This window comes from Thioclava sp. F36-7 (assembly GCF_002020075.1).
GTDB lineage: Bacteria > Pseudomonadota > Alphaproteobacteria > Rhodobacterales > Rhodobacteraceae > Thioclava > Thioclava sediminum.
This window is the reverse complement of record NZ_MPZR01000007.1, coordinates 221,671-309,651: the sequence shown is the minus strand read 5'-3', so window position 1 is coordinate 309,651 and position 87,981 is coordinate 221,671. Positions and strand designations below refer to the sequence as shown.

Sequence of the window (87,981 nt, the reverse complement as noted above, 5' to 3'; positions counted from 1 at the left end):
CGGGATGGAGCAGCCCGGTAGCTCGTCAGGCTCATAACCTGAAGGTCGTAGGTTCAAATCCTACTCCCGCAACCAAATCTTCTAAACCAGACCAAACGCTTAGCCTCGCTCCCCGCGAGGCTTTTTGCGTTGCGACAAACACCGTGGAAGCAACAGAGCGCGCCAATGAAAAAGGCGGCCATGGGGCCGCCCTTTCCGATATCCGCAAAGCTTCGGCTCGGTTCACGAGGCCAGAAGCGCTTTCAGCTTGTCGTCGATGAACTTGACGTCGTCGGGGTTGGTGCCGGGGCCGCCGGCGAAATGGCCCCAGATCGACGGCACCGGCACGAATTCGGCGTTGGGCATGTTGGCGACCTCGATCTCGCTGTCTTCGGGCGGGAAATAGAGGTCGGTCTGGCCGGGCATGACATAGGCTTTCGCCTTGATCGCGCCGAGTGCCGCTTTGAAGTCGCCGTTATACAGCTCGTTCGCGCTGATATCGCCATTCTGCCAGGTCCAGGCCATCGTCAGCAGGTTGTTGGCGTCTTTCGGCAGGAAGAACCCTTCCCAGAACCCGATCAGGAAATCCTCGAGCGAGGCGTAGCCGAGGGTCTTCAGGTCGAGCTCTTCTCGATAGAAGCTCTGTGAGAAGCCCCAGCCTGCGTAGACGCGGCCAACTGCGCGCAGGCCTTTTTCGGGCTTAGAGGTGTAGCGCCCGTTTTCCCACGCGGCGTCGGCCCGCAGTGCCGCCTTCACCCCTTCGAGGAAGACATAGTTGTGGCGCGAGCATTTCGCCGACCCGCAGAACGGGGCGATCAGATCCATCATCTCGGGATACATCGCCCCCCAATGGAAGGTCTGCAACGCGCCCATCGACCAGCCTGTCACCATGCGGATCTTCTCGATGCCGAACTTCTCGGTCACCAGGCGATGCTGCGCCTTGACGTTGTCATAGGCGGTCACGTTCGGGAAACGGTCTGCGTTATAGGGCTCCGGCGTGTTCGAAGGCGAGGTGGAGAGCCCGTTGCCGAACATGTTCGGGATGATGATGAAGTATTGCTCGGGGTCGAGCGCCATGCCGGGCCCGATCAGCCATTCGTTGTCGTAATGCTGCCCGGAATACCACGTCGGGTAGACGATCACGTTGTCCTTGGCCGCGTTCAGCTTGCCGAAGGTCTTGTAGGCGAGGCGGGCGTTGGGCACGGCAAGGCCGCATTGGAACTCGAAGGTGCCCAGCTCGAAGATTTCATAATCAAGGGTCATGGTTTTTCCTCATGTCAAAATGGAGCGACGCCCTGTCTCAGGCGACGCTCCGGAAGATCGTTACGGATCAGGCAGTCGCGGTTTTCCCGCTCAGCGTGGAGATCAGGTAGTAAGCGACGCCACCGACAAGTCCGGCCGAGATGGCGGTCGACAGATGGGGCAGATACCACTCCACGACGAAGGCCACCGCGGAGCCACAGGCCCAGGCGATGAACGCCGTGCCGCGCCAATCGCGGTCGATCTCGGAATTCTTCCGCACGAGGAACTGATCCACGAGGATGATCGCGCCGATCGGCGGCACGAGGATCCCCAGCAGCGACAGCCACTGGATGAAGAAGGCCCAGACATTGGTGGCCGCGATGACGATGCCGATGGCGCCGAGGATCACTGCGAAAAGACGCATGTGGCTGCGCAGGATGCGCGACCAGCCGGTGGCGGCGTTATAGAGGCAGTGGGCACAGACCGAGCCGAGGTTCACGTAGAGGAACAGGAAGGCGAGGACGCTCAGCCAGGTCATCTGCATGTTGTTCATGTAGCCGAACATGTTGTCGGTGCCGAAGGGGTTGGCATCCGGAACGGCCAGGGCTGCGGTCATGATGCCGCCGACCAGCATCGCGGCGAGGTTGGCGAAGGGGAAGGCGCTGAAGGTCGCGACCCAGGAGCTTTTCGTGTCCTTGGCCCAGCGGTTGAAGTCGGCGCTCACGGTGCCGGCGTCGATGAAGAGCGCGATGACCACGGTCAGGCCGACGCCCATCGACATCGTCGCGACGCCATTATTGCCCGGGTAGGACATGATCGCGTCCCAGCTGGTCGTCGAAGCCGCGTCGCCGACGACGAAGAGGCCCAGAATGACGAAGAGCGGTACCGAGATCATGCCGATCAGGTGCAGGCCTTTCACGCCGACGAAGGTGACGCCGATATAAAGCGCACCGGCGATGAGCGTCATGACGACGTAGTTCAGGTCATAGGTGGAGCTGACGAGCGCGCCGGTGATCCCGGTTTGCACCGCGTACCAGCCAAGTAGAAGCGTCGAGAGCAGGCCGGAGGCGAAGACATAGCCCTTGCGGCCGAAGACGATGCTGGCGAGCAGGGCGAAGTTCATTCCTTTCGTCGCGCCGAGCTGCCCGAGCAGACCGACATAGACCAGCATGATCAGGTTGCCGATGATCATCGCCGTCAGCGCGGAGCTGAATCCCATGCCGAGCACGAGGATCGAGCCGGTCATCGCGCCGGTGATGATCATCGGGAAACCCATCCAGACCATCGTGACGGAGAACATGCTCCGCCGGGCTTTTGCCGGAACCGGTTCATGTTCGTATTCACCGCCGAGCGCGTGATCGATCTCTTCTTCGATATGTTCGAGCGCCTCTGGCTCGAGATGCTTTTCCGTCGTGGTCATGATGTACCTCGTTGTTGGACTGTTTCTGATGTTCTTGTTTTTGCAGGCATGCGAAGGCCGGGCGCTTGCCGTGGGCAAACGCTGACGAAAGTCTCGCCGGGGTGGAGTGGATAAGGGGTCGATCAGTTCGGCAGCTTGATCCTGCCGTCGTTTGTGACCGGTTATACTGATCTCAGAGTTATTGGGCGCGTGCGCCGATCGGGTTAGGGCTCTGTGGTCTCTCCATTTGGGGCGACAAATCGCCGGGCCGTAAACGCAAAAGCCCCTCACGAATCCATTCACATGGTTCGTAAGGGGCTTTCATTGCCAGATGCGGCGCTCTTCGTTGAACGCTACGTCAACACGATGGCGTGATTCGTTTCAATATGCAAATGTTTTGATGTAACGATGTAAGGCGCTGAAAATAATGCCGAAAAATGAATGAATCATGAGTTCAGATGCGTTTTGCAATGCGTCGCGCTTGCCGCCACGTCAGTCATTTGCTATTCGATTCGGATGTGACCGTTCCCCCCGGACTCCGCATTCGCGGGAGTTCTCGTTGAAAGATATGGAACCGTATTAATGGCTTTTGACAACGAGCCGGTCGCAGTTGGCCTCCTTTTTTCCCAAACCGGTGTGACGTCGGTGATCGAGCGCACACAGCGTCAGGCTGCGCTGCTGGCGATCGAAGAAATCAACAATGCAGGCGGTATCGATGGTCGTGAACTTCTGATCGAAGACAGCGACCCGGCTTCCGATCCGTTGCGCTTCAAGAGCGAGGCGGAGCGCCTCATCGATGTCGGCGCAAAGACCATCTTCGGCTGCTACATGTCCTCCGCGCGCAAGGCCGTCTTGCCCGTGGTCGAGCAACGCCGCGCGCTGCTGTTCTACCCCACGCTTTACGAAGGGTTCGAGTTTTCGAGCAGCTGCGTCTATTCGGGCGCAGCCCCGAACCAGAACTCGCGCTGGTTGGCGGATTATCTCACGCAGACCTATGGCGACCGGTTTGTCTTCGTGGGGTCGAACTACGTTTTCCCCTATGAATCCAATCGGATCATGCGGGATCTGCTGATGCATCGCGGGGCGAAGGTCGTCGACGAAATCTACATCCCCCTGCGCCATAACGAGGAATATATCGAGCGGGCGATCTCGCGCATCAAGGCTGCGGGGCCTGCGGTCGTGTTCTCGACGGTCGTGGGTGAAGGATCGGTCCGCTTCTACCAGGCCTATGACCGCGCGGGCTTCGATCGCAGCAAACAGCCCATCGCAAGCCTGACCTCGGGCGAGCCCGAACTGCTCGCGGTCGGCAAGGATGCCTCGATCGGCAACGTGACGGCCGCGCCCTATTTCAGCGTGCTCGATACCGAGGCGAACCGTCGCTTCGTCACCGCTTATGCGCGCCGGTTCGGGCCGGATCAGCCGATTTCTGCGGGGACGGAAGCCGCCTATTTCCAAGTCTATCTCTTTGCGGAAGCCGTGCGCCGGTCCGGGGCGACCGATCGCGATAGCGTCTTGCGTACCTTGCCGAATTTCAGCTTCGAGGCACCCCAGGGCCCCGTGCAGGTCGAAGGCGATACCCATCACACGAGCCTCTGGCCCCGGGTTGCAGTCGTCGGCGAAAGCGGTGCTTTCGAGATCGTGCGCGAAGCGCAGGCGCCGGTGCGACCGGACCCTTATCTCGTTGAATATGATGAAGACTTGCAGATGACGTCTCCGCAATTCGGAGCCGGAGGGGGCGGAAGCTGATGCCCCGGCTGCGTCTCAAGGATTTGCGCGACCTCTCGGTCATCGTCGTCCACCCGCCGGACGCAGATGGCAAGGCGCTCATGGATCAGCTCAAACGCATCGGCTGCCGCGCGGAACTGATGTGGCCCCCCGCCAAGGCGCTGCCGAGCGGGACGGATGTCGTTTTCGCAGGCGTCTTCTTCGAGAGCCAGAGCGCCCTGAGCAGCATGCTGCGGAAGTCCGAGAAACCCGGTCCGACGGTGATCGGCATCGTGAATTACGAGAACCCGGCGATGATCGAACTGGTGCTCGACATCAACGCATTCGCGGTGATTTCGAAGCCGGTCCGGACCTTCGGCATGCTGACAAATCTTGTCGTCGCGCGCTCCAACTGGATGCAGGCGGCGGATTTCCACGACAAGATCGGCAAGCTCGAAAAGAAGATCTCCGGTCAGAAGAAAATCTCGAAGGCGAAGTCTATCCTCATGGAAATGCACAAGATTTCCGAGAGGGAAGCCTATGGCACCATTCGTGCGCAGGCGATGGGTAAGCGGATTTCCGTAGAGGAAATGGCGGTCGCGATCATCAACGCAAACGAATTGTTGTCATCAAGACCGGATGATGTATAGTCGAATCAGATCGATGGCCAATGATGTCCATCGGTTCGGCACAGAAAGCCCGCTGAAGACACTGTAGTGTCTTCGCGGGCTTTTTTGGTTTTCAGGATGGTGCAAAGGCCGCGCCATCGCTGCGGGCGTACCAGAGCGCACGCAACCCCGCCCTCGTGGCGGCGCTGAATGGCAACGATGCCAATCGCTCCGAATACCCGGAGCCCCCTTCGCCAACATGATCCGGACCCCCGCGGTCCGGTCACGGCACCTCACACAATCGGTCACATACCAAACGCTCGTGCACGGGAGTCCTCCCTGCGCATTTACGGCCTGAAAAATCAAAACAAACTTCAACACGGGAGACAGAAATGAAAACGAACCGGAGAAACTTCCTAAAACACACGACCGCTTTCGGCGCCGCAGCCGCCCTCGGCCCGTCGATGATCGCGAGCCCCGCGCGTGCCTCGGGTGAAATTGAAGTGGGCGTCCTGTTCTCGCTGACTGGCGGCCTTTCGATCATCGAGAAATCGCTCGCCGACGCCACGATGATGGCGATCGACGAGATCAACGCCGCAGGCGGCGTGAACGGGATGATGATCAAGCCGATCCTCGAAGACGGCGCATCCGACCCGAAGACCTACAACGAGAAGGCCTCGAAGCTGGTGATCCGCGATCGCCTGCAGACCGTGTTCGGCTCTTACACCTCGGCGAGCCGCAAGGCCGTTCTGCCGGTCTTCGAAAAGCGCAACAGCCTCTACTTCTACCCGACCTATTACGAAGGCTTCGAGTGCTCCAAGAACGTGGTCTACACGGGCGCGGTGCCGAACCAGCAGCTGTCGAACTTCATCCCGTGGATCACCAACACGCTCGGCAAGAAGAAGTTCTTCATCGTCGGCTCGAACTACATCTACCCGCGCGAGATGGCGAAAGTGTCGAAGATCCTCATCGAGCAGAATGGCGGCGAGTGGGTCGCGGACGAATATCTCGAGCTCGGCCATTCCGAATGGGGCGCGATGGTCTCCAAGATCAAGGAAAGCGGCTGCGACGTGGTTCTGTCGAATGTCGTGGGCGACTCGGTCGTGGCCTTCTACCGCGAGTTCAAGAACCAGGGCCTCACCCACGACAAACTGCCGATCTGCGCGACCGTCACCTCGGAAATCGAGATCGCCGCGATGGGTCCGGAATTCGCCGAAGGCAGCTACACCTCCTTCCCGTATTTCCAGGCCATCGACACCGATCGCAACCGCGATTTCATCGAGCGCTACCGCAAATATGTGAACGATCCCAAGGCTGTGACGCACCACGCGCTCGAGAGCAGCTACTTCCAGGTCTATCTTTGGAAGCAGGCGGTCGAGAAGGCTGGCGACATCTCGGCAGATGCGGTGCGCGAAGGCGTCAAGGGTCAGGTCTTCGAGGCCCCGAACGGCACCGTCACCGTCGATCCGGAAAACCTGCACACCTATCTCACGCCGCGCATCGCGCAGTGGGGCGCCGATGGTCAGGGCACGATCGTCAACGCCTATGACGCGCCGACCAAGCCATTGCCTTACGTCGCTTACGGCGAGACGGCAGAGAACCTGTTCTGCACCGGCGCCGGTCTCGACACCACCAAGCTGTGACGCAAACCGGGCACCGGGCTGATGTCCGGTGCCCATCCGAGCGAGGCGGAATTTTCTATGTCTGACATCATCTTCATCGGCCTGTCCCTGTCTTCGATCCTGTTGCTGATCGCCCTTGGCCTGTCGATCACCTACGGCGCGATGGGCGTCATCAACATGGCGCATGGCGAGCTTGTCATGATCGGGGCCTATACGGCGGTGCTCGCCGGGCTCCATCTCGGGCTCAACCTGTTCTTCGCGCTGCCTCTGGCCTTCGTGACCTCCGGGCTCGTGGGACTCGTGATCGAGCGATTGGTGATCCGAAGGCTCTACGGACGGATCATCGACACGCTGCTCGCGACTTGGGGCGTGGCAATCCTGCTGCAACAGTTGATCCGCCTCGAATTCGGCCTGAGCTTCTTCGGCATCCATATCGACGGGCTCGGCCCGGGGCTTCAGAACATGACGGTCCCGGCCTTCCTCACCCAGCCGATCGACGTGGCGGGTATGACGATCCAGCCCTATCGCACATTCATCATCGTCGTGACGCTGATGCTCGCGGGGCTGACCTGGTGGCTGATGTATCGGACGCCGATGGGCGTGCAGGTGCGCGCGATCATGCGCAATCCCCAGATCGCGGCCGCCTGCGGTATCGACGTGCGCCGCGTCTCGGCGCTGACCTTCGCCTATGGCTCGGGCCTCGCCGGGATCGCCGGTGTGCTGCTCGCGGGCTTCAAGACGGTCATGCCCGAGATGGGCGCATCCGTCGTGGTCGATGGCTTCCTCGTCGTCGTGGTCGGAGGGGTCGGCAGCCTTCTCGGAACGATCCTCGCCGCGGGCATTCTCGGACAGATCAACGGCATCGTCGCCTTGGCGTCCAACGACATCATCGCCCGCGCCGTCGTCTTCGCGGTGGTCATCGCCCTGATCCTGTGGCGCCCGCGCGGCCTGTTCTCCTTCAAGTCGAGGTAAGCGATGTCCAGCGAAACGTCCTCCACACTTCCCAGCTCCACGAGCCGTCTTCAGCGTCATGCCGACTGGGCCGTCTATGCCGTCTTCATCGTGATGGTTCTCGGCGCGCCCCTGGTGATCGACGATGTGTTCTGGCTCAACCGCATCGCCAAATATCTCGTCTTCGGCATGCTCGGCATCGCGATCGCGCTGTCCTGGGGCTATGCCGGGATCCTCAATCTGGGGCAGGGGCTCTTCTTCGGCCTCGGCGCCTATATGACGGCGATGTCGCTCAAGCTGATGAGCGCCACCAGCCTGCAGCAGGGCTCGGACAAACCGGTGCCGGACTTCATGCTCTGGAATGCAGAGCCCGGGGCCGTCACCGATCTGTGCTGCATCAACAAGGGCTCGTTCCTCTGGATCCCGTTCCAGTCGCAATGGTTCGGCATGGCGATGTCGATCGTGATCCCGCTGATCGTCGCCTTCGTGCTGTCCTCGTCGATCTTCCGGCTGCGCGTCTCGGGCGTCTATGTCGCGATCATCACGCTGGCGCTCGTGCTTCTGGTGCGGCTGCTGCTCATCGACGCGCAGCCGATCACCAACGGGTTCAACGGGCTGACCGATCTGGGCTGGCTGACCATCGGCGGGTTCGAATTCGACCCCTATATGGTCGAGACCTATTACGTCGTCGCCGTCTCGCTCACGGTCGTGCTTCTGCTGGGCCGCTGGCTGGTCTCGACACGGGCCGGGCTGATCCTGCAATCGACGCGCGATGATCCGACCCGGGCACGCTATCTCGGTTACGACGTCGCGGCCTATCAGATCTTCTTCTTCACGATCTCCGCCGGGATCGCGGGCTTCGCGGGGCTCCTCTATGTGGTCGCCGCCGAATTCGCCTCGCCGAGCTTCATGGATATCGGCTTCTCGATCTCGATGGTTGTCTGGGCCGCGGTCGGCGGGCGCAACTCGCTGCTGGGCGCCTGTATCGGGGCGATCCTGATCAACACGGTCGAGGCCACGGTCAGCGAGACCGAAATCTTCAAGGAAGCGTGGAAGCTGATCATCGGCGGGATCTTCGTCCTCGTCGTTCTCTACCTGCCGAACGGGCTTGCGGGCATCGCGCGCGATCTTCTGGGGCGGTTCGAACGCCGCCGGAAGGGCACGCCCGCAGAGACGGCCCCGAAAGCCGCGGAATAGGAGAGACGGACATGAATGAAGCACTCACGATCGACGGGCTGACAGTGGATTTCGGCGGGTTCAAGGCCGTGGACGGGTTCACCACCGTGGTTCAGAAAGGCGAGTTGCGGGTCATCCTCGGCCCCAACGGCGCCGGGAAGACCACGCTGATGGATCTCGTCAGCGGCAAGACCGCCTCCACCCAAGGCAGCGTCCATCTCTTTGGCGAGAACATCACCAACCGCCCCGAGCACATCATCGCGCGGCACGGGATCGGGCGGAAGTTCCAGATCCCGAGCGTCTTCCGCGATCTGACCGTTCGGCAGAACCTCGAAGTCGCGGCCTCGGGAGAGCCCGGCGTGTTCCGCAACCTTCGCCTGCACATGGTGGCGGAGGACCGGGCGCGGGTCGAGGACGTGATCGCGATGACGCGGCTAGAGCCGGTGCTCGATACGGTCGCGGGCGAGTTGTCCCACGGCCAGATGCAATGGCTGGAACTGGGGATGCTGATCACGCAGCAGGCGAAGGTCATCCTTCTCGATGAACCCACTGCGGGCATGACCCATGCGGAGACCTTCCGCACCGCCGAAATCATCAACGAAATGAAGGGCAGCCACACGATCCTCGTGGTCGAGCATGACATGGCGTTCGTGCGCAAGATCGCCGAGCGGATCACGGTCATGCACATGGGCAAGCTGCTCGCGGAGGGCCCGATGGAAAAGATCGAGACCGATCCAAAGGTGCGCGAAGCCTATCTCGGTTCGGGAGGGATTCACTGATGCTTTCTCTGAGCAACCTCGACAGTTTCTACGGCCGCAGCCAGGCGTTGCACGACGTCTCGATGAGCGCGCCGAGCGGTACGATCCTCGCCGTTCTGGGCCGCAATGGCGTGGGCAAGACCACGCTGCTGCGCTCCATTCTTGGGCTGACCGACCGCCAGAGCGGCGATGTCGTGCTCGACGGGCAGAACATCTCCGCCGACGCCACCTACCGGCGCGCGCGGGCCGGGATCGCCTATGTGCCGCAGGGCCGGATGATCATCCCCGATTTCACGATCCGCGAGAACATCCTGATGGGCGGCTTCGCGGCCCAGGGCCCGCGCGCCATTCCCGAAATCGTCCCGAAGATCTTCCCCTATCTGATGGAAAATCTCGACAGGCCCGGGGGCGTGCTCTCGGGCGGTCAGCAACAGCAGCTTGCCATCGCCCGCGCGCTCGCAAGCGGCCCCAAGGTCCTCCTGATGGACGAGCCGACCGAGGGCATCCAGCCCAATATCGTCGAGCAGATCGAGGACATCATCATCCGCCTCAATGCCGAACTCGGACTGACGATCCTCCTTGTCGAGCAGAACGTGAAATTTGCGCGCCGTGCCGCGCAGAACTTCACGATGCTCGAGAACGGTCGCGTCGTGGCCGATGGCGCGATCGCGGATCTCACCGAGGAAACGGTCACCAAACACATGGCGATCTGACCCCATAAACCCGCTTTTCCGGATCAACCGGAAAGGCATTCGACAACTCCACCAACAGCAGAGGTAACAACATGTATCATGGAGATATTTCGAGCAGCGCCGACACCGTGGGCGTCGCCGTCGTCAACTACAAGATGCCGCGTCTTCACACGAAGGCCGAGGTTCTCGAGAACTGCCACAAGATCGCCGACATGGTGAAAGGCATGAAGAAGGGCCTGCCGGGGATGGATCTGGTGATCTTCCCCGAATACTCGACCCACGGCATCATGTATGACGAGACCGAGATGTACGAGACCGCCTCGTCGGTGCCGGGTGAAGAGACCGAAATCTTCGCCGCCGCCTGCCGCGAAGCCAATGTCTGGGGCGTGTTCTCGCTGACCGGCGAGCGCCACGAAGAGCACCCGAAGAAAGCGCCCTACAACACGCTCATCTTGATGAACAACGAGGGCGAGATCGTCCAGAAATACCGCAAGATCATGCCCTGGGTTCCGATCGAGGGCTGGTATCCGGGCAACTGCACCTATGTCTCGGAAGGCCCGAAGGGCATGAAGATGAGCCTGATCATCTGTGATGACGGCAACTACCCCGAGATCTGGCGCGACTGCGCGATGAAGGGTGCCGAACTGATCATCCGCTGCCAGGGCTACATGTATCCGGCCAAGGACCAGCAGGTGATCATGGCCAAGGCGATGGCCTGGGCGAACAACTCCTATGTCGCCGTCGCCAATGCGGCAGGCTTCGACGGCGTCTATTCCTATTTCGGCCACTCGGCCATCGTCGGCTTCGACGGCCGCACGCTGGGCGAATGCGGCGAAGAGGAATACGGCATCCAATACGGCCAGCTCTCGGTCTCGGCGATCCGCGATGCGCGCAAGAACATGCAGAGCCAGAACCACCTCTTCAAGCTCGTGCACCGTGGCTATACCGGCATGATCAACTCGGGTGACGACACCAACGGTCTCGCCGAGTGCCCCTACGACTTCTACACCAAATGGGCGGAAGATCCGGAAGGCACGCGCGAGATGGTCGAGGCGATGACCCGCTCGACCGTCGGCACCGAGGAATGTCCGATCGACGGTATCCCCAACGAAAAGTCCGACCCCACTCACCGGTGAGGCAGGCGAGCAGGGCCGGCGGAGACATCCGCCGGCCAATCAAACGCGAGGATCTTCTATGACGATCGATCAGTACCGGCTTGACGAAGAGCCGACCTACCACCCGAGCGGCGACGAGGTGGCCTTCTACGAATCCGCCTATGCGGCGCGGTTGCCGGTGATGCTCAAGGGGCCGACCGGCTGCGGCAAGACCCGCTTTGTCGAGCATATGGCCTGGCGTCTGGGCAAGCCGCTCATCACGGTGTCTTGCCACGAGGACATGACCGCTTCGGATCTTGTCGGGCGCTTCCTGCTCGGCCCCGAGGGCACGCATTGGCAGGACGGGCCGCTCACGATGGCGGTGCGTCACGGGGCGATCTGCTATCTCGACGAGGTGGTCGAGGCGCGTCAGGACACGACGGTCGTAATCCATTCTCTGACCGATGATCGCCGGATTTTGCCGCTCGAGAAAAAGGGTGAACTGGTCCATGCGCATCCCGATTTCCAGCTCGTGATTTCCTACAATCCCGGCTACCAGAGCGTTCTCAAGGACCTCAAGGAATCCACGAAGCAACGCTTCAGCGCGGTCGATTTCACCTATCCGATGGCTTCGGTCGAGGCTTCCATAGTGGCGTCCGAGGCGGATGTCTCTGCCGACATCGCCGACAAGCTGGTGAAGATCGCCGAGAAGTCGCGGCATCTGCGCGGGCAGGGGCTCGAGGAAGGGGCGTCCACGCGGATGCTCATCCATGCCGGTCGCCTCATAAAGACGGGCATGACGCTGACCGACGCCTGCAAACATGCGATCATCGTTCCCATCACGGACGACCCGGATATGCGCGGCGCGCTCGATGCGGTCGTCGATGCCTGTGCCTGACAGCATGAATGTCGAAGCCACCCCTGACCTGCCGGGCGCGATCCGCAGCGCCTTCTCGGCGCCCGAGATAGCCGACTGGCTGCGGGCGCGCGAGCGGCTGCGGGGCGCGGGATACGGGCGGACGGTCCCCCGCGCCTATGAGCGTAGCTCTCTGGCTCTGGCGCCGAAACTCGGGGCGGGGCCGACGATCGCCTTGGCAAAGCTCGTGTCCCATGTCGCGATCCGGGTCTCGCCCCGCGCGGCGGAGCGCGTCTGCGCTGCGGCGGACACGGTCGCGCAGAGATACGAGCCGGAGGCGTTCACCGCGTGGGTCGCGCTGATGACGCGGATTACCACGCAAGCGCCGGAGTCCGTGTATCCCTTTCTCGACAACATGGAGCGGCTTGTCGGGCGGCTCACCGAACAGGCGCTCGAGGACTGGGTTGCGACCGGATTGCGTCTGGCGGGGCGCGATGCCGACAAGCGAAGCGCCTATTTCTCCTTGCAGACCGCCGAGGCGCAGCGCGCGCTTGAACACGAAAGCGGAGAGCAAAGCTTCTACGATCACGAGCGCCGGTTGCGGGCCTATCTCACGGCGATTTCCGGCGCGACCCCGCCGCTGCGCGTCGCGCCCACGGGCATGGGAGAGAAAGCCGCGCGGCGGGTGTCCTTCGCGGGCAATGTTATCCTCGTGCCGCCCAGCTTGCCCGGCTATCGCGGCGAGACGGAGCCCCTGTTTCGCGCCGCGCTCGCCCATATCGGGGCGCATATCAACTTCACCAAAACCCGTTTCGAAATCGGGCAGCTCAAGCCGCTGCAGATGGCGGTCGTGTCCTTGATCGAGGATGCGCGGGTCGAGGAACTGGCGGCGCAGGAGATGCCCGGGCTGCGCAGACTCTGGCAAGGGTTTCACGTCGCCCAACCCGGAGGGCTGCCGACCGCGCCCAGCCTGTTCGCGCGGCTGGCGCGGGCGCTGATCGATCCCGATTTCGACGATCCCGACGGATGGGTGCAAAAAGGCCGCCGGATGTTCATGGAGGCGCGCGAGCGCTGGGCCGATCCGGCGATCAGCCGCGAGATCGGCAACCTGCTGGGCAACGATCTCGGGCAGCTTCGCGTGCAGTTCAATGCGAAGGATTACGTGGTTCAGCCCGCCTATCGCGACGACAATCTCGGTCTGTGGGCCCTCGACGAACCGCCCCCGGAAGAGGCGCAGACCCTGGAGGTTCAGGTCGACACTGTGCAGCTTCGCCGCTCCGAGCCGACCCCGGGCGCGGGCAAGCAATCGCAACAGCAGGAGCAGACCGAAAGCGACAGGGTCGAGAAAGTCGCCCCCGTCACCGAGGCGGCCGAAGAGGGGCGGGCGGTCGCCTCCTATCCCGAATACGACTACGAGATCGGCCGGGAACGCGCCAACTGGACGGTGGTCAAGGAGTACCCCGCGACGCCGGGAAATCGCCGCTTCTGGCAGGAGTTGCAGGACGCGCAGGGGCCGCTTCTGTCGCGCATCACCGGTCTCGTGCGCTCGGCGCAAATCGGGCGCGCGCGCCGGGAGAAACGGCAGGCGGAGGGAGAAGTTCTCGATCTCGACGCCTGTATCGAGGCGGCGACGGCCTTGCGGGCAGGCGAGTTCCCCGATCATCGCCTCTACGAGCGGCAGGCCCCGCCGACGCGCGATCTCGCGGTCAGCCTGCTCCTTGATATCTCGCAATCGACGGCCGATCTCGTCCCCGGAACACAGCACCGCATTCTGGACATGGAGCGCGATGCGACGGCGGTTCTCGCCCATGCGATGAACGAAATCGGCGATCCTTTCGCGATCAACGCCTTCTGCTCGGCCGGGCGCGAAGACGTGCGCGTCGTTGCGGTGAAGCGGTTCTCCGATGCGTTGGATGAAGAGGCGGGTTCGGCGCTGTCGGGCCTGAAGCCGGGCTATTCGACGCGGCTCGGGGCCGCCCTGCGCCATGCCGGGAAGGACCTCGCGCAGGTGCCGCGGCATCGTCGCCTGCTGCTCTTGATCACCGACGGGGAGCCCTCGGATATCGACTCGCCCGATCCGGACTATCTTGTCCGCGACGCGCAGCGCGCCGTTCGCAGCCTGAGCGCGCTGGGGATCGATGTCTTCTGCGTCGGGCTCGGGCCGCGAAACAAGGAGCAGGAGGCCGCGATTTTCGGGCGCAACGGGTTCATCCAGATCGACGAGCTGAGCACGCTGCCGGACAAGCTTTTGTCGCTCTATCTCAGGCTGACCCGGTAACGGGGCGCTGACCCCGGCGCTTCTGAGAGCATATGAAAAAGGCCCGCGTCGCTGCGGGCCTTTTGCAAAATAATTCCATCACTTGCGCGGCTTCTTCGGGCCGCCGGGCTTGGGCTTTCCGCCTTTGCCCGGATGCGGCCCTTTGCCGGTACCTGCATATTTCGCGCGGGGCTTTTTGCCCTTCGGGGCGGCACCGCCTTCGGGCTTGGGCTTGCGCTTCTTCGGCGAGATTTCCGCGAGGGCTGCGAACACGGCCTCGTCGTCGGGGCTCCAACCGCTGGTCTTCGCGCTCTCCTCCGGGGCATCGTCGCGCGGCGCCTTGGGCGGGCCCTTGCGATGGGGCGCCTTGTTTGGGCGCTCGCCACGATCACCGCGATCCGGTTTGCCATGCGGCTTGTCTGCGCGGCGTTTTTTCGGCGGCGGACCAAAATCGGGTTCGCCGTTCAGGGCGCGGGCCTTGATCTCATCGGAGAGCTCGCCATCGGGACCAAGCGAGGCCGCGAATTTCGCGACGCTCTTCTCGGCGATCTCGACGAAGGTCTCGTCATCGCGCACGCGGATCGCACCGATCGAGGATTTGTCGAGATCGGCATGGCGGCGCAGCAAGGGCAGCAGCCAGCGCGGCTCGGCCCGGTCATTGCGCCCGACCGAGAGCGTGAACCAGCGGCTCGGACCGAATTCCTGACGCTCGGACTGGCCCTTGGTGTCGGGCGGCAGAAGGTCTTCGGGCGGGGCATTACGCGATTGCTGCAGCCGCAGGAAGGCGGCGGCGACAGCCTCGGCCCCGTGCCGGTCGAGCAGCTTGCGCGCAAACGCCGCCTGATCCTCGCTGACCGGCTCGCGCCAATCGGGATCGGTCAGCAGGCGCTCTTCATCGCGCGCGATGATCGACTCGGCCGAGGGCGGCACGGTCCATTCGGCGTTGATCTTCGCGAATTTCAGCAGACGTTCGGCGCGTTTGACCATGCGCGGCGGCACGATCAGCGCGGACATCCCCTTGCGCCCGGCGCGACCCGTCCGGCCCGAACGGTGCAGCAGGCTCTCGGTGTTCTGCGGCAGATCGGCATGGATCACGAGGCTCAGGTTCGGCAGGTCGATCCCGCGCGCGGCCACATCGGTCGCCACGCAAACCCGTGCCCGCCCGTCGCGCATCGCCTGCAGCGCGTGGCTGCGTTCGGCTTGGCTCAGTTCACCCGACAGCGTCACGACCGAGAGGCCGCGATTGCCGAGACGCGCGCTAAGATGATTCACCGCCGCGCGGGTGTTGGCGAAAACGATGGCGCTTTCGTCATGGTGGAAGCGCAGCAGGTTGAAGATCGCATGATCGCTATCCGAGGCCGCAACCTTCAGCGCCTTATATGCGATGTCGGAGTGCTGCTGCGCGGTGTTGATCGTCGATATGCGCTGCGCGTCGTTCTGGAACTGCTCGGCCAGCTTCGCGATCATCGGCGAGACGGTGGCCGAGAACAGCAGCGTGCGCCGCTCTTCCGTGGCGGAGCCGAGGATGAATTCGAGGTCTTCCCGGAAGCCCAGATCGAGCATCTCGTCGGCCTCGTCGAGCACGACGGCGCGGATGTCGCTCAGATCGAGCGCGCCGCGGCGGATATGGTCGCTCAGGCGACCGGGCGTGCCGACCACGATATGGGTGCCGCGTTCGAGGGCGCGGCGTTCCTGCCGCGGGTCCATGCCGCCGACGCAGGAGCTGACGATGGCGCCGGTCTTGCCGTAGAGCCAGCGCAATTCCTGCATGACCTGAAAGGCGAGTTCCCGCGTGGGGGCCACAACGAGTGCAAGCGGCGTGCCAGCCGGGCCGAAGCTTTCGGCCTCGCCCAGAAGGGTCGGCGCGATCGCGAGACCGAAGCCGACCGTTTTACCCGAGCCGGTCTGGGCCGAGACCAGCAGGTCCTTGCCCTCCAGCGCGGGATCGGTCACCGCGTCCTGCACGGGAGTGAGAGTGTCGTAGCCGCGCTCGGCGAGCGCTGCGGAAAGGGAGGGGATCATCGGAAAGTCGTCCAAGCAATGACGTAAGGGACGGGCCGCTCTGCTCTGGCAGCCCGTGCGGAAGGCGCCTGCATAACGGTCCCTGCGGCAAATGTATATTGCCTATTTGGGGAATCCGCCCGCTATGGGCAATAATTCTTGGTCAGGCGAGGACTTGCAGCACCACCGCCGAGGCGTAGATCGCGACCAGCAGGAGGCTCTCGATCCCGATCCGGGCCGGCCCGTCCTTCTGGCGCAGGATCAGCCCGCCGAGCAGCACGCCCGTCATCATCAGCCCCGTCGCCAGCCAGTAGAGGTCCGACATCGAGACCGCGTGATACAGCGAGCCGTCACGATAGGCCCCATCCGAGAAGACGAGGAACAGCGTGTCGAAGGTGTTGCCGCCGATGATCCCACCGATGGCCAGTTGCAACGCACCGCGACGGACAGCCGTCAGCGTCGTCACCAGTTCGGGCAGCGAGGTCACGATCGCTGTCAGCAGCGCGCCCACCAGCGAGGAGCTGAGACTGAAGCGGGTGACGAATTCCTGCCCGGCTTGCGAAATGACCCATCCGCTGAGGCCCATGATGACGACGAGGCCCACAAAGACGATGATCGGCCCGCGCGGCGAGCGGTTCGCTTCCTCCTCGTCTTCGGGTTCGTCATGGCGCGTCTCGCGAGTCTCGACCGGTTTCCACATCGGCGTTTCCGACACCTGGGTCGCGAGTTTCGTGCCGCCGAGATAGGCGAGGAACAGCACCACCGAGGCCGGGCTGATCCCCCAGATCGCGAAGTCGGGCGCGGCGGTCGCGGCGAGCGGGATCGACAGCAGCACGATCAGCATCACCGCCTGAAAGAGGTTGGCAGGCTCTGCCGCGGAATGTTCGAGATTGGCGCGCCTGTGCAGCATGTCGGCGAGCGCCAGAAAGAAGGTCTGCGCAGCGATTCCGCCCACGGCATTGGAAAAGGCGAAGCTCGCATCGCCCTGTGCGGCGACCGAGACCGAGACGACGATCCCCGACAGCGAGGTCGCGGCCCCCAGCACGATCCCGCCCGCCAGCGCTTCGCCCATCCGCGTGCGATCCGCGATCACATCGGCCAGCCCGGTCGCCTTGATGGAAGAGATGACGACGATCAGCCCGGCGAGGGTGAAGACGCCGAGCAGAAGCGGGGTCGAAAGTGAGGCGATCATGAAGGCTCCGGGGTCGCTGTTCGAAAGGCAACCGCGCTGCGCGCTCACGGTTCCGTTAAGGGCGCGATGGCCGAGCGCCTCTGCAGAGGGCTGGGGAGTCGACATGCCCAACAGAGACGTTAGTGTCGGCGCCAATCTGCGCGCGGGAGGACAAGCATGTTTATCGGATTGGATCTGGGCACATCGGGGCTGAAGGGGCTCTTGATCGACGAGGCGCAGCGCGTGGTTGCCGAGGCGACGCATCCGCTCACCGTGTCGCGCCCGCACGAGGGCTGGTCGGAACAGGACCCCGCCGAATGGATCGCGGCGATGGAGGCGGTGCTCGGCGCGCTCGCGCAGCACGATCTGTCGGCGGTGCGCGGGATCGGGCTTTCGGGTCATATGCATGGCGCGACGTTGCTGGACGCGCAGGACGAGGTGCTGCGGCCCTGCATCCTGTGGAACGACACCCGCGCCTATCGCGAGGCGGCGGCGCTCGATGCGGATCCGCAATTCCGAGAGATCAGCGGCAATATCGTCTTCCCCGGCTTCACCGCGCCGAAGCTCGTCTGGATCGCCAAGCACGAGCCGGAGCGTTTCGCGAAAGTGGCGAAGGTGCTGTTGCCGAAGGACTACCTGCGGCTCTGGCTGACTGGAGAGCATGCTTCGGAGATGTCCGACGCCGCCGGGACGAGCTGGCTCGATACCGGCGCGCGCGACTGGTCGGATGCACTTCTGGCGGCGACCGGGATGCGGCGCGAGCAGATGCCGCGCCTCGTCGAGGGCTCGGACGTCTCCGGCACGCTGCGCCCGCAGATCGCGGCGCGCTTCGGTCTGCCGGAAGGCGTCGTCGTCGCGGGCGGCGGGGGCGACAACGCGGCGTCGGGCGTGGGCGTGGGCGTCGTGGCGGCCGGACAGGCCTTCGTCTCGCTCGGCACCTCGGGGGTGCTGTTCGCCGCTGATGACGGCTATCGCCCCGATGCGGCGAGCGCGGTGCATAGCTTCTGTCACGCCCTGCCGCAGACATGGCACCAGATGGGCGTGGTTCTGGCGGCGACCGACGCGCTGAACTGGTATGCGCGGCTTCTGGAGAGCGACGCCAAGGAATTGACCGAAGGCCTCGGCCCGCTGCAGGCGCCGGGCAAGGCGCGGTTCCTGCCCTATCTCGGCGGCGAGCGTACGCCGCTCAACGATGCGGCGATCCGCGGCGCGTTCATCGGGCTTGAGCACGCGACCGATCGCGCCGCGACCACGCGGGCCGTGCTGGAAGGGGTGAGCTTCGCGCTACGCGACTGCCGCGATGCGCTGGCGGGCACCGGCACCCGGATCGAGACGCTGTTGGGCGTCGGCGGCGGTACGCGCTCGCGCTATTGGTGCGAGGCGATCGCGACCGCGCTCGACACGCCCGTCGCCCTGCCGGTGGCGGGCGATTATGGCGGCGCGTTCGGGGCGGCGAGGCTTGGGATGATGGCCGCGACCGGCGGTGGGCTGGATATCGCGAGCCCGCCCGAGATCGCCGCGACGATCGAGCCGGTCTCCGCGTTGCGCGAGGCGTTCGACGAAGGTTACGACCGCTACCGTCAAGCCGGTACTGCGCTGCGGGGTTTGACCTGACCGATCCCGCGCCGCGCGGTAGCGATCGGCGCGGAGATCAGCTCGAGAATTGCAGACGGATCCGGTTCACATATTCCACGCCCGGTCGCAGGATCGTCGAGGGGAACTCGGGGCGATTGGGCGCATCGGGCCAAGCTTGCGGCTCCAGGCAGATCGCGTTGAAGCTGTCGCCGGACGGCGCGGTGTAGACCTGCAATCCGGGCTGGTTGCTCAGCATGGTCATGCTGCGTCCGGAGGCCGGATCGCTCAACACCGCCACCTCGCGCATCCCGCCGGAGCCGGTGCAGAAATTGTGGTCGAAGCCCGCGCCATCGGGCCCCAGCGCCGGGGCCGGTTCGCGGAAATCGAAGCGCGTGCCAGCCACGTCGCGCGGCCCGCCTACGGGGAGTTTCTCGCCATCAACCTCGAGAACCTGTTTGGCATTGAGCTTCAGTCGGTGATCGGCGATCGAGCCGCCGCCCGCGAGATTGAAATACCCATGCGAGGTCAGAGACACCGGGCAAGCGCGATCACAGCACGCGCGGTAAGTGATGCTCAAAGTTTCTGGGTCCGATACCGCGAAGCTCACCTCCGCGACGAGATTTCCGGGGAAGCCCTGGTCGCCATCCGGGCTTTCGAGCCGCAGTGTCGCCGCGTTGATCCAATGCGCGACAACGGTCCAGTCGCATTGGTCGAACCCCTTGCCACCGCCGTGAAGGCAGTTCCCGCCTTCGTTCGCATCTAGCTGGAACTGCTCGCCATCGAGCGTGAATTGCGCTCCGGCGATGCGGTTGGCATAGCGCCCGATCGTCGCCCCGTGGAAATCGCGTGTCTTCTGTTTCGGGTCGGGGCCGATGAGAAGCTCGACCGGACCGTCGTCGCTGGGCAGTACAACGCTTGTCAGTCGCGCGCCCTTTGGATCGATGCGCACCAGCATCCCTGATGCAAGCCCGATCTCCAGTTCTGATTCGTGATCGAACATGCTGTGTCCTGTCCGTTTCTCGACGAGGCTAACCTAGCGTAACCCTCTCTTCACGTTATGACTTTAATCTCGATCAATACCTGAGGCGAGTTAGCTACATCGCCACTTTCAGCGCTTTGGGCGCGGGCCGCACATCCCGAGCCACATCATACTCAACGCAATTGTTCCTTAAAAGTTTCGTGATGAGCACGCGGAATCTTGTGTGCAGAGGTATTCATGCTCGATTTTGCGCGAAAATTCATTATATCTGGCAATAACGAAAGTTAACGCGCCTTTTGGTGCACAAGCGACAGGCGCTAGCGGGAGTACGCAAAATGCCACAAGCAGTAGATCTCTTCGTGATCGGCGGCGGGGTGAACGGCTGCGGGATCGCGCGCGACGCGGCCGGACGGGGCCTGCGGGTGCGTCTGGCCGAGATGGGCGATCTTGCGCAGGCGACCTCTTCGGCCTCGACCAAGCTGTTCCATGGCGGGCTGCGCTATCTCGAATATCTCGAGATCAAGCTGGTCCGCGAGGCGCTGTCCGAGCGCGAAGTGCTGATCCGCGCGATGCCGCATATCTCATGGCCGATGCGTTTCGTGCTGCCCTATAGCGCCGACATGCGTTTCGAGAGCGATACACCGGTCTCGAAAATGCTCTCTACCGTCATGCCGTGGATGAAGGGCAAGCGCCCGTCCTGGATGATCCGCTCGGGGCTGTTCCTCTATGACCATCTGGGCGGGCAGGGGCTGCTGCCGGGCACCAAGCGGCTCGACCTGCGCAACGCCCCGGAAGGCGCGCCGCTGAAGGACAGCTTCACCCATGCCTTTGAGTATTCCGATGGCTGGGTGCAGGATGCCCGGCTCGTCGTGCTCAATGCCCGCGACGCCGAGGCGCATGGCGCCGACATTCGCGTGCAGACTAAGGTAGTCGAGGCGCATCGCGACGGCGGCCATTGGGTGATCGTGACCGAAGGGCCGAACGGGCGCGAGGAACATATGGCCCGCGCCGTGGTCAATGCCGGTGGCCCGTGGGTCGAGCAGATCCTGAAAGGCACGATGGGCAGCGCCAGCCGCGAGCATATCCGCCTCGTGCGCGGCAGCCATATCGTGACGCGCAAGCTCTACGATCACGACAAATGCTACTTCTTCCAAGGCGCGGACGGGCGGATCATCTTCGCGATCCCCTATGAACAGGACTTCACTCTGATCGGCACGACCGAAGCCGCCCATGAGGACTCGCCGCTCGCCGCCGAATGCACCGAGGCTGAGCGCGATTACCTGTGCGATTTTGCGTCCGAATATTTCAAGGAAGAGGTCACGCCCGACGACGTGGTCTGGACCTATTCCGGGGTGCGCCCGCTCTACGAGGACGGCGCAAGCTCCGCCACGGCGGCGACGCGCGAATATGTGCTCTCGCTCGATGCACCCGCAGGCCAACCCGCGGCGCTGCACGTCTTTGGCGGGAAGATCACCACCTATCGTCGTTTGGCTGAGGATGCGCTCGCCAAGCTGCGCCCGCATCTGCCGGGCATGGGCGGTCAATGGACGAAAGGCGCGCGCCTTCCGGGCGGCGATTTCGCCCCCGAAGAGGTCGGCGCCAAAATTGCCAAGCTCTCGCAGGATTACCCCTTCGTGGATCGCAAATGGGCCGAGCGGATGATCCGCCACTACGGCACCGAGGCCTGGGACATCTTCGGCGATGCCAAGGCGCTGGGCGATCTGGGCCACGATTTCGGCAGTACGCTGACCGAGGCCGAACTGCGCTGGCTCGTCGATCGCGAATGGGCGCGCAAGGTCGAGGACGTGATCTGGCGGCGCACCAAGCTGGGCTTGCGGCTCGATGCCGATCAGGTCAACTCTGTCGCCGCGTGGCTGGAGGAGCACGCAGGCTGACGCGCGAAACGGGAGGACTTCATGACCTACATTCTGGCAATCGACCAAGGCACCACGTCGTCGCGCGCGATCGTCTTTGACGATGCGCTGCGCCCGGTGGCGAGCGCGCAGCAGGAATTCACGCAGCACTTCCCGCATTCCGGCTGGGTCGAGCATGATGCCGAGGAAATCTGGGACAGCGTGCTGGCGACCGTGCGCGGGGCCATCGAGAAAGCCGGGATCGAGGCCTCCGACATCTCCGGCATCGGCATCACCAATCAGCGCGAGACGACGCTGGTCTGGGACCGCGAGAGCGGAAAGCCAATCCACAACGCCATCGTCTGGCAGGACCGCCGCACCGCCGAATTTTGTCGCGCGCTGCGCGAGGACGGGTTCGAGGACACCGTGACCGCGCGCACCGGGCTGATCGTCGATCCGTATTTCTCGGCTACGAAACTGCGCTGGCTTCTGGAGAATGTCGACGGCGCGCGCGAGGCCGCCGAGGCGGGCAAGCTCGCCTTCGGGACCATCGACAGCTGGCTGATCTGGAAACTGACGGGTGGCAAATCACATGTCACCGATGCGACCAATGCCGCGCGCACGATGCTTTACGATATCGCCAAGGGCCGCTGGTCGACGACCATTGCCGCCAAGCTCGGCGTCCCGATGGAGATGCTGCCCGAGGTCAAGGATTGCGCGGCCGAGTTCGGCGTGACGCACCCCGATCTCTTCGGCGCGGAAATCCCGATCCTTGGTGTCGCGGGCGACCAGCAGGCGGCGACCGTGGGGCAGGCCTGCTTCAAGCCCGGTATGCTGAAATCGACCTACGGGACCGGCTGCTTTGCGCTGCTCAATACCGGCGATCAAATGGTGCGCTCGGAGAACCGCCTGCTGACGACCATCGCCTACCAGCTCGACGGCAAGGTCACCTACGCGCTCGAAGGCTCGATCTTCGTCGCGGGGGCGGTCGTGCAATGGCTGCGCGACGGGCTGAAGATCATCGAAGCCGCCGATCAAACCCAGGCGCTGGCCGAGCAGTCCGACCCCGAGCAGGACGTGATCATCGTGCCCGCCTTCACCGGCCTCGGCGCGCCCTACTGGAACCCCGACTGCCGTGGCGCGGTCTTCGGCCTGACCCGCAGCTCCGGCCCGGCCGAGTTCGCCCGCGCGGCGCTGGAGTCGGTGGGTTTCCAGACCCGCGACCTCTTGGAGGCAATGCAGGCCGACTGGTCCGACGATGCGCGCCCGACCCTGCGCGTCGACGGTGGCATGACGGCCTCGGATTGGGCGATGCAGTTCCTCTCCGACATCCTCGGGGCTCCGGTCGACCGGCCCGAAGTGCTGGAGACCACGGCGCTCGGCGCGGCTTGGCTCGCGGGCTACAAGGCGGGGATTTATCCCGAGCCGGAGGAGTTCGCGAAGGGCTGGGCGCTGGATCGCAACTTCGCGCCCGAGATGGACAAGGCCAAGCGCGAAGCGCGATATGCAGAGTGGAAAAAGGCGGTCGCCGCGGCGATCTCGATCACTCAGTAGCAGCCCGAGTGATCTTCGCCCCAGCCGGCGATATAGATCACAGACGGGGTGCGCCCGTAGCCGCAGACGAAGACGTAAACGCCGAAGGGCTGCCCCGCGCGGACCATTTGCGTGAAGCTGCCCCGCGTATCGCCGCCCGCCTCGACCATCGCGGGGATACGCGCCCGCGAGGCGCGATCCGCGAAGACCGGATCGGACTCGTCGCGCGCATCCCTTAGCCCGAAGCGATGAAAATTCGCCCGATCCTGCTGCAAGGCCGCACCGAGCGATCTCAGGGCCGCGCCCTTCGAATTCCGCATATCCTGCGGGCCGATGAAGGCAGAGTAGGCCGCAATCTGGGTCCAGTCCTGTGCGGCTGACAGGCCGGGATATCCAATAAGCGGCAGGGGGATGATGGCTATAAGACGAAGCAATTGGCGCATGGGAGGGCCTCCGGGCAGAGCGGAAAGGGCAGGGTACGCAATGTCTTGATGCCCGAAATCATGCCAAGGGCCCTCAAATCGCGCAACGATTCTGTGCCCCGCCTGCCAAGCCCTCTTCAACGCCGAGAGAGGCTTCAACGCCGAGAGAGGGCTTTCCCTTTCGCGCGTTTTGCTCTTTCTTGTCCCGATCCGACCCGATGACAGGAGCCACCTAATGACCCGCTACCCCCGCGACCTGCGCGGCTATGGCCGCACGACCCCCGATCCGCATTGGCCGGGCGAGGCGCGCGTGGCGATCTCGATGGTGCTCAATTTCGAAGAGGGCGGCGAGAACAACGTCCTGCATGGCGACGCGGCCTCCGAGGCGTTCCTGTCCGATATCGCGGGCGCCGCGCAATGGCCCGGCCAGCGACACTGGAACATGGAGTCGATCTACGAATACGGCGCGCGCGCAGGGTTCTGGCGGCTGCATCGGCTGTTCACCGGGCTGAACGTGCCGCTGACGATCTACGGCGTCGCGACTGCGCTGGCTCGCGCCCCCGAACAGGTCGCCGCGATGAAAGAGGCGGGCTGGGAAATCGCCTCGCACGGCCTCAAATGGGTCGAGCACAAGGACATGGCGGAAGACGAAGAGCGCCGCCAGATCGCCGAAGCCATCCGCCTGCACACGGAAGTCGTCGGAGAACGCCCGCGCGGCTGGTATACCGGGCGCTGCTCGGCCAACACGGTGCGGCTGACTGCCGAAGAGGGCGGCTTCGCCTGGATCTCCGACACCTATGACGATGACCTGCCCTATTGGCTCGAGGTCGGCACCCGGGACCAACTCGTGATCCCCTACACGTTGGAGGCCAACGATATGCGCTTCGCCACCGCGCCGGGCTATATCGAGGGCGAGCAGTTCTTCCAGTATCTCAAGGACAGCTTCGATATGCTTTATTCCGAAGGGCTGGACGGCGCGCCGAAGATGTTCTCGGTCGGCCTGCATAACCGCCTGATCGGACGGCCCGGCAAGGTGGCGGGGCTGAAGCGCTTCCTCGATTACGCGCTTTCGCATGAGGGCGTCTGGTTTGCGACCCGGGGAGAGATCGCCGCGCATTGGGCTGCGACCCACCCGCATACCCGCCGCGAGCGCCCAAGCCAGATGAGCCGGGAGCGCTTCGTCGAAGCCTTCGGCGGCATCTACGAACATTCGCCCTGGATCGCGCAGCGTGCCTTCGATCTGGAGCTCGGTCCGGCGCATGATTGCCTCGAGGGCGTGGCCTCGGCGCTGGCCCGCATCTTCCGCTCGGCCTCGGAGGCCGAACGCCTCGGCGTGCTGACCGCGCACCCCGATCTCGCGGGCAAACTCGCCCAGGCCAAGCGCCTCACCGCAGAAAGCACCTCCGAGCAGGCCAGCGCCGGGCTCGATGCGCTGACCGATGAAGAGCGCGCCACATTCGAGGGGCTCAACGCTGCCTATAGCGAAAAATTCGGTTTCCCCTTCATCATCGCCGTAAAAGACAATACCAAGGCGTCAATCCTCCACGCCTTCCGCCGCCGGCTTGACCAAGACCGCGAGACGGAATTCCGTGAGGCCTGCAAGCAGGTCGAGCGGATCGCGTGGCATCGCCTGAACGCCATGGACCTTTGATGGAATACACCTATTACGCCCCGACGGGCGGTTTGCCCGATCAGAACCAGCGCGCCCGCGAGCGCGCGCAATTCAACACTTCCTACGCGGTGATCCCGCGCGGGGTGCTGTCCGACATCACCATCTCGCTGCTGCCGGGCTGGGAAAACACTCGCGCCTGGGTGCTCGCCCGTCCGCTCTCCGGCTTTGCCGAGACCTTTGCCGAGCTGGTCGTCGAAGTCGCGCCGGGCGGCGGCTCGGACAATCCCGAACCCGACCCCGAGGGTCAAAGCGTGATCTTCGTGCTCGCCGGTCACATCCGCCTCGTGATCGAGGGCGTCGGCCATGAGCTGGACGCGGGCGGCTACGCCTATCTCGCGCCGGGCGCACAATGGTCGGTCGCCAACGATCAGGATACGCCCGGCACCTTCGTCTGGGTCCGCAAACGCTACGAGCGCGTGCCCGGCATCGACGCGCCGGAAAGCTTCGTCACCGCCGATCAGGACAAGCCGCCGCTCGAGATGCCCAACACCTCGGGCTACTGGTCGACCTCGCGCTTCGTCGATCCGAACGATCTGCGCCACGACATGCACGTCAATATCGTGACCTTCATGCCGGGCGGCACCATCCCTTTCGCGGAAACCCATGTCATGGAGCATGGCATCTTCGTGCTGCAGGGCCGGGGTGTCTACCTGCTCAATCAAGATTGGATCGAAGTGGAAGAGGGCGATTTCATGTGGCTGCGCGCCTTCTGCCCGCAAGCCTGCTACGCCGCGGGCCGCCGCCCGTTCCGCTACCTGCTCTACAAGGACGTGAACCGCCACCCGAAGCTCGGCTCGCCCATCTCGGGCTGATCCCCTTTCGGCTTGGTTGAAATATCCCGGGGGTGAGGGGGCAGCGCCCCCTCTCTTTCCCGCGCAACCGGAGGCCCGCGATGCAGATCAAAGCCGAACCGCTCACGCCCGAGGCCTTCGCGCCCTTCGGCGATGTGCTCGACGCCGCAGGCGACCCAGACAAGATCATCAATGCGGGGCTCTGCGGGCGCTATCACGACCGCGCGCAGCTCGATTTCGGGGCGGAGACGGGCGGTCGCGCCGGCATTTCGATCTTCAAGGCAGAGCCGCGCGCGCTGCCTTATCTCTGCGATCTGCTGGAGCGGCACCCCGAAGGCTCGCAGGCCTTCATTCCGATGAGCGCGGACCCGTTCCTCGTGATCGTCGCCCCCGATGCGGATGGTAAACCCGGCACGCCGCGCGCGTTTCTCACCAATGGTGCGCAGGGGATCAACCTCCATCGCGGCACCTGGCACGGGGTGCTCACGCCGCTCGCAGCGCCCGGTCTCTTCGCCGTAGTCGACCGGATCGGCGAGAGCGCGAACCTCGAAGAGCATCCTCTGGACACCCCCTTCACCGTCATCGCCTGACCCTTCGTCAAAGGGGCATGGACACTTCCGCGGAACTTTCCCAAGCTGCGCCAAATCGTTTTGGGGAGGAGCAAGAATGAAAACGCGGATCGCACTTCTGCGCGAAATGGGCAAAGCGCGCCCTTATTCCGACAGCAAGCCGCTGGAGATCGTCGAGGCCGAGCTGGACGATCCCGGCGCCGGCGAGCTGCTCATCAAGATGTCGGCTGCGGGCCTGTGCCACTCCGACCTGTCCGTCATCAACGGCGATCGCCCGCGCGACATGCCCGTGGCGCTCGGCCATGAGGCGGCTGGCGTGGTCGAGGCGGTCGGCCCGTATGTCACTCGCTTCGCGCCGGGCGACCACGTCGTGCTCGTCTTCGCGCCGTCCTGCGGCCATTGCGTGCCCTGCGCCGAGGGGCGGCCTGCGCTTTGCGAGCCTGCCGCCGTCGCTGCGGGCAAGGGCAGCCTGATCACCGGGTCGAAACGCATCTCGGTCGCAGGCGAGCATGTGAACCACCATATCGGCGTCTCGGCGTTTTCCGATTACGCAGTCGTCTCCGAGGCGTCCTGCGTGAAGATCGACAAATCGATCCCGCTCGACCAGGCGGCCCTTCTGGGCTGCGCGGTGCTGACCGGCGTCGGCGCGGTGCTGAATTCGGGCGGGCTGAAGACCGGGCAAAGCTGCGCGATCATCGGGCTTGGCGGCGTCGGCCTTGCGGGGCTTCTGGGCGCGGTTGCGGCGGGCGCGCGCACCGTGGTCGCCGTCGATCTCGCCGCGGATAAACGCGACCTCGCGCTGAAACTGGGTGCGACCCATGCGATCGACCCGACCGAAGAGGGCGCGGTGCAAAAGCTGCGCGACCTCACCGGCGGCGGCGTCGATCTCGCGGTCGAGCTGGCCGGCGCGGCCCCGGCGCTGCAATTCGCCTACTCCATCACCCGGCGCGGCGGCACCACCGTCACGGCGGGCCTGCCCAATCCGCAGGCGGAGTTCAAAATCCCCGCCGTGTCGCTGACCGCGAATGAGCACGCGCTGAAAGGCTCTTACATGGGCTCCTGCGTGCCGGTCCGCGACATTCCGCGCTTCGCTCAGATGATGGTGCAGGGGCAACTGCCGATCCCGGACCTGATGACCCATCGACTCAAGCTCGAAGAGATCAACGAAGGCTTCGAGCGGCTCGCGGCGGGCGAGGCGATCCGGCAGGTCATCGTCTTCGACTAAGCGCCGATCTCGGCCCGCAACCAATCGCGGAAGGCGCTGACATGCGGCGCCTCCCGCGCGCGCTCGGGCAGGATCAGCGCGTAATTCTCGCCCGTGGCAAACCGGCGCGGCGTCGCCTGGACCAGCCGCCCCGAGGCCAGCGCCCCTTCGGCGATGATCGCGGGCACCAGCCCCATCCCCATCCCCGCGCTCGCCGCATCGAGGATCATGTCGAAATGATCGAACCGCGCGCCGCGCAGGATGTGCCGCGCGTCGCGCCCGCTTTCGCGAAACCAGTCGAGCCAGAGCGTCGGGCGCGTCGATTGCTGCAACAACGGCAAGGCCAGTAGCGCGTCATCTTCCAGCGCCGCACGCCCCGCCATCAGGTTCGGCGCGGCCACGACGATCAACTCCTCCGCCACCAGATTTTCGACCTCCGCCCCTGCCGGTTCATGCCTTGAGCGCATGATCGCCAAATCGAAAGGCTCATGCTCGAACTCCACGGGCAAGAGCCGCGCGCTCAGATCGAGGCTCACCTCCGGCTGCGCGGCTTCGAAGCCCGCCAGCCGCGGGATCAACCACGAGCGCGCAAAGCTCGGCAATACCGCCATGCGCAGCACCGCCCGCGCACCTCCGAAAGCCATCGCCCCCATCGCGGCACGGTCGATCTGGCCCAGAATTTCTTCGGCTTGCGTCAGGAAAACCTGACCCGCCGGCGACAGAGACAGCCGCTTGCGCACCCGGTCGAACAGCGCCACGCCCAGCCGCTCTTCCAACGTCCCGAGCGAGCGCGACACCGCCGATTGCGTCAGGTTCAGCTCCGCCGCCGCCCGTGTCGTTGTGCCGAAGCGCGCGCAGGCGGCGAAGGCCTGCAGCTCGTTGATCGTCGGGGTATAGCTCTTGCGCATGGTCGCGAGGGTGCTCCACTGTGGTTCGCTGGATCATGCGCAAAACTCATCATCTTCGCAAATTTAATCGTTTGCGCCGCGCGCCCCGATCCCTAGAGTCCGACGCAACGAAAGACAGCCTCCGAGGACCCGCCATGACCGACCGCCCCACGCTCAAAGCCAAGGATGCCCCCGATCTGGGCAAGTTCACCTGGGACGACGCGCTGCGTCTCGAAACCCAGCTGAGCGAAGACGAACGGATGCTGCGCGATGCGGCCCGCGCCTATGCGCAGGACAAGCTGCAGCCGCGCGTGATCGAGGCCTTCGAGAGTGAGACCACCGACCCTTCGATCTTCCGCGAGATGGGCGAGATGGGTCTGCTTGGCGCCACGATCCCCGAGGAATATGGCGGGATCGGCGCTGGCTATGTGTCCTACGGCCTGATCGCGCGCGAGATAGAGCGGGTCGACAGCGGCTACCGCTCGATGATGTCGGTGCAATCCAGCCTCGTGATGTATCCGATCTACGCCTATGGCTCGGAGGAGCAGCGCCAGAAATACCTGCCGAAATTGGCCTCGGGCGAGTGGATCGGCTGTTTCGGGCTGACCGAACCTGATGCGGGCTCAGACCCGGCGGGCATGAAGACCCGCGCCGAGAAGACCGAAGGCGGCTACCGCCTCACCGGTTCGAAAATGTGGATCACCAACTCGCCGATCGCCAATGTCTTCGTCGTCTGGGCGAAGTCCGAAGCCCATGGCGGCAAGATCCGCGGCTTCGTGCTGGAGAAGGGCATGAAGGGACTGAGCGCGCCGAAGGTCGGGCAGAAGCTGTCGCTCCGCGCCTCGATCACCGGCGAGATCGTCATGGACGGTGTCGAGGTCGGCGAAGACGCGCTGCTGCCGAACGTCGAGGGGCTGAAAGGTCCGTTCGGCTGTCTCAACCGCGCACGCTACGGCATCGCCTGGGGCGTGATGGGGGCGGCCGAGTTCTGCTGGCACGCCGCGCGGCAATACGGGCTCGACCGCAAGCAGTTCAGTAAACCTCTGGCGCAGACGCAGCTCTTCCAGAAGAAGCTCGCCGATATGCAGACCGAGATCACACTGGGCCTGCAAGCCGCGCTGCAAGTCGGCCGTCTGATGGACGAGGCCGACGCCGCGCCCGAGATGATCTCGCTCATCAAGCGCAACAATTGCGGCAAGGCGCTGGATATCGCTCGGATGGCCCGCGACATGCATGGCGGCAACGGGATTTCGGGCGAGTTTCAGGTGATCCGCCACATGGTCAACCTCGAGACGGTGAACACCTACGAGGGCACCCATGACGTCCACGCGCTGATCCTGGGGCGTGCGCAGACGGGCCTGCAGGCCTTCTTCTGATGGCCCCGCTGGAAGGTGTGAAAGTCGTCGAGCTGGCACGCATTCTGGCCGGTCCCTGGGCCGGTCAGGTGCTGGCCGATCTCGGCGCCGAGGTGATCAAGGTCGAAGCGCCCGAAGGCGACGATACCCGCCGCTGGGGCCCGCCCTTCATCGCCCGCGAAGGCGACGGGCCGGAGGGGCGCTCTGCCGCCTATTTCCACGCGACCAATCGCGGGAAGATTTCGGTCGTGGCAGATTTTCGCACCGAGGAAGGGCAGAAGATCGTGCGCGATCTGGTGAAAGACGCCGATGTCGTGATCGAGAACTTCAAGCTCGGCGGCCTCAAGAAATACGGGCTCGATTACGAGAGCCTTTCGGCGATCAATCCGCGTCTCGTCTATTGCTCGATCACCGGCTTCGGGCAGGACGGGCCTTATGCCAGCCGCGCGGGCTATGACTTCCTGATCCAGGGCATGGCGGGCTGGATGGACCTGACCGGCGACCCGCAAGGCCAGCCGCAAAAGGTGGGCGTCGCCTTCGCCGACATCTTCACCGGGCTTTACGCGGTGATCGGCATTCAGGCGGCACTAGCCGCGCGGGCGCGCACCGGGCGCGGGCAGTTGGTCGACATGGCGCTTCTGGATTGCGCGGTGGGCGTGCTCGCCAATCAGGGGATGAACTTCCTCGCGACCGGCAACGCGCCGCAGCGTCTGGGCAATGCCCATCCCAACATCGCGCCCTACGAGGTCGTGAGTGCCAAGGATGGCGACCTGATCCTCGCGGTCGGCAATGACGGGCAGTTCCGGCGGCTTTGCGAGGTGCTGGACCTCGACCTCGCAGCCAACCCGGACTTCGCCACGAATGAGGCCCGCGTCGCCAATCGCGCTGCGATGCGTGAGACACTTCTGCCTACGCTCGCCCAATGGCCGCGCGCCGATCTGCTCGCCGCGCTCGAAAAAGCCACGGTCCCCGCGGGGCCGATCAACTCCGTCGATCAGGTCTTCGCCGACCCGCAGGTTGAGGCGCGCGGTATGCGGGTCGAGGCCGAGGGCATCCCCGGCATCCGCACGCCGATCCGCTTCTCGGACACGCCGCTTGCCGATCCGAAACCTGCCCCGAAGCTAAAGGCCGACTAGCCTCTTCCTCTTGGTGGAAATATCCCGGGGGGCGCGTCAGCGCGGGGGCAGCGCCCCCTCCCGACTTCAGTTTTGCACGCGAGCGCGTGCGGGCGTCACCCCTTACAAGCCAGCGTCAGCGCGATCGGGATATTGTCCGGCCCGCCATGCACATCCGGTTGATTGACCGACACGTTCGGCACGCAGGTCGCGCCGTCGGCCAAGCCCCGGATCACCACCGGGTTGGATTTCACCGGCACCAGACCGGTCAGGTTCTCCGGATCATACATCTCGATGCGCAGATCGTTCGGGTTCTCGGCTTGGGGCAGGGCGAGCGCGAAGGCCATCGTGACGGCCCCATCCTTCACCGTCGCCTGAAAACCGTAGATCTGCGGGTCGGGCAGTTGCTCGGCCCCTTTCCAGAAGCGGGTGTAGAAGAACGAGCCTTCCGAATTCTGTTTCGCCGCGTCTTGCAGCGGGGCAAGCTCGTCTCCGGTGAAAGCCCCGTCGCCATTCTTGTCGAAGGTCTGGATCAGCCAGTCGGAAACGGTCGGATCGAAGGTCCAGCTTTCGCCGATATGGGTGACTTTGCCGCTCTCCATGCCGACGAGAAGGCGGATCAGGACTTCGTCTTCCGGGTGCGCTGCGGCCAATCCCGGCGCGAGTCCGATCAGGGCGGCGAGGGCGAAAGCGGCAGGACGGATCATGGCTGGAAATCCGGCTTCTTGCTGCCGGGCGGGGCGGCGGGCGGTGGCGCGCCAAAGCTCGGGAAAGCATCGGCCTCGGGCACGGCGGCATCTGCGGCGGGCGCGTTCTCGGAGGCCGCGGTCGAGGGATCGGCATTCTTCGGCTTCAGCTTGCCGCCCATCAGCGCGACCCCGCCATAAAGGAGCCCGATCGCGACCAGCCAGCTGCCGACGATCCGGCCCGCGATCTCGAACCAGCGCGCCTGCCAGCTGCGCAGCACCAGATAGACCGCACCGATCAGCCAGACGCCCAGCCCAACCCCAGCCAGGAAGACCCACGGTTTGCCGCCATAGCTCGGATCGGACAGCTTCACCGAGAGCGCATACATCACCCCCAGAACAGAGCCCGCAGGCACGATCAGCGCGGGCCGCGACCACCGCCCCAGCGCGAGCGTCGCGCCAATGGCGATTGCCGAGATCGGCATGGTCAGGAAGTGATGTGTGATCGCGCCGGGGAGTTGTTGCAAGGCGGCCATCAGCTCGATGCGGAAGGTGAAGCCGAGCGCGATCCCGACCGCCCAAAGGAGCGCCGCGATTAGTGCCGCGCGCCGCCCGACCAAGGCCAGCGCGATCCCGAAGCCAAACAGCGGGAACAGCCGCTCGAGCGCGACCGCATCGCGGATCAGCCAAGCCCCGGTCTCGCCGCGGTCCGCAGGCGGGATGACCGCCAGCACGATCAGGGCGGTCAGCCCGGCCAGCACCCAGAGGTGACGCAGCCAGCCGAGGCCGGAACGGTTATGCGATACGTCAATGGCCAAAGAGGCTTAGCCCACCTTGCAGGAACCCAAGCTGAGATTGCAGGTAACCCAGCGCCAGCGCAAGGAAGCCGAGCCCCACCACCGCGATGATCGCGCCCAGCCCGCGCGAAAGCTGGCCGCCCCGGATCGGCTCGAGGATGAGGCCGACGCCGACGCCGATCACGTGGATCATCCCGGTCGCCAACACGAAGCCGATCGCAAAATCGGCCGGGTCGGCGGCCAGCGGCAGTTCCGCCCCATGCGCATAGCCGTGATAGAGCGCGAAGACCGAGATGATCGCCAGCGCGACCCATTCGTAGGGTTTCCACCCGGCGGCGATGGCGAGGCCCAGCACCACGATCGACAGCGCGATCCCGATCTCGATCCCCGGCAGCGGAAGGCCGAGAATACCGATCACGCCGCCCACGACCATGATCAGCGGGAAAGTCACCGGCAATTGCCAAACCTGCCGCCCGCCCATCTGCGCGCCCCAAAGACCCACGGCGAACATCGCGAGGAAATGGTCATATCCCGAGAGCGGATGCTCGAACCCCGCGGTAAACCCGCCCGAGCCAGTCGCGGTGATATGGGCGGCGGCCACCTGCGGCAGTATCAGGGCGACGAGGCCCGCGAGGGCGGCAAAGCGGCGATAGATCATGCGATGGTTCTCTGTCCCGTGATTGTTGGGCGGCATCTTCCGGATCGGGACGCGAAACTCAAGGCGGCAAATGGCTCACCGCGCCTCACCATCGATTGAAGGGGCCGGGTGCGCGCGCTCAGCCCGCGCCGAGCAGGGCGGAGATCTGATAGGTCGCGAAGGCCGCGAGATAGGCCAGCGCGAACATGTAGACCACGGCGACCCACATCCATTTCGCCGAGCCTGCCTCGCGCCGGATCACCGCCAGCGTGGAGATGCATTGCGGCGCGAAGATATACCAGGCCAGCAGCGCCAGCGCGGTGCCGAGGCTCCACTGATCCGAAAGCGTGTGGATCAGCCCGTTCTCGCCGCCTACCGCATAGACCGTCGCAAGCCCGGCCACGGCGACCTCGCGCGCGGCCATACCTGGCACCAGCGCCACCGCGATATGCCAGTCGAAGCCCAGCGGATGCAGGATCGGGGCGACGAAATGGCCGATAATCGCGGCGAAGGAGTAGTTGATCGCGGGCTCCGTCGCGCCTTCTGGGGCCATCGGGAAGGTCGACAGGAACCAGATCACGACCATCGCCCAGAAGATCACCGTGCCCGCGCGGCGCAGGAAGACCCGCGCACGCTGGTAAAGCCCTAGCGCGATATTGCGCAGGATCGGCGTTTTGTAGTCGGGCAGGTCGAGCATCAGCGGTGCCGACCGCTCTTCGCGGGCAAAGAGATAGCGCGCTACGAAAGCCACCGCGAGGACCGAGAAGACGCCCGCCGCATAGAGGCCGAACATCACCAGCCCCTGCAGGCTCAGCCCGCCGAGGACTTTCGTGTTCGGGATGAAGGCCGCGATGATCAGCGTATAGACGGGAATGCGCGCCGAGCAGGTCATCAGCGGTGCCACGAGGATTGTCGTCAGCCGGTCGCGTTTATTGTCGATCACCCGCGCCGCCATGATGCCGGGGATCGCGCAGGCGAAGCTAGATAGAAGCGGGATGAAGGCGCGCCCGTTCAGCCCCGCGCGGCCCATGATCCGGTCCATCAGGAAGGCGGCTCGCGCCATGTAGCCGAAATCTTCCAGAAGCAGGATGAAAAGGAAGGTGAACAGGATCTGCGGCAGGAAGATGATGACCGAGCCGATGCCCGCGATCAGCCCGTCCGCGATGAAGCTCTGGATCAGCCCGTCCGGCAGCAGCTGCGTCACCGCCGCGCCAACGGAGGTAAACGCCCAGTCGATCGCATCCATGAACGGCGCGGCCCAGGAGAAGACTGCCTGAAACATCACGAAGAGGATCGCGAGCAGGATGATCGGCCCGGCGATCGGGTGCAGCACGACGCGGTCGATTTTGGCAGAGACCGTGTCCGGCTCTGGCGGCTGGATCACATGGGTCTTCACCAGCCGTTCCGCCTCGCGCATCGAGACCCGCATGTCATGGGTGCTGGGCACGGCCCAGCTTGAGGGCTGCGGGTCGTCGAGGCCGGCTTCCAGCATCGGGTCCACTGCGGACCACAGCTCGTCCAGCCCGCCACGGCGAACGGCAGTGGCCGGGATCACCGGGATGCCCAGCTCTTCGCTCAGCGCGACATGGTCGATCTGCAAGCCGCGATGGCGCGCGATATCGATCATGTTGAGGATCATCACGATCGGCAGGCCGATCTTCTTCAGTTCCGAGACCAGACGCAGCGCGCCGCGTAGGTTGGTCGCATCGCCTACCGCGAGGATCATGTCGGGGACACGCTCGCCCGGGCGCTGGCCCAGCAGCACGTCGCGGGTGACTTCCTCATCGGGGGAGCGGGCGCGCAGGCTGTGCGTGCCCGGCAGGTCGATCAGTGCGAACTTGCGCCCCGCAGGCGTGGTGGCCACGCCGACTTTGCGCTCCACGGTCACGCCGGAATAATTGCCGACCTTCTGCGTCGCGCCGGTCATCGCGTTGAACAGCGCCGTCTTGCCGCAATTGGGCGCACCGACAAGCGCCGCCTCGATCGGCTGGGCGTCGGGGTCGGTCTGGGCTGCTTTGGGCTGGTTTATGGCAGGTGCCGACGTCATTCCGCGAGGATGGCGATCGCCTCGGCACGCCGCAGAGCGACGGTGGTGTCGTTCACGCGCACCGCAATCGGATCGCGCCCGAACGGACCTTCGTGAAGGATGTGGACCGAAGCGCCCTCGATGAAGCCAAGCTCCAGCAGGCGCAGTTCCAACTCGTCCGCGTCATAGCCGTCTTTCCCGGCAAGCGGGCAGACGGAAACCAGAGTGCCCCGGAACCCACGACGGCACTGGCCAAGCGGCAGCGCGCATTTGCAGGTTTCGTTCTCGATAGGGCTGGCCTTCATGAGGGCACCTCCGTGATGGGTCGCGAGTTGGTCTTCGCTTCCTACAGATTGGAGATAGTCTGGAAATTGATCTCTGACAAATGAAGTCTGGTATTTTCCCGCCTTCGTGATCGATTATTTTAGTCAGGAATTTAGAAGGACTCTAAATTGTAGGATAAGTGACTGAAAAGATTGTTTTCACATGGAAAGGCGTCGCCCCCTCCGGGGCGACGCCTTCAGGCCGGTTTTCCGCCGGATCGACCCCTCAATGCTCGCGGAAAGCGCGGTTCATCGAATCCACCACCGGTTTCGCGATGTATTGGGCGAAGGTCCGCGACGCGGTCTGGATCATCACTTCGACCGGCATCCCGGGCATCGGCGCGAAGCCCGGCACCCGGCGCAACTCCGAGGCGGGCAGGCGGATGCGCGCGATATAGACCTCGCGCGGATGCTCTCCCGAGCGCTCCACGATCGCGTCGGCGGAGATGTAATAGACCTCCCCGATCAGGATCGGCGTCGTGCGCTGGTTGAGCGCCGAAAGCCGCACCGAGGCCTCCTGTCCGACCTTGATCGCGTCGATATCGGTGCGTGCGATCATCGTCTCGATGATCAGCGGCGCTTCCGAGGGCAGGATCTCGGCTATCACCTTGCCCGCCTCGATCACGCCGCCCGCGCCGGAATAGTTCAGACGCACCACGGTGCCGGAAACGGGGCTGTCGATCACGACGCGCTTCAGGATGGAGGTGGCCTTGCGTTCTTGTTCGCGCACGGAATCCAACTCCGCCTGCACGGTCTCCAGCTCGTCGAGCGCGGCCTGCTTGTGGGTTTCGATCGTCTGCGTGGTCTGCGCCTGATATTTCGCGCGCATCTCCTCGCTCTCGCCGATCTCCGCCTTGAGGCGTCCGATTTGCCCCTCCGCATCGGCCAGAGCGCGCAGCAGGGCGTTCAGTTCGGTCCGCCGGATCAGGCCGCTCTCGTAGAGTTTCGCCTTGCTCTCATGGTCCTGGGCCAGCAGGTCGCGCTGGGCCTCCGTGGCGGTCAACTGCGCGCGATAGCCTTCCGCGCGGCTTTCCATGGCGGCGATGTTGCGGGCTAGAAGGTCCAGCTCGCTCTGCACTTTCGCCCGTGTCACCTCGAAGGCGAGGCGCTGCGAGTCCATCATCGCGGCGATCTCCGCATCGCGCCGGGCCTCTTGAAGCCATTCCGGGAAGACCAATTCGCGCCAGCCGTCATATTCGGCCTGAATCCGGGCCTCCATCGATGTCAGTCGCGCACGACGCAGAAATAGCGCGCGTTCATTGGCCAGAGCCGAGGTCTCGTCGAGGCGCAGGAGCGGTTGTCCCGCCGTGACGAAATCGCCCTCGGAGACGTTGATCTCCTTGATGATCCCGCCTTCGAGGTGCTGGATCATCTTGTTGCGGCCCGTGGCCACGAACGAGCCCGGCGCCATCACGGCCGCCGCGAGCGGCGCACTGAAGGCCCAGACGCCGAAGCCCCCGAAGGCCATCGCGAAGATCGTAAGGCCGACGATGACGAGCGTCTTGATGTTGCGCGGGACCTCGGTCGACCAGTCGCGGGTTTCGGCAGATTGGATCGGGTTGGTCAGAAGGAGTGTCATGCCGGCGCTCCTTGCATGGGTGCGTTGGCGGCGGTGGTGGCGGGTTGGGCCGCTGCGCGCTGTTGCTGGACCTGTTGAGTCTTGGCCTGCTTGCGCCGCTCCAGTTCCGCCAGCATCTGATCGCGCCAGCCGAACATCGCTATATTGCCGTCATTGAGCAGCATGATCTTGTCGACCGCGCTGAGCAGCGAGGGTTTTTGCGTGACCACGACCACCGTGATCCCGTTCGCCTTCGCATGGCCGAGCGCGCGCACGAGAGCCGCATCGCCTTGGGTGTCGAGGTTCGAGTTCGGCTCGTCCAGCACCACGAATTTCGGATCGCCGAAGAAGGCACGCGCCAGACCGATCCGCTGTTTCTGTCCGCCCGAGAGCGGCGAGCCATCCGAGGCCACGACCGTCTCATAGCCCTGCGGCAGCGAGGCGATCATCTCATGCACATCGGCGAGCGCTGCGGCGCGGTGGATCGCGGCGTCGCTCGCATCCTCGCGCATCCGGGCGATGTTCTGCTTGATCGTGCCCGGGAAGAGCTGCACGTCCTGCGGCAGATAGCCGATGCATTCCCCGAATTGCCGCGGGTCCCAGTTGCGGATGTCCATCAGGTCCAGCCGCACAGCCCCCGAGGTCGGCAGAACCGATCCCACCAGCATCTTGCCGAGCGTCGTCTTGCCCGCGCCCGAATTGCCGATGATCGCCAGTTGATCGCCCGGCGCGAGCGAGAAGGTCAGCGCGTTCAGCACGACATGTTTGGTGCCCTGCGGAACATAGAGGAGACGCTCGATATCGAGCCGCCCCTCGACCTTGGGCAGGCGCAGCTTGTCGTTACGGGTCTTGGCCGAGGCCAGAAGCTGGCCGACCCGGTCATAGGCGCCGCGTGCCAGCAGGAACGAGTTCCAGCCCTCGATCGCACCCTCGATCGGCGCGAGCGCGCGGCCCGCCACGATCGAGGCGGCGATCACCATGCCACCGGTGATCTGCCCGTCGAGCGCGAGATAGGCACCCCAGCCGAGCATCCCGATCTGGGTGAACAGGCGGAACATCCGCGAGGCGGAGGCGGTGAAGACGTTGCGGTCCTGCGCCTCGGTCTGTGCGCGCAGCGAAGCGGCGGTATCGCGGCCCCAGATCGACACGGCCTCGGGGATCATCGCCATCGCGTTGATGATCTGGCTGTTGCGCGACATCGACTCGAGGTGAAGGTTCGCCTTGGTCTGCGCGATATTGGCGCGGCGGAAGCCCTCCGAGGTGATCTTCTGGTTGATCCAGGCGAAGACCATCAGGATCAGCGCGGTGATGACCACGATCGTGCCGAGATGCGGGTGGATCAGGAAGACCGCGAGCACGAAAATCGGTGTGAAGGGCACGTCAAGAAAGGACAGCAGCGTGCCAGATACGAGGAAGCTCCGCAGCGCGTTGAGATCGCCCAGAACCTGATATTCGCGCCCGTTGGAATGCAGCGAGGCTTGCGCCGCCGCCGATAGAACCGGCGCGCCCAGACGGGCAGCCACATCCACCGCCGAGCGCATCAGCACCAGCCGTCGCACTGCGTCGAGCAGCGTCTGCACCACGATCGCCCCGACGATCACGATGGTCAGCATCACGAGCGTATCGGTCGAGCGCGAGGTGAAGACCCGGTCGGAAATCTGGAACAGGTAGATCGGCACCGCGAGGATAAGGATGTTCGTGGCGCAGGTCATCAGAGCGACGAAGGCAATGTTCGCGCGCAGGCGCTTCTTCATGTCATGCAGCGTGCGGGTGAAATCCACCGGACCGAGGCGCTTGTGAAAGGTTGGAGTGGAGGGTGGCGCCGGTGGGGAGCCGGAGGCATTTTGCGCGGGGACACGACCCGCCTCCTTTTGGGTGTCAGCACCACCCTCCGTCCGGGCGGCGACTGTTTCGACAGTCCCCTCCGCGCCGGTCTCTTCGGCTTGCGTCTCCGCCTCGGGACCGTCTCCCGTGGTGGCTTCCGCCTGCCGTTTGTCTGTCGGATCGACCTCTGGCCGGTCCTCGTTCTGAGCCATCGCGTCATGACCATCTTGGCGGTGCGCCTGCCCCCCGGCGGCGTCGTCAGTCCTGTCTTTCATCGAAGTTCCCCTAGTATGTGTAGTTCCGCGCCCCCGTCAGGCCAGAACCGTGTGCAATGCATCGAGCGACCCGCTTCCCCCGTGGGAGCCCGGATGCACCTGGAATTCCTCATCGTCGTAATTCGGCGTGTTCTCGATCATCCCGTCCGCGAGGAAGGCGACCGCCTCCGAGGCGAGCGCCCCTTCGCTGGAACTCGTCGGACCCAGAGGATCACCGCTGCCGTCATCCATCATGCCCGCCTGCCAGATCACCGCGTCGGAATAGACGCCATCGGCGGCCATGATCGTGCTGTCGACACCCGCGACGGTCAGCGACGCGACATTGCCAAGCGTGTTGCCGCCAGCCTCGACGCCGAACTCGCCCGGCCCGTCGATCGAAATCAGGTCGGCGTCATCGAGAATGTTGATCTGGGTGAAGTTGTCCCGGATGATGAGGTCGCCCTCGATATAGAGCACCCGCAGCGCCATCTGGCCGCCGAGAAGCTCATCGCCCAGAAGCCCTTCGACCGCGTCGAAGGCCGCGCCCGGAGGCATCGAATGGTCTTCGCCCGCGTTCGGACCGAGGCCGCCGTAAATCTTGGCAAGCTGATCGAGGACGCTCTGATATTGCGCGTCCATCTCCATGTACTGGTCGATGCCCACCTTGGTCAGATGCGCCTCGTTCCACAGCAGGTTATCCTCGCTCGACACATGGCCCGCGCCGCCATGCCCGACGCCGCCAGATCCGCTCATCACCAGATCGTCGTCGAGCAGCACGTTGATCTGCTCGAGCTGCGCGATCTCGTACATGTTGCCGCCGATCATGATCAGATCGAACTGCGAACCGATTTCCAGCAACAGCTGCAAATTGACGGTCGAGTTGTCGCCCATCACGATCTCGGCGGCATAGGAGCCGAATTCGAAGCTCACCAGATCCCCGTCGGAGACCGCGTTCACCTGCGTCGTATGGTTATCGATGATCAGGTCGCCGCGAATTGCCGTCATCGCGATCAGGCTGCTGCCAGCCGGCATGACGAGATTGAGGAAGTTCGCGGGATTGGCCTCTTGGGTGTAGACCGCGACGTTGTGAGCCTGCGAGGCGAGCGGATCATAGCCCTCCGCGTTCCCGAGGCCGTTCCCGCCAGCGCTGTTCCCGGTGCCGTGATGGCCCAGTCCGAGCTTCATATCCACGTCGCGCAGCACGTTGACCTGCGAGATCACCGAGAGCGAGGTCATCGACCCGCCCACTGCGATGACCGGCGCATCGAGCCAGTCATGCACCGCCTGCGACTGGTTCAGCAGAAGGTTGTTGCCGGTGCTCAGGCTCTGCACGATTTCCAGCGCCAAGCCAGCCGGATCAACGGGCATGTCGGGGCTTTGGACCAGCCCGGCGGCCCCGTCCTCGCTGCCGATCCCGTCGATCTCGACCTCGACCACACCTTCGCCAAACGGTGCGTCCTCGTCCTCAGACGGATCGCGCGCTTCCAGCCGCAGCGTCAGCGTCTCGGGCATCTCGTCCATGAGCTGTCCGTCGAACACCACTTGGCCGGAGAAGGCGGGCGGAAGGGGGGAGGAGGCTTCCGCTTCACCGCCTTCGAGGCTTTCGTTTTCCAGCTCGGTCATCGTGTCAGGATCGGAAGCGCCCGCTCCTGCTTCGTCTTCGACATCGGTGTCGGTGGGCGCGGCGAAGATCGTCTCGCTGCGGAACATCGCAGCCGTTGCGCCGCCGGGCACGGCCTCGGGATCGAGCGCGTCGATCTGGGCCATCAGCGTCTCTGTCTGCGCTTCGATGGTCGTGCCCACAGGCGCGGTGCTCACCGTCAGCGCATCGGCATAATCGGCCAGCGCCATCAGCTTCGATGCGGAGGCCTCCGGGCCATATTCGTCCATCAGCTCCGCCGGCATCATGAAGGGCTTGTCGTAGAGCACGTCATGATCGTTCAGCGTGTTGATCTGCGAGGTGATGTGGAGCACCGAGGAGGGCGGGGCCATTCCGAGAAACACCTGAAACGGCACCGGAACTGGCGGAAAATCATAGGGCGGGATCGCGAACTGGCCGGGCGGCAAGCCGGGCGGTGCGATGTCGCGCAACTGGTAATCGTCGACGAAGGGCAGCCAGGGCGCGCCGGGCGGCGGCGCCAGTGGCAGTCTCAGCTGCAGCGACGGATCGAAATCTCCGAGCAGGTAATTCGAGTCGACGTTGACAGTGACGGAGAGCAGAACCCCCGGTGCAGGCGTGGAGGCCTGCAGCGCGCGGAAAGCGTCGTATTCCTGTCGGGCGACATAGGTCTCGGTCGTCTGATTGAAGGCACCGATGAAATGGGCGATGATTTCGGTCTGCCGGTCAAGCATCTTACTTCCCCCCTTCATGACGCTGGAGACCCGCGCTTGGATGCGGGTCGTCAGACTGTCGGTTCATCGCATCGGGCGGGCGAATGCCGCCGAGGTCAGGTCCGGGCGTGATGCGATGTGAAACGCCGGGAACGAGATGCGGCGCGCCTCCAGGGAGGCGCGCCGCGCAGGAGCTTATGCCCCGGTGGTGTCGTCGTCGCCGATATAGGTCGAGGACAGCGAGCCACCGACCACGGTGGTATCCACGGCGTTGCCGAGGATGTTGGCACCCATCACGATCGACTGGTTGAACGCGGTGGTGTCGATGGCCGCGCTCGCATCGGCGTAGGACTGGCCGGTGACGATACCATCATCGCCATTGCCCGAACCCCAGTTGCCGAGGCTGCCGCCATTGCCGCCGCCGCCTGCGGTGACGTCGCCACCGCCGTTACCACCGCCAGCATAGCCGCCCGTCGCCCAGGAACCGCCGCCCGAGGCTTGCGAACCGGTCGAGGACCAGCCGTAGCCGTCGCCGCCAGCACCGCCGTTGCCGCCTTCACCGGCGCCGAGGCCCATACCATGGCCGACGCCCATCGAGCCTGCGGTCGCGCCGCCGAACTCCATCGCACCGGCATCGCCGCCCGTCGCCAGTTCCGGCGAAACGATCGGAAGGATGTCCAGGCTTCCCGTGTCGCCGCCGCCAGCGATCGCACCGGCGCCGCCGTCTTGCGCTGCGGCACCCGAGGCGCCCACACCCAGCCCGACGCCGAGACCGAGGCCTGCGCCGCCGTCACCGCCGTCATCGCCTTCACCCTCGGTGTCCGAGGCCGCGATCGACACGCCGCCGCCCGACAGGGCGATACCGCCACCGGCAAGTGCAGCGCCACCGGTCGAGCCGACATCTTCGGCACCGTTGCCGCCTTCGGAGGCCGCGTCGATCCCGTCATCCGCCTCTGCCGAATTGTCCTTGATCGTAGCGTCGACCGCGAAACTCGAGTGGTTGGAAACGCTCGGATTGCTCAGCGTGTCGTTGTCGTTCAGGCTGTTCGACTGCGCGTTGATGAGCATGTTGTCGTTACCAGCGCCGTTGAGCACGTCGGTAAAGTTCATGTCATCGCCGGGATCATAGGCGTAGTTCATGTTGCCATCGGCCATCAGAACATCGCCGATCTTCGACGAGCCGCTCAGATCGAAATCGGCAAAGTCGTCATCAGACGGCTCATAGCCGTCGAGGTTCAGACCGACTTGAACATCGACAGCGGTCAGGTTCGCATTGAGGTTCGCATTGGCGTTGAGGTTGCCGTTGCCGTTCATGTTCGTGTTGTCGCTGGAGCTATGAGCGCCAGCCCCTGCATGCGAACCGCTATGCGAGCCGGAATCGCTGTTCGAGCCGGAGCCCGCAAGCGCACCGGCACCGGCACCCGACATAGCGCCCGAACCCGCAAGGCTGCCAGCGCCCGAACCCGACATCGAGCCGGAGTCGCTGCTGTTCTCGGTGGTCGAGTGCTGATACTGGCCCTGGCCCTGACCCTGCATTTCAGCCTGCGCCTGGCCCTGGCCCTGCGCTTCGAACTGACCCTGCCCCTGCACCTGCATGGACGGATCGGCGTGGTGATTTTTCTTTCCAGACATTGATATTCACTCCCAGTTGATCGGTCCGGGATCCGTCACTCTGTCTAAAACGGATATGGTCGGACCTTCGTGATTAAGGGCTTTCGCCCCGGTGAATGTCCGCTTCCCCAACCGCTCGGCACCCCGATCCCGATCCCCGAATCGAGCGATTCGCAGGTGGGTCACCCTTTCCGGGCGGAGTGTGGAAACAGACGAGTCACAGCCCCCAGCTGCGACACCAACATCCTGCGCCCCGTGATCCTGAGGACCTAGCTAGCAAATGGGTCTAGCCGGTCGGGTCATCTCGCTAACCGACTGAAACGCATCCATTTTCTAAAATTCCGCGCGCAGAGGGCTGCGGAATCCCGGAGGGTCGCGGGAATTTTTACACAGCCGTTGCAAACGCAGAAACCAGAACAAAGTCTAGTGGCGAATCTGTTGAAGCCTACTACTGGCACGCGCCAACAAGTGCCGCAGCGCAGAAATCCCACCACTCGCCCGCCGATTCGAGTAAGATTACGCTACGTAAGAGAATCCTTACCATCGGGTAAACACTTCGGGTAACGCTGAACTCACTGGTCCGTGATATGGTTGATGCGGGCGGTATGACGTGGGGTTAACCGTCCGCATATTGAGTTCAGGGTAGGAGGAGGGGGCCGCCATGAATGCGTTGTATAAGAGTGAACCCGCGGGGAAACGTGTAATGCCGTCTTGCCGCAAACAGGATGCTGCGATCTGTTTTCTGGGCGCGTCGCAGATTTTTTCCGATACCGTATTGAGAACCGTCGATGCCGAGGTGGCACCGGCGACTTGTCTGCGTCTGGATGATTTCGAAACGTTGCTCGAGGCGTTGCGGTCCGACGGTTGGATCGAGGATCACGGTGCGCTGTGTTCCCTTATCGTCGATGAGGACCACGCTGATGGTCTCGTCGCGCTGGCCGAACGACGTGAGCCGCTTCTGTCGCGCGTGAAGCTGATCGTCGCGATCGAAGACGAGGCTTATGCGCAAGATCTGATGACGCGCCATAGCGCTGCCATTCTGTCTCATCACATCAGTCTGCTGCCGATGAACGTCAATCTGACGACGTGGCTCTTGATCCTGCGGATGATCGTCTCGGGGGGGCACTATATCCCGCCCGCGCTTCTGCGCTGCCGTCCGGCAGATCCACCGATCTCGGCGCTGAACGGATCGGCTGCAGCCAACGCGTCGCATGCGATCGACGTATCGGGGCTGACGCCGCGCGAAACCGAGGTGCTCGAGATGCTCGCCTCGGGGCAGCCGAACAAGATCATCGCGGGGCAGCTCAACCTGTCCGAGCATACGGTGAAGCTGCATATCCACCGCATCATCGGGAAGCTCGGCGTCACCAATCGCACCGAGGCGGCGATCTGGTATCACCGAAACCGAAGTGCCTAAGGACCCGCCCACGCCGACGGAGATGCGCCCGCCGGATTTCGATCAGTTCCTGATGCAGATCGGGCGTATCAACTACGCGTGGACCAATACGGAGAGCCTTCTGATCCATCTGATCGCGGGGCTCGCCGGGACCGACAAGGGCGTCGCGACGATCATCCATTTGACGCTGAACACGACGCGGGCGCGGCTCGATCTGGTGGATCGGTTGGCCAAGCGTGACGACTGCCCCTGTGCGCCGAAGGCCTGCGAACGGGTGCTGGCGGTGTCCGCGCGGATGAAGAAGGTCTCGGGGCTGCGTAATCACTTCAACCATTGCCTCTACGCCTTCGACGAGGGCGGCGGGCCGGTGCGCGCAATCCAGATGCGGATCGCGGATCGCAAGACCAGTCTGAGGATTGGAGAAGAAAGCGTTCTGGACAGCGCGACGCTTGCCGATCTGGAAGCCGCGCTTGCCGAAATGCAGGCGATCAATGCGGAGATCTGGGCGATCGCCAAGGACTATGGAATGCCGCTGTAAAGCGGGCAGGGTGGCGGCAGAAGATACGCCACGCCGAAGCTCAGTTGCGCATCTGGCGTCCCAGCGCTTCGGCCAGTTCCCACGGGTTCGTCGGCTTCGAGAAGACGGGAATTTCCGGCATGATCGACTGGAAGGCGAGCGGCAGCGGCTCGGCCGTGTTCACCACCAAGGGCACTTCGCGTTTCCACAGCTCAACGATCAGGGCTTCCGCCGATCCGTCGAGCAGGTTCATGTCGAGGATCGCGCCATCGACGTTCATCGAGCCGTCGGACAACGCGGCACGCGCGCGTGCCAAGGTCGCGAAGGGCCCGGCAACCTGACCGCCCGCCTCCTCGACCGAGAAGGCGATGTCGTAGGCAATGAATAATTCGTCTTCGACCACGAGGACATTGCTGCCCTCGAGGCAAGTCATACTGCTCTGTAACATGGGCTACACTACCCTTTTATCAGGTCCATTGGCACGGTCATGCGAGCTTGGAACCCGTCGGGAACCCATTCGGTTCCATAGGTTCCCCGCAATTGGCCCTGAATGGTCAGGTCGATAAGCTTGGATCCGAAGCCGCTGTTGCTCGGCGGCACCAGTTCTTCGGGATAGCCGCTTTCTCGCCAGTCGAGTTCGAGCTGCCCGGACGTGTTGCGCCAGGTCAGTTCCAGAAGCCCCGCATCATGCGAAAGCGCCCCGTATTTCACAGCGTTAGTCGCAAGTTCGTGGATCACCAGCGCGAGGTTCGTCGACCCCGCATGGTTCAGCGCGATATCGGGACCGTCGAGGATCAGGCGCGGATCGTCGAGATTGGTGTAGGGCGAAAGAACGCCGAGCAACAATTCGCGCAGTTCGACCATGCCGCGGAAATCGCGCTCGGGCGTGGCGGTCGGATTGATCAGCTCATGGGCGCGGGCAAGCGCGCCGATCCGCTCGCGCAGGCCCCGCGCCATTTCCTCCGGCGTCTTCGCATGGCGCGCGGTCATACCGACCAGCCCCGACATCATCGCGAAGGCGTTCTTGACCCGGTGGTTGAGCTCTCGCGTCAGCGTGTCGCGCGCTTTCGCGATCTGCCGCTCCTCGGTCACGTCGCGGAGATAGGCGATGATCGCGCCATGCTCGGGGTAAAGGCGTGCCTCCAGAATGCGGCCGTCTCGCCCGTCCTGATCGGTGACCGTCGGGACACCTGTGCGGCGGGCCTCTTCCAGAGCTTTTTCGAAATTGCTTCCGATCAGATGGGGCGCGGTCTCCCAAAGCGACCGCCCGACCGCCTGTGCTTCCGCCTCGGCTCCGACCGCGTCGCGGATGCGGGCGCGCATGACCGAATTGGCGAATCGGATTTTGTCTTCGCTATCGAGTTCGACAATCGCGTCGAAGGTGATCTCGTGAAAATGCGCGAGCCGCCGGTCGACTTCGGCCGCATGTTCGCGCGCCGCGTTCAGATCGGAAATGTCGAGCGCGGTCGCCACGGCCACGGGCGGTTCGCTTTCGACCCGCTGCGCCGAGACCAGCAGATTGCGTTCCGGCCCGTCGTGGCGCACGCAGCGCAATTCCATATGGCTGATCGTCTCTTCGTTGCGCGCCGCGCGCACGATCGGAAACTCGCTCAGGCTGAGCTTGCGCCCTTCTGGTGTGTAAGCGTCGAAGGCGAGCTGCTTGGTCACGTCGCCGTCCTGCATGCCGAACATCTCGATCGCGGTGGCATTCAGATCGAGAAGCCGACCGGTGCCCAGCTCGGCCACACCGACGCCGATCGGCATCTGGTCGAGAACGGCGCGGAACCGGTTTTCCTCACGATGGGCGACGTTGATCTGGCGCCGAAGACGGATTTCCGCCTCGACCCCGGCGGCGATGTCGGACAGCGCCTCGTATTCTTCCTCGGTCCACTGTCTTGCCTCGCGGTCGATCAGGCAGAACGCACCCAGCGGCTGCCCGTCGATCGTGCGCAACGGCACCCCGAGATAGGCGGTCACGCCCACATCGCGCACCGCACCATTGTCGCGCAGCACCGTGTCCTCGCGCGCATCGGGCACGTTCAGCGGCGCATCGGATTCGACGACATAGCGGCAGAAGGAATGGCTGAGCGGCGTCTCCGAGGGGGCAGGGGCGTCCAGCCCGGTTTGCGCCACGAATACCTGTCGGTTCTCATCGACCATGGAAACCAACGAGACAGGCACTCCGGTCACACGGGTGGCGAGCCGTGTCGCGCGCTCGAAGATTTCCGCAGGCGCACTCTCCAAAAGGCCGGTTTCGCGCAACGCCCGAAGGCGCGCCGGATCGGCGAGTCTGGACCGTTCTTCACCGGTCAGCGGAGGGGGCATAGAGGTATTCATGCGCAGGCTCTCATAATTCCACCTATGCCCCGAAGAAACCCATTTCGCCCAGTGTCATATGACACGGTTGCGATCACGATTTCCGCCAAACACGATTTTCTTCTGCGTTTTTCGTGATGCGGTTGCGGTGTCGACGAATCGCAGAGCCAAGAGGTCGCGATCACCCGCATTCCGAAGGCGCCTTATGCTGAATTCGTAACGCTTTCTAATGGGTGACGTTAGGTAAGGATTCGCGCAGGTTTCAGCGAACCGGCAGGAACTGGCCTAGGCGCGCGACGAAGGCCCGTTCAGCAAGCGGTGGCGGGCGTCATCGTGCGTTGGTCGAGCAGGAAGTCGGTCACCATCGCGCCGATCCACATGCAGAACAGGGCCAGCCATGCGGTGCCTGCCAGAACGGAGGTGCCCGTCACGCCGTTGCCGATGGCGCAGCCGCCGGCCAGCATCGCGCCGAAGCCCATGAAGATCGCCCCGATCATCGAGCGCCGCATCACCGGCATCGAGTCGAAGCCCTGCCAGGCGAACTGGCGCGAGAAGAGCGAGCTCAGGAAAGCGCCCAGAACCACGCCCGGCACGAGGCCCACGTCGAATTCCAGCACCGAGTTGCGGTCGAGGAAGAACATCAGCGTATTGGCCGAAGGGCCCGAGAAGGTGACGGAGTTGACCGGCACCGGATCGAAAGCGACCTGGCTCAGCGTGAAGGTCAGCACCCAGCCCACCGCGACGGCGAAGCCGACACCGGAGGCGAAAATCCACGTCTTCACGCCGATCTCGTTGCGCTTGGCCAGATACATGCCCGCGATGGCGAAGACGATGCCGACGGCCAGTCCGGTCCAGTTGGGCAGGTGCAGCGCGTCGAGGATATTCACGTTCTGCGCGCCGGTGATCCAGAGGCTGGCGAGCCGGTCACGCAGCGGTGCGAGGATGCCCTTGAGGCTCATCGTGGCGGTCACCGCGAAGATCAGCCCCGAGACGACCGAGCGCAGGTTGCCCGTCGCTGCCAGCACGAGAAGCCGTCCCGAACAGCCGCGCGACAGCACCATACCGACCCCGAAGAGAAGCCCGCCGATGATCGCGCCCGACCACGAGCCCGGCACCGACATCATCCGGCTGTCGGCCTGCCGAAACAGGCCGAGCAGTTGCGCGCCCTGCACCCAGACGAGCGCGGTCGAGAAGGTCAGGAACCACACCGCGACCTTGCCGCCCAGCTTGCCGCGCGCGAATTCCACCGTGGCGGCCCGCAGGCAGAAGTTGGATTTCTGCGCGGCCACGCCGAAGATGAGCCCGGTGATCACCCCGAAAAGCGCCGCCGTGGGGCCTTCGCCGATCCGCTCGATGAGTGCGATGATGTCCATGATACGATCTCCCGTTCGCGCACGGGTTCTGCCAGAAACCGCAGAAACGCACATTGATCTGAGTCAGGTCGCACCTTTTGCAGGCTTGTCGCGGGGTGTGCGGTCGCGTCTAAGGAAGGCATGATGAAGTTCCGATCCGTCCCTCTCGACGAGGCCCACGAGCTGCCGCGCTGGCGCAGGCCCGAGGCGCTGCTTTACGTCATGGCAACCGCCATGCCGATCTCCTTCGCCACCTGGTCGGCGCTCCTGAATAACTTCGTCATCGACGTGGTGAATTTCGACGGCGTCGATATCGGCTGGCTGCAGAGCTTTCGCGAAGTGCCGGGATTCCTCGCGATCGGGGTAATCGTCGTGCTCTGGGTGATGCGCGAGCAGACGCTGGCCATCCTGTCGTTGCTGCTTCTGGGCGGGGCGACGGCAGTGACTGCGCTGTTTCCCAGCTTCGCCGGGCTGATCATCGTGACGCTCCTGTCCTCGATCGGGTTTCACTATTTCCAGACGGTGAACCAGTCGTTGCAATTGCAGTGGATCGACAAGGCCAAGGCGCCGCAGACCTTGGGCCGGATCGTGGCTATCGGCTCGGGGGCCTCGCTCGCGGCCTATGCGGTGCTGGTGCTGACCTGGAAGACGTTCAACCTCAGCTATGAATTCGTCTACGCCACCGCCGGGATCGCGACGATGGTGATGATGGCGGCCGCCGCGCTGATCTATCCGCAGTTCCACACCCGCGAGCCGCAATCGAAGAAGTTCGTGCTGCGTCGCCGCTACTGGCTCTATTACGCGATCACCTTCATGGCGGGCGCGCGGCGGCAGATTTTCGTGGTCTTCGCCGCCTTCATGATGGTCGAACGCTTCGGGCTGCGCGTGGATGAGATCACCGCGCTCTTCCTGATCAACTTCGCGGTCAACATGGCCGCCGCGCCTGCAATGGGCCGCTTCGTGCATCGCTTCGGTGAGCGCCGGGCGCTGATCTTCGAATATGTCGGGCTGACGCTGCTGTTTCTCGCCTATGGCGGCATCTACTGGTTCGGCTGGGGCATCTGGCTGGCCTGCGCGCTTTATGTGGTCGATCATCTGCTGTTTGCGCTGGCCTTCGCGCAGAAAACCTATTTCCAGAAAATCTGCGACCCCGAGGATATCGCGCCCACCGCCGCCGTCGCCTTCACGATCAACCATATCGCGGCTGTGTTCCTGCCGGTGACGCTGGGCTACCTCTGGATGGTCTCGCCCGGCGCAGTCTTCGGGCTTGCAGCCTCGATGGCGGTGATCTCGCTGGGGCTTGCGCTGCTGGTGCCGCGTCACCCCTCCAAAGGCTACGAGACGGTGCTGCAGGGTCTTGGCCCGGTGCCGGCGTGAACTGGAAATTCCGTCGCTCCGCGCCTATCTGAGAGGGGCGCGAAAGGGAGATTTACCATGCTGTTCGGAAAACCCGCCACAATTCCCACCAAGGCCGAAGCCCTGCCGGGCCGCGCCGAAGCGATGCCTCTGGCAGAGCCGCATTTCCTCTGGGGCCGTGACCTGCGCTCGCCCGTGCCCGAGGGCATGGAAGAGGCGATGTTCGGCATGGGCTGCTTCTGGGGCGTCGAGCGCATGTTCTGGAACACCGACGGCGTCTGGCTGACCATGGTCGGCTATGCGGGCGGCCCCACGCCCAACCCGACCTATCGCGAAGTCTGCACCGGCATGACCGGCCATAACGAGGTCGTCCGCGTCATCTACGACCCCGCCAAGGTCAGCTACGAAGACCTGCTGCGCGTCTTCTGGGAGGGCCACGACCCGACCCAAGGGATGCGTCAGGGCAATGACCGCGGCACGCAGTATCGTTCGGGCATCTACACCTACACGGATGCGCAGAAAGAGGCCGCCGAAGCCTCGCGCGACGCCTATGCCGAGCGCCTGCAGGCGGCGGGCTATGGCACGATCACCACCGAGATCATCGGCGCGCCGCCCTTCTACTATGCCGAGGATTATCACCAGCAATATCTGGAGAAGAACCCCGGCGGCTATTGCGGCATCGGCGGCACCGGTGTGACCTGCCCGATCGGGCTGAACGCGTGATCTGATGCGTGTGCGGGCCGCTTGACGGCTCGCGCCCGCGGCCCTAAGCCCGGGCGCAACCATCCCGAGGAGCGCGCCCATGACCACCTTCACCGCCTTTACCACGCTGGCCGATCGCGAGGCCGCCGAGGCGCTGTCCGAACGTCTCGAAGAGCTCGATCCCGGCCCCTATGGCACCGGCGTGTTCGAGATCGAGGACGGGTCGGGCCGCTACGAGGTTTCGGGCTATTTCCTCGAGGCCCCCGACGATGTGGCGCTGGACCTGCTGGCGATCTCGCACGGGGCGCAGCCCTTCGTTGTCTCGGAAATCCCGGAAACCGATTGGGTCGCCCATGTGCGGCGCGAGCTGGCCCCGGTGCGCGCGGGCCGCTTCTTCCTCTATGGCAGCCATGACGAGGACAAAATTCCCGCCGATACGATCGCCCTGCGGATCGATGCGGCGATGGCCTTCGGGACGGGCCACCACGGGACCACCTCGGGCTGCCTGACCGCGCTCGACGATCTGGCGAAGGAGGGTCACACCTTCCACAACGTCGCCGATATCGGCTGCGGCACCGCCGTTCTGGCGATGGCGGCGGCGAAGCTCTGGCCCGAGCCGGTGCTGGCCTCCGATATCGATCCGGTCGCGGTGGAGACGGCGGCGGCGAATGTCGCGGTGAACGATCTTGAGGGCCGCGTGATCTGCATCGAGGCGGCAGGCTTCGGCGATCCGCGCCTGAAAGAGGCCGCCCCCTTCGATCTGATCTTCGCCAATATCCTCAAAGGCCCGCTCGTCGCGCTCGCCCCCGAAATGGGCCGCAACTGCGCCGAATCGGGCTTCGTGATCCTCAGCGGGATCCTCAACGAACAGGCCGATGAAGTCGTCGCCGCCTATCAGGCGCAGGGCTTTGTTTCCCATTCGCGTAAGGAATTCGGCGAATGGACGACATTGGCCATGCAGCGCGCTTAATCCGCCACAAATCCGCTCCGATTGCGGTAAGGATTGCTTTACCCTGACCTGAGAAATTGCCTTTGGGGCATCGCAGTTAACGGGGTTTGCCATGCGCGATCCACAAATAGAGTCTTTTGAAAAGCGCCTGCATCGGATCGACCAGATCCATCAAGCAGGCGGTGCATTCGAGGCGTCCGGTGCATTGGGGCGCAGCTATTTCGATTCCATGCGCCCGAAATCGCGCCGCAGTATTCCGCTGCGCGGGGTGGCGCTGATCTTTGCCGGTATTCTGCTGGTGAAGGGCGCGATGCTCGCGCAGGTGGGCCAGGAGAGCTACGAGGCGCGCGTCGCAAGCCTCGCCAGCGGCTCGCAATTCGAACGGGTGGGGGCCTGGATCATGCATGCCGACCCGATCACCCGTAAGATCGCCGGGCTGCTCGCGCCGTATATCGGCTGAGCACCGAAGCCATTACGCCATAAAGAAAGGGCTGCGCCGTTGCCGGGGCAGCCCTTTTCGCATGACCTGTCGGTCGCGTTAGCGCAGGCGCGCCACGTCGAGCCGGGTCAGGCCGATATCGTCCAGCGCGCGGTCGCTGAGCTTCATCAGAGCCTTGCGGGTGACGCGTGCGTCGTTCCAGTCGTGCAGGGCTGCGATCAGCGAGGTAAAGACGCTCGGTCGGGCGCTGCGGCTCATGCGGGTGTTGATATCCATCGAAGCCATGGGGAGGATCCTTCGTTCACAAACTGCTCAAGTTTCGGGCATTACATCTTCTGAAGCGCAGATAAGACTGGCAGGGTGCGAAAACAATCTCAGTTTTGGCAGCCCCGCCATGCAGGAATCGCATGTGATATGAAGCCGGTTTTTGTATCCGCTCTGGTCGATGTTCCCTTTTCGTGCTAGTTCTTGCGAAACAACACGAGAACGAGGCAGGGCAAATGCGGGTGATCGGGATCGATCCGGGGTTACGCAATCTCGGATGGGGCGTGATCGAGATGGACGGATCGCGACTCAGACACGTCGCGAACGGGATTCTCCACTCCGAAGGTAAGGATTTGGCAAAGCGCCTGCTGGTGCTGCACGAAGGGCTGAGCGCGGTCATCGCGACCCACGCCCCCGAAGCGGCCGCGGTAGAGCAGACCTTCGTCAACAAGGACGCGGTGGCGACGCTGAAACTGGGGCAGGCGCGCGGCATTGCGCTTCTGGCGCCTGCGCAGGCCGGGCTCGAGGTCGGCGAATACGCCCCCAACGCGATCAAGAAAACCGTCGTCGGCGTCGGCCATGCCGACAAGACGCAGGTGCAGCATATGGTGCGCCATCAACTGCCCGGCGTGCAGTTCGAAGGGGCCGATGCGGCCGATGCGCTCGCCATTGCGATCTGCCACGCTTTCCATCTGCAATCGGCGGCTCGGATGAACGCGGCGCAGCTTTCCCGTGATGCCTTGGGCACGACGCAACGGAGGCGCGCATGATCGGTCGCATCGCAGGCGTCATCATTCACCGCGCGCTCGACCATGTCATGATCGACGTGCGCGGCGTGGGCTATGTCGTCCATGTCAGCCAGCGCACCGCGCAATCGCTGCCGCCCGTGGGCGAGGCCTGCGCGCTCTATACCGATCTGTTGGTGCGCGAGGATCTGCTGCAGCTTTTCGGCTTCCCGACGCTGTTGGAGAAGGAATGGCACCGGCTGCTGACCTCGGTGCAGGGGATCGGCGCGAAAGCCTCGCTCGCGATCCTCGGCACGCTCGGCGCGGACGGTCTGGGCCGCGCGATCGCGCTGGGCGACTGGTCGGCGGTGAAATCCGCCCCCGGCGTCGGCCCGAAACTTGCGCAGCGCGTGGTGCTGGAGCTGAAGGAGAAAGCGCCGACCGTCATGGCGATGGGGGCGGAGTTCACCGTTGATGCCACCCCCGAGGTGATCGAGGACGCGCCCGCCAAGAAGCCGGCAAAGAAATCCGCCCCGGCCGCCACGCCCAAGGTGAACTTCACGGCCGAGGCGATCTCCGCGCTCACAAATCTCGGTTATGCGCCGTCCGACGCGGCCGGTGCCGTCGCGCAGGCCAATGACGACCCGGAGGTCACCGACACGGCGAAGCTGATCCGCGCGGCGCTAAGGCTCCTGGCCCCAAAGGATTGACCTTTTCCTCTTGGTGAAAATATCCCGGGGTGCGGGGCAGAGCCCCGCTTGCTCCCCTCCGCCAAAGGCGCGACAGTAAATGACGATGAGCGAACCCGATCCCACCCTGCGGCCCGACCGCCTGCCCGAAGACGCCGACCGCGCCCTGCGCCCGCAGGCGCTGGAGGAATTCACCGGTCAGGCCGAAGCCCGCGCCAATCTGCGCGTCTTCATCGAAAGCGCCAAGATGCGCAGCCAGGCGATGGATCACACGCTGTTCCACGGCCCGCCCGGTCTGGGCAAGACGACGCTCGCGCAGATCATGGCGCGCGAGCTCGGTGTGAATTTCAAGATGACCTCGGGGCCGGTTCTGGCCAAGGCGGGCGACCTCGCCGCGATCCTGACCAATCTCGAAGCGCGCGACGTGCTCTTCATCGACGAAATCCACCGGATGAACCCGGCGGTGGAGGAAGTGCTCTACCCCGCGATGGAAGATTTCGAGCTCGATCTGGTGATCGGCGAGGGCCCTGCCGCGCGCACTGTGCGGATCGAGTTGCAGCCCTTCACGCTGGTCGGCGCCACGACGCGGCTCGGACTGCTGACGACGCCGCTGCGCGACCGCTTCGGCATCCCGACGCGGCTGCAGTTCTACACCGAGGACGAGCTGGACCTGATCGTGACGCGCGGGTCGCGGCTTCTGGGTATCCCGTCCGACCCCGCGGGCACCCGCGAGATCGCCAAGCGCGCCCGGGGCACCCCGCGCATCGCAGGTCGCCTGCTGCGCCGGGTCATCGATTTCGCGCTGGTCGAAGGCGACGGGCGGCTGACCCGCGAGATCGCGGACCGCGCGTTGACGCGGCTCGGTGTCGACAATCTCGGGCTCGACGGTGCGGACCGGCGCTACATGATGCTGATGGCCGATCATTACGGCGGTGGCCCGGTGGGGGTGGAGACGCTCTCGGCCGCGCTCTCGGAAAGCCGCGACGCGATCGAGGAAGTCATCGAACCCTACCTGCTGCAACAGGGCCTGATCAGCCGCACCCCGCGCGGGCGGATGCTGGGCGCGCGGGCGTGGCGGCATCTGGGGCTCGAGGCACCGAAACCCGCCACCCCGCAGACGGACCTCTTTGGCGATGGCTGACCCCTTGGCACGTTTCGAGATCACCGAGGCGGAGATCGACCGCGTCGTGGCGCGCTTCTACGAGCGCGTGCGCAGCCACGCGATGCTCGGTCCGGTCTTTGCGGTGCATGTCACCGACTGGCCCACCCATGAGGACAAGGTCGCGCGGTTCTGGAAGAACGCGATCCTGCGCAAACCGGGCTATGATGGCTCGCCCATGCAGGTCCACCGCGCGGCAGGCAATGTGCGCCCGGGAATGTTTTCAACCTGGCTCGCGGAATTCGACAAGGTGCTGATCGAGGAACTGTCGCCCGAACAGGCGGCGGGTTGGTCGGCGCTCGCCCATCGCATCGGCATGAGCCTGCGGCAGGGCGTGGTCGAACGCGAGACCTTTGCGGGCGGTATTCCGAAGCTGAAATGACCCGCGCGCGTAGGCGCGCAAAACTAGAGGTGGAGGGGGCGCTGCCCCCGCTCTGACGGCCCTTCGCTTGCGCTTCGGGCGTTCGGCGGGGCGTCCTTCCACTGGAAGGCCGCTAGCTCCGCCTCACCCCCCGGGATACTTCTGCCAAGAGGAAGAGGCTCAGTCCTCTTTCTTCCCGAACACGCCGGTCAGCGACCGTCCGATCAGGTTCGTCACGCGGGGCTTTTGCAACTTGCGGAAGGGCATCGGACGGCAGACCTCCAGCGCGGCGATGCCGACGCGGGCGGTCAGTGCTCCGTTGATGACACCTTCGCCGAAGCGGCGCGAGAGTTTCGACACCAGATGGCCGCCGGTGACGGTCTCGATTAGATCGTCGCCCGCCGCCACCGCGCCGGTCGCGACGAGATGGGTCATCACCGTCCGCGCCAGCCGGATCGAGCCGAGCGTGCCGGAGCGCCCCCCATAGATTTCTGCGATGCGCCGGATCATTCGCAGGTTCGCGGTCAGCGCGGTGAAGACGTCTGCGAGTGCCAGCGGTACGACGGCGGTCACCGTGGCGACGGTGCGCGCGGCGGCCTCGATCTCCAGCCGCGCGGCCGCGTCGAGCGGTCCCATCAGCTCGGCTTCGGCCAGCCCCATCAGCGTGCCGGTGTCGAGTACCTCGCCCGTTTGCTCGGCCAGCCGCTTGCGCGCCCAGTCCATCTCGGGCCGCGCGGCATAGAGGCCCGAGACATGCGCCGTGACCTTCCGCGCGCGGCTCAGATCATCTTCGCTCAGCGCTTCCGAGACTTCCTTATGGACCTTGTCGAGCCGCGCCAGCCGCGAGAAGGCCGCGATCTCGCGCCCGGTGATCAGCAGCGCGCCAAGCGCGAAGGCCGCGACCAGCGCGGTGCCGATCCAGCCGAGGATCGGATGGGTGGCGAACAGCCCGTCGATGAAGCGCCAGAGCGCGACAGAGATCAGGAAGCCCACCAGCGCCACGCTCGCGCGCCAGAAGAAGCGCACGATGGGCGAGGTGCGCCGTGCCCCCAGCCGGGTCGCGATCTGCATGGCGCGGCCCTCCAGCCGTTCCTCGGTCGCGCTCGGCATATCCTCGATCGGCGCGGCCTCGGCGGGCGAGGGCGCGTCCTCGATCTCGATCATCACCGGTTTTTTCATAGCTTGTCCCCGATCAGGAAATCGGCCGCGCGGTCGAGCCGGATATGCGGCGGGCCTTCGCCAGGACGCAAGATCACCGGGGCCGGGGCGAAGTTCATGATCGAATAATCCTCGTCGAGCCACGCGGACGCCCCTTGCGCCGCGGGCGAGAGAAGCTGCGCCGGGTCGGCGGGCAATTCGCCGGGATAGAGCGCGACCGACTTGCCGTTCTCCAGCCGCCCGCGCACGGCCTGCAATTCCGCCCCGTCATGCGAGAGGGTTTCTTCCGTGGTGCTGCGCAGCGCCGCGATCGACAGCGCGAGAGTCTTCGCGCCCGCGAAATCGGCACGGTCCTTGGCCTCGCGCAGCAGTGCGCCGGTGATCGCGGTCAGGCGGGCGTGTTGCGTATGGTGCAGGTGATCCGCCTTGGTCGCGGCGAAGAGGATTTTCTCGACCCGCTTGCCGCCGATCAGCGAGGTCAGCCAGCTTGCGCGGCCCGGACGGAAGGCCGCCAGAATATCGGCCATCGCCTGACGCAGATCGTCGAGCGCGGCGGGCCCCGAATGGATCGCGCCCAATACGTCGACCAGCACCACCTGTCGGTCGATCTTGGCGAAATGATCGCGGAAGAAGGGGCGCACGACCTCGCGTTTGTAGGCGTCGTAGCGGCGCTCCATCTCGCGCCGAAGCGAGCCGCGCGGGGCGTCGCCCGCGGGCAGCGGCGCGAAGGTCAGGGCGGGCGATCCGGCCATCTCGCCGGGCAGCAGGAAGCGCCCCGGCGTGCAGTCAGAGAACCCCGCATCGCGCGCCTCGGTGAGGTATCGGGTGAAGCCCGCCGCCAGCGCCTTGGCTTGCGGCTCGGTGAATTCCGCGGTGCCGTCCGCCGCCTCGGATTGCGTCAGATATTCCGCGCCTTGCGGACGGTTCGGCAGACGCGCCAGCGCCTCTGCCGACCACTCGGCATAGCTTTTGTCCATAAGCCCGAGGTCGAGCAGCCACTCGCCGGGGTAATCCACGATATCGAGATGCACGACGCGCGGACCCCGCACCGCGCCCAGCATCCCGCGCGGCTGGATGCGGAAGGACAGCCGCAGCTCCGAGACGGCGCGCGTGCCCTCGGGCCAATGCGGCGAAGGGCCGGTCAGCGCGGCAAGGTGGCTCTCAAAGTCGAAGCGCGGCACGGTGTCGTCGGGCTGCGGCTGCAGATAGGCGGCGGTGATATCCGACGCCGATCCCAGCGCAGGCATCCGCCCGCGATCCAGCAGGTTCGCGACTAGCGAGGTGATGAACACGGTCTTGCCCGCGCGCGACAGACCCGTCACGCCGAGCCGGATCACCGGTTCGAACAGCGCCTCCGAGACCGAATGGCCCATGCCCTCGATCCCGCGCGTGATCCCGTCCGCAATGTCGGAAATGCCCAAAGCCCGGCCCCTCATTCTCATTCACGGACAAGATAAGCAGCGGTGAGTATTAATGAAAGAGAGGGCGGACACGCGGCCCGCCCTCTGAACTGTCCTTTCGCCTCGGCTCGGTCTCAGACCGCGAGACAGATATATTTCATCTCGAGATAATCCTCGACGCCGTGATGCGACCCTTCGCGGCCCAGACCCGATTGCTTTACGCCGCCGAAGGGCGCGACCTCGGTTGAGATCAGGCCGGTGTTCACGCCGACGATCCCGTATTCCAGACCTTCCTGAACGCGGGTGATGCGGCCCACGTCGCGGGCGTAGAAATAGCTCGCAAGGCCGAAGATTGTGTCATTGGCCTTGGCGATCGCCTCCTGCTCGGTCTCGAACTTGAAGAGCGGGGCGACGGGGCCGAAGGTCTCCTCATGCGAGACCTTGGCCTCCTGCGTGACCCCGGTCAGCACGGTCGGCTGGAAGAAGGTGCCGCCCATCTCGTGCCGCTCGCCTCCGGTGACGATCGAGCCGCCATGATCGAGCACGTCCTGAATATGCTCCTGCACCTTCTTGACCGCGTCCTCGTTGATCAGCGGGCCAGCCTCGACGCCTTCCTTGAGGCCGTCGCCCACCTTGAGGGCGTTGACGGCCTTGGCCAGCTTCTCGGCAAAGGCGTGATAGACCCCGGACTGGACGTAGATGCGGTTGGCGCAGACGCAGGTCTGACCGTTATTGCGGAATTTCGACGCCATCGCGCCTTCGACCGCGGCGTCGAGATCGGCGTCGTCGAACACGATGAAGGGCGCGTTGCCGCCCAGTTCCATCGAGCATTTCATCACCTGATCCGCCGCCTGACGCAGCAGGATACGGCCCACCTCGGTCGAGCCGGTGAAGGTCAGCTTGCGCACGGTGTGGTTCTCGCAGAACTCCTTGCCGATATCGGAGGCTTTCGCGGAGGTGATGACCGAGAGGATGCCTTTGGGCAGGCCCGCGCGTTCGCCCAGCACCGCCATCGCCAGCGCCGAGAGGGGCGTCTCGGAGGCCGGGCGGCAGACGAAACCGCAGCCCACCGCGAGCGCCGGGCCCGCCTTGCGCGCGATCATCGCGTTGGGGAAGTTCCACGGCGTGATCGAGGCTGCGACCCCGATCGGCTGCTTGATTACTGTGATCCGCTTGTCGCGCTGATGGCCCGGGATCGTCTCGCCATAGACCCGCTTGGCCTCTTCGCCGAACCACTCGATGAAGCCTGCGCCATAGGCGATCTCGCCCTTCGCCTCGGCCAGCGGCTTGCCCATCTCGGCGGTCAGGATCGCGCCGAGATCGTCCTGGTTCTCCATCATCAGGTCGTACCATTTGCGCATGATCTGCGCGCGTTCCTTGCCGGTGCGCGCGGCCCAGTCCTTCATCGCCTCGTCAGCGGCAGCGATGGCGCGGGCGGTCTCGGCGCGGCCCAGATCGGGTACGGTGCAGATCACGTCGCCCCGCGCGGGGTTGGTCACGTCAAAGGTGGTGCCGTCATCGGCGTCGACCCATTCGCCCGCGACGAAGGCCTTGGTCGCCAGAAGCGAGGGATCCTTGAGGATGGATTTGAGGTCGGTCTTGTCGTCGAGCATGATGTCCTCCGAAGGGCTGGATGGGTCGTCCGGTCAATGCGCCGGGCTTTTTGATGTTCCGTAACGGCTGCGCCAGCAGGGCTGCAGATCGCCGGGGTGTTCTTTGGCTTCATAGATGGCGCGGGCGATGGCGCGGGCAAGCACGCAAGACGCCGCATGGCCAAGCTGAAACGGGTCGCGGACCGGATCGTGCAACGGCTTCTCGCCGGTCGCGGCGGCGAAGATCAAATCGCCGTCCATCGGTGTATGGGAGGGCAAGATGGCCCGCGCCATGCCGTCATGGGCGGCCGTGGCCATGCGCTGCGCCTGCGCTTGGGTGAGCGCGGCATCGGTCGCGACGATGGCGATGGTCGTGGCCTCGCCCTGGCGTTTCATCGGTTCGGGCTCGGCGCTGGGATCATGGTTTGGCGCGGGACCCAGCCCGCCGAACTCGCCGTCGATCTCCCACGGTGCGGCCGAGAAATGCGGGCCCTCGCCGACGGTCACCGAGCCAAGCGCGTTCACCGCCACCAGCGCGCCGACCGTGAAGCCGCTCTCTAATACAGCCGAAGCCGAGCCAAGCCCGCCTTTGAAAGTCCCGGTCATCGCCCCGAAGCCCGCCCCGGCGCTGCCGATCTCGAAACGCTCCGTGGCCGCCTCGAGCGCCGCGCGCCCAAGCCCGGGATAGGGCGTCTCGGTCCAACTCTTGTCGCCGCCATTGAGCAGATCGAACAGGATCGCGCCGGGCACGATTGGCACGCGCTGATCGCCCACCGCGAAACCGCGCCCTTGCGCGCGCAGCCCCGCCATCACGCCGTCGCAGGCGCCAAGCCCGAAGGCCGAGCCGCCCGAGAGCACCAGCGCATCGACCTCCTGCACCAGCTTATCGGGCGCCAGAAGATCGGTCTCCCGCGTGCCGGGCGCGCCGCCCATCACCTGCACCGCCGCCGTGAAGGGGCGTTCGCCGACCAGAACGCTCACGCCCGAGCGCAGGCCCGCATCTTCGGTATTGCCCACGCGCAGCCCGGCGATATCGGTGATCAGATTGTTCGGCCCTGCCTTCATCTTCCTCTTGGTCCAAATATCCTGGGGGTGTGGGGGCAACGCCCCCAACTCAATGCTCTGCGCTCAGATACAGCGCCCGCCATCGACCTCCATCGCGACGCCGGTGATCATGCTCGCCTCGTCGGAGCACAGAAACAGCGCCGCGTTCGCCATGTCCTCGGGCGTCGAGAACCGCCCCAGCGGGATGGTCGAGAGAAACTTCGCGCGGATCTCCGGCGTGTCCTCGCCCATGAAGCTTTTCAGAAGCGGGGTCTCTCCGGCGACCGGGTTGATCGCGTTGACGCGGACCCCGGAGGGCGCAAGCTCCACCGCCATCGCGCGGGTCGCGGTGATCATCCAGCCCTTCGAGGCATTGTACCAGCTCAGGTTCGGCCGCGGGCTGACGCCTGCGGTCGAGGCTACGTTCAGGATCGCGCCCGCGCCGCGCGCTTTCATCCCCGGCACGATGTGGCGTGCAGTCAGGTAGACCGATTTCGCATTCACGGTGAGGACGCGGTCGAACTCCTCCTCGGTCACCTCCTCCATCGGCTTCGGCAGATGGGTGGTCCCTGCGTTGTTCACCAGAATGTCGATCTGCCCGAACGCCTCGCGCGCCGCCTGCGCCAGTGCGGCGACATCCGCATCGCGGCTGACATCCACGGTGCAGGCCACGCCGCCGATCTCGTCGGCGATGGCCTGCGCGGCCTCGGCGTTGAGATCCGCGACCAGAACCCGCGCACCCTCGGCGGCGAAGCGGCGCGCGATCCCCGCGCCGAAGCCCGAGCCCGCGCCGGTGACGATCGCGCTTTTGCCTTCCAGTCTCATCGGTGCTCCTCCTCGGGGCCTACTGTTGTCGCAGGACACATCGGGTGCAAGGGGGCTCTGCCCCCCGGTCTCCGACCGTCCCCCGGGATGTTTTAGCAAGCCCGAGATCAGCCATGCCAGGCGGCGACGGTTTTCAGGGTGGAGAAGCCGTAGAGCGCCTCGAACCCTTTCTCGCGCCCGTGCCCGGATTTGCCGATGCCGCCGAAGGGAAGCTCCACGCCTCCGCCTGCGCCGTAATTGTTCAGGAAGACCTGTCCCGCACGGAGCCTCCGTGCGAGCCGCATCGTCCGCCCGCCATTCTCCGACCAGACCGAGGCGACGAGCCCGTATTCCGTGCCGTTCGCGATGGCGACGGCCTCTTCCTCGTCCTCGAAGGGAATGACGATCTGCGCCGGGCCGAAGATTTCCTCCTGCGCGAGCCGATGCGCGCTATGACCACCGCCGATCAGGGTCGGCGCGACGTAATGACCGCCTGCGGGGACGTTCTCTGCGATCCGCCCTTGGGCTGCGATAGTGAGGTCGGAGGCAAGCGCCAGATAGCCCTCGACGATCCCTTTCTGCCGCCCCGAGATCAGCGGGCCGAGGTCGTGATCGCCAAGCGCGGGCCCCGCCGTCAGGCCACGATAGCGCGCGGCCATTTTCTCCAGCACCTCGTCATAGCGCGAGCGCTGCACGAGGATGCGCGAGGAGGCCGAGCAGGTCTGCCCGGCGTTCTGGATGCCTGCGTTCACGAGGAAGGGCAGCGCACGGTCGAGATCGGCATCGGCGAAGACCAGCTGCGGGGATTTGCCGCCAAGCTCCAGCGTGACCGGCACGGCATTCGCTGCGGCGGCTGCCTGAATGCGTTGGCCAACCGCGACCGATCCGGTGAAGGAGATATGCTGGATGCCGAGATGGGCCGAGAGCGCGGCCCCGGCTTCCTCTCCCAGACCCGGAACGATATTGAGCGCCCCGGCTGGCATCCCCGCTTCTTGCGCGATCCGCCCGAAGGCCAGCGCGGTGAGCGAGGCTTCCTCGGCAGGTTTCACGACCGCCGCATTGCCCATCGCCAAGGCGGCTGCGACCGAGCGCCCTATGATCTGCATCGGGTAGTTCCACGGCACGATATGCGCGGTCACGCCATGCGGCTCGCGCAGCGTGTAGGCGGTGTAGCCGTTGAGATAGGGGATCGTCTCGCCCATCACCTTGTCGGCGGCCCCGCCATAGTATTCCAGATAACGCGCCAGTGCCGCCACATCGGCGCGTGCCTGCGTCAACGGTTTGCCGACATCGAGCGCCTCGATCACGGCCAGATCCTCGGCATGGGCCAGCACGAGCCCGGACATCTTCAGCAGGAGCCGCCCGCGCTCTGCCGCGCTTAGCTTTCCCCATTCGCCTGCAAGCGCCGCCTGTGCGGCCTCGACCGCTGCGTCGATCTCCGGCTTGCCGCCCCGGGCGATCTGCGCCATCTCGCGCCCATCCGAGGGGCATTCCACGGAAAGGCGCGCATCGGGCTTGCGCCAGACGCCTCCGATCAACATCTCCTCGGGATCGAACCAAAGCGGCAAACTCATGCGCGGCACCTCCTTTTGTCACGCGATTTCGCAGCACGCTCGGCGCGCGCGCGCGGAAAATCAAGAGGGCAGGAATCTGCCGGACGCGACCAGATCACATTCATGTGAGTGTGAGTGGAGGGAACTTTCCCCTATCTAGCCCCTTGAATGACGGAACCGGGCCGAAGGCCCACCGGAAAAAGAGACAGGAAAATTGCAAGTGACCGCGAGTTATTCGACGCTCAAACGCGCAATCCGCCCGGCCATGCTCTTCGGGCTGGCTGGCATCTTGGCTGCCTGCGCGAGTGCGCCGGAACAGCGCTATGCGCAACCGACCCAGTCGACGAAGGCCGTGCCCGCCGAATATCAGGCGCGCGAAGATGACGGGAAAACCATCCCGGCGATCAGTCCGAAATATCTGGTGGAGCGCAACCGCCGCCAGGTCGTGCCCTATCACGGGCCCGAGGCTGTCGGGACGATCGTCGTCGATCCCTATGCGCGCTTCCTCTACTACATCACCGCGCCGGGCAAGGCAGAGCGCTACGGCGTCGCAGTCGGTCGCGATGGCAAGACCTTCTCGGGGGATGCCACGATCAAGCGCAAGCAGGAATATCCGAGCTGGACGCCGACGCAGAACATGATCCAGGAAGATCCCGACCTCTACGGGCCGCTGAAAGACGGTCTGCCGGGTGGTCTGGACAATCCGCTGGGCGCGCGTGCGCTCTATCTCTACCAGGGTAACCGGGATACCTATTACCGCATCCACGGCACGATGGATCCGTCCTCGATCGGGCGTGCGACCTCGGCTGGCTGTATCCGTCTGTTCAATCAGGACATCATCGACCTGTTCTCGAAAGTGCCGAAGGGCACGCCGGTGAAGGTGCGCAGCCGCGCCGAAAGCCTCGAGATGGAAGGTCCGGTCGTGCAGCTGCATTCGGGCTATGTGGTTTCCGCCTATAATCAGGTGGCGATCAACGAGGACGAGGCCGCGTGGAAAGCCGGCCAGATCCCCGATCAGCAGAAGGTCGAAGAAGAGCAGCATCAGGCTTCGGTCGCGATGGCCCAGGAAGTCGGCGGCTCGGGCGAGAATGCCGGCTCCACTGTCGATTGTGGCTATTCCGGGACCGGGACCTGCGTCGATACGACCAACTGATCGAGCCGATCTTTTCGGAAAAAATATTTACGGCGCGGGGGGCAACCTCGCGCCGTTTTTCTTGGGCCGCGACGCCTCCAGAACCGCGCCAAATGACGCGATACGCGCCCCGATGCCGCAGCGTTTGCGCGTTCACGTCTTTCCTTGCGGGCCGGGTGACGCTAGGACTCGCGCGCAAGCAGATCAGGAGGATGCCATGAGCGTCACCGGAACCACGCGGCAGAAAATGCCCGCAGATATTCTCGCGATGAAGGGCGGCGCGCCGATCGTTTGCCTGACCGCCTATACTACGCCGATTGCGAAACTGGTCGACAGCCATTGCGATCTCGTGCTGGTCGGCGACTCGGTGGGCATGGTGCTCCACGGGCTGCCCTCGACGCTGGGCGTGACGATGGAGATGATGATCCTCCACGGCCAAGCGGTCGCACGCGGCCTCTCGAATGCGCTGATGGTGATCGACATGCCGTTCGGGTCCTATGAGGAAAGCCCGGCGCAGGCGTTCCGCAATGCCTCGCGCTTGATGGCCGAGACCGGCGCGGGGGCGGTGAAGCTCGAAGGTGGGGCGCATATGGCCGAGACCATCGCGTTTCTGACCGCGCGCGGTATCCCGGTGCAGGCCCATATCGGGCTGACCCCGCAATCGGTGAACACGCTGGGCGGCTACAAGGTGCAGGGCCGCGGCGACAGCCGGGCGCGTCTGGTCAAGGATGCGAAAGCGGTGGCCGAGGCGGGTGCGTTCTCGGTGGTGCTGGAGAAAGTGCCGCAGGGGCTGGCCGACGAGATCACAGCGATGGTCGCTATCCCCACCGTCGGCATCGGCGCGGGCGCGGGCTGCGACGGGCAGGTGCTGGTGGTCGACGACATGCTGGGCCTCTTCACCGATTTCAAACCGAAATTCGTCAAGCGCTTCGGCCAGCTCGGTCAGGAAGCCGAAGCCGCCGTCGCCGATTACGCAGCCGAGGTGCGCGACCGCAGCTTCCCGGCAGCCGAGCACAGCTTCGCCGATGAGGTGAAGAAATGACGCAGGTGATCCGCAAGGCCGCTGAACTGCGCGACAAGGTGTCGGCGTGGAAACGCTCGGGGATGCTGGTCGGCGTGGTGCCGACGATGGGCGCGCTGCATGACGGCCACCTCAGCCTCGCCCGCGCCGCGCGCAAGCAATCGGACCGCGTGATCGTGACGGTCTTCGTGAACCCGATGCAGTTCAACAACGCCTCGGACCTCGACAAATACCCGCGCGACGAGGCGCAGGATCTGGCGCTTCTGGAAGCCGAAGGGGTCGACGTGCTCTTCGCGCCGGGCGTGGACGAGGTCTATCCCGACGGGTTCGCCACCACCGTGTCCGTCGCGGGCATCACCGAGCCGCTGGAGGGCGCGTTCCGGCCCGGCCATTTCGATGGCGTGGCGACGGTCTGCTCGAAGCTCTTCGGCATGACGCAGGCGGGGCGCGCGTTCTTCGGCGAGAAGGACTGGCAGCAATTGCAGGTGGTCCAGCAGCTCACCCGCGATCTCAACATGCCGATCCGCATCATCGGCTGCCCGACCATCCGCGAGGAGGACGGGCTCGCGATGTCCTCGCGCAATGTGCGGCTGACGGCTGAGGAGCGCGAATTGGCGCCGCGCCTGCATACGGTGATGCAGGAAGCGGCCGCGAAGATCCGCGACGGCGTGCCGGTCGAGGGCGCGCTCAACGATGCGAAAGCCGAGCTGAAAGACGCGGGCTTCGGGGCGCTCGATTATCTCGAACTGCGCACGGTCGACGGGCTGAAACCTGCGACGGATCTGTCGCAACCGGCGCGGATGCTGGCTGCGATCTGGCTGGGCGATGTGCGCCTGATCGACAATATCGCCGTCTGATCTCTCGAGGGGGCGCTGCCCCCGCGACTGCGTCGCCCCCCGGGATACTAGGGCAAGCCCGAAGACGGAAATGATCCTGCTTCGCCTTGGTTGAAATATCCCGGGGTGAGGCGCGGCACGCGTCGAGGGGCAGCGCCCCTAGGGACCCAGCAGTTCTGCCAGAACCAGCGCCATGACCTTCGCGCTGTCGGCCATATCCTCGATGCCGACCCATTCGTCGGGCTGATGGGCGAGCTCCAGAAGGCCCGGCCCGTAGGCGATGCAGTTCTGCAGCCGCCCGATCCGGTCGATATGCTTCTGATCATAGGTGCCGGGAGAGACGACGTAAGCAGCCTCGCGGCCCAGCACCGCCTCGATCGCCGCGGCGGTGGAACGCACGATCGGCGCGCCCTTGTCGGTCATCGTGGGCTGTACCTCGAACAGGTCGCGGATTTCATAGCGGAAGCTCGGACGCTGGGCTTTCACGCGCTCCATCAGGTCGGTGATTTCGGCCTTCACCTCGGCGAGGTCTTCCTCGATCAGAAAGCGGCGGTCGATCACGATGCGGCAGCGATCGGCGACGCAGGGCGTGGGCAGGCCGGTGTAATCGGCCCCCTCTTCCGGCGCGCCGCCATGGATCGAGTTGACGTTCAGCGTCGAGGCCCGCGCGCCTTCCGGGATCACGGGCATCTCGGTCTGCTTGCCCAGAAGGAGCGGGTAGAGCGTTTCCTCCATTTCGCTCAGAACGGCACTCATATGGCGGATCGCGCTGTCGCCGAGGAAAGGCATCGAGCCATGCGCGATCCTGCCATGGGTCTCTACCTCGGCCCACCAGACGCCGCGATGACCGAGGCAGATCTGGTCCTTGTGCAGCGGCTCGGGGATGATGACATGCTGCACGCGGGCGGGATCGAAGCGGCCCTGCTCGGCCAGATAGGCCACACCGCCATAGCCGCCCGATTCCTCGTCGGCAGTGGCGGAAATCTCGATACTGCCCGCGAAATCGGGGCAGGTGTCGAGGAAGGCTTCGGCCGCGATGAGGGAGGCCGCGAGCCCGCCTTTCATATCGCAGGCGCCGCGCCCGTAGATGCGGTCTCCGTCGATCTCGGCCCCGAACGGGTCGCGGGTCCAGCCATGGCCGATCTCGACCACGTCGTGATGCGAGTTGAAATGCACGCAGTCGCCGGGGCGCGTGCCCTCGATGCGGGCGACGAGGTTCCAGCGCGGATAGGTCTCGCTGTCGCCGGGCGCGCCGTGGGCGCGGATCAGTTCGGTCGTGAAGCCGCGTTCGGAGAGATAGGCGGCGAGAAAATCGCAGATTTCGCGGTAATTGCGCCCCGGCGGGTTCAGCGTCGGAATGCGTATCAGTGCCTGCGTCAGCGCGATCAGATCATCGCGGCGCGCGTCGATGGCGGATTTCAGGCGAGTGGCGAGGTCCATACCCAAGGCTAGCGCCGGGCGCTGCCGCCGGCCAAGCGAAAACGCAAGGTTTGAAAACACATGGCTTTTGGCGCCCCCGCGCGCTATTGCGGTGCAAATTCCTACGGAGGGACGGATGAACCTGTTCTTGGCCTTCGCGCTCGTGCTTTGCATTGCGGTCGGAGGGTGGCTGTCGAAATACGACTGGGCGAAGCTCTTGGCGCTGGTGCCCGTCGCGATGATCGTGCCCGCTTTCTACATGACCGGCACCGCCTGCGGTGCGGGCTTCGTGCTGCATTTCTTCTCCGACACGGCGAGCTGCTCGAACGGCTATGTGCCGCGCCAGATGTTCGCCGCGACCTATGTGCTCGCGCTGATTCCGGTCGCGGCTTCGGCCATCGTGATCAAGCTGATCCGGATCGGCATGGCGCGCCGGAAGGGCTGATCTGGTCAACCGTGCCGCCGCGGCCTAGGCTTGCGACAGCGAGGGGCAAGGAGGGCGCGCGATGCTGGCCTTCATTCGACTGGCGATCTTCGGGCTGATCGTGCTGACGGTCCTGTTCTGGCTGGTGCGTCTCTATGCCCGGTCGGTCCGGCGCGAGGCGCTGGAAGAGGATTGGAACGAGGCCGCCGCCGAGGGCCGTGCCGAGACCACGCGCGATACCTTCGTCGAGGCCGGGATGCGGGACTATGAGAAAAGCCTGCTGCGCAAGCTGATCTGGCTGGTCTATGTCCTGCCGATCGTCGTGGTGGGGCTCATTATCTATCTGATGAATTACAGGTGAGAATCCGATGCGTTACGTGAAATGGGGCTTCTGGCTGGTCGTGATCGGCTTCGTCGCGGTGTTCCTGCATTACAACCTGCCGCGCCATGACATCGTGCGGATCGTCGGCACAGAGGTGCGCCGCGTCGATTTCGGCGAGAACTCGATCTTCTGGGCCGCGCCTGACGTCGGCACCGCGAGTGCGACCAGCCGAGATGTGCGTTTCATCAACTCTGTGCGTCCCAACGGCAAGACGCTGGTCTTCCGCAACGAGGATACCGGCTGGGGCTGGCCGCCTTATTTCAAGCTCGACAGTTCGGACCTGCAGGCACAGGCGGAGTCGCTGATCTCGACCTCGGCCGATCCGATCTGGGTGTCGGTGACGCGCTATGGCTGGCGCTCGCGCTGGCTGACGATCTATCCGAATGCGGTCGGGCTGAAGGTCGTGCCGGGGCCGGATACGCGGATCATTCCCTGGGGCAGCATCATCATCCTGACGCTTCTGGTCATCGTCTTGCTGACGATCCGTGCGACGTGGCGACAGTTCCGTCAGCGCTCGATCGATCCGCTATTCGAGGATGCGAGCGAGGCCTGGGACGATGCCGAAGAGGGCGCGAAGGGCTGGTTCGACCGCTTCATCGGGCGCAAGTGAGACGCAGGTGCAGGGCCGCCGGGCCGCGCCCAACTCGGACCGACGCTGAAACGCAAAAGCCCCGCCACAGAGTGACGGGGCTTTCGATTTAGTCGGGATCTGCGCTTAGGCGTTGGCGGCGCGGATCTGTTCGGCGGCGTCCTTGTTGAAGCTCACGCCCTTGGTCTCGAACAGCTGGTCCAACTCGCCCGAGAGGGTCATCTCGGTGATGATGTCGCAGCCGCCGACGAATTCGCCTTTGACGTAGAGCTGCGGGATGGTCGGCCAGTCCGAATAGTCTTTTATGCCTTGGCGGATGTCCTGATCCGCGAGCACGTTGACGTCCTTGTAGGTCACGCCCATGAAGTTGAGCACGCCCGCGACGCGGCTCGAAAACCCGCATTGCGGCATGTCCTTGGTGCCCTTCATGAAGAGAACGACGTCATTCTCAGAGATTTGCTGGGCGATTTGGTCTTGCGCGTTCATCGCTAAATCCTTTCTCCGTCCCGCTTGGAGACGTGTGTGAAATCATTCGGGCGCTTTGGTGGTCAAAGCGAGCGCGTGCAGCACTCCGTTCGGCCCGTCCATCGCCCCTTTGAGCGCGGCATAGACCGCGCGCTGTTGCTGGACGCGGTTCTTGCCGCGGAAGCTCTCGTCGATGACCTCCGCCGCCCAATGATTCCCGTCCCCGGCGAGATCGGTGATCGTGATCTTGGCATCGGGGAATTCCGCCCGGATCAGGGCTTCGATGTCATGGGCTTCCATTGCCATAAATAGGGCTCCTCGTCCTTTGCCGCAAACTTAAGTGGCGCGGCGGCTGGCTGCAAGGGGATGCGCGGGGGCGCGGGCCTATGCGGCGGCCGCTGGCGGGTGCAATCGCGACAGGAAAAACATGAGCGTCGCGATGACCACGCTGCCGATGAACATCGCGGCGGCGCCTGCGGCGGTCACTTGCAGCGAATGGCCCTGCGCGCCGATCTCTCCGGCGAGCAGGAAGCACATGTTGATGTCGATCCCCATCAGCGTGGTGCGGGGATGGGCGCGCAGCAGCGCACCGCCTGCGATGAAGGCGAAGGCGAGGATCAGAAGCTCGGTCTGATCGCCGCCCGACAGATGCGTGAGCCCGCGATAGGCGACCGCGGCGAGCACCCCAAGCGCGACACCGGGCACAAGGAAGCGTACGGCGGGGCGGGGATTCGGCATGGATCCCAACACCGAGGAGAAGACGATTACCGAAAGCGCGGCAGCGGTCGCTGCGGGGTGGGTGAAATGGGCGTCGATCAGCGTGGCCCCGCCGGTGAGCACCGCCACCGCCGCCATGCGCAGCCAAAGCTGCTGCACGAAATGCGGGTTCGGGCGCGGCGGCATCGGCGCGCGACGGGCCGGCGTGAAGAGCCAGTTCACTGCCGTCACCGAGATGACGCCCAGAAGCGTGCAGGCGACCCGGTCGAGCGCGAGCGGGATAGCATCCGCCCCCATCCCCAGCGCGGGCATGACCACCACGCCGATCGTGATCGCCATCAACGTGAAGCCATAGGCCCAATGCGTCCCGATCCGGTAGGCGATGCCGACACCGACGGCTGCGGTCAGCGCCACGGTCAGCGCGATTCCCGGCACCGGAAGCCATGTCAGAGCCGCGATCCCGATACCGGCACCGACCAAGGTGCCTGCGACCCGCAGCACCGCGCGCAGCGCCATGTCTTCGCGATGGGGTTGGATCACGACCCAGACGGGCATGGCCGCCCAATAGATATTGGTCAGGCCCAGTAGCCGGGCGGCAGTCAGGGCAAGCGTCGCGGCGAGGAACAGCCGGGCGGCATAGGCGAGGGTGGAACTGGTCAAAGCGGGAACCTGAAATCGGTGGATCGCCGCGACATTAGCTTGTGCGCGGGCGGTCAGGAACCGCCCGGCGCGCATGCCCGCCCTGCGTCAGATCACAGAACTCAGGCGTCGATCGCTGCTTTGAACGCGCTGCGATAGAGGGCCGACAGCTCCTCCAGCGGGGCGCTGTCCGAGCCGAAGCCGACCGTGTCGCCGCCGAAGCGACCCACGGTGTAAAGCGGCACCTCGGCGCGGCGGGCGGCGACCATCAGCGCCTCGGCCTGATCGAAGGAGCAGGCCACGAGGTAGCGGCCCTGATCCTCGCCGAAGAGCGTCGCGATGTCGTCAGCCTCGAGCGTAACGCCCAGACCGGCCTCTTCCGCCATCTCGAAAGCCGCGAGCGCGAGGCCCCCGTCCGAGAGATCGCTCGCGCCTTTGACCAGCGCGCGGTTCTCGCGCAGGAATTCGCCATTGCGTTTCTCGACGTCGAGATCGACCTCGGGCGCGTCGCCGGACTCGAGCCCGAAGGCTTCAAACGCCAGCGCGGATTGATCGAGGTGCCCCTTGGTCTCGCCGATCACCATCGCCACGTCGCCCGCCGTCGGCAGGCCCGCGATCAGCTCGTCGAGCGAGCTCAGCAGGCCGACCGCGCCGATGGTCGGCGTAGGCAGGATACCGGTGCCGTCGGTCTCGTTGTAAAGCGAGACGTTGCCCGACACGATCGGCATGTCGAGCGCGCGCACGGCGGCGTCGATACCTTTGATCGCGCCCACGAACTGGCCCATGATCTCGGGCTTCTCGGGGTTGCCGAAGTTCAGGTTGTCGGTGGAGGCCAGCGGCTTCGCGCCCACGGCTGTCAGGTTGCGATAGGCTTCGGCCACCGCCTGCTTGCCGCCCTCGAACGGGTTCGCCTTGACGTAGCGCGGGGTCACATCGGCGGTGAAGGCGAGCGCCTTGTCGGTGCCGTGCACGCGCACGACGCCCGCGCCGAGACCCGGACGGCGCACCGTGTCGCCCATCACCTGCGTGTCGTATTGCTCGTAGACCCAGGACTTATGCGCGTAGTTCGGCGAGCCGATCAGCGCCTTGAGCGCATCGATCGCACCAATCTCGGGCAGCGCCTCGCCAGCGGTCGCGACGGGCGTCTCGACCCAGGGGCGATCGTATTCGGGGGCTTCCGAGGACAGTTTCGACAGCGGAACGTCGGCTTTCACCTCGTTGCCATGCATGATCAGGAAGCGGTCTTCCGCGATGGTCTCGCCGACGATGGCGAAGTCGAGATCCCATTTCACGAAGATCTCGCGCGCGATGTCTTCCTTCTCGGGGTTGAGCACCATGAGCATCCGCTCCTGGCTCTCCGACAGCATCATCTCATAGGCGGTCATCGCGGCTTCGCGCTGCGGCACCGCATTGAGGTTAAGCTTCACGCCCAGCCCGCCCTTGTCGCCCATCTCGACCGCCGAACAGGTCAGGCCTGCGGCCCCCATGTCCTGAATCGAGATCACCGCGCCGGTCTGCATCAGTTCGAGGCAGGCTTCCATCAGGCATTTTTCGGTGAAGGGGTCGCCGACCTGAACGGTGGGGCGCTTCTCTTCGATCGTGTCGTCGAACTCGGCCGAGGCCATGGTCGCGCCGCCGACGCCGTCCCGACCCGTCTTGGCACCCAGATAGACGACCGGCATGCCGATGCCCGACGCGGCGGAGTAGAAGATCTTGTCGGCATCCGCGAGGCCCGCCGCGAAGGCGTTCACGAGGCAGTTGCCGTTATAGGAGGGGTGGAAGCGCACTTCCCCGCCCACGTTCGGCACGCCGAAGCAGTTGCCGTAGCTGCCCACGCCCTCGACCACGCCTTTCACGACATGGGAGGTTTTCGGGTGGTCGGGCATACCGAAGCTCAGGCTGTCCATCGCGGCCACCGGGCGCGCGCCCATGGTGAACACGTCGCGCAGGATGCCGCCCACGCCGGTCGCGGCGCCTTGGTGCGGTTCGATATAGGAGGGGTGGTTGTGGCTCTCCATCTTGAAGACCACGGCCTGCCCGTCGCCGATATCGACGACGCCCGCATTCTCGCCCGGACCGCAGATGACCTGATCGCCCTCGGTGTGCAGCGTGCGCAGCCATTTCTTCGACGACTTGTAGGAGCAGTGCTCATTCCACATCGCCGAGAAGATCCCGAGCTCGGTGAATGTCGGCTCGCGTCCGATGATCTCGAGGATCCGGTCGTACTCGTCGGGTTTCAGGCCATGGGCTGCGATGAGATCAGGCGTGATCTGCGGCTCGTTCATGAGGATCCTCCGGCATCGGCTTTGCCGCCCCTATTAGGCGAATATGTGCAGGGGGAAAAGAGAGGCCGGACGTTGCGGAAAGAAAAAACGCGAGGCCCGAAGGCCCCGCGTCGTAAAAGCGCGTATCAAGTGTCGCCCGGATTACGAGCGCATGTCCACCTGCGTCTCAAGATTGGTCAGCAGTTCCGACACGGTCCAGCCAAGCTTGACCTGACCATTGGCGGCTGCGCCTTTCGGCACGTTGATCTTGAAGAGCGACACGGTGGTGTCGAGCTTCGGCGAGGTGCGGATATAGACGGTGTCGTAGCCGTCATTCGCCTCGACCTTCTCGATCATGCCGATGATGTTGCCATCGACGCTCATTGCCTTGTCTTCGGCATTGGCGGCGGTTTTCATGCCCGTGATGCCGGCTTCGTCGGTCAGCTGGCGCTGCGCGGGGATCATTTCCTCACCCATCGAGGTGCTGTCGAACATCGCGGTGCCGGTCTTCACGTCGGTGATGCCGTACTGGTCGGTCGACTCGAAGGTGTTCGAGGAGGTCACCGCGGGCGGCGTGCCCGTCGAGGTTTCCTGACCCGGCACCGCGCCAACACGATAGTCGGCGATGCCGTAATATTGGCCGTCACCATTATTCGTGGAGGGCACTTTCGACAGGTCGAGGGCCGAAGCCGAACCTGCGATGGTCATCGCGCCAAGAAGAGCGGTCGAAGCGGCAAAGATGTTTTTCGCGGTAGTCATAACAGTATCCTTTCAACTGGTTACTCAAGTGCTGCGCCGTTGCTGGCGTCGGGAAAGGAACGGGCTGAACCGGCGAAAGTTCACTGAAATTTTTGTGAACGAGATCGTGGAATTTTAAATGAACCTAAGGGGATAGTTGCGCGTAGGGCGGGGTTTGCGCGGTCGCGACCGCGTGAAATTTCGTGAGGTCTGGGCTGTTGGGAGGGGCTCTCGCGCCCTGCGTGAAAGCCGCATCTGGGCGTTGGACAAAAAAAAGGCCGAGCAAAGCTCGGCCAAAGTCCAACAGGGAGGTAGAAGGTGCTGCGCCTTTCGGCACGGCCAACCCTTCTGAGCCTCATTTATGGGCAGTTTGTTAACGCATCAAGGGAAAACATGCTGCGGGCGCATCATGGCCGGTATGCGTTGCGGTAAAGTCGCGGTGCAACCCTAGGTTGAATCGCCCGCCTGGAAGCGCCGATAGTTGGTGATTTCTTCCTGAATGAAGTCGCGGAACGCGGTCACACGGCGCGACGAGCGTAGCTCTTCGGGGTAGGCGAGGAAGATCGGAATCTCGACCGATTCCAGATCGGGCAGCACCCGCTGCAGGTCGTTGAAATCGGCGGTCAGGTAGTCGGGCAGGATGCCGATGCCGATATGGTTCAGCACCGCCTGCAATACGCCGAAGTAGTTGTTCACCGTCAGCGTCGAGCTTTGATCGAAGGCCAGAACCTGACGCGCGAGCTGCGCGCCCGCCTGTACCTGCGGGGTGCGCGGGGTCTGACAGATCAGGCGATGCTTGCGCAGATCCTCGATCTTTTCGGGCGAGCCCCATTTCGCGAGATACTCGGAGGTCGCGTAAAGCCGCATCCGGATGTTCAGCAGACGCTTGCGGATCAGATCGGCCTGCGCGGGCTCTTTCATGCGCACGGCGACATCGGCCTCGCGCATCGGTAGGTCGAGCACCCGCTCCTCCAGCATGAGGTCGATCTTCAGATCGGGATACTTCTCATAGAGCTTCGTCAGACGCGGCGCGAGCCACAGCGTGCCGAAGCCCGTCGTGGTGGTCACGCGCAGTTCGCCGAACACTTCCTCTTCGCTGTCACGAATGCGTGCGGAGGCGCTGTCGAGCTTTTTCGCCATCGACGAGGTGGCCTCGAACAGCAATTCGCCCTGCTCGGTGAGAATCAGTCCGCGGGCGTGACGGTGGAAAAGAGTCGTTCCGAGGGCCTCTTCGAGCGCCCGGATCTGTCTGCTCACGGCAGATTGAGACAGGTGCAGTGCGTCGCCGGCATGAGTCAAAGACCCTGCATCGGCCACTGCGTGGAAGATTCTGAGCTTGTCCCAATCCATCAAGGTCACTTTCGCTTTATCATCTGCTGTTCCGCGCAAGTTTCTTTACATTAATCTCGAGGATTTACGAAACCGCTAAGTAACAATTTTCCGCTTTCTAGGTCAGATATTATGACCTACCATGTCTCCATGCCCAGTTAGCAAGGGGAGGTGCTTAATGGGAAGGCAAGAAATATCCCTAGCGGATCGGTTCGACCTTACGAAATCTCCGGTTTTGCTGAACGGGACGCAGGCTTTGGTGCGTCTCGTTCTGGCTCAGGCCGCGCGCGACAAGGCGGCGGGACTGCATACGGCCGGCTATGTGACAGGCTATCGCGGTTCGCCGCTCGGCGCTGTCGATTTGCAGATGGCGCGCGCCAAGACAGTGCTGGAAGAGAGCGATGTTCGCTTCGAGCCGGGCCTGAACGAAGACCTCGCGGCAACCGCGCTGTGGGGCTCGCAGCAGGCGGAATTGCGCGGCGAAGGCAAGTATGACGGCGTTTTCGGCCTCTGGTACGGCAAAGGCCCGGGCGTCGATCGCTCTGGCGATGTGATGCGCCACGCCAATATGGCGGGTACATCGAAATACGGCGGCGTCCTGATGGCGATGGGCGACGATCACACCGGCGAATCCTCGACCGTGCTGCATCAGTCCGACTGGGCGATGGTCGATGCCTACATGCCGGTGCTGTCGCCCGCGGGCGTTCAGGAAATCCTCGATTTCGGGCTTTACGGCTATGCGCTGAGCCGCTTCGCCGGGGTCTGGGTGGGTCTGAAAACGATGAAGGATACGGTCGAGGCGACGGCAGTCGTCGATGGCGACCCCTTCCGTCAACAATTCGTGATACCCGACTTCAAGATGCCCGAAGGCGGGCTGAACATCCGTCTCGGCGACACGCCGGTGGCTCAAGAAGCGCGGATGATCGACTTTAAACGCTACGCCGCCGAGGCCTTCGCTCGCGCGAACCGCATCGACAATCGCGTCTGGGGCAAGCCCGGCGCGAAGATCGGTCTGGTGGCGGCGGGCAAGAACTGGCTCGACCTGACACATGCGCTCTCGCTTCTGGGGATCGACGAGGCCGAGGCCGAACGACTCGGCATCACCACCTACAAGATCGGCCAGACCTTCCCCCTCGACATGACTTCGTTCCATGAATGGGCCGAGGGGCTGGAGCTGATCATCGTCGTCGAGGAAAAGCGCAAGCTGATCGAGGTGCAGGTCAAGGAGGCGATCTTCGACGACCGTCGCGGGCGCCGCGTCTATGGCTGGCACAAGGGCGACACCTGGGAGAATGGCCGTCAGGTGGAGCTGTTCCCCACGCGCTACGCGCTCGACCCGGTGATGATCGCGCGCAAGCTGGGCGACATCTTCATCGAAGAGGGCCGCGGCACGGATGCGATCAAGGCGGGTATCGAGAAGATCGAAGCCGCCCAACGCGCCGATAACGCGCCGGAGATCGCGACGCGCACGCCATGGTATTGCTCGGGCTGTCCGCATAACAGCTCGACCAAGGTGCCCGAGGGCGAGCGCGCCTATGCCGGGATCGGCTGCCACTACATGGTGCAGTGGATGGGCCGGAACACCGAAGGCTTCACCCATATGGGCGGCGAGGGTGTGAACTGGGTCGGCGAGGCCCCGTTCTCCACGCGGGAGCATATGTTCCAGAACCTTGGCGACGGCACCTACAACCACTCGGGGGCGCAGGCGATCCGGGCGGCTTTGGCGGCTGGCACCAACATCACCTACAAGATCCTGTTCAACGACGCGGTCGCGATGACTGGCGGGCAGGAGAACGAGGGCGGGCTGACCTCTCAGCAGATCGCGTCGGAGATCGTGGCGATGGGCGTAAAGCCGGTCGTGGTGGTCTATGACGAGAAGGAAGAGCTGGACCTGTCCACCTTCGCCGCAGGCGTCGAGAAGGTCGAACGGGCCGAGCTGATGGCCGTGCAGAAACGTCTGGCAAAGACGAAAGGCGTCTCGGCGCTGATCTACGTTCAGACCTGCGCCGCCGAGAAGCGCCGCCGCCGCAAGCGCGGCAAGTTCCCCGATCCGGACAAGCGCGTCTTCATCAACACGGATGTCTGCGAAGGCTGCGGCGATTGCGGGGTGCAGTCGAACTGCGTCTCCATCGTGCCGGAGGAGACCGAACTGGGCACCAAGCGCGCGATCGACCAGTCGTCCTGCAACAAGGACTTCCGCTGCCTCGACGGGTTCTGCCCCAGCTTCGTGACGCTGCACGGCGCGAAGGTGAAGAAGGCGGAAGCGCAGGCGCTCGACCTGCCGGACCTGCCCGAGCCCACGCTGCCCGCGATCGACGGCACCCATAACGTGGTGATCACCGGCGTTGGCGGCACGGGCGTCGTGACCATCGGCGCTGTGCTCGCCATGGCCGCTCATATCGACGGCAAGGGCGCGGGCATGATGGAGATGGCCGGTCTCGCCCAGAAGGGCGGGGCGGTGCATATCCACCTGCGCATCGCGAACAAGCCCGAGGATATCTCGGCGATTCGTGTCGCCGTGGGCGAGGCCGATTGCGTGATCGGCGGCGATCTGGTGGTCTCCGCCGGTGCCAAGACGCTGGGGCTGATGACGACGGGCCGCACCGGTGCCGTCATCAACAGCCACGAGATCGTCACCGGCGAATTCACCCGCAACCGCGACTTCCGCCTGCCGGGCGAACAGCTTCGGCTAAGCCTCGAGGCGCGGCTGAAGGACCGCGTGGCCTTCGCCGATACCTCGGAACTGGCGCGGCAGATGCTGGGCGACTCGATCTACTCGAACATGGTCGTGCTGGGGGCTGCGTGGCAGCAAGGCTATGTGCCGCTGACCCTCGAGGCGATCTTCGAAGCGATCGACCTGAACGGTGCCAAACCCGCCGAGAACAAGCGCGCCTTCGATCTGGGGCGCTGGGCGATGGCGTTCCCGGCCGAGGCTGCGAAAGCGATGGCTGCTGAAGTGATGAAGGTCCCGGTCGATCCGGTCGAGTTCCGGGTCAACCATCTCGTCGACTACCAGAATGCGCGTCTCGCGAAGCGTTTCCGAAAACTGGTGGACGAGGCGCCGTCGGAGCTGCGTGAGGCCGTCGCGAAGGGCTATCACAAGCTTCTGGCCTATAAGGACGAATACGAGGTCGCACGGCTGCATCTGTCGACGGCAGAGAAGGCGCGCGCCGAGTTCGAGGGTGATTTCGAGATGCACTTCCATCTCGCCCCGCCGATCCTGTCCAAGGAAGGCTCGGACGGTCGCCCGAAGAAGCGTGAATTCGGCCCCGGCATGGAGCGCAACTTCCGTCTTCTGGCGAAGCTCAAGGGGCTGCGCGGCACGCCGTTCGATCCCTTCGGCTATGCCACCGAGCGCAAGATGGAGCGTGCGCTGATCAAGCAATACGAGGCCGACATGGCCGAAGTGCTGCCCAAGGTCACGCCGGAGACGATGGAGATCGCGCGTGAACTGGCCGAACTGCCGCTGACCATCCGGGGCTTCGGCCCGGTCAAGGCACAGGCTGAGCAAATGGCGGCGAAGCGGCGCGAGGAACTTCTCGCCGCTTTCCGCGCCGGCGGTACTCCGCAGAAAATGGCTGCCGAGTGAGGGCTGTCATCTGAGTGTCGTACCTTCGTGACATGGCGCTGGCAGAATGAAGCCAGCCCATGTTGCGGAGGTTCGAGATGACCGCCACCCCGATGGCCCCCCGCCACGCTACGCAGGAAATCTCCTACGCTTGGTCCGCGCGCTCGAAAGGCGCGCGGGTTCTGATCCGCGCGATGGAGAACGCGACCGGACGGATCGGGTTGATCCGGCGAGCACGCGGCTACGAGCACGACATCGCGCAAGGCGCGGATTTCTGGCAGGTGATGGCCGAGCGCTACGGGCTGCAGATCGATGTGACCCGCGGCGCGCTGGCCAATATCCCGCAGACCGGGCCGCTGGTGCTGATCGCCAACCACCCTTACGGCATTCTCGACGGGCTGATCATGGGCCTGCTGCTGTCGCGCATCCGCGGCGATTTCCGCATCCTCGCGCATAACGTCTTCAAGCGCGCCGAAGAGATCGACCGGATCATCCTGCCGGTGGATTTCTCCGAAACCAAAGAAGCCATGAAGGCAAATCTGCGAACCCGTTCGGACGCCCTGCGCTACCTCGGCGATGGCGGCGCGATCGGGGTGTTTCCGGGCGGCACGGTGTCGACCGCGGCCAAGCCTTTCGGTGCGCCGATGGATCCGGGCTGGCGCAATTTCACCGCCAAGATGATCGCGAAATCCGAGGCGACCGTGGTGCCTGTCTTCTTCGAGGGACATAACAGCCGTCTGTTCCAGCTGGCGAGCCATCTGCACTACAGCCTGCGCATGGGGCTGATGATCCGCGAGTTCAAACGCCACGCCAATCGGCCGGTGCGCCTCTGCGTCGGCGAGCCGATCCCGCAGGCCGAGCTGGACGCCGTCCGCGAAAGCCCGAAACAGATGATGGATTTCCTGCGCCGTGCGACGTATGACTTGTCGCCGACTCCCTTGAAGTCTTACGGCTATGGCTTCGAGTTCGAGGCGAAATATAGAAACTGACCGGCGCCTGTTGCGGCCCGGACGGGCGAGGGGCGCGAGCATGGCAGTAGGCGTTTTCGATTCAGGTCTGGGCGGGCTGACGGTCTATGATGCCTGCGCCAAGCGGCTGCCGGACATGGCCTTTTGCTATTACGGCGACAACGCCCATGCGCCTTACGGGGTGCGCGATGCCGATGACATCTTCAACCTGACCTGCGCGGGTGTCGAACGTCTGTGGGAGGAAGGCTGCGATCTGGTGATCCTCGCCTGTAACACCGCCTCGGCTGCGGCGCTGAAACGGATGCAGGAGACCTGGATCCCCGAGGGCAAGCGCGTGCTGGGCGTCTTCGTGCCGATGATCGAGGCGCTGACCGAACGCAAATGGGGCGACAACTCCCCGCCGCGCGAAGTGGCGGTGAAGCATGTGGCGCTGTTTGCGACACCCGCGACGGTGGCGAGCCGCGCGTTCCAGCGCGAACTGGCCTTCCGTGCGATTGGCGTCGATGTCGAGGCGCAACCCTGCGGCGGCGTGGTCGATGCGATCGAGACCGGCGACGAGATCCTCGCAGAGGCGCTGGTGAAATCCCATGTCGAGGCGCTCAAGCGCCGGATGCCGAAGCCCGAAGCCGCGATCCTCGGCTGCACCCATTACCCGCTGATGCAGAAGACCTTCCAGGAAGCGCTGGGGCCGAGCGTGGACGTCTACAGCCAAGCCAATCTGGTGGCCGAAAGCCTCGCGGATTACCTTGAGCGTCGCCCCGAATTCAGAGGCGCGGGCACGGAATCGAAGTTCCTGACCACCGGCGATCCGGCCTCGGTCTCGAGCCACGCGACGCAATTCCTGCGCTACGCGATCCGGTTCGAAGCGGCCTGAGCCGCCGCGCCTCAGGGGTCAGCCGAAACGGTTTTCGCCGTATGTGCCCCTGAGCAGCATGAAGACGAAGAGCATGATGCCCCAAACCAGCATCAAAATGGCCCAGAGCATCGTCAGCATTCCCATCGAAGCGAGAATGGCGTCCGGGTCTCGGATGCCCGAGGAGATGGCGAGGAAGGCGATCACGAAGCCCCCCAGGAAGCTCATCAGGATGTAAAGCCCGAACCACCAGCCCGAGCGGTTCGTATCATGTAGCCGTCGCACCGTTACCGAGACCGAGGGCAGGAAGGTCGCGATGGAGACCACCGCGCTGATTGCGGCCCCGTCCTGACCCATCGAGGCCTCCGCAAAGCCGCCCGCGAACCCCGCCAGCGTCACGAACAGCACGAACCACCAATATTCCGACCGGCTCGCCCGGCCCTTGAAGGTCACGTATTTCCGGAAGCAGACCTTGATCGCCTCGAAGAAGCCGCGCGCAGGCGCCCCGGAATACATCCCGTCCGCACCGATCCCGCGCCGCGCACGCTCGCGTTCGATCGAGGCGTCGGCATAGGCGCGGGGATCGGCGGAGGAGAGCTTGCCTTCCTGCTGATGGCGCTGCGCAATGCGGGCCGCGTAATTCGTCGCGCCGCTATGCGGGTCGGCGCCCGTGGCCGCAGTGTCCGGGGCTCGCCGGAAGAAGTGATCGCCCGCAGGCTCCCATCCTTCCATTCCGTCTTGCCAAACCATCGTTTCGGGCTTGATACGACCTGCCCGCACCATATCCGTCATATGTTCTGCGGGGAACGGACCGACGGGATCTTTCCCATCGGCGTAATACCACTGCTCTGCCACGGCCTGCCTCGTTCACTGTCGGTCGTCACTCCGGTTCACACGGAGTTTATTTGAGTGTGAGCTTAGGGTAAGGGAGAGCCGAGCGACAAGCGCGGAGGTTGATATGACGAAGAAAATCGCGATTCTGGGCGCATCGGGCTACACCGGCGCCGAACTCGTCCGGCTGATCGCCACCCATCCGAATATGGACATCGTGGCCCTCTCGGGCGAGCGAAAGGCCGGTATGGCGATGGGCGACGTGTTCCCGCATCTGCGCCATCTGGGCCTGCCCGATCTGGTGAAGATCGAAGAGATCGACTTCTCGAATGTCGATCTGGCCTTCTGCGCGCTGCCGCATGCGACCTCGCAGGCGGTGATCAAGGAGCTGCCGCGCGATCTGAAGATCGTGGACCTCTCGGCCGATTTCCGGCTGCGTGATCCGGCAGAATACGAGAAGTGGTATGGCAAGCCCCATGCCGCGGTCGAGCTGCAGAAAGAGGCGGTCTACGGCCTGACCGAGTTCTACCGCGACGCGATTCGCGAGGCGCGGCTGGTTGCGGGCACGGGCTGTAATGCCGCTGCGGGCCAATTCGCGATCCGTCCGCTTATCGAAGCCGGGGTGATCGACCTCGACGACATCATCCTCGATCTGAAGAACGGGGTTTCCGGCGCGGGCCGCTCGCTGAAGGAAAACCTGCTGCACGCAGAGCTGTCGGGCGGTGTCGCGCCCTATTCGCAAGGCGGCAAGCACCGTCACCTTGGCGAATTCGATCAGGAATTCAGCGCCTTGGCGGGTCGCCCCGTAATGGTGCAATTCACCCCGCATCTGGCGCCCTTCAACCGCGGCATCCTCGCCTCGGCCTATGTGAAGGGTGAGCCCGAGGCCGTCTACAAGGCACTGGCGGACCGCTATGCAGACGAAATCTTCATGGAGATGCTACCTTTCGGCGCAGTTCCGTCCACCAGGTCTGTAACTGGCTCCAATTATGCCCATATTGGTGTATCAGGAGACAGGATCCCCGGGCGCGCGCTCGTGGTCGTGGCCATCGACAACCTCTGCAAGGGCTCGTCGGGACAAGCGATCCAGAACGCGAACCTCATGCTCGGGCTGGAGGAAAGCGAAGGGCTGATGCTCGCCCCCGTCTTCCCTTGATCCGCGTCAATGGCACGGCCGGCGCGGTAAGGTAGACGAAGCGGCATCTCAGGAGGCGAAGAGATGAAGAGTCTGAAGAAGAAACGTCGTATCCAGGTGCTCAGCGTGGCCGCGCTGGCCTTGGTGATCGCGACCGGCACGATCGGGTACTCGATGCGGAGCGGCATCAACTTCTTCCGTGCGCCTTCGCAGCTTGCCACCGAACCGCCGCAGCCCGGCGAGGTGTTCCGCCTCGGCGGGCTGGTCGAGAAAGGCTCTCTCAAGCGCGGTCAGGGCGAGGTCATCGAATTCAAGGTCACCGATGGCGGCGCGACCGTCCCGGTGAAATTCGCGGGCGTCCTGCCGGACCTCTTCAAAGAGGGTCAGGGCATGATCGGCACGGGCAAGATGGAAGGCGATACCTTCGTGGCCTCCGAGATTCTCGCCAAGCACGACGAGAATTATATGCCCAAGGAAGTCGTCGACGCGCTGAAGGAACAGGGCGTCTACGAGGGCCCGTCCTCCTGATCGCACCCCCGGCGAACGCTCTCTTTTATCCCTCTTAATCGCACGGCCCGAGCCTGCCTGACGTTGTCATCAACGGAGGCAGGCCATGAAATCGGTCACCCAGATCGCGGCGGAGATCGTCGCGCGCGAAGGCGGTTATGTCGATGATCCGGACGATCCGGGCGGTGTGACGAAGCATGGCGTCACGCTCGGAACCCTGCGCCGGTTGGGGCGCGATTTGACCGGCGATGGCCGGGTGGACGAGATGGATGTCCGTTCGCTCGACCCCGCGCAGGCCGCCGAGATTTTCATCGAGCATTACTACAAGAGCCCGCGTATCGACCGGCTGCCGCCCTCGGTGCAGGCCTCGGTCTTCGACATGTATGTGAACGCAGGCGGCAATGCGGTCGTCATCCTGCAGCGCCTGCTAGGCGATATGGGCCAGCGTGTCGTGGTGGACGGGATCATCGGCCCGCAGACCATCGCCGCCGCCGAAATCGCCGATGCAGCCGCGCCCGGCTACTTCGCCGATGCCTACGGAATCGCGCGGCGGAACTACTACTACCGGGTCGCCGATGCGCGGCCCGCAAGCCGCAAATACGCGACGACGAGCGCGGGCGCGAAGGGCGGCTGGATCCGCCGCGCCGAGGAGTTCATTTCGCCGCGCTTTCACCTCACCGAGGGCGAGCATCGCAAGCGGGTGGCGAAATGGGCATGATCGAGAAACTGTTCGGCGGTGCGGGGGCGGTCAAGGCGGCAGGCGAGGCCGCCAGTTCGGTGGCGGAGGTCTTCGTGCCGAATGCCACGAAGAAGCTCGAGGCCGCGCAGGCCGCCTATCTAGCGGCCCTTCAGGAACACGGTGCGGAGTTCGAATACATCCGCCCCGGCCGCTTCGACCGGATCGTGAACGGTCTCAACCGCCTGCCGCGCCCGGTGCTCGCCTTCGGGATCGTGGGGCTTTTCGTCTATGCGATGCTCGACCCGGTCGCCTTCGCGCAACGCATGGTCGGGCTGAGCTACGTCCCGGAGCCGCTCTGGTGGCTTCTGGGCGCGGTGGTCAGCTTCTATTTCGGCGCGCGCGAGGCGCATTACTTCCGGATGAAGACGGCTCTGCCGAAGCCGCCTGACGCTCTCGCTACGCCTCCGGTCGAGGAAAACGCGGCGCTCTCCGCTTGGCGGTCGCTCAAGAAACAGGACGAGTAGGGGGCTCTGCCCCCGCTCCCTGTGGGAGCCCCCCGGGATACTTCGAAAGAGCGAAGAAACGCGCGGGGGCTGTCTTCGCTCTTGGTCAAATATCCCGGGGTGAATTCGCGAAAGCGAAGAGGGGCAGAGCCCCTGATGCGCCTCAGTCGCGGGTGCCTGCGAAGCGTTCCTGCCACTCTTCGCGCTCGTCATCCGTGATCTTGCGGAAGAGCACCTCGGGTGTGGTGAAGGCATGACCTGCGGGCAGCGCCTCGAGCGCCGTTTTCACATCGCCCGGCCAACCGCGATCCTCGTCGCCCATCGCCTCGAGCATGATCTTCGCCGCATCGGGAATGAAGGGCGCCGAGAGCACCGCGTAGATCGGGATCAGGTTGAGCGCGAGCCGTGCGATGGCCGCCGCCTGATCGGGATCGGTCTTGAACACCGACCACGGTGCCGACGCCTGCAGGTATTCGTTGCCCGCGACCCAGATTCCGCGCAGCTCCATCGCCGCCTTGCGGATATCCTTCTCTTCCATATGCGTCTCGTAGGCGCGGATGCGGGTGGTCAGATCCTCGATCAGGGCCGCTTCCTGCTCGCCCCAGCTGCCGCCTTCCGGGATCGCCTCGCCGAATTTCGAGCGGGTGAACTTGGTGATCCGGCTGACGAAGTTGCCCAGCACATCGGCGAGGTCCTTGTTCGCCGAGACCTGGAAGTTCTCCCAGGTGAATTCGGCATCCGCGCTTTCCGGCGCGTGGGACAGAAGCCACCAGCGCCAGTAATCGGCGGGCAGAAGCTCCAGCGCCTGATCCATGAAGACGCCACGACCGCGCGAGGTCGAGAACTGGCCGCCATCGTAGTTCAGGTAATTGAACGACTTGATGTAATCCACGAGCTTCCACGGCTCGCCCGAGCCGAGGATCGTCGCGGGGAACGAGAGCGTGTGGAAGGGGACGTTATCCTTGCCCATGAACTGGGTGTAGGTGACGTCGTCGGCGCCCTTGTCGGTGCGCCACCAGCGCTCCCAGTCGCCGCCCGTCTTCTCGGTCCATTCCTCGGTCGCGGCGATATATTCGATCGGCGCGTCGAACCAGACGTAGAAGACCTTGCCTTCCATGCCCGACCACGGCGCACCCTCGAATTGCGCGGGCACGCCCCAGCTGAGGTCGCGGGTGATGCCGCGGTCCTGCAGCCCGTCGCCGTCATGGAGCCATTTCTTCGCGATCGAGGTGGTCAGCACCGGCCAGTCGGACTTGCTGTCGATCCACGCATCCAGCCGATCCTTCATCGCCGATTGGCGCAGGAACAGGTGCTTGGTCTCGCGCATCTCCAGATCGGTCGAGCCGGAAATCGTGGAATGCGGGTTGATCAGGTCCACCGGGTCGAGCTGCTTGGTGCAGTTGTCGCATTGATCGCCGCGCGCGCTCTCGAAGCCGCAATTGGGGCAGGTACCTTCGATATAGCGGTCGGGCAGGAAGCGCCCGTCGGCCTTGGAATACATCTGGGTTTCCGAGACTTCGCGGATCAGCCCGGCCTCGGCCAGCTTCACCGCGAAATGCTGCGTTAGGCGATGGTTCTGCGGGCTGGACGAGCGCCCGAAATGATCGAAGCTGAGCCGGAACCCTTCCGCGATCTTCGCCTGAACCTCGTGCATCTCCGCGCAATACTCGGCGACCGGCTTGCCTGCTTTCGCGGCGGCGAGTTCGGCGGGGGTGCCGTGCTCGTCGGTGGCGCAGATGAACATCACCTCGTTGCCCCGCGCGCGCTGGTAGCGGGCGAAGAGATCAGCCGGCAGCTGCGAGCCCACGAGATTGCCGAGGTGCTTGATGCCGTTGATATAGGGAATGGCCGAGGTAATGAGATGGCGCGCCATGTAGGACCCTCTTGCTGTGGAGCGTTTGAGCGCGGGTTTACTAGGGAATCATGGGAAGGGCTAGGGGGGAGCGCCGAGACGCACCGCTTGCGGCTTTGCGATCAGTCGACCGTGTAGACCTTGCCGATTGCGTCGTCGGTTTCGCGCCATGTCTCGAAGCCGGCGCGCTGACAAAAGGCGAGGGAAAATGGCCAAGGCTTGCTTTTGCGCGGGTGGCGTCGATAGTCGGGGCGAGGCGGAGCGAGCGTAGGGGGCAAGCGGTGCTGATACATGCCGGAGACGATCGGAGCGTTTCGATCGACCTCGCGCTGGCGGTCTGGCTGGCGCTGGTCGCGGGCGCGGTGAATGCGGCCGGGTTCCGGGCGCTGGGGTATTTCTCGGCCAACATGACCGGGAATGTCTCGACCGCGACCGACCTGCTTGCGCTGGGACGGTTCGGCACGGCGATCTGGTTCCTGCTGCTGCTTCTGGCCTTCGTCTTCGGGGCCTTCGCCTCCGGGGTGCTGATCGATGTCGGGCAGCGTCGGCGGCTGCACGGGATCTACGCGCTGTCGATCCTGCTGGAGGCCGCGCTGCTGATCGTGCTGACGATCCTCGACATGGTCTGGGCCGCGGCGATGAGCGAGCATCTGATGATGATTGGGCTCAGCTTCCTGATGGGGCTGCAGAACGCGGCGAGCACGAAAATCTCGGACGGGCGGGTGCGCACGAGCCATGTGTCCGGCATCGCGACCGATCTGGGGCTGGAGCTTGCGGCGCTTTTGCCGGGCGCGCGCGATGCCGAGACCAGGCAGGTGCTGCGCTCGCGGCTCCTTCTGCATGTCGCGACGCTGTGTTCCTTCTTCGCGGGCGGCATCGCAGGCGTGCTGGGATATGAGCGCATCGGCCCGATGATCTTCGCGCTGGCGGCGGCGCTGCTGATCGTCATCGCCGTGCCGGAACTGCGCAAGGTCTATCGCGGGGGGCGGTGAGCCTCCCCGCTATGAGCGAAAGGGACGCGCATGAAAAAGGGCGCCCGCGAGGCGCCCTTTTCCGTAACAGTCATGCAGCTCAGGCTTAGAAGCCGAGGCCAGCATATTTGTTCTTGAACTTCGACACGCGACCACCGGTGTCCATGAGGCGCGACGAACCACCGTTCCACGCCGGGTGCGAGGTCGGGTCGATGTCGAGGGTGAGGGTGTCGCCCTCGGAGCCCCAGGTCGAGCGGGTCTGATACTCGGTCCCGTCGGTCATCTTGACGGTGATCGTGTGGTAGTCCGGATGGGTTTCGGCTTTCATCGTCCCGCTCCTTATTTCGCAGCTTTAGGCTTGTAATGGGTGTCTTCGGCGATACGAGCCGACTTACCGCGACGAGCGCGCAGGTAGTACAGCTTGGCGCGACGCACGCGGCCACGGCGGACCACTTCGATCGAGTCGATGTTGGTCGAATAGAGCGGGAACACACGCTCCACGCCTTCGCCGAAGGAGATCTTGCGCACGGTGAACGAAGCCGCCAGCGTGTCGCCGCCCTTGCGCGAGATGCAGACGCCTTCATAGGCCTGCACGCGCGAACGGGTGCCTTCGGTCACTTTGTAGCCGACGCGAATGGTGTCACCGGCTTTGAAATCCGGGATGGTCTTGTTGAGCTCGGCGATTTGTTCCGCCTCGAGCTGTGCGATCAGGTTCATCGCAACGTCCTTTCACATGCTCACGGTTTGTCCCGTGAAGGTTTCGCCGCCTCAGAGCTCCGCGTCTTCATCGGGTCCGGTCGCCTTTTCAGGGTCGCGCCCGCGGGAGAGTTCAGGTCGTCTTTCGCTTTTTGCGCCCTTCGCCGGTGCCGTG

At 64.5% G+C, this 87,981-nt stretch carries 80 protein-coding genes; 43 read left to right on the top strand and 37 right to left on the bottom strand.

Translation table 11 applies throughout. From position 1 onward, the window contains the following. Window positions 1-222 precede the first annotated feature (222 nt). Together BMI89_RS15105 and BMI89_RS15100 are read right to left on the bottom strand one after the other, a co-directional pair. Window positions 223-1,242, bottom strand: a complete 1,020-nt coding sequence (locus tag BMI89_RS15105; protein ID WP_078571628.1) for an alpha/beta fold hydrolase — start codon at window positions 1,240-1,242, stop codon at window positions 223-225. Between the two features lie 67 nt (window positions 1,243-1,309). Further along, entirely contained in the window at window positions 1,310-2,641 is a 1,332-nt protein-coding gene (locus BMI89_RS15100; RefSeq protein WP_078571627.1) for a cytosine permease, read from the bottom strand. A gap of 561 nt (window positions 2,642-3,202) precedes the next feature. Here BMI89_RS15100 and BMI89_RS15095 point away from each other — a divergent pair. From BMI89_RS15095 to BMI89_RS15050, 10 genes are all read left to right on the top strand, one after another. Then, window positions 3,203-4,366, top strand: a complete 1,164-nt coding sequence (locus tag BMI89_RS15095; protein WP_078522107.1) for a transporter substrate-binding domain-containing protein — start codon at window positions 3,203-3,205, stop codon at window positions 4,364-4,366. Next, on the top strand, window positions 4,366-4,974 hold the full coding sequence (locus BMI89_RS15090; RefSeq protein ID WP_078522106.1) for an ANTAR domain-containing protein: 609 nt from the start codon (window positions 4,366-4,368) through the stop codon (window positions 4,972-4,974). The genes BMI89_RS15095 and BMI89_RS15090 overlap by 1 nt, the downstream gene beginning before the upstream one ends. Window positions 4,975-5,324: 350 nt before the next feature. After that, entirely contained in the window at window positions 5,325-6,575 is a 1,251-nt protein-coding gene (locus tag BMI89_RS15085) for a transporter substrate-binding protein (protein WP_078571625.1), read from the top strand. A gap of 57 nt (window positions 6,576-6,632) precedes the next feature. Further along, window positions 6,633-7,526: an urea ABC transporter permease subunit UrtB gene (gene urtB / locus BMI89_RS15080; protein ID WP_078522104.1), complete on the top strand. Its 894-nt coding sequence runs from the start codon at window positions 6,633-6,635 to the stop codon at window positions 7,524-7,526. A 3-nt stretch (window positions 7,527-7,529) separates the two neighbouring features. Then, window positions 7,530-8,702, top strand: a complete 1,173-nt coding sequence (urtC, locus tag BMI89_RS15075; RefSeq protein ID WP_078522103.1) for an urea ABC transporter permease subunit UrtC — start codon at window positions 7,530-7,532, stop codon at window positions 8,700-8,702. 11 nt (window positions 8,703-8,713) lie between these two features. Next, window positions 8,714-9,460, top strand: coding sequence for an urea ABC transporter ATP-binding protein UrtD (gene urtD / locus BMI89_RS15070; RefSeq protein WP_078522102.1), 747 nt, complete (start codon window positions 8,714-8,716; stop codon window positions 9,458-9,460). Continuing rightward, window positions 9,460-10,152: an urea ABC transporter ATP-binding subunit UrtE gene (urtE, locus tag BMI89_RS15065; protein ID WP_078540369.1), complete on the top strand. Its 693-nt coding sequence runs from the start codon at window positions 9,460-9,462 to the stop codon at window positions 10,150-10,152. The genes urtD and urtE overlap by 1 nt, the downstream gene beginning before the upstream one ends. A gap of 71 nt (window positions 10,153-10,223) precedes the next feature. After that, complete coding sequence (locus BMI89_RS15060) at window positions 10,224-11,267, top strand: aliphatic amidase (RefSeq protein ID WP_078522100.1); 1,044 nt, start codon at window positions 10,224-10,226, stop codon at window positions 11,265-11,267. Between the two features lie 58 nt (window positions 11,268-11,325). Beyond that, the gene (locus tag BMI89_RS15055) at window positions 11,326-12,123 is read left to right on the top strand and encodes a CbbQ/NirQ/NorQ/GpvN family protein (protein ID WP_078571624.1); all 798 of its coding nucleotides are present in this window, start codon (window positions 11,326-11,328) and stop codon (window positions 12,121-12,123) included. Continuing rightward, window positions 12,110-14,359 carry a VWA domain-containing protein gene (locus tag BMI89_RS15050; RefSeq protein WP_078571659.1) on the top strand — a complete coding sequence of 750 codons (2,250 nt, stop codon included), beginning with the start codon at window positions 12,110-12,112 and terminating at the stop codon, window positions 14,357-14,359. Before BMI89_RS15055 ends, BMI89_RS15050 begins: the two co-directional genes overlap by 14 nt. 78 nt (window positions 14,360-14,437) lie before the next feature. Here BMI89_RS15050 and BMI89_RS15045 read toward each other — a convergent pair whose 3' ends face one another. Next, window positions 14,438-16,360 carry a DEAD/DEAH box helicase gene (locus tag BMI89_RS15045; RefSeq protein WP_078571622.1) on the bottom strand — a complete coding sequence of 641 codons (1,923 nt, stop codon included), beginning with the start codon at window positions 16,358-16,360 and terminating at the stop codon, window positions 14,438-14,440. A 142-nt stretch (window positions 16,361-16,502) separates the two neighbouring features. Next, window positions 16,503-17,531, bottom strand: a complete 1,029-nt coding sequence (locus BMI89_RS15040; RefSeq protein WP_078571620.1) for a cation transporter — start codon at window positions 17,529-17,531, stop codon at window positions 16,503-16,505. 156 nt (window positions 17,532-17,687) lie between these two features. Between BMI89_RS15040 and xylB the strand changes: the two genes are divergently transcribed. Beyond that, window positions 17,688-19,124: a xylulokinase gene (gene xylB, locus BMI89_RS15035; protein ID WP_078571618.1), complete on the top strand. Its 1,437-nt coding sequence runs from the start codon at window positions 17,688-17,690 to the stop codon at window positions 19,122-19,124. A 37-nt stretch (window positions 19,125-19,161) separates the two neighbouring features. Here the strand turns inward: xylB and BMI89_RS15030 are convergent, their stop codons facing one another. Continuing rightward, window positions 19,162-20,085: an aldose epimerase family protein gene (locus tag BMI89_RS15030; RefSeq protein WP_078544972.1), complete on the bottom strand. Its 924-nt coding sequence runs from the start codon at window positions 20,083-20,085 to the stop codon at window positions 19,162-19,164. 314 nt (window positions 20,086-20,399) lie between these two features. Here BMI89_RS15030 and glpD point away from each other — a divergent pair, with 314 nt between their 5' ends. Together glpD and glpK are read left to right on the top strand one after the other, a co-directional pair. Beyond that, window positions 20,400-21,959: a glycerol-3-phosphate dehydrogenase gene (gene glpD, locus BMI89_RS15025; protein WP_078571617.1), complete on the top strand. Its 1,560-nt coding sequence runs from the start codon at window positions 20,400-20,402 to the stop codon at window positions 21,957-21,959. A 21-nt stretch (window positions 21,960-21,980) separates the two neighbouring features. Further along, window positions 21,981-23,471 carry a glycerol kinase GlpK gene (gene glpK, locus BMI89_RS15020; protein ID WP_078571616.1) on the top strand — a complete coding sequence of 497 codons (1,491 nt, stop codon included), beginning with the start codon at window positions 21,981-21,983 and terminating at the stop codon, window positions 23,469-23,471. Here the strand turns inward: glpK and BMI89_RS15015 are convergent. Next, the gene (locus BMI89_RS15015; RefSeq protein WP_078571615.1) at window positions 23,465-23,893 is read right to left on the bottom strand and encodes a hypothetical protein; all 429 of its coding nucleotides are present in this window, start codon (window positions 23,891-23,893) and stop codon (window positions 23,465-23,467) included. The two genes, glpK and BMI89_RS15015, sit on opposite strands and share 7 nt — an antisense overlap. Window positions 23,894-24,107: 214 nt before the next feature. On the opposite strand from BMI89_RS15015, the gene puuE reads away from it, so the two are divergent. The 4 genes from puuE to BMI89_RS14995 all read left to right on the top strand — a co-directional run bounded on the left by puuE (window position 24,108) and on the right by BMI89_RS14995 (window position 28,129). Beyond that, complete coding sequence (gene puuE / locus BMI89_RS15010; protein ID WP_078571613.1) at window positions 24,108-25,523, top strand: allantoinase PuuE; 1,416 nt, start codon at window positions 24,108-24,110, stop codon at window positions 25,521-25,523. Beyond that, window positions 25,523-26,356 (top strand): bifunctional allantoicase/(S)-ureidoglycine aminohydrolase, encoded by an 834-nt coding sequence (locus tag BMI89_RS15005; RefSeq protein WP_078522089.1) that lies wholly within the window; start codon window positions 25,523-25,525, stop codon window positions 26,354-26,356. The genes puuE and BMI89_RS15005 overlap by 1 nt, the downstream gene beginning before the upstream one ends. 80 nt (window positions 26,357-26,436) lie before the next feature. Then, entirely contained in the window at window positions 26,437-26,925 is a 489-nt protein-coding gene (locus BMI89_RS15000) for an ureidoglycolate lyase (RefSeq protein ID WP_078571612.1), read from the top strand. Window positions 26,926-27,001: 76 nt separating this feature from the next. Next, the gene (locus BMI89_RS14995; protein ID WP_078571610.1) at window positions 27,002-28,129 is read left to right on the top strand and encodes a zinc-dependent alcohol dehydrogenase family protein; all 1,128 of its coding nucleotides are present in this window, start codon (window positions 27,002-27,004) and stop codon (window positions 28,127-28,129) included. Here the strand turns inward: BMI89_RS14995 and BMI89_RS14990 are convergent. Further along, complete coding sequence (locus tag BMI89_RS14990) at window positions 28,126-29,016, bottom strand: LysR substrate-binding domain-containing protein (RefSeq protein WP_078571609.1); 891 nt, start codon at window positions 29,014-29,016, stop codon at window positions 28,126-28,128. The two genes, BMI89_RS14995 and BMI89_RS14990, sit on opposite strands and share 4 nt — an antisense overlap. Before the next feature lie 134 nt (window positions 29,017-29,150). On the opposite strand from BMI89_RS14990, the gene BMI89_RS14985 reads away from it, so the two are divergent. Both BMI89_RS14985 and BMI89_RS14980 read left to right on the top strand, forming a co-directional pair. Continuing rightward, a complete protein-coding gene (locus tag BMI89_RS14985) occupies window positions 29,151-30,371 on the top strand; it encodes an acyl-CoA dehydrogenase (protein WP_078571607.1) in 1,221 nt (406 codons plus the stop codon). Next, window positions 30,371-31,486 (top strand): CaiB/BaiF CoA-transferase family protein, encoded by a 1,116-nt coding sequence (locus BMI89_RS14980; RefSeq protein ID WP_078571606.1) that lies wholly within the window; start codon window positions 30,371-30,373, stop codon window positions 31,484-31,486. Before BMI89_RS14985 ends, BMI89_RS14980 begins: the two co-directional genes overlap by 1 nt. A gap of 95 nt (window positions 31,487-31,581) precedes the next feature. Here BMI89_RS14980 and BMI89_RS14975 read toward each other — a convergent pair whose 3' ends face one another. The 9 genes from BMI89_RS14975 to BMI89_RS21235 form a co-directional block, all read right to left on the bottom strand. Then, window positions 31,582-32,172 (bottom strand): DUF1007 family protein, encoded by a 591-nt coding sequence (locus BMI89_RS14975; RefSeq protein WP_078571604.1) that lies wholly within the window; start codon window positions 32,170-32,172, stop codon window positions 31,582-31,584. After that, on the bottom strand, window positions 32,169-32,969 hold the full coding sequence (locus tag BMI89_RS14970) for a hypothetical protein (RefSeq protein WP_078571602.1): 801 nt from the start codon (window positions 32,967-32,969) through the stop codon (window positions 32,169-32,171). Before BMI89_RS14970 ends, BMI89_RS14975 begins: the two co-directional genes overlap by 4 nt. Further along, entirely contained in the window at window positions 32,959-33,606 is a 648-nt protein-coding gene (locus tag BMI89_RS14965; protein WP_078571601.1) for a HupE/UreJ family protein, read from the bottom strand. The genes BMI89_RS14970 and BMI89_RS14965 overlap by 11 nt, the downstream gene beginning before the upstream one ends. A gap of 118 nt (window positions 33,607-33,724) precedes the next feature. Continuing rightward, complete coding sequence (locus BMI89_RS14960; RefSeq protein WP_078571599.1) at window positions 33,725-35,632, bottom strand: ferrous iron transporter B; 1,908 nt, start codon at window positions 35,630-35,632, stop codon at window positions 33,725-33,727. Next, a complete protein-coding gene (locus tag BMI89_RS14955; RefSeq protein WP_078571597.1) occupies window positions 35,629-35,916 on the bottom strand; it encodes a FeoA domain-containing protein in 288 nt (95 codons plus the stop codon). The genes BMI89_RS14960 and BMI89_RS14955 overlap by 4 nt, the downstream gene beginning before the upstream one ends. 244 nt (window positions 35,917-36,160) lie before the next feature. After that, on the bottom strand, window positions 36,161-37,513 hold the full coding sequence (locus BMI89_RS14950; protein ID WP_078571596.1) for an HlyD family type I secretion periplasmic adaptor subunit: 1,353 nt from the start codon (window positions 37,511-37,513) through the stop codon (window positions 36,161-36,163). Next, window positions 37,510-39,591 carry a type I secretion system permease/ATPase gene (locus tag BMI89_RS14945; protein WP_093476900.1) on the bottom strand — a complete coding sequence of 694 codons (2,082 nt, stop codon included), beginning with the start codon at window positions 39,589-39,591 and terminating at the stop codon, window positions 37,510-37,512. Before BMI89_RS14945 ends, BMI89_RS14950 begins: the two co-directional genes overlap by 4 nt. A 36-nt stretch (window positions 39,592-39,627) precedes the next feature. After that, a complete protein-coding gene (locus BMI89_RS14940) occupies window positions 39,628-41,922 on the bottom strand; it encodes a hypothetical protein (RefSeq protein WP_078571594.1) in 2,295 nt (764 codons plus the stop codon). Window positions 41,923-42,096: 174 nt separating this feature from the next. Further along, window positions 42,097-43,533, bottom strand: coding sequence for a hypothetical protein (locus BMI89_RS21235; protein ID WP_078571592.1), 1,437 nt, complete (start codon window positions 43,531-43,533; stop codon window positions 42,097-42,099). Between the two features lie 682 nt (window positions 43,534-44,215). Between BMI89_RS21235 and BMI89_RS21110 the strand changes: the two genes are divergently transcribed. Further along, window positions 44,216-44,929, top strand: coding sequence for a response regulator transcription factor (locus BMI89_RS21110; RefSeq protein WP_246831651.1), 714 nt, complete (start codon window positions 44,216-44,218; stop codon window positions 44,927-44,929). Beyond that, window positions 44,922-45,446: a hypothetical protein gene (locus BMI89_RS14925; protein WP_246832044.1), complete on the top strand. Its 525-nt coding sequence runs from the start codon at window positions 44,922-44,924 to the stop codon at window positions 45,444-45,446. Before BMI89_RS21110 ends, BMI89_RS14925 begins: the two co-directional genes overlap by 8 nt. 40 nt (window positions 45,447-45,486) lie before the next feature. Here the strand turns inward: BMI89_RS14925 and BMI89_RS14920 are convergent, their stop codons facing one another. From BMI89_RS14920 to BMI89_RS14910, 3 genes are all read right to left on the bottom strand, one after another. Beyond that, a complete protein-coding gene (locus BMI89_RS14920) occupies window positions 45,487-45,873 on the bottom strand; it encodes a response regulator (RefSeq protein ID WP_134330188.1) in 387 nt (128 codons plus the stop codon). Window positions 45,874-45,881: 8 nt separating this feature from the next. After that, complete coding sequence (locus BMI89_RS14915; RefSeq protein WP_078571589.1) at window positions 45,882-47,762, bottom strand: GAF domain-containing protein; 1,881 nt, start codon at window positions 47,760-47,762, stop codon at window positions 45,882-45,884. A 287-nt stretch (window positions 47,763-48,049) separates the two neighbouring features. Further along, window positions 48,050-49,114: a YeeE/YedE family protein gene (locus tag BMI89_RS14910; RefSeq protein ID WP_078571587.1), complete on the bottom strand. Its 1,065-nt coding sequence runs from the start codon at window positions 49,112-49,114 to the stop codon at window positions 48,050-48,052. Window positions 49,115-49,237: 123 nt separating this feature from the next. On the opposite strand from BMI89_RS14910, the gene BMI89_RS14905 reads away from it, so the two are divergent. From BMI89_RS14905 to BMI89_RS14890, 4 genes are all read left to right on the top strand, one after another. Further along, window positions 49,238-50,470, top strand: coding sequence for an MFS transporter (locus BMI89_RS14905; RefSeq protein WP_078571586.1), 1,233 nt, complete (start codon window positions 49,238-49,240; stop codon window positions 50,468-50,470). Between the two features lie 57 nt (window positions 50,471-50,527). Beyond that, window positions 50,528-51,172: a peptide-methionine (S)-S-oxide reductase MsrA gene (msrA, locus tag BMI89_RS14900; protein WP_078571584.1), complete on the top strand. Its 645-nt coding sequence runs from the start codon at window positions 50,528-50,530 to the stop codon at window positions 51,170-51,172. Window positions 51,173-51,251: 79 nt separating this feature from the next. Next, window positions 51,252-52,121, top strand: coding sequence for a 50S ribosomal protein L11 methyltransferase (locus BMI89_RS14895; RefSeq protein ID WP_078571582.1), 870 nt, complete (start codon window positions 51,252-51,254; stop codon window positions 52,119-52,121). Between the two features lie 91 nt (window positions 52,122-52,212). Next, window positions 52,213-52,560, top strand: a complete 348-nt coding sequence (locus BMI89_RS14890) for a hypothetical protein (protein ID WP_078571581.1) — start codon at window positions 52,213-52,215, stop codon at window positions 52,558-52,560. Between the two features lie 78 nt (window positions 52,561-52,638). Here the strand turns inward: BMI89_RS14890 and BMI89_RS14885 are convergent, their stop codons facing one another. Continuing rightward, window positions 52,639-52,824, bottom strand: a complete 186-nt coding sequence (locus BMI89_RS14885) for a DUF1127 domain-containing protein (protein WP_078522067.1) — start codon at window positions 52,822-52,824, stop codon at window positions 52,639-52,641. A 215-nt stretch (window positions 52,825-53,039) separates the two neighbouring features. Here BMI89_RS14885 and ruvC point away from each other — a divergent pair, with 215 nt between their 5' ends. From ruvC to BMI89_RS14865, 4 genes are all read left to right on the top strand, one after another. Beyond that, a complete protein-coding gene (gene ruvC / locus BMI89_RS14880) occupies window positions 53,040-53,573 on the top strand; it encodes a crossover junction endodeoxyribonuclease RuvC (protein WP_078571579.1) in 534 nt (177 codons plus the stop codon). Further along, on the top strand, window positions 53,570-54,238 hold the full coding sequence (gene ruvA / locus BMI89_RS14875) for a Holliday junction branch migration protein RuvA (protein WP_078571577.1): 669 nt from the start codon (window positions 53,570-53,572) through the stop codon (window positions 54,236-54,238). Before ruvC ends, ruvA begins: the two co-directional genes overlap by 4 nt. A gap of 85 nt (window positions 54,239-54,323) precedes the next feature. Then, window positions 54,324-55,358: a Holliday junction branch migration DNA helicase RuvB gene (gene ruvB, locus BMI89_RS14870; RefSeq protein WP_078571656.1), complete on the top strand. Its 1,035-nt coding sequence runs from the start codon at window positions 54,324-54,326 to the stop codon at window positions 55,356-55,358. Beyond that, window positions 55,351-55,758 carry a group III truncated hemoglobin gene (locus BMI89_RS14865; RefSeq protein WP_078571576.1) on the top strand — a complete coding sequence of 136 codons (408 nt, stop codon included), beginning with the start codon at window positions 55,351-55,353 and terminating at the stop codon, window positions 55,756-55,758. The genes ruvB and BMI89_RS14865 overlap by 8 nt, the downstream gene beginning before the upstream one ends. Before the next feature lie 159 nt (window positions 55,759-55,917). Here BMI89_RS14865 and BMI89_RS14860 read toward each other — a convergent pair whose 3' ends face one another. The 6 genes from BMI89_RS14860 to BMI89_RS14835 all read right to left on the bottom strand — a co-directional run bounded on the left by BMI89_RS14860 (window position 55,918) and on the right by BMI89_RS14835 (window position 63,309). After that, window positions 55,918-56,916, bottom strand: a complete 999-nt coding sequence (locus BMI89_RS14860) for a TIGR01620 family protein (RefSeq protein ID WP_246832043.1) — start codon at window positions 56,914-56,916, stop codon at window positions 55,918-55,920. Further along, the gene (locus BMI89_RS21105) at window positions 56,913-58,316 is read right to left on the bottom strand and encodes a YcjX family protein (protein WP_246832042.1); all 1,404 of its coding nucleotides are present in this window, start codon (window positions 58,314-58,316) and stop codon (window positions 56,913-56,915) included. The genes BMI89_RS14860 and BMI89_RS21105 overlap by 4 nt, the downstream gene beginning before the upstream one ends. Window positions 58,317-58,429: 113 nt before the next feature. Continuing rightward, window positions 58,430-59,908 carry an NAD-dependent succinate-semialdehyde dehydrogenase gene (locus tag BMI89_RS14850; RefSeq protein WP_078571573.1) on the bottom strand — a complete coding sequence of 493 codons (1,479 nt, stop codon included), beginning with the start codon at window positions 59,906-59,908 and terminating at the stop codon, window positions 58,430-58,432. Window positions 59,909-59,941: 33 nt separating this feature from the next. Then, entirely contained in the window at window positions 59,942-60,952 is a 1,011-nt protein-coding gene (locus tag BMI89_RS14845) for a P1 family peptidase (RefSeq protein WP_078571571.1), read from the bottom strand. A 63-nt stretch (window positions 60,953-61,015) separates the two neighbouring features. Further along, window positions 61,016-61,756, bottom strand: a complete 741-nt coding sequence (locus tag BMI89_RS14840; protein ID WP_078571569.1) for an SDR family oxidoreductase — start codon at window positions 61,754-61,756, stop codon at window positions 61,016-61,018. A gap of 107 nt (window positions 61,757-61,863) precedes the next feature. Further along, window positions 61,864-63,309 carry an aldehyde dehydrogenase family protein gene (locus BMI89_RS14835; RefSeq protein ID WP_078571568.1) on the bottom strand — a complete coding sequence of 482 codons (1,446 nt, stop codon included), beginning with the start codon at window positions 63,307-63,309 and terminating at the stop codon, window positions 61,864-61,866. 199 nt (window positions 63,310-63,508) lie between these two features. Between BMI89_RS14835 and BMI89_RS14830 the strand changes: the two genes are divergently transcribed. From BMI89_RS14830 to panC, 3 genes are all read left to right on the top strand, one after another. After that, on the top strand, window positions 63,509-64,441 hold the full coding sequence (locus BMI89_RS14830) for a L,D-transpeptidase (protein WP_348638857.1): 933 nt from the start codon (window positions 63,509-63,511) through the stop codon (window positions 64,439-64,441). A 196-nt stretch (window positions 64,442-64,637) separates the two neighbouring features. Continuing rightward, entirely contained in the window at window positions 64,638-65,462 is an 825-nt protein-coding gene (gene panB, locus BMI89_RS14825) for a 3-methyl-2-oxobutanoate hydroxymethyltransferase (RefSeq protein ID WP_078540330.1), read from the top strand. Then, window positions 65,459-66,298 (top strand): pantoate--beta-alanine ligase, encoded by an 840-nt coding sequence (panC, locus tag BMI89_RS14820; RefSeq protein ID WP_078571567.1) that lies wholly within the window; start codon window positions 65,459-65,461, stop codon window positions 66,296-66,298. Before panB ends, panC begins: the two co-directional genes overlap by 4 nt. A gap of 138 nt (window positions 66,299-66,436) precedes the next feature. On the opposite strand, the gene BMI89_RS14815 is transcribed toward panC, so the two are convergent. Beyond that, window positions 66,437-67,717, bottom strand: a complete 1,281-nt coding sequence (locus BMI89_RS14815) for an acetylornithine deacetylase/succinyl-diaminopimelate desuccinylase family protein (RefSeq protein ID WP_078571565.1) — start codon at window positions 67,715-67,717, stop codon at window positions 66,437-66,439. Window positions 67,718-67,832: 115 nt separating this feature from the next. On the opposite strand from BMI89_RS14815, the gene BMI89_RS14810 reads away from it, so the two are divergent. The 3 genes from BMI89_RS14810 to BMI89_RS14800 all read left to right on the top strand — a co-directional run bounded on the left by BMI89_RS14810 (window position 67,833) and on the right by BMI89_RS14800 (window position 69,112). Beyond that, window positions 67,833-68,141, top strand: a complete 309-nt coding sequence (locus BMI89_RS14810) for a hypothetical protein (RefSeq protein ID WP_078522055.1) — start codon at window positions 67,833-67,835, stop codon at window positions 68,139-68,141. Window positions 68,142-68,202: 61 nt separating this feature from the next. Next, on the top strand, window positions 68,203-68,481 hold the full coding sequence (locus tag BMI89_RS14805; protein ID WP_134330208.1) for a hypothetical protein: 279 nt from the start codon (window positions 68,203-68,205) through the stop codon (window positions 68,479-68,481). A gap of 7 nt (window positions 68,482-68,488) precedes the next feature. Further along, entirely contained in the window at window positions 68,489-69,112 is a 624-nt protein-coding gene (locus BMI89_RS14800) for a DUF1523 family protein (protein ID WP_078571564.1), read from the top strand. Window positions 69,113-69,217: 105 nt separating this feature from the next. On the opposite strand, the gene grxD is transcribed toward BMI89_RS14800, so the two are convergent. From grxD to BMI89_RS14770, 6 genes are all read right to left on the bottom strand, one after another. Continuing rightward, window positions 69,218-69,577 (bottom strand): Grx4 family monothiol glutaredoxin, encoded by a 360-nt coding sequence (grxD, locus tag BMI89_RS14795; protein ID WP_078522053.1) that lies wholly within the window; start codon window positions 69,575-69,577, stop codon window positions 69,218-69,220. 42 nt (window positions 69,578-69,619) lie between these two features. After that, entirely contained in the window at window positions 69,620-69,862 is a 243-nt protein-coding gene (locus tag BMI89_RS14790) for a BolA family transcriptional regulator (RefSeq protein WP_075775791.1), read from the bottom strand. A gap of 78 nt (window positions 69,863-69,940) precedes the next feature. Further along, window positions 69,941-70,933 carry an FUSC family protein gene (locus BMI89_RS14785; protein ID WP_168176820.1) on the bottom strand — a complete coding sequence of 331 codons (993 nt, stop codon included), beginning with the start codon at window positions 70,931-70,933 and terminating at the stop codon, window positions 69,941-69,943. Window positions 70,934-71,034: 101 nt separating this feature from the next. Further along, complete coding sequence (purL, locus tag BMI89_RS14780; protein ID WP_078571561.1) at window positions 71,035-73,197, bottom strand: phosphoribosylformylglycinamidine synthase subunit PurL; 2,163 nt, start codon at window positions 73,195-73,197, stop codon at window positions 71,035-71,037. A 141-nt stretch (window positions 73,198-73,338) separates the two neighbouring features. Continuing rightward, entirely contained in the window at window positions 73,339-73,935 is a 597-nt protein-coding gene (locus tag BMI89_RS14775) for a hypothetical protein (protein WP_078571559.1), read from the bottom strand. Window positions 73,936-74,361: 426 nt separating this feature from the next. Then, window positions 74,362-75,264 carry a LysR family transcriptional regulator gene (locus BMI89_RS14770; protein WP_078522049.1) on the bottom strand — a complete coding sequence of 301 codons (903 nt, stop codon included), beginning with the start codon at window positions 75,262-75,264 and terminating at the stop codon, window positions 74,362-74,364. A gap of 157 nt (window positions 75,265-75,421) precedes the next feature. On the opposite strand from BMI89_RS14770, the gene BMI89_RS14765 reads away from it, so the two are divergent. From BMI89_RS14765 to murI, 3 genes are all read left to right on the top strand, one after another. Then, window positions 75,422-78,832 carry an indolepyruvate ferredoxin oxidoreductase family protein gene (locus tag BMI89_RS14765; protein ID WP_078571557.1) on the top strand — a complete coding sequence of 1,137 codons (3,411 nt, stop codon included), beginning with the start codon at window positions 75,422-75,424 and terminating at the stop codon, window positions 78,830-78,832. 77 nt (window positions 78,833-78,909) lie between these two features. After that, window positions 78,910-79,800 carry a lysophospholipid acyltransferase family protein gene (locus BMI89_RS14760; protein ID WP_246832041.1) on the top strand — a complete coding sequence of 297 codons (891 nt, stop codon included), beginning with the start codon at window positions 78,910-78,912 and terminating at the stop codon, window positions 79,798-79,800. A 40-nt stretch (window positions 79,801-79,840) separates the two neighbouring features. Beyond that, on the top strand, window positions 79,841-80,653 hold the full coding sequence (gene murI / locus BMI89_RS14755) for a glutamate racemase (protein WP_078545045.1): 813 nt from the start codon (window positions 79,841-79,843) through the stop codon (window positions 80,651-80,653). 18 nt (window positions 80,654-80,671) lie between these two features. Here the strand turns inward: murI and BMI89_RS14750 are convergent, their stop codons facing one another. Beyond that, window positions 80,672-81,487 (bottom strand): DUF805 domain-containing protein, encoded by an 816-nt coding sequence (locus BMI89_RS14750; protein WP_078571555.1) that lies wholly within the window; start codon window positions 81,485-81,487, stop codon window positions 80,672-80,674. A 103-nt stretch (window positions 81,488-81,590) separates the two neighbouring features. On the opposite strand from BMI89_RS14750, the gene argC reads away from it, so the two are divergent. From argC to BMI89_RS14730, 4 genes are all read left to right on the top strand, one after another. Further along, window positions 81,591-82,619 (top strand): N-acetyl-gamma-glutamyl-phosphate reductase, encoded by a 1,029-nt coding sequence (gene argC / locus BMI89_RS14745; protein WP_078571554.1) that lies wholly within the window; start codon window positions 81,591-81,593, stop codon window positions 82,617-82,619. A 63-nt stretch (window positions 82,620-82,682) separates the two neighbouring features. Further along, a complete protein-coding gene (gene ccmE / locus BMI89_RS14740; RefSeq protein WP_078522044.1) occupies window positions 82,683-83,126 on the top strand; it encodes a cytochrome c maturation protein CcmE in 444 nt (147 codons plus the stop codon). Window positions 83,127-83,211: 85 nt separating this feature from the next. Continuing rightward, window positions 83,212-83,823: a holin-associated N-acetylmuramidase gene (locus tag BMI89_RS14735; RefSeq protein ID WP_078571552.1), complete on the top strand. Its 612-nt coding sequence runs from the start codon at window positions 83,212-83,214 to the stop codon at window positions 83,821-83,823. Next, the gene (locus BMI89_RS14730) at window positions 83,814-84,308 is read left to right on the top strand and encodes a holin family protein (protein WP_078571550.1); all 495 of its coding nucleotides are present in this window, start codon (window positions 83,814-83,816) and stop codon (window positions 84,306-84,308) included. Before BMI89_RS14735 ends, BMI89_RS14730 begins: the two co-directional genes overlap by 10 nt. A 142-nt stretch (window positions 84,309-84,450) precedes the next feature. On the opposite strand, the gene metG is transcribed toward BMI89_RS14730, so the two are convergent. After that, window positions 84,451-86,160: a methionine--tRNA ligase gene (metG, locus tag BMI89_RS14725; RefSeq protein WP_078522041.1), complete on the bottom strand. Its 1,710-nt coding sequence runs from the start codon at window positions 86,158-86,160 to the stop codon at window positions 84,451-84,453. Between the two features lie 260 nt (window positions 86,161-86,420). Here metG and BMI89_RS14720 point away from each other — a divergent pair, with 260 nt between their 5' ends. After that, window positions 86,421-87,131 (top strand): YoaK family protein, encoded by a 711-nt coding sequence (locus BMI89_RS14720; protein ID WP_078571549.1) that lies wholly within the window; start codon window positions 86,421-86,423, stop codon window positions 87,129-87,131. Window positions 87,132-87,216: 85 nt separating this feature from the next. Here BMI89_RS14720 and rpmE read toward each other — a convergent pair whose 3' ends face one another. Then, complete coding sequence (gene rpmE / locus BMI89_RS14715) at window positions 87,217-87,438, bottom strand: 50S ribosomal protein L31 (protein ID WP_078522037.1); 222 nt, start codon at window positions 87,436-87,438, stop codon at window positions 87,217-87,219. A gap of 11 nt (window positions 87,439-87,449) precedes the next feature. Continuing rightward, window positions 87,450-87,827 (bottom strand): 50S ribosomal protein L19, encoded by a 378-nt coding sequence (rplS, locus tag BMI89_RS14710; RefSeq protein ID WP_075775806.1) that lies wholly within the window; start codon window positions 87,825-87,827, stop codon window positions 87,450-87,452. Window positions 87,828-87,981: the final 154 nt, after the last annotated feature.

Excerpts from the sequence above, each read along its gene's own strand:
- BMI89_RS15105 (WP_078571628.1), bottom strand. The coding sequence starts at position 1,242 with ATGACCCTTGATTATGAAATCTTCGAGCTGGGCACCTTCGAGTTCCAA.
- BMI89_RS15100 (WP_078571627.1), bottom strand. The coding sequence starts at position 2,641 with ATGACCACGACGGAAAAGCATCTCGAGCCAGAGGCGCTCGAACATATC.
- BMI89_RS15095 (WP_078522107.1), top strand. The coding sequence starts at position 3,203 with ATGGCTTTTGACAACGAGCCGGTCGCAGTTGGCCTCCTTTTTTCCCAA.
- BMI89_RS15090 (WP_078522106.1), top strand. The coding sequence starts at position 4,366 with ATGCCCCGGCTGCGTCTCAAGGATTTGCGCGACCTCTCGGTCATCGTC.
- BMI89_RS15085 (WP_078571625.1), top strand. The coding sequence starts at position 5,325 with ATGAAAACGAACCGGAGAAACTTCCTAAAACACACGACCGCTTTCGGC.
- urtB (WP_078522104.1), top strand. The coding sequence starts at position 6,633 with ATGTCTGACATCATCTTCATCGGCCTGTCCCTGTCTTCGATCCTGTTG.
- urtC (WP_078522103.1), top strand. The coding sequence starts at position 7,530 with ATGTCCAGCGAAACGTCCTCCACACTTCCCAGCTCCACGAGCCGTCTT.
- urtD (WP_078522102.1), top strand. The coding sequence starts at position 8,714 with ATGAATGAAGCACTCACGATCGACGGGCTGACAGTGGATTTCGGCGGG.
- urtE (WP_078540369.1), top strand. The coding sequence starts at position 9,460 with ATGCTTTCTCTGAGCAACCTCGACAGTTTCTACGGCCGCAGCCAGGCG.
- BMI89_RS15060 (WP_078522100.1), top strand. The coding sequence starts at position 10,224 with ATGTATCATGGAGATATTTCGAGCAGCGCCGACACCGTGGGCGTCGCC.
- BMI89_RS15055 (WP_078571624.1), top strand. The coding sequence starts at position 11,326 with ATGACGATCGATCAGTACCGGCTTGACGAAGAGCCGACCTACCACCCG.
- BMI89_RS15050 (WP_078571659.1), top strand. The coding sequence starts at position 12,110 with ATGCCTGTGCCTGACAGCATGAATGTCGAAGCCACCCCTGACCTGCCG.
- BMI89_RS15045 (WP_078571622.1), bottom strand. The coding sequence starts at position 16,360 with ATGATCCCCTCCCTTTCCGCAGCGCTCGCCGAGCGCGGCTACGACACT.
- BMI89_RS15040 (WP_078571620.1), bottom strand. The coding sequence starts at position 17,531 with ATGATCGCCTCACTTTCGACCCCGCTTCTGCTCGGCGTCTTCACCCTC.
- xylB (WP_078571618.1), top strand. The coding sequence starts at position 17,688 with ATGTTTATCGGATTGGATCTGGGCACATCGGGGCTGAAGGGGCTCTTG.
- BMI89_RS15030 (WP_078544972.1), bottom strand. The coding sequence starts at position 20,085 with ATGTTCGATCACGAATCAGAACTGGAGATCGGGCTTGCATCAGGGATG.
- glpD (WP_078571617.1), top strand. The coding sequence starts at position 20,400 with ATGCCACAAGCAGTAGATCTCTTCGTGATCGGCGGCGGGGTGAACGGC.
- glpK (WP_078571616.1), top strand. The coding sequence starts at position 21,981 with ATGACCTACATTCTGGCAATCGACCAAGGCACCACGTCGTCGCGCGCG.
- BMI89_RS15015 (WP_078571615.1), bottom strand. The coding sequence starts at position 23,893 with ATGCGCCAATTGCTTCGTCTTATAGCCATCATCCCCCTGCCGCTTATT.
- puuE (WP_078571613.1), top strand. The coding sequence starts at position 24,108 with ATGACCCGCTACCCCCGCGACCTGCGCGGCTATGGCCGCACGACCCCC.
- BMI89_RS15005 (WP_078522089.1), top strand. The coding sequence starts at position 25,523 with ATGGAATACACCTATTACGCCCCGACGGGCGGTTTGCCCGATCAGAAC.
- BMI89_RS15000 (WP_078571612.1), top strand. The coding sequence starts at position 26,437 with ATGCAGATCAAAGCCGAACCGCTCACGCCCGAGGCCTTCGCGCCCTTC.
- BMI89_RS14995 (WP_078571610.1), top strand. The coding sequence starts at position 27,002 with ATGAAAACGCGGATCGCACTTCTGCGCGAAATGGGCAAAGCGCGCCCT.
- BMI89_RS14990 (WP_078571609.1), bottom strand. The coding sequence starts at position 29,016 with ATGCGCAAGAGCTATACCCCGACGATCAACGAGCTGCAGGCCTTCGCC.
- BMI89_RS14985 (WP_078571607.1), top strand. The coding sequence starts at position 29,151 with ATGACCGACCGCCCCACGCTCAAAGCCAAGGATGCCCCCGATCTGGGC.
- BMI89_RS14980 (WP_078571606.1), top strand. The coding sequence starts at position 30,371 with ATGGCCCCGCTGGAAGGTGTGAAAGTCGTCGAGCTGGCACGCATTCTG.
- BMI89_RS14975 (WP_078571604.1), bottom strand. The coding sequence starts at position 32,172 with ATGATCCGTCCTGCCGCTTTCGCCCTCGCCGCCCTGATCGGACTCGCG.
- BMI89_RS14965 (WP_078571601.1), bottom strand. The coding sequence starts at position 33,606 with ATGATCTATCGCCGCTTTGCCGCCCTCGCGGGCCTCGTCGCCCTGATA.
- BMI89_RS14960 (WP_078571599.1), bottom strand. The coding sequence starts at position 35,632 with ATGACGTCGGCACCTGCCATAAACCAGCCCAAAGCAGCCCAGACCGAC.
- BMI89_RS14955 (WP_078571597.1), bottom strand. The coding sequence starts at position 35,916 with ATGAAGGCCAGCCCTATCGAGAACGAAACCTGCAAATGCGCGCTGCCG.
- BMI89_RS14950 (WP_078571596.1), bottom strand. The coding sequence starts at position 37,513 with ATGACACTCCTTCTGACCAACCCGATCCAATCTGCCGAAACCCGCGAC.
- BMI89_RS14945 (WP_093476900.1), bottom strand. The coding sequence starts at position 39,591 with ATGAAAGACAGGACTGACGACGCCGCCGGGGGGCAGGCGCACCGCCAA.
- BMI89_RS14940 (WP_078571594.1), bottom strand. The coding sequence starts at position 41,922 with ATGCTTGACCGGCAGACCGAAATCATCGCCCATTTCATCGGTGCCTTC.
- BMI89_RS21235 (WP_078571592.1), bottom strand. The coding sequence starts at position 43,533 with ATGTCTGGAAAGAAAAATCACCACGCCGATCCGTCCATGCAGGTGCAG.
- BMI89_RS21110 (WP_246831651.1), top strand. The coding sequence starts at position 44,216 with ATGCCGTCTTGCCGCAAACAGGATGCTGCGATCTGTTTTCTGGGCGCG.
- BMI89_RS14920 (WP_134330188.1), bottom strand. The coding sequence starts at position 45,873 with ATGTTACAGAGCAGTATGACTTGCCTCGAGGGCAGCAATGTCCTCGTG.
- BMI89_RS14915 (WP_078571589.1), bottom strand. The coding sequence starts at position 47,762 with ATGAATACCTCTATGCCCCCTCCGCTGACCGGTGAAGAACGGTCCAGA.
- BMI89_RS14910 (WP_078571587.1), bottom strand. The coding sequence starts at position 49,114 with ATGGACATCATCGCACTCATCGAGCGGATCGGCGAAGGCCCCACGGCG.
- BMI89_RS14905 (WP_078571586.1), top strand. The coding sequence starts at position 49,238 with ATGAAGTTCCGATCCGTCCCTCTCGACGAGGCCCACGAGCTGCCGCGC.
- msrA (WP_078571584.1), top strand. The coding sequence starts at position 50,528 with ATGCTGTTCGGAAAACCCGCCACAATTCCCACCAAGGCCGAAGCCCTG.
- BMI89_RS14895 (WP_078571582.1), top strand. The coding sequence starts at position 51,252 with ATGACCACCTTCACCGCCTTTACCACGCTGGCCGATCGCGAGGCCGCC.
- BMI89_RS14890 (WP_078571581.1), top strand. The coding sequence starts at position 52,213 with ATGCGCGATCCACAAATAGAGTCTTTTGAAAAGCGCCTGCATCGGATC.
- BMI89_RS14885 (WP_078522067.1), bottom strand. The coding sequence starts at position 52,824 with ATGGCTTCGATGGATATCAACACCCGCATGAGCCGCAGCGCCCGACCG.
- ruvC (WP_078571579.1), top strand. The coding sequence starts at position 53,040 with ATGCGGGTGATCGGGATCGATCCGGGGTTACGCAATCTCGGATGGGGC.
- ruvA (WP_078571577.1), top strand. The coding sequence starts at position 53,570 with ATGATCGGTCGCATCGCAGGCGTCATCATTCACCGCGCGCTCGACCAT.
- ruvB (WP_078571656.1), top strand. The coding sequence starts at position 54,324 with ATGAGCGAACCCGATCCCACCCTGCGGCCCGACCGCCTGCCCGAAGAC.
- BMI89_RS14865 (WP_078571576.1), top strand. The coding sequence starts at position 55,351 with ATGGCTGACCCCTTGGCACGTTTCGAGATCACCGAGGCGGAGATCGAC.
- BMI89_RS14860 (WP_246832043.1), bottom strand. The coding sequence starts at position 56,916 with ATGAAAAAACCGGTGATGATCGAGATCGAGGACGCGCCCTCGCCCGCC.
- BMI89_RS14850 (WP_078571573.1), bottom strand. The coding sequence starts at position 59,908 with ATGCTCGACGACAAGACCGACCTCAAATCCATCCTCAAGGATCCCTCG.
- BMI89_RS14845 (WP_078571571.1), bottom strand. The coding sequence starts at position 60,952 with ATGAAGGCAGGGCCGAACAATCTGATCACCGATATCGCCGGGCTGCGC.
- BMI89_RS14840 (WP_078571569.1), bottom strand. The coding sequence starts at position 61,756 with ATGAGACTGGAAGGCAAAAGCGCGATCGTCACCGGCGCGGGCTCGGGC.
- BMI89_RS14835 (WP_078571568.1), bottom strand. The coding sequence starts at position 63,309 with ATGAGTTTGCCGCTTTGGTTCGATCCCGAGGAGATGTTGATCGGAGGC.
- panB (WP_078540330.1), top strand. The coding sequence starts at position 64,638 with ATGAGCGTCACCGGAACCACGCGGCAGAAAATGCCCGCAGATATTCTC.
- panC (WP_078571567.1), top strand. The coding sequence starts at position 65,459 with ATGACGCAGGTGATCCGCAAGGCCGCTGAACTGCGCGACAAGGTGTCG.
- BMI89_RS14815 (WP_078571565.1), bottom strand. The coding sequence starts at position 67,717 with ATGGACCTCGCCACTCGCCTGAAATCCGCCATCGACGCGCGCCGCGAT.
- BMI89_RS14810 (WP_078522055.1), top strand. The coding sequence starts at position 67,833 with ATGAACCTGTTCTTGGCCTTCGCGCTCGTGCTTTGCATTGCGGTCGGA.
- BMI89_RS14805 (WP_134330208.1), top strand. The coding sequence starts at position 68,203 with ATGCTGGCCTTCATTCGACTGGCGATCTTCGGGCTGATCGTGCTGACG.
- BMI89_RS14800 (WP_078571564.1), top strand. The coding sequence starts at position 68,489 with ATGCGTTACGTGAAATGGGGCTTCTGGCTGGTCGTGATCGGCTTCGTC.
- grxD (WP_078522053.1), bottom strand. The coding sequence starts at position 69,577 with ATGAACGCGCAAGACCAAATCGCCCAGCAAATCTCTGAGAATGACGTC.
- BMI89_RS14790 (WP_075775791.1), bottom strand. The coding sequence starts at position 69,862 with ATGGCAATGGAAGCCCATGACATCGAAGCCCTGATCCGGGCGGAATTC.
- purL (WP_078571561.1), bottom strand. The coding sequence starts at position 73,197 with ATGAACGAGCCGCAGATCACGCCTGATCTCATCGCAGCCCATGGCCTG.
- BMI89_RS14775 (WP_078571559.1), bottom strand. The coding sequence starts at position 73,935 with ATGACTACCGCGAAAAACATCTTTGCCGCTTCGACCGCTCTTCTTGGC.
- BMI89_RS14770 (WP_078522049.1), bottom strand. The coding sequence starts at position 75,264 with ATGGATTGGGACAAGCTCAGAATCTTCCACGCAGTGGCCGATGCAGGG.
- BMI89_RS14765 (WP_078571557.1), top strand. The coding sequence starts at position 75,422 with ATGGGAAGGCAAGAAATATCCCTAGCGGATCGGTTCGACCTTACGAAA.
- BMI89_RS14760 (WP_246832041.1), top strand. The coding sequence starts at position 78,910 with ATGACCGCCACCCCGATGGCCCCCCGCCACGCTACGCAGGAAATCTCC.
- murI (WP_078545045.1), top strand. The coding sequence starts at position 79,841 with ATGGCAGTAGGCGTTTTCGATTCAGGTCTGGGCGGGCTGACGGTCTAT.
- argC (WP_078571554.1), top strand. The coding sequence starts at position 81,591 with ATGACGAAGAAAATCGCGATTCTGGGCGCATCGGGCTACACCGGCGCC.
- ccmE (WP_078522044.1), top strand. The coding sequence starts at position 82,683 with ATGAAGAGTCTGAAGAAGAAACGTCGTATCCAGGTGCTCAGCGTGGCC.
- BMI89_RS14735 (WP_078571552.1), top strand. The coding sequence starts at position 83,212 with ATGAAATCGGTCACCCAGATCGCGGCGGAGATCGTCGCGCGCGAAGGC.
- BMI89_RS14730 (WP_078571550.1), top strand. The coding sequence starts at position 83,814 with ATGGGCATGATCGAGAAACTGTTCGGCGGTGCGGGGGCGGTCAAGGCG.
- metG (WP_078522041.1), bottom strand. The coding sequence starts at position 86,160 with ATGGCGCGCCATCTCATTACCTCGGCCATTCCCTATATCAACGGCATC.
- rpmE (WP_078522037.1), bottom strand. The coding sequence starts at position 87,438 with ATGAAAGCCGAAACCCATCCGGACTACCACACGATCACCGTCAAGATG.
- rplS (WP_075775806.1), bottom strand. The coding sequence starts at position 87,827 with ATGAACCTGATCGCACAGCTCGAGGCGGAACAAATCGCCGAGCTCAAC.